Below are 115004 nucleotides of genomic sequence, written 5' to 3' on the forward strand. Positions count from 1 at the left end.
ACCACCTGGACGTCGAGGGCGTGGCGTGGCTGGCCGCGCACCTGGTCGACCGCTACACCCGGTCCAACGGCGCGCTGGTGGTCGTCACCCACGACCGCTGGTTCCTCGACGCGGTCTGCACCCGCACGTGGGAGGTGCACGGCGGCGACGTCGACCAGTACGAGGGCGGCTACGCGGCCTACGTGCTGGCGCGGGCCGAGCGGGCTCGGACGGCGTCGACCACGGAGGAGAAGCGGCAGAACCTGCTGCGCAAGGAGCTCGCCTGGCTGCGGCGGGGTGCTCCGGCCCGCACGTCCAAGCCCAAGTTCCGGATCGACGCCGCCAACGCGCTCATCGAGAACGAGCCGCCCCCGCGCGACCAGCTGAGCCTCACCCGGATGGCCACGGCGCGGCTCGGCAAGGACGTGCTCGACATCGAGGACGCGTCCGTCGTCTACGGCGACCGCACGCTCCTGCACGACATCACCTGGCGGCTCGGCCCGGGGGACCGGGTAGGTCTGGTGGGCGTCAACGGCGCCGGCAAGACCACCCTGCTCCGGCTGCTGTCCGGCCGTCAGCAGCCGACGACCGGCCGCGTCAAGCGCGGCAAGACCGTGCAGGTGGCGCAGCTGACGCAGGACGTCGAGGACCTCGACGAGCTCGCCGGGCTGCGGGTGATCGAGGTGATCGAGAGCGAGAAGCGCTCGGTCGTCGTCGGCGGCAAGGAGCTCACGGCGGCGCAGCTGGTGGAGCGGCTCGGCTTCGACCGCGAGCGCTCGCGCACCCCCGTGCGGGACCTGTCGGGGGGTGAGCGCCGCCGGCTGCAGCTGCTGCGGCTGCTCGTCGGCGAGCCCAACGTGCTGCTGCTCGACGAGCCCACCAACGACCTCGACACCGATACGCTGGCCGCGCTCGAGGACCTGCTCGACGGTTGGCCGGGCACGCTGATCGTCGTCTCGCACGACCGGTACCTGCTCGAGCGGGTGTGCGACACGCAGATGGCCCTGCTCGGCGACGGCCTCCTGCGCCAGCTGCCCGGCGGGGTCGAGCAGTACCTGGACCTGCGCCGCGCCGCGGAGTCGTCGGTGTCCTCTCCGCTGGACGCGCGCCCGGCGAGCACGCAGGCGCCCGCGGTGGTGTCGACGGCGGACCTGCGCACCGCGCGCAAGGAGATCGCCCGGATCGAGCGGCGGCTGTCCCGGATCGCCGACCAGGAGACCGCCCTGCACCAGCGCATGTCGGACCAGGCCACCGACCACCAGGCCGTGGCCGCGCTCGACGAGGAGCTCCGCGCCCTCGCCGCCGAGAAGGACGAGCTCGAGGCCGCCTGGCTGGAGGCCGCGGAGATCGTCGGCTAGCTGCTTCGGCGCATGCTCCGCAGCCCGAGGCCCGACGAGACCCCCATGGTGAGCACCGCGGCGAGCACGACGAGCAGCGGCGCCGTCCACCCGCCGCTGGACGCGTGCACCGCCCCCAGCACGCTCGGGCCCAGGGCGGCGCACCCGTAGCCGATGCTCTGCACGGTGGCGGACATGCGCCGCGCGGCCGCGGGCGACCCGGCGCTCGAGGCGATGACGGTGAAGATCACCGCGAAGTTGCCGCCCTGGGCCACGCCCGCGAACGTGCACCACACCGGCCACCAGGACGGCGCGAGCAGCAGGCCGACGGGCAGGGCCACCCACCCGAGGGCGATCGCCGCGGACACCGCGGCGACGGGCGCGCGCCGACCCAGGGCGATCGGTACCGCGATGCCGCCGACCATCCCGAACAGCTGGAACAGCGCCGCGGCACCGCCGGACGCGGCCCGTTCGAGCCCGAGCGTGTCGTGCAGGAGCGACGGCAGCCACGCGCTGACCGCGTAGTAGCCGAACGCCTGCCCGGCGAACGCGACCGCCAGGAACCAGGTGACCGGCCGCCGCCACACGTCGGGTGCCGCGGAGGTGGCGACGACCACGACGGGTTCGGGCCGCCCGAGCGGGTACGCCCGCTGCCAGACCACCAGCGCGACCACGGCCAGCAGACCCCAGGACGCCAGCGCCCACCGCCAGCCGACCACGTCGGCCAGCGGTGCCGTCAGGGTGGTGGTCAGGACGCTGCCGCCGTTGAGCGCGGCGGTGTACAGGCCGGTCACGCGGGGCACGTGCCCGGGGAAGTCGCGACCGATCACCACCGGGACGGCGACGTTGCCCGCGGTGATGGCGACCCCGATGAGGACGGTGCCGACGAATGCGGTGCTGAACCCGTCGGCGGAGCGCAGCAGGGTCCCGGCCAGCACGGTGACCAGCGACGCCGCGACGACGCGGCCGGTGCCCAGGCGTCCGAGCAGCACGGCCATGAACGGCGTGGCCAGGGCGAAGCAGAGGACGGGGACGCCGGTGAGCACGCCGACGCCGGCGGCGCTCAGACCCAGGTCGCGGCGGACGTCGTCGACCACGGGCGCGAGTGCCGTGATCGGCGCCCGCAGGTTGAGGGCGTAGAGGAGGACGGCGGCGAGGAGCAGGCCCCGGGCGGCGGACCGTGCCGCCGTCATGCCCTCACGACGCGTCGAACGGCGCGGTCACCTCGCGCAGCAGGTCGGCGAGCTTGTCGCGGTCGGCCTCGTCCAGGTCGCCCAGCAGGCCACGCTCGACGTCGAGGAGGTCGGAGAACGCCGCGTCCACGCGGGCCAGGCCGGCGGGGGTGAGCTGCACCAGGACCCCGCGGCGGTCGTCGGGGGCGGGCATCCGCTCCACGAGACCGTGCTCCGCGAGGCGGTCGATCCGGTTGGTCATGGTCCCGCTGGTGACCAGGGTCTGGGTGAGCAGCGCGCCGGGGGAGAGCCGGTACGGGGCGCCCGCCCGCCGCAGCGCGGAGAGGACGTCGAACTCCCACGTCTCCAGGTCGTGCCGCGCGAACGCGGAGCGCCGGGCCAGGTCCAGGTGCCGGGCCAGCCGGCTGACGCGGGACAGGACGGTCAGGGGGCGCACGTCCAGGTCGGGGCGCTCGCGCTCCCAGGCGAGGACGATGCGATCGACCTCGTCGCGGGCCCCCGGGGCGTCCGGGGAGGTGCGTGTCGCCATGACGCGAGATTACTCGACGTCGACAGAGATCCCTCTCACACCGTGCGGGTGAGCGTGGGCCGCCGCTCGAGCGCCGACAGCCCGTTCCACGCCAGGTTCACCAGGTGCGCCGCGACGACGTTCTTGCTGGGGCTGCGGGCGTCCAGCCACCACTGCCCGGTGAGCGCGACCATGCCCACGAGCATCTGCGCGTAGATCGGCGCCGTCTTCGGGTCCTGCCCCTGCTTCTTGAACTGGTCCGCCAGCAGGTGCTCCACCTGCGTGGCCACGTCGCCGATCAGGCTGGAGAACGTGCCGGTCGCCTGCGCGACGGGGGAGTCGCGCACGAGGATCCGGAACCCGTCCTCCGACGCCTCGATGTAGCCGAGCAGCGCCAGTGCGGTCCGCTCCACCAGCACCTTCGGGTGGCCGCCGCCCTCGAGCGCACCGGTCAGCGCGCTCGTGAGGGCCTGGATCTCGCGGTCGACGACGACGGCGTAGACGCCCTCCTTGCCGCCGAAGTGCTCGTACACGACGGGCTTGGACACCTCGGCGCGGGCGGCGATCTCCTCGACGCTGGTGCCGTCGAAGCCCTTCTCGGCGAACAGGCGACGCGACACGTCGAGCAGCTGTGCCCGCCGTTGCGTCCCCGTCATGCGGGAGCGGGGAGCGCGCTTGGAGTCGGGGGCCACGCGCCCATCATGCCGTGAGGGGTGCGTCCTGCCTGGCAGACTTGGCGGCCACGACGCGTCAGGTGTCGGTCCGCCCTGGTGTAACGGCAGCACGCCGGCCTTTGGAGCCGTGCAGTCCAGGTTCGAATCCTGGGGGCGGAGCCACGCGGTACGGTGCGTCCATGGCGACGACGCGTTCGACGCGTGCTCTGTATCTCGTGCTCGGGCTCTTCCTGTTCGCGGTGGTGTCCCAGATCGTCGACCTCCTGGCAGGTGCCAGCGAGGTGGGGGTGCGGACCGGCGTGATCGTCGTGGCGGCGGTCGGTGCCGTGGTCACCGGTGTGCTGATCGCCCGCCGACGACGGATCCCGCCACCGGTGCCGCGCCAGATCACCCCGGCGCCCGAGGAGGCGCCGGAGGACCATGGTCCGGCCGGAGCCACCTCCGTCCCCGGGTAGAGTGCACCGTGCGCACGAGATCCACCGCCCGAGACCCGGGCAGATCCGCGAGGAGCACCCGCTGGTGACGTTCCCCCGCCCGGCCGCCGTCGTCGTCCTCGCCGCAGGTGAAGGAACCCGGATGCGCTCGGCGACTCCCAAGGTCCTGCACACCCTGGCCGGCCGCAGCATGGTCGGCCACGCGCTGGCCACCGCCCGCGCCCTCGACCCCGGCCGCGTGCTGGTCGTCGTCCGGCACGAGCGTGAGCGGGTCGCCGCGCACGTCCGCGAGGTCGACCCCCAGGCCCTGCTCGCCGACCAGGACGAGATTCCCGGCACGGGCCGCGCCGTCCAGGTGGCGATGCGCGCCCTCGACGCCGCCGCGCAGGCCGACGCCGCCAACGACCGGACCGCGGGCTCGGCCACGCACGCGCAGGTCTCCGGCGCCGTCGTCGTCATCGCGGGCGACGTCCCGCTGCTCGACGCGGCCACACTCCACGAGCTGCTCGCGGCCCACCACGCGGACGGCAACGCGGTCACCGTCCTCACCACGGAGGTCGCGGAGCCCACCGGCTACGGCCGCATCCTGCGCGAGCCCGGCACGGGCGACGTGCTCGGCATCGTCGAGGAGAAGGACGCCGACGACGCGCAGCGCGCGATCGCCGAGATCAACTCCTCCATCTACGTGTTCGACGCCGACGTGCTGCGCGGCGCGCTCGGCCGGCTGGGCCGCGACAACGCGCAGGGCGAGGTGTACCTGACCGATGTGCTGGCGATCGCGCGGACCGACGGCGGCCACGTGCGCGCCCTGCGGACCGACGACCCCGTGCTGGTCGAGGGCGTCAACGACCGCGTCCAGCTGTCGGTGCTGCGGGCCGAGATGAACCGCCGCATCCTCGAGGACTGGATGCGCGAGGGCGTCACGATCGTCGACCCGGCCACCACGTGGGTCGACGTCGACGTCGAGCTGGAGCGGGACGTGACGCTCCTGCCCGGCACGCAGCTGCACGGCGCCACCGTGGTCCGCGAGGGCGCGACGGTCGGTCCCGACTCCACGCTGACGGACGTCGAGGTCGGCCCCCGGGCCAGCGTCGTGCGCACCCACGGCAGCCTGGCCGTCATCGGCGCCGGCGCGAGCGTCGGACCGTTCGCCTACCTGCGGCCCGGCACCGTGCTCGGCGACGACGGCAAGATCGGCACGTTCGTCGAGACCAAGAACGCCCAGATCGGGACCGGGTCGAAGATCCCGCACCTGTCCTACGTGGGCGACGCGACGATCGGCGAGCACACGAACATCGGCGCTGCCTCGGTGACGGTCAACTACGACGGCGTCAACAAGCACCGCACCACCATCGGCTCGTACGCCCGCACCGGCGCGGACAACATGTTCGTCGCCCCGGTGACCATCGGAGACGGTGCGTACACGGGCGCCGGCAGCGTGATCCGTCGCGACGTCCCCTCGGGCGCGCTCGGCGTGAGCGCCGGTGCCCAGCGCAACATCGAGGGCTGGGTGGCGCGCGCCCGCGCCGGGACGCCCGCCGCCGATGCCGTCGTCCGTCGGCCGGGCAGCGACGACCCCGAGCTCTCCCCGCAGGCCCGCGCCGAGCGCGACCGTGCCGCCGCAGCGTCCGCCGACGCACCGCCGACCCCGCCGCCTGCCCTGCCGGACTCCGCCGGCTCGAACCCGAAGGACTCCGCACGATGACCGGGATCATCTCCTCGGACGGCGAGAAGCGACTCGTCCTCCTGACGGGGCGGGCGCACCCCGACCTCGCCACGAGCGTCGCGGCCCACCTCGGCATCGACCTGCTGCCGACCACCACCTACGAGTTCGCCAACGGGGAGATCTACACCCGGTTCGGGGAGTCCGTGCGCGGCGCCGACACGTTCGTGCTGCAGTCGCACTCGTCGCCCATCAACACGTGGATCATGGAGCAGCTGCTCATGGTCGACGCCCTCAAGCGCGCGTCCGCCAAGACGATCACCGTGGTCGCCCCGTTCTACGGGTACGCCCGGCAGGACAAGAAGCACCGCGGCCGCGAGCCGATCTCCGCGCGGCTGATGGCGGACCTGTTCAAGACGGCCGGCGCCGACCGTCTGATGAGCGTCGACCTGCACGCCGCGCAGATCCAGGGCTTCTTCGACGGGCCGGTGGACCACCTGTGGGCCATGCCGATCCTCACCGAGTACGTGCGCAGCCGCGTCGACACGTCCAACGTCACCGTGGTGTCGCCCGACGCCGGCCGCATCCGCGTCGCCGAGCAGTGGGCCGCCAAGCTGGGCGGCGGCCCGCTGGCGTTCGTGCACAAGACGCGCGACATCCGCAGCCCCAACAAGACGGTCGCCAACCGCGTCGTCGGTGACGTCGAGGGCCGCAGCTGCGTGCTCGTCGACGACCTCATCGACACCGCCGGGACCATCACCGGGGCCGTGCGCGTGCTCATGGAGGCCGGCGCGAAGGACGTCATCGTCGCCGCCACGCACGGGGTGCTCTCCGACCCCGCCGTCGACCGCCTGCAGAACTGCGGCGCCCGCGAGGTCGTCATCACCGACACGCTGCCGATCGCCGAGGACCGCCGCTTCCCGCAGCTGACGGTGCTGTCGATCGCGCCGCTCATCGCGCGGGCCATCCGCGAGGTGTTCGACGACGGCTCGGTGACGTCCCTCTTCGACGGCCAGGCCTGACCCCATGACCGGGCGCGACGACGAGCACGGTGGCCGTCGTGGGCCGCGGGGCGGTGTGACCGTCACGGGGTTCGGCGAGGCCGAGGCCGTGCCGGACGTGGCGATCGCCGACCTGGGCGCCGAGGCGCGCGCGGTGGACGCCGAGCGTGCCCTGGCCGAGGCGGGGGAGTGCCTGGACCGGATGCGCGCCGTGCTGCGCGAGGCCGGCGTCGACGACCGCTGGCTGCGGACCACCCAGTCGAGCACCTGGACCGACGGCTCGGCGCGCGGGTCCTCCCGCGTCGTGGCGCGGCTGGGGCTCCAGGTCACGCTGCACGACGTCGCGGTCGCCGGTGACGTGGTGGGTGCCGCGGTCGTGGCGGGCGGGGAGCCGGCCCGGATGGACGGCATCCGGCTCGAGGTCAGCGATCCCACGCAGCCGCGCGAGCGGGCCCGCGAGGCCGCCTGGGCGGATGCCGTCGCCCGCGCCACGCACTGGGCCACGCTGTCGGGTCGGCGCCTGGGCGAGGTCCAGTGGGTGACCGAGGGCGGGTCCGACGCGGTGCCGCTGCGCATGGGACGCGCGATGGGCGTCGCCAAGGCCATGTCCGTGCCCGTCGAGGCAGGTCAGCAGATCGTGTCCGCCGACGTGACCGTCCGCTGGGCCTGGGCCGAGCCGTCCGTCTGACCGGCGGGTTGGGCTCAGCCCGCTCGCTCGGGTAGGCTCTCCAGGTTGCCTCGGCGAGGGACGAAGGACGGTCGACGAAGTTCCACGACCACCTGCGCTCCGTGATCGACTGGGCGAGCGCCTCCGCGTGCCCGTCCTGCGTCCCGCGTCGAGGCCACCACACCTGTCTAGATCCGCGTCGCACGGCTCCTTGGCCGCGCACGCCACGCCATCACACCGTCACGTCGGCGACACTGCGCCGACGTCAGCACTGGGGAGTACACGTGTCCGAGGTCAAGCTCGTCGCCACCACCCGTACCGAGTTCGGCAAGGGTGCCGCGCGCCGCCTGCGCCGCGCCGACCAGATCCCCGCCGTCCTCTACGGGCACGGCTCCGACCCGCTGCACGTCGCCCTCCCGGGCCACGCCACGATGCTCGCGGTCAAGCAGGCCAACGCCCTGTTCTCCGTCGAGCTCGACGGCAAGACCACGCTGGCGATCACGAAGGACGTCCAGCGCGACGTCGTGAAGAACACCATCGAGCACGTCGACCTGCTCATCGTCACGCGCGGCGAGAAGGTCACCGTCGACGTCCAGGTCGCGGTGGTCGGCGAGTCCTACCCCGGCACGATCCACATCTTCGAGACGCAGGCGCTGTCGCTCGAGGTCGAGGCCACGCACATCCCCTCCGAGGTCCACGTCTCGATCGAGGGCCTGACCGGCGGCTCCACCATCACCGCCGGCGAGATCACGCTGCCCGAGGGCGCCACGCTGCTCAGCGACCCGGACCTCACCGTCATCGCGATCAGCGTCCCGCACGCCTCGGCCGAGGACGTCGCCGCCGACGCCGCGGCTGCGGACCTCGCCGCGTCGCAGTCCGCTGCGTCCGCTGCTGCGGCCGAGACCACGCTGGGCGGCTGACCCAGCTGCACGCTGCGCGACGCCCGGTACCGTTCCTGACGGTGCCGGGCGTCGCTGTTCCCGCACCCACCCGTAGAGGAGACCCGATGAGCGACGGACCCTGGCTCGTCATCGGCCTGGGCAACCCCGGAACCCAGTACGCGGGGAACCGGCACAACGTGGGCCAGATGGTCCTGGACGAGCTGGCGAGCCGGACCGGTACCACGTTCGGCGCCCGGGCGTCGGGGCTGCTCTCGCGCCGGCCCCAGGCCGCGGTGGCCGAGGCGCGACTCGGCGTGCTGCCGGGCGGGGCGCCGGGCCCGCGGGTGGTGCTGGCCAAGCCGACCACCTACATGAACGTGTCGGGCGGTCCGGTCGCGGCGCTGGCCAAGTACTACGACGTGCCGCCGGAGCGCACCGTGCTGGTGCACGACGAGCTGGACATCCCGTTCGCCGACGTCCGGCTCAAGCGCGGCGGCGGCGAGGGCGGCCACAACGGTCTGCGGGACACCACCAAGGCGCTGGGCACCAAGGACTACGTGCGGGTGCGCGTCGGGGTCGGTCGCCCGCCCGGCCGGATGGACCCGGCGGACTTCGTCCTGCGCGACTTCGCCAAGAACGAGCTGAAGGAGCTGCCCTGGCTCGTGGACCAGGCGGCGGACGCGGTGGAGCTGGTCGTGCTCGACGGGCTCGAGGCGGCTCAGCTGAAGTTCCACACGAAGGCCTGACGCCGCAAAACAGCCCAAGAGGGTGAACGGTGGGTGAAAACGGACAAAAGGGTCTATCTCCGACCAATGCCCACGCATAGCCTCCAAGCCAGACGCAAGAGCACACCTGGGGCGGACGGTTATCGGAATGACGATCCTTGAGGATCCGGCAGAGAACATGGACGTTCTCCTCGACCGGCGGAGGGCAGCTACCGGGCCCCGACGGTCGTGGGCATCCACGGAACCGTTCGTCACCCACCCCCGCAAGGCGCTCGCCGCCTTCGACGCCGAGCACTGGGGTTCCGTCGCCGGGCACTACGTCCGGCAGGCCCTGGTGCTGGACATGGTCATCGCGGCGCTCGTCGTCTCGGGCGTCGTCCTCGCCGCCGGCCCCTCGTCGGGGTGGCCCGGCGTCGCGGCCGCGGTCTTCCTGCTGGCCGTCGCGTTCGGCCGCGGGTACGACCGCAAGACCCTGGGCGACGGCCCGGTCGAGTTCCAGGCGGTGCTCCGGGCCGGTCTCGGCTCCGCGGCGATCGTCGCCCTCGGCAGCGTCGCTCTCGCCGTCCCGCTGCCGCGGCTCGAGGTCGCGGCGACGGTGGTGCTCCTGTCGGTCGGCGCCGCGGTCGGTCGCCACGCCCTGCGTCGGTCGCTGCACGGGCGACGCAGCCGCGGGGTCGCGATGTCGCGGACGCTCGTCGTCGGCGACGCCACCTCGGTCCACCACCTCATCCACGACCTGCGCGGTGCGACCTACCACGGCTACCAGGTGATCGGCGTGTGCCTGCCGGCGATCACCGACCGACCCCCGCAGGACGGCGTCCCCACGCTGGGCGCGCTCGCCGACATCCCGCAGGTGGCCTACGACCACCAGGTCGACGTCGTCATCGTCTCGGGCAGCGAGCTGTCGGGGGACGCCCTGCGGCGCCTGTCCTGGGCGCTCGGCCGCGCCGGCGTCGACCTCGTGGTGGCCCCCGGCCTCGTCGAGGTGCTCGGTCCGCGGGTGCACCTGCGGCCGACCGCAGGCCTGTCGCTGCTCGAGGTGGAGACGTCGTCGCCGCGTCGTCGGATGCTCGCGAAGTCCGCTCTGGACCGCACGCTCGGGGCCATGATCCTGCTGGCCGCGACCCCGGTCATCGCCGCGGCCGCGCTGGCTGTGCGCCTGAACAGCCGCGGGCCGGCGTTCTTCCGGCAGCGGCGCATCGGCGTCGACGGACGCGAGTTCACCATGTGGAAGCTGCGCAGCATGTACATCGACGCGGAGGCGCGCAAGGCTGCCCTGCTGGCCAGCAGCGACCGCGACGGCCTGATGTTCAAGATGCACGACGACCCGCGGATCACCCGGGTGGGCAAGCTCCTGCGCCGGTACTCCATCGACGAGCTGCCGCAGCTGTGGAACGTCGTGCGCGGGGACATGTCGCTGGTCGGCCCCCGTCCGCCGCTGCCCGCGGAGGTGGACGAGTACCACGACGCCGTCTACCGCCGGCTGCGGGTGCGTCCCGGCCTGACCGGCCTGTGGCAGGTGAGCGGCCGCGCCGACCTCTCGTGGGACGAGTCGATCCGGCTGGACCTGCGCTACGTCGACAACTGGTCCGTCGCGATGGACCTGATGATCCTGTGGAAGACGGGCCGCGCGGTGTTCGGCGGCTCCGGAGCCTATTGAGCCAGCCGGAGCAGGCCGTCCTGCTCGACGTACCGCTCGCCGGTCGTCGGGCAGATCCACGTGTGGTCGCCGTCGGGGTCCAGGGGCGCGCCGGCGCGGCCGACCCAGCGGATCCGCCTCGCGGGCACGCCCGCGACGAGCGCGAAGTCCGGGACGTCCTTGGTCACCACGGAGCCGGCGGCGACGAGCGCCCACCGGCCGATCGTCACGGGCGCGACGCAGACGGACCGTGCCCCGATCGACGCGCCCGTGCGGACCGTGACGCCCACCGCGTGCCAGTCGTCGGCCGACTTCAGGCTGCCGTCCGGGTTGATCGCCCGCGGGTAGTAGTCGTTGGTGAACACCACGGCGGGGCCGACGAAGGCGCCGTCCTCGAGCACAGCGGGCTCGTAGACCAGCGCGTGGTTCTGGATCTTGCACCGGTCGCCGACGACGACTCCGGGGCCGATGTACGCGCCGCGGCCGACGATGCAGTCCGCTCCGACGCGCGCACCCTCCCGGACCTGGGCCAGGTGCCACACCCGCGTCCCGGGGCCGATGCTCGCGCGCGGGTCGACGTCGGCGGTGGCTGCCACGGTCGGGGTGGTGTCGGGCACGGCGGGCTCCTCGTCGTCGGGCGTGGACCGCGATTCTGTCGCGCTCCGGCCGTGCGCGTCGACGGTCGAGGCGTCATGCGCTGGGCCATCCGTGTCACGACGGGTGATATCTCCCCACGAACGCCCGGAGAGTCCGAGATGTCCCTTATCGTCCGGTATCAGGAGTGCTCCCGGAGACTCCCTGGTCGACGAGAGCGCACGCGGGCAGCTGCGCTCGACCGTAGCCCGATCCCCTTCCCACGGAGCGTCCCATGAGTGCCCGTCCCGCCCACCGCCGCTTCGTCGGGCTGATCGCTGCGCTCGCGACCGGAGCCTCCCTCGTCGTCGTGGCCGCGACACCGGGTGCCGCCGCCGACCCGTGCGCCGTCGGGAGCAATCCCGTCGTCTGCGAGAACTCGAAGGCCGGCACCGACCCGGACGTCTGGGACATCGACGGCGCCGGCGACGACGGGATCCAGGGGTACTCCACCGACATCTCGGTGAACGTGGGCACCACGGTCCAGTTCAAGATCAAGACGGACGCCATCAACTACGACATCGACATCTACCGGACCGGTTGGTACGGCGGCGACGGCGCGCGGTTCATCACGTCGGTGCCGTCACCGTCGGTCCGCCAGGTGCAGCCCGGCTGCACCTCGGACGACGACACGGGCAACTACGACTGCGGAGCGTGGGCGGTCTCGGCCAGCTGGGCGGTGCCGACCACCGCGGTGTCCGGCGTCTACGTGGCCAAGCTGACCGACCCGGTGACCGACGACTCCAGCCACATCACGTTCATCGTCCGCAACGACGCCAGCACGTCGGCCGTGGTGTTCCAGACGTCCGACACGACGTGGCAGGCGTACAACACGTACGGCGGCTCGAGCTTCTACCAGGGCGGAGCCGTCGGGCGCGCCTACAAGCTCAGCTACAACCGGCCGTTCGCGACGCGCAACTGGGTGCAGGGGCGCGACTTCTACATGAGCTCCGAGTTCGCGATGGTGCGCTTCCTCGAGCGCAACGGGTACGACGTGAGCTACATGGCGGGCGTCGACTCCGACCGTCGCGGCGCGCTGATCAAGAACCACAAGGTCTTCATGTCGGTCGGCCACGACGAGTACTGGTCGGGCGCGCAGCGGGCGAACATCGAGGCCGCCCGCGACGCCGGCGTGAGCCTGGCGTTCTTCAGCGGCAACGAGGCGTACTGGCGCACGCGCTACGAGAACTCGATCGCGGGCACCCCGACGGCGTACCGGACCCTCACGTCCTTCAAGGAGACATGGTCGAACCGGAAGGTCGACGAGAGCTCCTCGGAGTGGACCGGCACGTGGCGCGACCCCCGCTTCTCCGCGCCCGCCGACGGCGGAGGCCGGCCGGAGAACGCCCTGACCGGGACCATGTACGTGGCGAACTACTCCGACCTGCCCGTGACCGTCTCGGCGGACGAGGGCAAGTACCGGCTGTGGCGCAACACCTCGCTGACCTCGTTGGCGACGGGGACGAAGGCGGCGCTCGCGCCGCACACCATCGGCTACGAGTCGAACGAAGACGTCGACAACGGGGCGCGCCCGCAGGGGCTCGTCCGGTTGTCGACGACCACGGGCGCGGTCCCGGAGTACCTCCAGGACTTCGGCAACGTGGTCGCGGCGGGCACGACGACCCACCACCTCACGCTCTACCGGGCCTCGAGCGGCGCGCTCGTGTTCTCCGCCGGCTCGATCCAGTGGGCGTGGGGCCTCGACCAGGAGCACGACGGCGCCGGCGCCGCGGCGGACCCCCGCATGCAGCAGGCGACCGTCAACCTCCTCGCGGACATGAAGGCTCAGCCGGGGACCCTGATGACCGGCCTGGTCGCGGCCACCGCCTCGACCGACACGACCGGCCCGGTCGCCACGATCAGCACGCCGGCGTCCGGCGCGTCGATCGCCAACGGCACCACGGTCACGGTCAGCGGCTCGGCGACGGACGTCGGCGGCCGCGTGGCGGGCGTGGAGGTGTCCACCGACGGCGGTGCGTCCTGGCACCCGGCCACGGGCACGACCGCCTGGAGCTACACCTACGTGCAGTCCGGCACGGGGTCGACGCCGGTCCGCGTCCGCGCGGTCGACGACAGCGCGAACATCGGCGCGGTCGCCACCCGGTCGTTCACCGTGGCGTGCCCGTGCTCGATCTTCGGCACGGCCGTCCCCAAGGTGCCCGCCGCCAGCGACCCTGACGCGGTCGAGCTGGGGCTGAAGTTCGCCGCCACGAGCAACGGCTTCGTCACGGGCGTGCGCTTCTACAAGGGCACGGGGAACACCGGCGCCCACACCGGGGCGCTCTGGAGCGCGACCGGTGCGCGCCTCGCGACCGCGACGTTCCAGAACGAGTCCGCCGCCGGCTGGCAGACGGCCACGCTGACGCCCGCGGTGGAGATCGCCGCCGGCACCACCTACGTCGTGTCGTACACCGCGCCGGCCGGGCACTACGCCGTGCAGGACGACGCGTTCTGGTACCGGGGCGTCTCCGCACCGCCGCTCGAGGTCGCGGGCGGGTTCGGGGCCTCGGCCTCCGGCACGTTCGGTGCACCCGGCACGTTCCCGGCCCAGAGCTTCCGGTCGACGCACTACTTCGTGGACGTCGTCTTCTCCTCCGTCGACACCACGCCCCTGACCATCGGCGGCCAGTCTCCGCTCGGCGGGTCCACCAGCGTGCCCGTCGGCTCGCCGGTGAGCGTCGTCCTGAACAAGGCGGTCACGGCCGGCTCGGTCGCCATGACGCTCACCGCGCAGGGCGGCGGGGCGGTCGCCGGCGCGACGAGCTACGACGCGACCACCCGGCGCGCCACGTTCACCCCGTCGGCGCCGCTCGCCGCATCGACGGTGTACACGGCCGCGATCAGCGCGTCGGCGAACGGCGAGAGCATCTCGGGCTCGTCGACGTGGTCCTTCACCACGGCTGCACCGCCGCAGGTGCCCGGTGCGCGCACGGTCAGCTTCTACGACGACTCCGCCGTGCCGACCACGCTCCAGGACCCGGACACCGACGCCGTCACGCTCGGTACCCGGTTCGCCAGCAGCGTCGACGGTTCCGTCACGGGCGTCCGCTTCTACAAGGGCCCCAACAACACGGGCACGCACGTCGGGCAGCTGTGGGCCGTGGGCGGCTCGGCGCCGCTCGCGCAGGCGACGTTCGGCACCGAGAGCACGTCCGGCTGGCAGACGGTCCTGTTCAGCACGCCGGTGCGCATCCTCAAGGACACCGAGTACGTCGTCGCCTACCGCGCGCCCGTCGGCCGGTACTCGTCGACCGCAGGGGCCTTCTCGGGGACCGGGCTGCAGCGCGCGCCGCTGCGCACCGAGTCGCTGAGCGGCGCTTACACCTACGGCACCGGCTACCCGGGGTCCACGAGCTCGACCAGCTACCTGGTGGACGTCGTGTTCACGCAGGACGCCCAGGCCCTGGCCGTGTCCGCGCGGACCCCGGCGTCGGCCGACCCGGGCGCGTCGATCACGGCACCCGTGACGGTCACGTTCAACGCCCCGCTCGCGTCCGGCGCCACGCTGGGCCTCAAGGCCGGGTCGACGACGGTGCCGGGCACCGCGACGCGCTCGACCGACAACCGCACGCTGGTGTTCACCCCGTCCGCGGCGCTCGCCCGGTCCACGGCGTACACCGCGACGGCGAGCGGTCTGGTCTCGACCGAGGGGAGCACCCTGGCCGACGTGGTCTGGTCGTTCACCACGGCCAGCTCCGACGGGTGCCCCTGCACGCTCTTCAGCGGGCTCACGCCCGCGAGCAGCTCGGTCAACGACCCGTCCGCGGTCGAGCTGGGGGTCTCGTTCAGCCCCACGGCGTGGGGCGTGGTCACCGGCGTCCGGTTCTACAAGGGAGCCGGCAACACGGGGACCCACACCGGGTCGCTGTGGAGCTCGACCGGCGAGCAGCTGCGGACCGTGACGTTCGCCGACGAGTCGGCCTCCGGCTGGCAGACCGCGCTGTTCTCCAGCCCGTACCAGGTGGCCCCCGGGACCACCTACGTCGTGTCCTACCACGCACCTCAGGGCCACTACGCGGCGACCCCGAACGACTTCACCGTCAACCGGACCGTCGGGCCGCTGACCACGCCCGCCGTCGGGAACGGTCGCTACCGGTACGGCAGCGGAGGGGTCGCCCCGACCGAGACGTGGCAGCAGACGAACTACTTCGTCGACGTCGTGTTCGCCACGGCGGCGCCGGACCTGCCCACCGTCTCGGCGCAGGCCCCGCCCGCAGGGGCGACGGGGATCTCCACCACGGCCACGGTCGCGGCGACGCTCTCCACCGCGCCCGCGTCGGGCACGCCCACGCTGGCGCTGTCCGGCCCCTTCGGGGCGATCGCGGGCGCGAGCTCCTACGACGCGGCGACGCGGCGCGTGGCGTTCACGCCGAGCTCCGCGCTCCCGGCGGGGAGCACGATCTCGGTGGCCACGACCCTGGCGGGCACGCCGCTCCCGGGCGGCGCGTGGACGTTCAGCACGGCGGCGGCGACCGGCTCGGCCGTGTCGCTGTGGACGGACTCCGAGGTCCCGACGGTCGCCGCGTGGAACGACCCCGACCCCGTCATGGTGGGCACGCGGTTCACGGCGAGCGTCGCGGGCTCCGTGACGGCCATCCGCTTCTACAAGGGCGCGACCAACACCGGCACCCACACCGTCAGTCTCTGGAACGCGGCGGGCGCCAAGGTGGCGGAGGCGCCCTCCACGGCGGAGTCGGCGTCCGGCTGGCAGACCGTCCCGCTGACGAGCCCGGCCGTCCTGGTGCCCGGGCAGGTCTACACGGCCGCGTACCACTCGACGTCAGGCCGGTACGCGGTGACGTCGAACGGCCTCGCCGCCGTGCGCACCGTCGGTCCGTTGTCGACCATCGCGACGGGCGGCGCGTACGTGTACGGGACGACGTTCCCGGCGTCGTCGACGCCGACGTTCTTCGGTGTCGACCTGGTGTTCGTCCCGGCAGGCTAGGCCGCCGCACGGCCCGCGGCCGCCGAGACGTCCCCCCCGGCGTCAGCGGTCGCGGGTCCTGCGCACGTCATGCCGCCGTTCGGGTGTTCACCCTGTCGCAGCGGGGTGAAAATGTCCGGTTTCTACGGACATGCCCCCTCCAGTTCGTGACACTGGAGCCCACCGAGACGTGAGGGGCATGACATGACCGACCAGCTGCGTGCGGCTGTGGTGGGGGCGGGCTACTGGGGCCCCAACCTCGCCCGCAACTTCCGGAACAGCCCGGACTGGGACCTCGTCGCCGTGTGCGACCTGGACGCCGACCGGGCCCGCAAGGTGGTCGGGGCGCGTTCGACCGTGGACGTCATGACGTCGGTGAGCGACCTGCTCGCCCGCGACGACGTCGACGCGGTCGCGATCGCGACGCCGGCCCGCACCCACGCCCCCATCGCGCTCGCCGCGCTCGAGGCCGGCAAGCACGTCGTCGTCGAGAAGCCGATCGCCGACCGCGGAGCAGGCGCCCGGACGATGGTGGCGCGTGCGGCCGAGCTGGACCGGGTGCTCATGGTCGACCACACGTTCTGCTACACGGCGCCGGTGCTGAAGATGCGCGAGCTGATCGCGGAGGGGCACCTCGGCGAGATCCTGTTCGTCGACTCGGTGCGGATCAACCTCGGCATCGTGCAGCCGGACGTGGACGTGTTCTGGGACCTGGCCCCGCACGACCTGTCGATCCTCGACTTCATCCTGCCCGGCGGGCTCGTGCCGTCGGGCGTGGCCGCCCAGGGCGCCGACCCGCTCGGCACCGGGCAGTCCTGCGTCGGCTACCTGACCCTGCCGCTGCCGGGCGGGGCGATCGCGCACGTGCACGTCAACTGGCTCAGCCCCACCAAGATCCGCCAGATGGTGGTCGGGGGCAGCAAGCGCACGCTCGTCTGGGACGACCTGTCCCCGCAGCAGCGGCTCACCGTGTACGACCGCGGCGTCGAACTGGGGCAGCCGCTGCCGGACAAGACGACCGCCAACATCTCCTACCGGCTCGGCGACGCCTGGGCGCCCGCGCTCCCGGAGAAGGAGGCGCTCGGCGTCATGGTCGCCGAGTTCGCGTCGGCCATCCGCGAGCGTCGCGCGCCGCGCACCGACGGCCACGCCGGCCTGCGGGTGCTCGACGTCCTCGAGTCCGCCTCTCTGAGCCTCGCCGACGGCGGTCGTCTGACCCCCGTCGCCTCGTCCGCACCACTGTGGGAGACCGTCGCATGAGCACGCTTCAGGGGGCCCGCGTCCTCGTCACCGGCGGGGCCGGGACCATCGGCTCGACCATCGTCGACCAGCTCGTCGACGCCGGCGCCGGCCACGTCGTCGTCCTGGACAACCTGGTCCGCGGACGGCGCGAGAACCTCGCCGACGCGCTGGCTACGGGCAAGGTCGAGCTCGTCGAGGGCGACCTGCGCGACCGCGACCTCGTGCACGACGTCACGCGCGGGCAGGACCTGGTGTTCCACCAGGCGGCCATCCGGATCACACAGTGCGCCGAGGAGCCGCGCCTCGCGCTCGAGGTGCTGGTGGACGGCACGTTCACGGTCCTCGAGGCCGCGGCGGAGCACAAGGTCGACAAGGTGATCGCCGCGTCGAGCGCGTCGGTGTACGGGCTGGCGGAGCAGTTCCCGACGGGGGAGCGGCACCACCACCACAACAACGACACGTTCTACGGGGCGGCCAAGTCGTTCAACGAGGGCATGGCCCGCAGCTTCCGGGCCATGTACGGGCTCGACTACGTGCTGCTGCGCTACTTCAACGTGTACGGCCCGCGCATGGACGTGCACGGCCTGTACACCGAGGTCCTGGTGCGCTGGATGGAGCGGATCGCCGACGGCCAGCCGCCCCTGATCTTCGGCGACGGGCTGCAGACCATGGACTTCGTGGTGACCACCGACATCGCCCGCGCCAACCTGCTCGCGGCGACGAGCGACGTGGTGGACGGCGTCTACAACATCGCGAGCGGCACCGAGACCAGCCTGCTCGGGCTGGCGCAGGCGCTGCTGCGGGCCATGGACTCCGACCTGGCAGTCGAGCACGGTCCGGACCGTGCGGTCAACGGCGTGACGCGCCGCCTCGCCGACACGTCCGCCGCCCGCATCGACCTGGGCTTCGAGGCGCAGATCGGCCTCGAGGAGGGCCTGCGGGAGCTGGTCGCCTGGTGGCGTCCCCTGCGCAGCGAGATCGCGGCGGGCCGCGCGCTGAGCACGGCGGGTGCACGCCAGTGAGCCGTGTCAACGTCATGCAGCCGTGGTTCGGTCCGGAGGAGATCGCCGCGGTCAGCGAGGTCATCGCGTCTGGCTGGGTGGCGCAGGGACCGCGGGTCGCCGCGTTCGAGGCGGCGTTCGCCGAGGCCATGCAGGTCGAGCACGCGGTCGCCGCGTCGTCCTGCACGACCGCGCTGCACCTCGCACTGATCGTCGCGGGCGTGCAGGCCGGTGACGACGTCGTCGTCCCGTCGTTCTCGTTCATCGCGACGTCGAACGCCCCCGTGTACGTGGGGGCGCGCCCGGTGTTCGCCGACGTCGACCCCGTCACCGGCAACCTCACCGCCGCGACGGTCGAGGCCGTGCTGACCGACACCACCCGCGCGGTGATCGTCGTGGACCAGGGCGGTGTCCCGGTGGACCTCGACGCGATCCGCGCCGTGACGGACCCCCGCGGCATCGTCGTGGTCGAGGACGCGGCCTGCGGGGCGGGCTCGACCTACCGCGGCCGGCCCGTCGGCGCCGGCGCGGACGTCGCCGCGTGGTCGTTCCACCCGCGCAAGATCGTCACCACGGGCGAGGGCGGGATGCTCACCACGCCCCACGCCGAGTGGGCCGAGCGGGCACGCCGGCTGCGCGAGCACGCGATGAGCGTCTCCGCGGCCGCCCGGCACGCGAGCGTGCTGGCACCCCCGGAGGAGTACCTCGAGGTCGGCTACAACTACCGGATGACGGACCTGCAGGCGGCCGTCGGCATCGTCCAGCTGGGCCGGCTCCCGGAGGTCGTCGCGCGGCGCCGCGAGATCGCCGCGACCTACGCCAAGCAGATCGCCGACCTGCCCGGCCTGCGCGCCGTGGCAGACCCGGACTGGGGCACCTGTAACTTCCAGTCGTTCTGGGTCGAGGTCGGACCGGAGTTCCCCCTCGACCGCGACGGGCTCCTGGCGCACCTCGCCGACGCCGAGATCTCCGCGCGCCGCGGCATCATGGCCACCCACCGCCAGCCCGCCTACGCGGGAGCTGCGCACGCGCCGCTGCCGGTCACCGAGCACCTCACCGACACGACCCTGATCCTGCCGGTGTTCCACCAGATGTCGGAGTCCGAGCAGTCCCGGGTCGTCGACGCCCTGCGCTCGGCGGGTGGCTGACGTGGCCACGCCCTTGATCCTGGTCGCCGCGAGCGGGCTGGCGCGCGAGGTCCTCGCGCTGGTGCGCGAGCACGGCGGGCACGAGGTCGTCGGCTTCCTGGACGACGACGTCGCGCGGCACGGGACCACGCTGGACGGCCTGCCCGTGCTGGGCAGCCTCGACGCCGTGACCGACCACCCGGACGCCGAGCTGCTGGTCTGCGCGGGCAAGGGGGCGATCCGCGAGGCCATCGTCGACCGGCTCGACGGGCTCGGGGTCTTCCCGATCCGGTACGCGACCGTCGTGCACCCGAACGTCGACGTCCCCGCCGGGTGCGAGGTGGGCGTCGGCTCGATCGTGCTGGCCGGCGTGGCGCTCACCGCGGCCGTCACGGTCGGCTCGCACGTGGTCGTCATGCCGAACGCGACGCTGACCCACGACTGCGTGCTCCAGGACTTCAGCACGGTGTGCGCGGGCGTGGCGCTCGGCGGCGGCGTGGTCGTAGGACGCGCCGCCTACCTGGGCATGAACGCCTCCGTGCGCGAGAACGTGCGCGTGGGGGAGGGAGCGACGCTCGGCATGGGCGCAGCTCTCCTGGTGGACCAGCCGGACGGCGAGACGTGGGCGGGGGTGCCCGCGCGACCGCTCGGCGTCCCGTCCGGGATCGCCCGGCACCGCAACGACGGGTGGCCCGCGACCGCAGGGCTCACCGAGCACATCGACGAAGGAGCACGGGCATGACGACGATCCCGCTGGTGGACCTGGGGGCCCAGCAGGCCGAGATCGCCGAGGAGGTGCGCGCCGGTCTCGACGAGGTGTTCGCGACCACGGCGTTCGTCGGCGGACCGGCCGTCGGCCGGTTCGAGGCCGCGTACGCGGCGTTCTCGCAGGTCACCCACTGTGTCGGTGTGGCCAACGGCACCGACGCGCTGGAGCTCGCCCTGCGCGCCGCGGGGGTGCGGCCGGGCGGCGAGGTCATCGTCCCGGCGAACACCTTCATCGCCACCGCGGAGGCGGCGTCCCGGATCGGCGCCGTCCCGGTGCCCGTCGACGTCGACCCCGTGCACCTGCTGATCGACCCGGCCGCGGTGCGGGCGGCGGTCGGTCCCCGGACCGAGGCGATCGTCCCGGTTCACCTGTTCGGCCAGGTGGCGCCCGTCGAGGAGATCAGCAAGCTGGCGGCCGACGCCGGCGTGCCGATGATCGAGGACGCCGCCCAGTCGCAGGGCGCGCTGCGCCACGGTCGCGCCGCCGGCTCGTTCGGGCTGGCCGCAGGCACGAGCTTCTACCCCGGCAAGAACCTGGGCGCCGCCGGCGACGCCGGAGCGGTGACCACGTCCGACGCCGAGGTGGCCCGGACCGTGCGCGTGCTCGCGGCCCACGGCTCGGCGCGCAAGTACGAGCACGAGGCGATCGGCATGAACTCGCGGCTCGACACCGTGCAGGCCGTGGTGCTCGAGGCGAAGCTGCGCCGGCTCGCGGGCTGGAACGCCGCGCGTCGTGCCGCCGCGGCGCGGTACGCCGAGCTGCTCGCCGGCGTCCCGGGGGTCCGCGTGCCCGTGAGCGCCGTCGGCAACGAGGACGTGTGGCACCTGTACGTCGTGCAGGTCGACGAGCGCGACCGCGTGCTGCGTGCGCTCAACGAGGCCGGGATCGGCGCGGGCATCCACTACCCGACGCCCGTGCACCTGACGGGCGCCTACGCGGGCCTGGGCCTGGGCGCCGGTGCGTTCCCCGTGGCGGAGGCCGCCGCGGACCGCATCCTCTCGCTGCCGATGTTCCCGCACCTCACGGCGGCGCAGCAGGAGCGGGTCGTGGACGTGCTGGCCGGAGCGGTCTGATGGCCGCCAGGCCACGCGTGGTGCTCGTGCACCTCAACAGCCTCGAGCTGGGCGGGACGCAGATCAACGCGGTGGACCTGGCAGCCGCCGTCGTGCCCCACGGGTACGAGTCGCACCTGATCGGCCCGGAGCCCACCGGCCCGGGCGCCAACCTGCTCGACGTCGCCGCCGAGCGCGGGGTCCGTGTGACCCCGTACCGCGAGCCGTCGACGGCCCTCGCCTACAGCCGGGTGCTGCGGCGGACCGCCGACGAGATCGGCGCGGACCTGCTGCACGCCTACGGCACGTGGGGTGCTGCCCGCGCCTTCTACTGGGGACCGAGCAGGTTCGGCCGGCTCCCGTGGGTGCAGACGATGTACGAGATGGAGCTCCACCACTCGGTCCACCGGCACCACCCGCTGATCGTCGGGACGGAGTACCTGCTCGAGGAGTGCGAGGACCGTCCCGGACCGACCGTGCTCATCAGCCCGCCGGTCGACATGCTGCGGGACCGGCCCCGCGACGCGGACGCCCCGCCGAACGAGAGCGTGACGATCGTCATCGTGTCCCGGCTCGAGGAGGACATGAAGTCGGTGCCGGTCGAGGCCGCGATCGGCGCGGTCCGGCGGCTCGCCGACCACGACCTGGTGCTCGAGATCGTGGGCACCGGCGCGGCCGAGTCGCGGCTGCGGACCCTCGGGGAGAAGGCGAACGCCGACCTCGGTCGTCCCGCCGTCCGGTTCCTGGGCGCGATGTCCGACCCCCGGCCGGCCTACGCGCGCGCGGACATCGTGCTCGGGATGGGCGGTTCCGCGGCCCGCGGGCTCGCCCACGGCAAGCCCCTCGTGGTGCAGGGGGAGGCCGGCTGGAGCGCGGTCCTCGAGCCCGAGAACGCCGCGCTGCTCGCGCGGAGCAGCTACTGGAGCCCGGAGGCGGTGGCGGAGCCGGACGTGCTGCTGGCGCAGAACCTGCTCACGCTCGTGGACGACGAGCCCCGGAGGCGACGGCTCGGGGAGTTCAGCCGGACGTTCGCCGAGCAGCGCTTCGGGCTCACGGCGATGGCCGAGAAGCTCGTCGGGCTCTACGACACCGCGCTGACCTCGTACACGGCCCGCTCGTGGTGGTCCGACCTCCCGGTCGAGGCCCGGCGGGTCCCGGACAAGCTCGCACGCGTCGCGGGAGCCCGCTGACGTCTCAGCTGGTCTCGAGCCGCGAGAACCGCTGCAGACGACTGCGCACCGACGAGGGCAGGGGAGCGAGCGCCAGGGCGTCCTGGTAGGTGTCCCGCAGCACGAGCCGCAGCAGCAGCAGGTGGGTGGCGAGGACCGTGACACCGACGAGCCCGGTGCGGACGACCAGCGGACCGGGCACCAGCGTCAGGACCAGCAGGCCGGCCCCGCCGGAGACGAGCGCGCACACCGCCACCGAGCCGAACGACCGGGCGAGCTCCCCGACGGTCGTCCCGATCTCCTTGGACACCAGCACCCAGCGCGCCGCGGTCGCGGCGACCGCGACGCCGACGAACGCCCAGGCGACCGCCGTGAGGCCCTGGGACACCACGAGGGCGGTGGCCGCGACGGTGATGACGTCGGTGATCGTGGCGTACACGAACCACTTGCCGGCGCGGCCCAGCGCGTAGAACAGGCCGTGGTCGAGCAGGGCGCCGATGGTCAGGATCCCCGCCACCGCGAGGCCGCGGGTCACCGGCACGCTCTCGTCCCACTGGGCCCCGAACAGCAGGGGGATGACGACCGGGGCGGCCACCGCGACGAACACGAGCACGGGCGTCACGGCGCCGTAGGTCAACGAGGACGCGCGCCGGTACGCCTGGCGGAGCCGGTCGGGCACGTCGCGCACGCGGGCGAGCACGACGACGGACACGGGCGCGACCGCGGACCCGCCCAGCTCCTGGGCCACCTGCACGAGCCGCTGGGCGATGGTGAGGTACCCGAGGGCGGCGGTCCCGAGGGACACCGCGATGATCGCCGTCTCCGCCCAGTTCCGGAGCACGGCCACGAGCTCGACGCCGACGACCTTGTAGCCGAACCGCGCCATGGTGCCGAACTCGCTCCGCGAGAACGAGCGGGTGGGCCGCCAGCCGGCGGCGAGCCACGCGGCGGTCGTCGTGACGAGCGTGGTGGTGATCGCCTGCGCGACGAGCGCCCACACCCCGCCGCCCGCCAGGGCGATCACGACGGCGACCACCTGCGCGAGCGCGGCCGCGGCCGTGCCCTGGATCGCGAGCCTGCGGAACGCCATCCGGCGCCGCAGCAGCGCGGTCGGCACGGCGGCGACGACGACCAGCGGCACGGAGGCGAGCAGCACGCGCAGGACCGGTCCCGCCTCGGGCGCGTCCAGCGCGGTGACCACGAGCGGCACGCAGGCGAACAGGGCTCCGCCGATGACGAAGGCCGCCACGAGCGAGAACCAGAACCCCGTGCTCAGCATGCGTTCGTCGGGGTCGTCGGCCTGCACCAGGTAGGTGGACAGGCCGAGGTCGGACAGCAGGAGGACGAAGGGGATGACCGCCGAGGCCACCGCGACGACGCCGAACTCCTCCGGCGTGACCATGCGGGCCAGGACCGCGATCGTCACCAGACCGGAGAGCCGGACGATCCACTTCTGCGCGGTCAGCCAGGCCGCCCCGGACGCGGCCGCGCGGCCCAGGCTGCCGGACGGCTGGTCTCCCTCGGACGGTGGCGTCGTGACCCGCTCCTGGTCGGCCGTCATCGTCCCGCCCGGCCGTGCGTCGCGGCGTCGCTGCGGCGGGCGGCCGCAGCACGGGCGACGGCGGCGTGCCCGGCGACCATCGCGGCGAAGCTGTCGCCGGTGGGCGGTGCCGAGCGGCCCTGCGTCCGGACGGTCTCGGCGACGTGGGCCACGGCGGCCGCGATCTCCGCCGCGTTCGTCTGCCGGGTGGCCCGCCGGCGTGCCACGGACGCACGTCGGTCGGTGACCTCCGAGGCCGCACCGCTCGCGTTGCTCACCAGCGTCGACCCCGGCGCCGCGCGGCCCACGAGCTCCGCCGCGCCACCGGCCTCGCTGATGACGATCGGCAGGCCGGCCGACACCGCCTCCGTGGCGGCCAGGGGCCAGCCCTCGAAGAACGAGTCGAGGACGAACGCGTCGGCGGCGCACAGCAGGGTGGCGGCGTCCGAGGTGCCCAGCAGGTGGACGCGGTCGCCGTGCGGGTGGCTGCGCCGGATCGCGTCGGCACGGCGGTACTCGAGCCAGTCCGACGGGTCGCCCGCCACCACCAGGTGCGCCCGCGCGCCGTGCGCACCCGCCAGGAACGAGGCGACGGTGCCGGCGATGTTCTTCTGCGCGTCGTACCGGGCCAGGCACGCGAACACGATCTCGCCGGTCAGCGGCGTGCCGAGCGTCCGCGCCAGCGCGGCGCGGGCCGCGGACCGCACCTGCTCGGTCGCGGCGGGCAGCGGCATGGCGCCGTTGGCGACGACGACGATCTTCTCGCCCGCGCTCGCGGGGACGCGCTCGACGTGGAACTGGCGGACGAGCGCGCTGACGGCGATCACCGAGTCGGCCCGCTCGAACAGCTCCGCGGTGCTCCGCCACTTCTCGGGCGAGTAGTGGATCTCCGTGTTGTGCAGGACGGGCACCAGCGGCGCACCCGTCGAGAAGACCGCGGCGACCAGGTGGTCCGGCGCGCTGTGCACCTGCACGACGTCGAGCCGTGCCGCCGCCATGGCCTGCGCCGCCGACCGCGCGTCGGCGGCCACGATCACCTCGATGCCGAGCTCCCGGAGCCGGGCGGTCCGCAGCCCCTCGGCCGGGCACACGACGACCGGCTCGATCCCTTCCGCGGCGAGCCCCTCGGCCAGCATCTCGACGACGCGCCCGATCCCGCCGACGTCGAGGGAGTCGGCGACCAGCCCGCAGCGCAGGTCGGCCCGGCGCGCGGCGTCGCCGGTCGGCAGGGGGTGGAACGCGGCACCGTCGACCGCGGGCAGCGAGACCAGCGGGCGGCGCAGGAGCGCGCGCGCGAGCGGGTGCACGTAGCCGTAGCGGAGCCCGGGGGAGGTCAGGTCGACCACGCCGACGGCGACACCCAGCGCACCGGCGGCGACGCGGGAAGCGGCACGGTGGACCCGGCTCGGCGGCGACTCGTGCACCGACATGGCGACGCCGCTACCGGGCGAGCTCCGCGGGTGCACCTGCGGAGCTCTCCGGGGCCGTCGCGGGACGAGGGCGCAGGCCGAAGGGGGCGTTGCGCCGCGTCGGCCAGGGTGCGCGGACGTCGACCACGGCCGCGCCGGCCAGGATCCAGCCGCCGGTGTCCTGCGCCAGCCCGACCAGGTGGGGGATGTCCCGCAGCGCGGGCGCGAGGGCGCGCAGCGCGGCCTCGTCGACGTCGGCGACCAGCAGTGCCCGGCCGGGCTCGGGCGCGACGATCGATCGGGCGAGCTCGTCGACGGTCGTCGCGGTCGCGGAGACGTCCCGGCCGCGGCGGGAGACCGACACCGGGGTCCACGCCTGCGCGTCCGAGGGGCTGGCGGCCAGGTTCACGACGTCGAGGTGCCTCACGTCGCCGAGGTCCAGCACGTCGTCCACGGTCAGCCGGATGTCGCCGATCACGACGTCCCGGGTGCCGCGGCCGTCGAGCCGGGCCAGCCGTACCGCGGCGAGCGACTCCCGGAGCCAGGTGGCCACCCCGTGCCGGCGGCGCCAGGCGGTGCTCCACCGGCCGCGGTGCTCGGCGGCGCGCACCACGCCGCACGTGGTGTGCAGGGGGAGCAGGTCCGGGTACGCGTGCCCGACGCGCGCGTGCGCCTCGGCCAGCCGGTCGAGGTTCGTGGTCATGCTGTTGTGCGTCAGGACGACGTCGTGGGTCCGCACGCGCAAACCCTGGCTGCGGACGCGCGCACCGTACTCGACCGCGTAGGCGTGCCACGCCAGGTCGGGGTGCTCGCTGAGCGGCTCCGCGAGCACGCGCTCGCGCTCGATCATGAACAGGACCTCGTCGACGCTGTCCACCTGGGTCGACGGTGCCGAGGTGGTCCCGATCATCACCACGCGGTCGCGCACGACCCCGGCCACCGAGCCGGACGACGTGATGCCGACGGCGCCGACGAGTCCGGCGGCCGGGTCGTCCTGCAGCGCGGCCGCGGCGACCTCCAGCGCGACCAGGGAGTGCAGGTAGACGTCCTGGTGCACGAAGACGACGACGTCGTGCCGCGCTCGGCCGGCGCCGTCGTTGAGCGCGGCGCCGGCGGAGCTGAACCGACCCTCGCGGTTGTCGACGGGGAGGTACTCGGTCTCCGGAGCGTCCGGCAGCCCGGCGGTGATCGAGGCGTCGAGGCACGTCGTGCGGACGTCGAGGTCGTTGAAGACGCACACGATCGACACCGGTGTGCGGCGCGGCTGCGTGCCTGTCATCGTGACCTCCCCCCGAGCGCTCGTGCGTCGCATCGACGTGTCGACGATAGGGGACGAAAGGGGCAGGTTGGACACCTGGCGGCGAGGTTCACCCGGGTGGTGGCGAGCGTCTGCGGGCCCCGCGCGCGGACGGGTGATGCGGCCCGATCGGGTGCCGTGCAACGATGCCCGCAGCCCGCTCCAGCCCGTCGACCCGAGGATGACCACGGTGCCTGCTGACCCCCGCGGCGCCCCCGGTCCGGTGGCGGTCGTCGTCGTGACGTACAACAGCGCGGACGTCGTGCCCGGGCTCCTGGCCTCTCTCCCGGCCGGGCTGGGGTCCCTCGACTGGACGCTCGTCGTGGTGGACAACGGCTCGCGCGACGGCACGGTCGAGGCGGTCGAGGAGCTGGCGCCGGACGCCGTCGTCGTGCGGTCCGCCCGCAACGGGGGGTACGCGGCCGGCATCAACCTGGGTGCCGCGCAGGTGCCGGACCGGTCCGCCGTGCTCGTGCTCAACCCGGACGTCCGGCTGGGTGCGGGCTGCGTCCCCGAGCTCGTCGCCGCCCTCGGTCGCACGGGTGCCGGGATCGTCGTCCCGAGGCTCGACGACGCCCGCGGCAAGCTCATCTCGTCGCGACGCCGCGAACCGACGCTGCGGCGGGCCGTCGCGGACGCGGTGCTCGGCGCGGAGCGCGCGGGTTCCCTCGCCGACCTGGGCGAGGTGATCACCGACCCCCGCGACTACGAGGCCGAGGCGCCGACCGACTGGGCCGAGGGCTCCACACAGCTCGTCTCCGCGGCGTGCTGGGACGCCGTCGGTCCGTGGGACGAGTCGTACTTCCTGTACTCCGAGGAGACCGACTTCGCCCTGCGCGCCCGCGACGCCGGGCACCCCACGTGGTTCGTCCCGACCGCGCACGCCGTGCACCTCGAGGGCGGCTCGGCCGGCAACCCCGCGCTGTGGCGGCTGCTGGTGGCCAACCGGCTCCGTCTGTACGGCCGCCGGCACGGTCCGGTCGCCACGGCCGCCTTCTGGGTGGTGCTGGTCGGCCGGGAGGGCAGCCGCGCCCTGCTCGGCAAGGAGACGAGCCGAGCGGCGCTGCGCGGACTGCTCAGCCCGCGCTACCTGCGCCAGACCCCGGGCCCGCACAGCATCGCGCCGGTCACCGCCAGCGCTTGAGCAGTCCCTTGAGCTCGAGGGCCGCACGACGGTGGACGGGCGGGGGGACGAGCGCCGCGCTGGCCAGGGTCTGGGGCGTGTCGTCGCGCGTCACGCTGAACCGCGGCTGGAGCCACGCGCCGGCCGTCGCGAGGCGCCGGTCGGAGGTGTGCACGGCCGTGTACCCCAGCTGCCGCAGCGAGCGCAGCGTCGTGCGGTCGTACTGACCTCGCGGCAGGGCCGCCTCGGTGACGTCGCCCGCGACGGCTGCGATCACCTCGCGGGCCTCGACGAGCTCGCGGTGGCGGACGTCGGGGGACATGCCCCGCCACGACACGTGGTCCATGCCGTGCGACCCCACCCGCATGCCCGCGCGACCGAGCTCGGCGACCTGCTGCGTCGTCACGCTCCCGGCCGTGTCCAGGCGGCCCGCGAGGACGAAGAACGTGGCGGTCAGGCCGCGCTCCACCAGCCCGGGCAGGCCGAGCTCGACGTCCGAGGCGTTGCCGTCGTCGAACGAGATCACCGTCGACGGCCACGTCGCGACCTCGTCGAGGATGCGCAGGTACTCGTCGGCGGTGATCCAGTACCGGGCCTCGTCGTCGTCGATCGTCCGGCCCGGCGTCCCGATGCCGTGGAAGCAGATGTTGCGCACGTCCCGCCGGCCCATCAGCCGACCAGCCGCGATGACGTGTCGAGCTCCCACCGTTCGCCGCCCTGCCGTGCGCGGCGGTCGGCGACGAGGGTAAGCACGGCGTAGACGACGCCCGCGGGGGCGAGCCACGGGCGGCGCAGGACGACGTCCGTGAGCCAGCTGGTGCGGCTGGACGCGCGCACGCCGGTCCGGCCCTGCTCGGCAGCACTCGCGCGCAAGGCGACGTTCCCGCGGCGCACGCGGGTCAGTCGCTTGACGAGATCGCCCGTCCGGCGGGGAGTCTCCACCTCGGTGGTGACCGAGTCGAGCACGACGCGCTCCTGCGCAGAGAAGAGGGAGTCGAGGAAGAGGTCGTCCGCGAGCACGTCGGGGAACCTGTCGAAGCGGGCCCGACCCGCGGCCGACAGGGCGATCATGCCGCGGCCGTAGAGGCCCGTCCGCGCGGCCGGCAGGCGGGACTGGATCGCGTAGTAGCAGCGGACGGCGAGCGGGCGGCCGGTCAGGACGAGGTGCCGGTCCGGGACCGCCGCGAGCGGGGCCGGTGCGCCGTCCGGGCCGGGCTGCGCGAGGGCGGCGGCGAGGGCGCGGACCGTGGCGGGCGTCGTGGCGATGTCGGCGTCGAGGTAGACCCGGGGGGTGCTCGTCGCGACCGCGTCCCCGGCGTTGAGTGCGGCCGCCTTGCCGGGCGTCGGCAGGTCGAGCACGTGGACGTCGCGGGCGCTCGCGGCGGCGACCGTCTCGTCGACGCAGCCGTTGGCCACCACGATCACCTCGAGCTCGCCGGGTGCAGCCCCGGCGAGGAGCCGGTCGAGGTTGCGACCGATGACCGCCGCCTCGTTGTACGCGGCGATGATCACGCTGGTCATCGGGCCGCTCCTCCTCGTCCTGCCGGTACGGACCGTCAGGCGGGGAGACAGAGCCGCACCGGACGCGAGCCCGAGACTACGGGATCACGTCCGGTGCGGGTCATGCCCTGCGTGCTGGGGTCAGCCGACGCGCTGGCCCGCCTTGGGGCCGTCGTGCCACACGTTCCCCGAGAGGGTCACGGCGGGGGCGTTCACGGACGAGAACGGTCCGTAGGCGCCGCCGTTGGGGAAGATCGTCGTGGTGATGTGGTTGTTCGAGATGACCACGTTGTTCACCCGCGACAGCACGTCGGTGCCCTGCTGGTAGCCGCCGTACACCGTGTACGCGCCGCCGCCCATCAGGTTGCTGTCGATGAGGATGTTCTTCATCGAGTCGGCCGAGCCGGTCGACAGGATGATCGCGGACGTCGAGCCCTTCGCCACCAGGATCGTGTTGTGCAGGATCTTGACGTTGTCGGAGCCGAGCGACTGGATGCCGTCGTTGTGCGAGTCGGACGTCATGAGCAGGTCGTGGATGAACGAGTCCTGCACGGTGACGTTGTCGCCGATCTTGAGGCCGTCGATCGTGCCGTGGATGTTCACGCGGGTCAGCGTGTAGTTCCGTCCGGCGACCGCGGCGTCGTTGTTCGTGTTGTTGTTGCCGTCAAGCTCCGTGTCGACGATCTGGAGGTTCTTCGCGCCCTCGTCGTTCAGGACGAGCCAGAACCCGTTCGCCCGGATGATCGAGTTACGGATGACGACGTCGTTCGCCCCGGCCGTGATGACCAGCGGTGTGGTGATCAGCTTGGAGTCGATGACCGTGCCCGGCTGCGTGATGCGCGACGGGCCCGTGTACGGCGTCAGGGCGACACCCGCAGGGACACCGGTGGTCGACGCGCTGGGGTAGGCACCCGTGGCCGGCGGCGGGGTGGGCGTCGGCGTGGTCGTCGGGGTCGGCGTGGGGGTGGGGGTGGGCTTCGGGGTGGCCGTCGGCATGGGCGTCGGCGTCGCCGTGGGCGTCGGGGTGGGCGTCGGCGTGACGGTGGGCGTCGGGGCCGGCGTCTTGGTGGGGGTCGCGGTCGGGGTCGCGGTCGGCGATGCCGTCGGCGTGCCGCCGGCGCCGGTCGACGGCGCGAACACCGGGTCGACCCAGTACTGGCTGCGGTTCCAGGTCTGCTTCGGGAACGAGCTGGACTTCCCGTAGGAGTAGACGCCCGAGCTGCCGCGCGGGACCGACAGGAGGTCGGTCTGCGAGCCGGACCAGAACTGCTGCGTCTGGAGGTAGCGGCCCTTCGGGGCGAGGTACGAGGCGACGTAGCCGGAGCCGGCCTTCAGCTGCACGGGCTTGTCGAAGTACGCGGTCTGCCATCCGCGCGAGGTCTCGGCGCTGAACGTGACCGACGCGAGGCGCTTGCCCGAGGCGTCCCAGAGGTTGCCCACGTGGGCGCCGGAGTTCTCCGGGGTCTTGTAGAACCGGACGCCGAGGACGACGCCGTCCTTCGCGGGGGTGAACGGGGTACCCAGCTCGACGCTGTCCTGGTCGGCGTCGACGGTGCCGCCTGCGGGGACCGAGTCGCCCCAGACGGTGACCTTGGGTTCGATCGCTGCCGCAGCCTGGGCCGGTGTCAGGGTGGCGCCGGAGCTGGCGATGCTGAGAGTGACCCCCACGACCGCTGCTGCTGCGACTGTCGCGATCACTCGCGCCAGGGGCGCGCGCCGGGTGGGCGCTCTGTGCGTGCTCGATCGATTCACGAGGTGTGTCTCCCTACCATCGCGGCGCCGCGGAGGCCCGGTGGGCCGGTATCTCATGTCTCCGTGCGGAGGGGCGCCGTTTTGTCACTGTTGGATAACGAAGCGGCCCTCATGCTCGCATGGGTGAACTTACCGACAAACCTTCACCCGGATGGAGCAATGGGTCCAATCCCCCGATCTTGGGCTGAACTGGAAGAACGTCCAACAAAACTCGTTATGGACTTTGTCTCAATATATGAGACAAACTGAACCTGTTGCCCCATGGAACCGGGCATCTTCGGACAACCTTCACCCGGACGGGCGACGGCCTGCGGCGGCCCCGCGGCGATGACACGCCACGCCCGTCGTGGCAGGCTGCACGACCGTGACGACCCCTGTCCGGCTCAGCCCGGTCGACGACGACTCCCTCCCCGAGATCGCTCGGTTCCTGCACGAGAACCTCAACAGCGGGCTGTCCGCGGACGACTGGGCTCGAGCGCTCGTGCCCTCCTGGCGCACGGCCGAGCCGACGCACGGCTACTGCCTGCGGGCCGACGGGGTCCTGGTGGGTGTCTACGCCGCCTTCTTCTCGGAGCGCGTCGTCGCCGGCCGGGAGCGACGCGTCTGCAACCTCGCGGCCTGGTGCGTCCTCGACGGGTACGGAGCCCAGGGCCTCCGGCTGCTGCGTGCCCTGCTGTCCAGCGGCGCCGAGCTGTTCACCGACCTGTCGCCCAGCGGGTCGGTGGTGCCGATCGACCTGCGGCTGGGGTTCCAGAGGCTCGACACGACGACAGACGTCCGGCCGAACCTCCCCCTCTGGCGACGGCGGGTGACGGTCGTCACCGACCAGGGGCGCATCGCCGGGCTCCTGACCGGGCGCGACGCCGAGATCTTCCGCGACCACGCCGGTGCCGCGGCCGTGCGGCACGTCGTCCTGCTGGTCGACGACCGACCGTGCTACGTGATGTACCGGCGGGTGCGGCGCAAGCGGCTGCCCCTGTTCGCCGCGCTCGTGCACGTCGGCGACACCGCCCTGTTCCTGCGCGGCGTGGGCCCCCTCGGTGCGCACCTGCTGGTCCGTGGCATGCCGGTCCTGCTGGCCGAGCGACGGATCGTCGGCGGCCCGGTCGGGTTGTCGCGGACCGTCATGGGGCGGCCGAAGCTGTTCCGCGGGGCCGACGTCGAGGCCGGCGACGTCGACGACCTCTACAGCGAGATCACCTCCGTGCCGTGGTGACTTCACCCCTTGTGCCCCGAATCCGGGCAGGAGCGGTCGTTACGCTGACGCCGTGGTCACGGTCTGGCACGAACTCCTCGCAGCACGGTCCCAGCTGACCGGAGACGCACCCGCGCTCTCGTTCAAGAACGAGACTCTGACCTACGCGGACCTCTGGACCGCCGCGCGCCGCTGCGGCTCCGCGCTCGCGGGCCTCGGCCTGGCGCGCGAGGACCGCGTGGCCGTGTTCCTGGAGAAGCGCCCCGAGACCGTCACCGCGTTCCTCGGGACGTCGGTGGCCGGCGGTGCGTTCGTGCCCGTCAACCCGCTGCTCAAGCCCGCCCAGGTCGGCCACATCCTGACCGACTCGGGCGCTCGCGTGCTGGTCACGTCGGCCGCACGACTCGACCTCCTCACGGAGGTGCTCGCGCAGTGCCCCGCCCTGGAGCACGTCGTCGTCGTCGACGATCCCGCGGCGGCGCCCGAGGGGATCGCGGTGCACGGCTGGGGGTCGCTGCTGAGCGACGCGACGGTCGAGCCGCCGCCCGCCGGGGTCGACCTCGACGTGGCCGCCATCCTCTACACGTCTGGCAGCACGGGCCTGCCGAAGGGCGTCGTCCTCAGCCACCGCAACCTCGTGGTCGGGGCGCAGAGCGTCAGCCAGTACCTCGAGAACACCGCCGACGACGTCATCCTCTCCGTCCTGCCGCTCAGCTTCGACGCCGGCCTCTCCCAGGTGACCACGGCCCTGGCCGTCGGCGCGCACGTCGTCCTGCTCAACTACCTCGTCCCCGCCGACGTGGCCCGTGCGTGCGCGAGGTGGAAGGTGACCGGGCTGACCTGCGTGCCCCCGCTGTGGATCCAGATCGCCGGGCTCGACTGGCCCGCGGAGGCACGCGAGTCGCTGCGGTACTTCGCGAACACCGGGGGCCGGATGCCGAAGACGGTCCTCGACAAGCTGCGCGCCCTGTTCCCGGACGCGCGCCCGTACCTGATGTACGGCCTGACCGAGGCGTTCCGGTCCACCTACCTGGACCCGGCCGAGGTGGACCGCCGGCCGGACTCGATCGGCAAGGCGATCCCGAACGCGGAGATCCTCGTGGTCCGGCCCGACGGCACCCGCTGCGACCCGGGGGAGCCCGGCGAGCTCGTGCACCGTGGCGCCCTCGTCTCGCTCGGCTACTGGGGCGACCCGGAGCGCACCGCGCAGCGGTTCCGCCCGGTCCCGGGGCCGACCACCGGGCACCGGCTGCCGGAGCTCGCCGTGTGGTCGGGGGACACCGTCGTGGCCGACGAGGACGGCTTCCTCTACTTCGTCGGGCGTGCGGACGAGATGATCAAGACGTCCGGCTACCGGGTCAGCCCGTCGGAGGTCGAGGAGGCGGCGCTGCGCACCGAGCTCGCCGTCGACGCGGTCGCCTTCGGCGTGGAGGACGACCGGCTCGGACAGCGGATCGTGCTGGTCGTGGCACCCGCCGCGGGCGCGACGCTCGAGCCGGCGACCTTGCTCACCGCCCTGCGCAGCGCGCTGCCGACCTTCATGGTCCCCGCCGAGATCGTGGTCCGGGACTCGGTTCCCCGGTCGCCCAACGGCAAGTACGACAGACCGCGCGTCCGGGCGGAGTACGCGTCGTGACGGCGTCGACCACCGTCACCTCGTTCGGCGAGGTCGACGGGGTGCTGACCGTGGGCGGGATCGGCGTGGACCGGCTGGCGCGACGCGTCGGCTCGACCCCGTTCTTCGCGTACGACCGGCGCCTCGTCGAGGAGCGCGTCGCCCTGTTGCGGTCCGTGCTCCCCGAACGGCTGAGCCTCGGCTACGCCGTCAAGGCCAACCCCATGCCCGCCGTCGTGCACCTGCTCGCGTCCCTGGTCGACTCGCTCGACGTCGCCAGCGCCTACGAGATGCGGGTGGCGCTGGACACCGGGACCGACCCGTCGCGCGTGAGCTTCGCCGGGCCGGGCAAGACCACCGCGGAGCTCGAGCAGGCGGTCGCGTCCGGGGTCACGATCGAGGTCGAGTCCAGCGGCGAGGCGCGCCGCGTCGTCGCGGCCGGCGCGGAGCTCGGCATCCGGCCCCGCGTCGCCGTCCGCGTCAACCCGGACTTCGCGGTCCGCGGGTCGGGGATGCGGATGGGCGGCGGGCCGCAGCAGTTCGGCGTCGACGCCGAGCAGGTGCCGGACCTCCTGCGCGAGCTGGACGCGGCGGGCGTCGACCTGCTCGGGTTCCACGTCTTCGCCGGGTCGCAGAACCTGTCGGCGGACCTCCTCATGCAGGCGCAGTCGCGCACGGTCGAGCTGGTGCTCGCCCTCAGCGCCGAGGCGCCGCAGCCGGTCCGGTACGTCAACCTCGGCGGCGGGTTCGGCGTGCCGTACTTCCCGACCGACCAGCCGCTCGACGTCGTCGCGGTCGCTGCCCACCTGACCGAGCTCGTGGAGACGCGGCTCGCGCCGGCGCTCCCGGACGCCGAGTTCGTCATCGAGCTCGGCCGCTACCTGGTCGCCGAGGCCGGCGTCTACGTGACGCGGGTCGTCGACCGGAAGGTGTCGCGCGGCAGCACGTACCTCGTCGTCGACGGCGGGATGCACCACCAGCTGGCCGCGTCCGGCAACCTCGGCCAGGTGATCCGCCGCAACTACCCGCTCGCCGTCGGGGAGCGGGTCTCGGCCGAGCCGGAGGAGACGGCGACCGTCGTCGGCTGCCTCTGCACCCCTCTCGACCTGCTCGGCGACCGCGTCGAGCTGCCGCGGGCCGACGTCGGCGACCTCGTCGTCGTCTTCCAGGCCGGCGCGTACGGGCTCACCGCCAGCCCGACGGCCTTCCTGGGCCATCCCGCACCCGTCGAGATCCTCGTCTGACCCACCACCAAGGAGCCTCATGACCGACGCAACACTCGAGGGTGTCAAGGGCATCGTCGTCACCACGCTGGGTATCGAGGACCGTGCCGCGACGCTGACGGCGACCAGCCCGCTGTTCGGCGCCGTCCCCGAGCTCGACTCCCTCGGCGTGCTCGAGGTGGTCACCAACCTCGAGTCGCACTTCGGCATCACGATCGACGACGAGGAGTTCTCCGGGGAGATCTTCGAGACCCTGGGCTCGCTCGCGCAGTTCGTCGAGGGCAAGCTCCCGTCGGCCTGACGGAGCCCGCACATGCGTCCCCCTCGCGTCCTCATCATCGTCCAGAACCTCCCCGTGCCCCTCGACCGGCGGGTGTGGCTCGAAGCGCAGGCGCTCACCGCCGCGGGGTACGAGGTGAGCGTGATCTGCCCCAAGGGTCCTGGTGACCCCGCCCGGCAGGTGCTGGACGGGGTCGGCATCTACAAGTACCGCCCGGCGCCCGAGGCGAACGGCCTGCTCGGGTTCGTCGTCGAGTTCGCGTACTCGTGGCTGCGCACCGCCCTCCTGTCGGTGGTGGTGCGGCGCGAGCGCGGGTTCGACGTCATCCAGGCGTGCAACCCGCCGGACACCTACTGGCTGCTGGCGCTCCTGTGGCGCGTCGCCGGGGTGCGCTTCGTCTTCGACCACCACGACCTCAACCCCGAGCTCTTCCGCTCGCGGTTCGGTGAGCCGCGGTCGGCCGGGGCGCGTGCGCAGTACGCCGGACTGCTCTGGCTGGAGCGGCGCACGTTCCGGGCGGCGCACCGCGTCATCTCGACCAACGAGTCGTACCGCCGCGTCGCCCTGGAACGCGGTGGGGTGCCGCGCGAGCACACGGAGGTCGTCCGCAGCGGTCCGGACACCCGCCGGATGCGGCCGGTGGTCCCCGAGTCGGATCGCGCTCGCGGCGGACACCTGCTGGCCTACCTCGGGATCATGGGCCCGCAGGACGACGTGCACGTGGTGCTCGAGGTCATGGACGAGCTGGTCCGCGTGCGCGGGCGCCGGGACGTGCGCGCGGCGCTGCTCGGCTTCGGGGACACCCTCGAGGACCTGCGGCGTCAGTGCACCGCGCTCGGGCTCGACGACGTGGTGGAGTTCACCGGCCGGGTCGGGCCGCGGGAGATCGGCGACTACCTCAGCGCAGCGAGCGTCGGGGTCGGGCCGGACCGCAACACCCCGCTGAACGACGCGTCGACCATGAACAAGACCATGGAGTACATGGCGTACGCCGTGCCGGCCGTCTCGTTCGACCTCACCGAGACCCGCTTCTCGGCCGGCGACACCGGCGTCATCGTGCCGTCGGGGGACGTCGGCGCCTTCGCGGACGCCGTCGAGGCGCTCCTGGACGACGAGGACCGGCGGGTCGCCCTGTCGCTGGCCGCGCGCGAGCGTGCCGTCGCGGAGCTCGACTGGCGGCCGCAGCGACGCCGGTACCTCGGCGTGTTCGACGGCCTGCTCGGGTTCTGCTCGACGGTCCCGTCGGACGACCCTGCGCCGGACAGCAAGGACCCGTGGGGCCGCGCCTACGTCGACCTGGAGGCGCCCGGCGCGCTCGAGTCGTTCGTCCGGTCCCGGGGTCCCGCGCGCTGAGACGTCGCCGTCAGCGTGACCCGTCGGTCGAGCCCACGCGCCGGGCTCGGCGCGTGTCGAGCGGCTCGGTGCGCGGCGTGAGTGCGGTCGACGGGCCGGGCAGGGCGGTCGGCGGCTCCACGTCGACCGCCGGTGGTGGTCGGTCCGGATCCCGGTCGCTCGGATGCAGGCGGATCAGCGCCCCGGCGATGCCGAGCGCCAGGAACAGCGTCCCCATCGTCATCGGGAACCCGAACCCGTCGAAGAAGGCGAGCGAGACCGCACCGGCCAGGATCCCCGCGACGAGCGAGAGCGCGAGGTCGCGCGACTGCGGGTCCGCCCATCGGCGCCGGCGGCGCACCAGGACGACGATCGCGGTGATCGGGATGGCGAGGAACGCGACCGTCCCGACGATCCCGCCGCTGACCAGCAGCCCGAGGTAGTTGTTGTCGAAGATCCGGTACTTGGGCAGGAAGGTGCCGAGGCCACGACCGAACCAGGGCGCGTCGGTGAAGAACTGCCAGGCGACCGCGTAGCTGTCGGTCCGTGACGTGATGCTCGGGTCGTCCTTCACCCCGCTGAACATGCCGCGCACCGAGCTGAACAGGCGGGGGACGCCGGCGGCCAGCACCCCGGCGACGACGACGAACGACCCGCCCACCCGCCAGCGCAGCGCGGGCGGCCAGCCCACCAGGAGCACGACCATGCAGACCGCGAGGCCGATGTACGCCGAGCGGGACATCGAGAGCGCCAGGGCCAGCGAGATCGTCGCGACCGGGAACCAGCGGCGCAGGAACCCGCGCCCGGCGGGGTGGAGCGCCCCGTGCAGGGCGAGGGGCAGCAGGATCGACAGCAGCGCGCCGAACTCGATCGGGCTGGTCGCCGTCCCGGAGATGCGCACCAGGCCGTTGCGGAAGGCCGCGCTGACGTCGCTGACCGCGGTCAGGCCCGGGATCGCGATGCGGTCGACCAGCGGCTGCTTGGTGACGTACTGGGCGAGCCCCACGAGGGCCATCAGGCCGCCGATGAAGGCGAACCTGCGCACCAGCACCTCGACGTCCCGCAGCTTGGTCAGGCCGTCGTGCGCCGTCAGCAGCGCGCCGGACCAGGAGATGACCACGAGCACCGCGACGTCGGCCGGGCTGATCTCGTCGGAGTCGATCGGCCGCGTCATCGCCGCCACGTAGCTGATCCCGACGGTGACGAGGAAGTACGTGAGCGCGATCCGGACCGGTCGACGCGGACCTGCCACGCTCGCCGACCGCCAGAGCTGCGCCAGGAACCACACGAGGGCGCTCGCCAGCCCGAACAGCGTCGAGGGTGCGCCGGCGCTGCCCAGCGGGTGGAACACCAGCCGCGACGGGATGCCGAACAGCAGGACGAGGTAGACGGTCAGCCACGCGAGGACGCCGGTCGTGCGCAGCGCGTCGCGCGACCGCGCGGTCGTCACGGTCGAGTCGGTCGAGCTACCCACGACGCGCGACGCGCGACTCGTCGTCGCGGGACGGCCCGTCCAGCGCCCGCGGCGGCCACTCCGAGCCGTACTGCTCCTCCGACCGGGCGAAGTCGCGCGACTCGATGTGGGGGACGCCGGCGGGCCAGGTCTTGGCGGCGTCCGACAGCGCTCCGCGCTCCGCCAGGTCCGGCGCCGGCTCCGGAGCGACCTCGGGGACGTCGGGGACGAGCTCGGGGATGACGACCGGGGTCGCGTCGGGCGCGGTGTCCTCCGGCACGGCTGCCTCGGACGGCTCCGCGGGGACGGTCGCGAGGGCGGGTGTCTCGGCCTCGTCGGCGCGCACCGCCGCGCGGCGGCGCTCCCGGCGCCGGGCGGCCAGGGCGTCGAACGCGATCGCACCGACGAGCGTGAGCACCAGCGCGAACCCGGCCGCCGCGATGAGCGCGCGCAGCGAGTCGCCGCGCTCGGTGGTGGCCTCCCTGTCGACCGACAGCGGCATCGAGGTGACCCGCGAGTCGGCCGGGGCGTCGACCTGGTCCTGCAGCATGGACAGGGCCTCGGGCAGCGTGGCGAGGACCGAGTTCAGGGCCCCCATCACGTCGTCCTTCGAGGGGTCCTCCACGGTGATCAGGATGAGCGGGCCGCGCGACAGCGGGTCCAGCACGATGTCGTAGGTGGTGTTCGGGAAGTCCTCCGCGAACACCTGCCGGGCCTCGTCGCCCGCGAGGTACGCGACGACGAGCGCCGCGGGCTGCTCGAGACCGCCCAGCTGGAGCAGGGGGTTCGAGCCGTCCTCGAGGGAGGCGCCGGGCGGCAGGAGGAGCACGCTGCCGGTCGCGCTGTACGTCGGCGGGACGGCGTCGTTGGCGAGGTACACGAGCCCCGCGGTCATGAGAAGACCCACGAGCACCACGTACCACCGCCGCAGCAGTGCAGCAACGACAGCGGTGAGCTCCATGGCTGCTCCTGTCCAGTTCGGTCCGCGAGCGGACGGGCTGGCGGCGGTTCCTCGAGGTTAGCGCCGGGGTCTGCACTCCCGGCACACGCACCCGGAATCATGTCCGGTTCGTCACGATATCTTCATCCGGTCGCCGAGCGGTCCGCCCGGGTCTGCATGCCAGACTCGACGAGGTGGCAGGAGGTGGCGGGCGATGACGATCTGGGACGCGCTCCAGGCGCTCGTGCGCCGGTGGTACGTGCTGCTCGGTGCCGTCCTCATCGGCCTGCTCGCCAGCTACGTCGCCGTCACCGCCGAGGGCGCGTACTGGTCCCACGCCGAGGTCACGTTCCTGGCGCCCACGAGCGCGATCAACCCGAACGCCCTGCGGACCACCTCGAGCGACCTCATCATCGCCGCCGGTGCCGTGGCGAAGCGCGTGAACGGGAACGCCGCCTGGAACCAGATGGCCGACCCTGCGGCGACGATCGTCGGCCAGGGCATCCTCGACGGGTGGCAGGTCAAGCTGCCGGACCACGGGGGGCAGTGGTCGCGCGTGTACCCGCGCCAGGTGCTCGACATCCAGGTGAGCGGCCCGACGGCCGACGTCGTCAAGGCGCGTCGGGCGGAGCTCATCGAGCGCATCGACGCCGAGCTCGCCGGGCTCCAGCAGGGCGTCGCACCGTCGGACCTGATCACCACGGCGGTCGTGCCGGCTGCGCCGTCGATCTCCTACATGCACGGCAGCAAGGTCCGCGCGCTGGCGATGATCTGGGTGCTGGTCGGGGTCGGGGTGCTCGCGGCGATCCAGATCCTCGAGCCGCGCTCGGCCCGGCAGCCGTGGTCCGGGGTGGTCCCCGCGGCACCGAACGCAGCGGCAGGACCCCGGCACGGACGCCGGTCGACAGCGGGGGCGGGCCGGAGACGTACCCAGCCGGCAGGACCGCCGCCGCGTGGGAAGCGACCGGCCCCGCCGCAGGAACTCGCGCCGAACGACGCCAAGGTGGTCGCGTCCGGACCGGCGGCGAACATCGACCGGCGTCGGCCCGGCGCCGACCAGTGAGCGGGGATCAGCTCACGGTGCGGGCGTCGAGCACCCCGCGGAGCAGCTCCGCGCGCTGAGCGCCCACGCGGCCGTACGTGAACCGGTCGGCGGCCGTCCGCGCGGCCGCCCCGTACGCGCGGCGGGTCTCGGCGTCCTCGGCCAGCAGCCGGAGCGCGGCAGCGATCTGCGGCGCGGAGCCCGGCTCGACCACCACACCCGTGCGCCCCTCCTCGACCAGGCGGGCGGCACCCATCGGGGTCGTGACGACCGGGAGCCCGCAGGCCGCTGCCTCGTAGGTCACCTGCGGCCCGCCCTCCTCCCAGGTGGGGAAGACGAAGACGTCCGACCCCGAGTACAGCGCGGCGGGGTTGTCCACGTAGCCCGCCAGCCGGACGCGGCCCGACCGGGCGTGCTCGTCGACCAGGTCACGGATCTCGTCGTCGACGGCGCCCACCAGGAGCAGCTCACCCTCGACGTCCAGCGACGCCCAGGCGTCCAGCAGCTCGGGCACTCCCTTGCGCACACCGATCCGGCCGACGAACACGGCTCGGAAGCCCGGCCCGCGCTCGACCGGATCGCCGAGGGCGAACCGCTCGGGCCGCCAGCCGAACGACGTCCGCAGGATCTGCTCGGGCCGGACGTCGAGCGCGAGGAGCGACTTCTCGACCTCCGGGTTCGACGCGAAGTAGTAGTCGTAGAGCCGCAGCTCGGCCGTCTCGCCCTCGATCACGTCGCGGGTCACCGCGTGCGTGGGGGGCATGCCGAGGCGGGCGTAGGCCCGGTCCAGCAGGGGGCCGGAGGTCGCGCAGGCCGAGTTGATCATCTCGCGCACCGTGACGATGCCCCGGTCGCGGGCGGCCTCGACGGCGGCTCCCGGCGTGCCGGGCCAGAAGTGGGCGACGGTCGACCCGGGATCGGCCGCAGCCACGGCGCGGCGGAACCCGCGGTCGAGCAGACGCAGCGCGGGCCGCTCGACCCGGCGCCACGGGAGTCGGCTGGTCACCGGTGCGACCGGGGTGCGCACCGTCACCCCCGCGGGGAGCGGGGTCCTGCTGCGGCCGGCGTGGACCTCGGTGCCGATGCCGGCAGCAGCCATCCCGCCGGCGATCTGCGCACAGCTCTCCGCAGGTCCGCGGCCGCTGAACGAGTAGGGGGCGTACACCAGGCAGCGCACGTCGCCGGGCGCCGGGATCACCCCTCCACCGCCGGCGACCACGCCCCGGGGATGAGGACGGCCGGGGTGGCGTCGGGGGTCGTGTCGACCGCCCACACGTCGGTGGTGCCCGGCTCGTCCGCTCGTGACAGCCCGTACAGGAGGGTGTCGTCGTCGAGCCACGCGGCCTGGTCGTCGACGCCGCGGGTGGCCGGCAGCAGCGTCTCGGTGCCGTCGGCCAGGTCGAGCACGGCGAGCGACCAGACCGGCTGCCCCCCGACCGTGTCGACCACCTTCTTGTAGGCGACCTGCGTGCCGTCCGGGGAGATCGACGGGCACTCGGCGTCGTCGCGCAGGGACGTGAGGGTCCGGTCTTCGAGAGAGCCGAGCACGAGCCAGGTCCTGCCGACGGACTGCGAGGCGGCGGTCGCGTAGAACGCGTCGTCGTCGACGAAGGTCACGCCCCAGATGTTGCGGTCCGCGGCGGTGAACGGGGCTCCGTCGACCGTCAGCGCGAAGTCCTCCAGGTTGCCCAGCGAGGTGCCGTCTGCCCGGTGGACCTCGGTGAGCGTCGAGAAGCCGACCGTCGCGTACGAGTGGCCGGTGACGAACGAGGTCGTCGCCACGAGGCCACCGTCGTCGGACAGGCGCGTACGGCTCGGGATGCCCGGCAGGCCCCACGTCTCGACGGGCCGCCAGTCGGAGTCGAGCACCTCGGCCTCCCACCGGGTGGCGATGCCGGCGATGGTGCGCAGGCACGAGGCGACGGGCCCGGCGACGTCGACGCGGTCGCAGGCGACGTCGGTGAACGCGCGCGCGCCGTCCGGGTCGTCGAGGGGGACCGCGGCGACCAGGCCGTACTCGTTGCCGGGCAGCGTCGAGCGGAAGACGATGTGCGGAGCGGCGAGCACGGCGTCCAGGGCCGTCGACGCGACGGGTGGCGCGGAGTCGATCGCGGCCCGGTTGGCGCGCCAGGCGGAGACGGCGTAGGCGCCCACCCCGACGAGGACGACGACCGTGACGGCGACCAGGATCGCGACGCGCGGCTGCACGCGCCTCACCGGCCGTCCTCGGCGTCGACGAGCTCAGGTGCAGCGTCGGCGTCCGCCGCGGGCGCGTCGAGCCCGCGGACCACGTACCAGGCGATCGGCACCGCGCACGCGAGGACGACCGCGACGGAGAGGATCGCGGGCCCGCGTCCGACGGTGTACCAGAGCAGGCCGAAGAGCGCGGACGAGGCCATGCGGGCCACGGCGACCACGGTCTGGGCGGTGCCGATCGCGGACGCCCGTGCGTTCGGGGCGGCCCGGCGCCCGACGAGCGCGGCGAGCACCCCGTCCGTCGCGGCGTAGAAGAGCCCGAGCAGGAGCAGGGCGGCCACGGTGGTCACGGCCGAGGCGGTCGCGACGCCGGCGCACACGTACGCGATCACGAGCGCGGCGTGGCCCCACACGAACACCCGCGCCCGGCCCACCCGGTCCGCCAGCCGACCGACGGGGATCGCGAGCGCCATGTAGGCCAGGTTGGTGCCGACGTACAGGAGCGGGAACCACTGCGTCGCGAACCCGTCGCGGGCCTGCAGGGACAGGTAGATGAAGCCGTCGCCGACGGTGAGCAGGGCGAGGATGCCCGCCATCAGGAAGATGCGGCGCAGGCCCGGCTCGGTGAGGAACGACCAGCTGAAGGGCCGGCCGGCCGGCTCGAGCCCGGGGATGTCGCAGGTGCAGCCCTTGCACTTGGGCAGCTTGCGGGCCTCGCGCGACCGGTGCTGCGTGAGCCAGGCCGCCCGGCGCGGGCGCAGGTCGGGCACCAGCAGGACGAGGGCCGCGAGCCCGATGACGGCGCACCCGAACGAGATGACGAAGACGGTCTGGTAGCCGTCCGGGATGGCCCACAGGACGACGAACGCGAGGAGCGGCCCGAGGGCGGCCCCGATCGTGTCGAGCGTGCGGTGCACCCCGAACGACCGGCCGAGCGTGCGCGGGTCCGACGAGGCGGTGATCATCGCGTCGCGCGGCGCGGTGCGGATCCCCTTGCCGACACGGTCGATCGCGACGATCGCCGTCACCGCCGCGAAGCTGCTGGCGACGAGCAGGACCCCGCGCGTCACGGCCGACAGCCCGTACCCGACGACCGCGACCCACTTGGGGTGGTCGCCGCGGTCCGCCGCCCAGCCGCCGGCGATCCGGACCAGCGCGCTGGCGCCCTGCATGAGCCCGTCGACGAACCCGTAGGCCAGCGTCGAGAGACCGAGCGCGGTGGTGAGGTAGAGCGGCAGGACCGCCGCCACGGACTCCGACGAGATGTCGGTGAGCATGCTGACCACGCCGAGCGTGATGACGACCGACGAGACCCGACCGCGCTTGGCGGCCCTGACGGCTCGGGCCTCCTCGGGGGACGCGGCGTCGGAGCGGGCGGGTCGGTCGCGCAGGGACAGGTACACCGCCCGTCACCCGGCCGTCGTCAGCGCGCCGGCGACGGAGAGCTCGGTCCCGCCGCCGAGGCGGTCGCGCACCGTGAGCACCAGGGCGTCGGGCCCGCGGGTGAAGGACGTGGCGAGGGAGCCGGGCAGGGCGGGGGAGTCGCCGACCGTGAAGCCGGCGGCGCTGAGCGCGGCGACGTACGCGGCCTGGACGTCGGTGGGTGCGGAGTCGCTGCTCGCCTGGAGCCCGACCTGCAGCCGGTCGCCGGACGCGGACACCGAGCTGGAGACCACGGTGAGCCCGTCGACGATCGGGACGACCCCCGTGGGGAAACCCGTCACGACGGCGCCGTTCGCCGCGCCCGTCGCGGGGAGCGGGCCCGTCAGCGACGGTCCCGGCACGGCGGTGTCGGGCAGCCCGGACGGACCGGGCGGCTGCGACGGCATGATCTCGCCTGCGAACTCCTCGGCGCCGCCGCTCTCCGACGACTGCGTGCTCGCCGCGCCGGGCGCGGACGCGTCGTCCGTGGGCCGGTCGGTGGCGTCGGCACCGGTACCGGCGCTCTCGCGGGTGGCGCTCGACGACGGCGAGGCGGCGGCGTCGGGATCGGACCTCGGCGCGGTGCACCCGGCCGTCGCACCCAGCACGAGCACGGCCGCGAGCACCACGGCGCCACCGCGACCGGCGGCTGCGGTGGTGGCCCGGGACAGGCTGTGCGGGGTGAGCATCGGCGACCTCAGCAGGGGTGGGATCCAGCGGATCGACGACCGACCAAAGCGCCAGAAAGCGGACATGTGGAAGGTGCTCACGGTACCGACGCAGAGACCCGGTTCAGACCGTGCGCGACCCTTTTCACCCGGGTCAGAAGGGTGCCGTCACACGTTCGGTCCAGAGGCGGACGCGTCAGGCGAGGGCGAGCTCGTCCACCACGTGGTCGGCGATCTCCAGGGCGCACGTCGCCGCCGGTGAGGGGGCGTTGAGCACGTGCACCTGACGCGCGGTGCGCTGCAGCAGGAAGTCGTCGACCAGCCGGCCGTCGCGTGCCACGGCCTGCGCGCGCACCCCGGCGGGCGAGGGGGCGAGGTCGTCCGGGACGATCGCGGGCACCAGCGCCGCCAGGCTGTGCGCGAACGCGCGCCGGGACAGCGACCGTGCCACCTCGCGCGCGCCCGGGACGATGTTGCGCGCCCCCATCCGCCACAGGCCGGGCCAGGTCAGCGCGTCGGCCGCGTCGCGCACGTTCACCTCGCGCCACGAGTAGCCCTCGCGCGCCAGGGCGAGGACGGCGTTCGGGCCCGCGTGCACGCCACCGCCGATCATCCGCGTGAGGTGCACGCCGAGGAACGGGAACCGCGGGTCGGGCACCGGGTAGACGAGGCCGTTGACCAGCTCGGCGGCGGTGGAGGACAGCTCGAAGTACTCGCCGCGGAACGGCACGATCCGTGCGCTCGGGTCGAGGCCGCAGGCGCGTGCGACGCGGTCGGCGTGCAGGCCGGCGCAGGCCACCACGGCGTCCGCCCGCAGCTCGGAGAACGAGTCACCCCGCTCGATGCGCAGGTGCACGCGGTCCTCGGTCTCGGTCGCGCCGACGACCGGCGCCCCGAGCAGCACGTCGCCGCCCCGCTCCGACACCTCCGCCGCGAGCGCGCGGCAGACGCCGGTGTAGTCGACGATCCCGGTGCTCTCCACCCAGAGCGCGTCGACGCAGGCGACGTGCGGCTCCCGCTCGCGGGCACCGGCCTTCCCGACCAGCTGCGCGGGGACGCCGTTGGCGCGGGCGCGCTCGGCGAGCCGGTGCAGGCCCGGCACCTGGTCGGGCGCGGTCGCGACGACGAGCTTGCCGGTGATCTCGACGTCGACCCCGTGCTCGCGGGCGTAGTCGGTCATGCTGCGCTGCCCGGCCACCGACATGCGCGCCTTGAGGCTGCCCGGCGGGTAGTAGAGCCCGGAGTGCATGACCCCCGAGTTCCGGCCGGTCTGGTGCACGGCGACGGCCCGCTCCTTCTCGACGACCGTGACGTGGTGGCCGTCGCGCGTCAGACGCGCCGCCACCGCCAGACCGACGATCCCGGCCCCGACCACCACGACGTGCACGGCTACTCCTGATCCTCGGTCCCGAGCTCCTGCGCGCAGGCTAGCGGTCGCGTGTGGGCGGCGGCTCGTAGACTGGCGCAGCACCCCGGGTCCGTTGGATCCGGGGCGGTCGTGCTGTGCGCACGCCCCCGACCATGTGAAGGACTCCATGGACCTGACCGGCCTCCTGCCCGCCCTCCTCGCCGACCCGGCCGCCGCCGCCGCGGTGGAGAACGTCCGCGCCCGCGGGGAGCTCGACGTCGTCGGCCCCGCCGGCGTGCGTCCGCCGCTGCTCGCCGCGCTGGCCTCGGGGCGGCCCCTCGTCGTGGTGACGGCCACGGGCCGGGACGCCGACGAGCTGGCCGCCGCGGTCCGGTGCTACCTGCCGGCCGACGACGTCGCGGTCCTGCCGTCGTGGGAGACGCTCCCGCACGAGCGCCTCTCGCCCCGCAGCGACACGGTGGCCCGCCGGCTGGCCGTGTTCCGCAGGCTGGCGCACCCCGAGACCGAGGGCCACGCGGGTCCCGTCCGGGTGCTGGTCATGCCCGTGCGCGCGCTGCTGCAGCCCGTGGTGGAGGGGCTCGGTGAGCTGGAGCCGGTCGCGATCAGCACGGGCGACCGGGTGGACCTGGCGGACCTCGCGGAGAAGCTGGTCGCGGCCGCCTACACGCGCGTGGACATGGTGGAGAAGCGCGGCGAGTTCGCGGTACGCGGCGGGATCATCGATGTGTTCCCGCCCACCGAGGACCACCCCCTGCGCGTCGAGCTGTGGGGCGAGGACGTCGAGGAGATCCGCTGGTTCTCCATCGCCGACCAGCGCAGCCTCGAGGTGGCCGACCACGGCGTGTGGGCCCCGCCGTGCCGCGAGATCCTGCTCACCGACGCCGTGCGGGCCCGGGCCACCGAGCTCATCCCGCAGCTGCCGGGCGCGGTCGACATGCTGGACAAGCTGGCGCAGGGCATCGCGGTCGAGGGCATGGAGTCGCTGGCGCCCGCGCTGGTGGAGTCGATGGTGCCGGTGCTCGACCTGGTCGGCGACGACAGCCTGCTGGTCATGGTCGACCCCGAGCGCGTCCGGCGCCGGGCGCACGACCTCGTCGCCACCACGCAGGAGTTCCTCGAGGCCGCGTGGACGTCCGCCGCGGCCGGCGCGGCGACACCCCTGGACCTGTCGGCGGCGAGCTTCGCGTCGTTCGCCGAGATCCGCGGGCTCGCGGCCGTGCGTGGCCTCGGCTGGTGGACCCTCTCGCCGTTCTCCCTGGACGTCGACGCGACGGAGGCGGCCAAGCCCGAGGACTTCTACGAGGGAGCGACGGGAACCGGCCACACACCCGCCCGCAACGAGGCGCCGCACCTGAGCGCCATGGCCGACGACCTGGCGGCGACCGCGCAGACCCTCGTGATCGCGGCGCGGGACGTCGAGCGCTACCGCGGGGAGGTCGCCCGCGCGGTCGCGGACGTGCGCGTGCTGCAGCAGGCCGGCTGGCGGCTGGTGCTGGCCACGGAGGGGCACGGTCCCGCGCAGCGCATGGTCGAGCAGCTCAAGGCCGCCGAGGTCCCGGCGCGGCTGGTGGGGACCATCACCGACGAGCCCGAGGGCGGCGTCGTCCTCGTCGTGCCTGCCCCCGTCGGCCCCGGCTTCGTCGCCGAGCCCCTGCACCTGGCCGTGTTCTCCGAGTCGGACCTCACCGGCCGTGCCGGGACCAGCACACGCGACATGCGCCGCATGCCCAGCCGGCGCCGCAACGTGGTCGACCCCCTGCAGCTGCGCCCGCACGACTACGTGGTGCACGAGCAGCACGGCGTCGGGCGGTTCGTGGAGCTGGTGCAGCGGACGATCGGCACCGGCGCCAACGCCGCGACGCGCGAGTACCTCGTGATCGAGTACGCCTCCAGCAAGCGGGGCCAGCCGGGCGACCGGCTCTTCGTGCCCAGCGACCAGCTGGACCAGGTCACCAAGTACGTGGGCGGCGAGGCGCCGTCGCTGTCCAAGATGGGCGGCGGCGACTGGGCCAAGACCAAGGGCCGGGCCAAGAAGGCCGTCAAGGAGATCGCGGCCGAGCTCATCCGGCTCTACTCCGCGCGCATGGCCACGGCGGGGCACGCGTTCGGCCCGGACACCCCGTGGCAGCGCGAGCTCGAGGACGCGTTCGCGTACGTGGAGACCCCGGACCAGGCCGCGACGATCGACGAGGTCAAGGCGGACATGGAGAAGCCGATCCCGATGGACCGCCTGGTCTGCGGCGACGTCGGCTACGGCAAGACCGAGATCGCCGTGCGCGCCGCGTTCAAGGCGGTGCAGGACGGCAAGCAGGTGGCCATCCTGGTGCCGACGACGCTCCTGGTGCAGCAGCACCTCGACACGTTCAGCGAGCGGTACAGCGCGTTCCCGGTGACCGTGAAGGCCCTGAGCCGGTTCCAGTCGCCGAAGGAGTCGAAGGAGGTCGTCGCCGGCCTGTCCGACGGGACGGTGGACGTGGTCATCGGCACGCACCGGCTCATCACCGGGGAGGTGCGGTTCAAGGACCTCGGCCTCGTGGTGATCGACGAGGAGCAGCGGTTCGGCGTCGAGCACAAGGAGACGCTCAAGGCGCTGCGCACCAACGTCGACGTGCTGGCGATGAGCGCGACCCCGATCCCGCGCACCCTGGAGATGGCGGTGACCGGTATCCGCGAGATGTCGACGCTGGCCACCCCGCCGGAGGAGCGGCACCCGGTCCTGACGTTCGTCGGCGCGTACGACGAGAAGCAGATCAGCGCGGCCATCCGTCGCGAGCTGCTGCGCGAGGGCCAGGTGTTCTACGTGCACAACAAGGTGGACTCGATCGAGAAGACCGCGTCGCGCCTGATGGAGCTGGTGCCCGAGGCCCGGGTGGCGGTGGCGCACGGGAAGATGAACGAGCACCAGCTGGAGCAGGTGATCGTCGACTTCTGGGAGAAGAGGTTCGACGTCCTGGTCTGCACGACGATCGTCGAGACCGGCCTGGACATCTCCAACGCGAACACGCTCATCCTCGAGCGCGCGGACCTGCTCGGCCTGTCCCAGCTGCACCAGCTGCGCGGGCGCGTCGGTCGTGGGCGCGAGCGTGCGTACTCCTACTTCCTGTACCCGCCGGAGAAGCCGCTGACGGAGACCGCGCACGACCGCCTGCAGACGATCGCCGCGAACACCGACCTGGGTGCGGGCATGGCCGTCGCCATGAAGGACCTGGAGATCCGCGGCGCCGGCAACCTGCTGGGCGGCGAGCAGTCGGGGCACATCGAGGGCGTCGGCTTCGACCTCTACATCCGCATGGTCGGCGAGGCGGTGGCGAACTTCCGCGGCGACGTGGAGGAGGAGGTCCCGGACGTCACCATCGAGCTCCCGGTCGACGCGCACATCCCGCACGACTACATCGCGCACGAGCGGCTGCGCCTCGAGGCGTACCGCAAGATCGCGGCGGCGACGGACTCCGCGACCCTCGGTGAGGTCCGGGCCGAGCTGGTGGACCGCTACGGCGCGGTGCCGGCCGCGGTCGACAACCTGTTCGAGGTGGCCGAGTTCCGCCAGCACGTGCGCAACAGCGGGCTGTCGGACGTCACCGCGCAGGGCAAGTTCATCCGGTTCGCGCCGGTGGACCTGCCCGAGTCCGCCCAGCTGCGCCTGAAGCGCCTCTACCCGGGGGCGGTGCTCAAGCCGACGGTGCGCACGGTGCTGGTGCCCTGGCCGATGACGGCGCGGATCGGCGGCAAGCCGGTGCAGGGCCGCGACGTCATGCTCTGGGCGAGGCAGTTCATCGACGCGATCGTGCGGGGCGACGTCTCGGCGGCGGCGACGGTGGGCGCCGCGCGCAGGTGAGGGCCCTACGATGACCCCGATCGACGAGCGACGACGCAGGAGGTCTCAGGTGGCGGTGCAGTGGCGTGCGGGAGCGCGGGCAGCGGGTGTGCTGGTCGCGCTCGCGACGACGGCCGGTCTGGCGGGGTGTGCCGGGCAGCCCGGCGCGGCCGCCGTGGTCGACGGCACGGCGATCCCCACCGCGGACGTGAGTGCCGCGCTCGAGGAGCTCGCGCCGTGGTTCCAGGGCGTGACGACCACCAACGTGCTCGCCGTGCTCGTGCAGGAGCCCACGGTGGTCGAGCTCGCGGCCGAGAAGGGTGTGGGTGTCTCCGACGAGGACGCCGAGGCGCTGCTCGCCCAGGTGGTCCAGCAGAAGGTGCAGGGCGCCACGGCCACGTTCACGGACCCGTCGCTGGCCGTCGCCCGCTACTCGATCGCCTACACCAACCTGCAGGGGCTCCCGGAGGACGAGGGCATCGGCGAGGAGATCGACGCCCGCCTGCGTGAGCTCGACGTGGAGGTGAACCCGCGGTTCGCCTCGCTCGAGGACGGCAACCAGGTGGCCGACCCGGTCCCCGCCCCGTGGCTGGTCGCGTCCTCGGCCCCGGTACCCGACGACTCCGCCGAGCCGACGCCGGAGCCGTCGCCCTCCGCGTCGTGACGGACCCGCAGCCGGACTCCCTGCGCGCCCTCGTGCGCGTGATGGACCGGCTGCGCTCGCCGGGCGGCTGCCCGTGGGACGCCCAGCAGACGCACGAGTCGCTCGTGCCGTACGTGCTCGAGGAGGCCCACGAGCTCGCGGAGGCGATCGAGACCGACGACCGCGTCGGGCTGCGCGAGGAGCTCGGTGACCTGCTCCTGCAGGTGGTGTTCCACGCCCGCATCGCGACGGAGCACCCCACCGACCCGTTCGACGTGGACGACGTCGCCGCGGACCTCGTCGCCAAGCTGGTGCGCCGGCACCCCCACGTCTTCGAGGGCGCTCCGGTCGAGGGTGACGTGCACGTGCAGTGGGACCGGCTCAAGAACGCGGAGAAGCAGCGCGGGTCGGCGCTGGACGGGATCCCGCTCGCGATCGGCGCCCTCGCGCGCGGCCAGAAGGTGCTGGCACGGGCCCAGCGCGCCGGGATCGACGCCGCGGGGCTCGCCCGGGAGGTGGACCCGCCCGACGAGGTCGGCCGACGCCTGCTCGGGGTGCTGGTCGACGCGGAGGCGCACGGCGTCGACGCCGAGTCGGCGCTGCGCGGTGCCGTCCGTCAGCTCGAGGACGCCGTGCGGGCCGTCGAGCAGGTGTCGCGCCGCGGCCCGAGCTCGGACAGGTAGCTCGCCCACTCGGCGGTGGTGAGCTCGCGGCCGGCGCGTCCTTCCTCGTCCGCTGCCCAGGACTTTGGACCGGGGACTGCGCCGCCCGCAGTTGCTATGAAGGTTCGGGCGATCATCCGAGAGGCGGAAGGAAAGCGCTTGCCGGCAGTCCGTCGGACCCCATAACCTTCCGGTGGCCGCCATGATGGGCGCGGCCCGTCGTCCCCCCGGCGACAGGCCACCACAGACGATCCGACGGAGGACCGCAGCGATGCGCATCGGTATCCCGACCGAGAGCCGAGCCGGCGAACGGCTCGTCGCCGCGACCCCGAAGACGGTCGGCCAGCTGGTCGATCTCGGCTACGAGGTCGTCGTCCAGCGTGGAGCCGGTGACGCGGCGACGTTCCGCGCCGAGGCCTACGAGGTCGCGGGCGCGACCGTCGGCGACGCAGCCGACGTCTGGTCCAGCGACGTGGTGGCCAAGGTCCACCCGCCCACGGAGACCGAGGTCGCCGCGCTGAGCCCGGGCGCCACGCTCGTCGCCATGCTCGCGCCGGCCGCCGCGCCCGCCCTGGTCGAGAGCCTGCACGCGCGGGGCGTCACCGCGTTGGCGCTGGACGCCGTGCCGCGCATCTCGCGGGCGCAGGCGCTCGACGTGCTGAGCACCATGTCGAACGTCGCGGGCTACCGCGCGGTCGTCGAGGCCGCCGAGGTCTACGGCGGGATGTTCACCGGGCAGGTCACCGCCGCCGGCAAGACGCCGCCGGCGCGCGTGTTCGTCATCGGCGCGGGAGTGGCCGGACTGGCCGCGATCGGGGCCGCGGGCAGCATGGGCGCCCGCGTCCGCGCGTTCGACGTGCGGCCCGAGGTCGGCGAGCAGATCGAGTCGATGGGCGCCACGTTCGTGCAGGCCGAGGCCGCGCAGCAGGCGGTCAGCTCGGACGGGTACGCGAGCGCGCTGACCGAGGAGCAGGAGCGGCTGACCGCGCAGATGTACGCCGCCGAGACGGCGGACGCGGACATCGTCATCACCACCGCGCTGGTCCGCGGTCAGGCGCCGACGACGATCACCGCGGCCATGGTCGCGGGCATGCGGCCGGGTAGCGTGATCGTCGACCTGGCCGCGTCGGGTGGCGGCAACTGCGAGCTCACCGTCCCCGGGCAGGTCGTCGTGTCCGACAACGACGTGACGGTCATCGGGTACACCGACCTGACCAGCCGGATGCCGCAGCACACGTCCCAGCTGTTCGGCACCAACATCGTGCACCTGATGCAGCTGCTCACCCCCGGCAAGGACGGGCAGCTGGTGCTGGACCTCGACGACCCGGTGCAGCGCGGCATGGCCGTCACGCACGACGGCGACCTGCTCTGGCCGCCACCCCCGGTGCAGGTCTCCGCGGCCCCGGCCGCGGTCGCCGGGCCCACCCCCGAGGAGCGGGCGCAGGCCGAGGCCGCCGCGCTCGCGGACAAGAACCGTCGCCGGCAGCGCCGGTCGGTCATCCTCGCGCTCCTGGCCGTGGTCGTGCTGCTGGGGATCTCGTTCGCGCCGGCCGCGTTCCTCGGCCACTTCACGGTGTTCGTCCTGGCGGTGATCGTCGGCTACTACGTCATCTCGAACGTCAGCCACTCGCTGCACACGCCCCTGATGGCCCAGACCAACGCCATCTCCGGGATCATCCTGGTCGGCGCGCTGCTGCAGATCGGCGACGACAGCTGGCTGGTGACCGTGCTCGCGGTCGTCGCCGCGGCCGTCGCCAGCATCAACGTGTTCGGCGGGTTCCTCGTCGCCAACCGCATGATCCGCATGTTCCGGAAGGACGCCTGAGCTCGTGCTGACCTCCCTGGCCCAGGCCGTCTACCTCGGCGCCGCCATCCTGTTCATCCTCAGCCTCGCGGGGCTGTCCAAGCAGGAGACCGCGCGCCGCGGCAACCTCGCCGGCATGGTCGGCATGGCGCTGGCCCTCGCCGCGACCGTCGCGCTCGCCCTGGAGCGCTCCGAGCGGCCGGTCGAGGTGACCGCAGTGCTCATCCTCGTGGTGTTCCTCGTCGGCTCCACCGTGGGCACCTGGCAGGCGCGCCGCGTCGAGATGACGCAGATGCCCGAGCTCATCGCGATCCTGCACTCGTTCGTCGGTCTGGCGGCCGTGCTCGTCGGGTACAACTCGTTCCTCACCGAGCCGGCGGACCCCGCGCACCTGGTCGAGGTGTTCCTCGGCGTGCTCATCGGCGCCGTGACGTTCACCGGGTCGATCGTCGCGTTCCTCAAGCTCTCCACGCGGATCAGCTCGGCTCCGCTCATGCTCCCGGGCCGCAACTGGCTGAACCTCGGCATGGTGGTGGTCTCCGGCGGGCTCATGGTCTGGTTCCTGGGCACCGGCGCCGTGCTGCCCCTGTTGCTGATGACGGTCGTCGCGCTCCTGCTCGGGTGGCACCTGGTGGCCTCGATCGGCGGGGGCGACATGCCGGTCGTCGTCTCGATGCTCAACTCGTACTCCGGCTGGGCGGCTGCTGCGGCGGGCTTCATGCTCAGCAACGACCTGCTGATCGTCACGGGCGCCCTCGTCGGCTCCTCCGGTGCGATCCTGTCCTACCTCATGTGCACGGCCATGAACCGGTCGTTCATCTCCGTGATCCTCGGCGGGTACGGGGCCGAGGGCGGCACCGTGGTGGCGTCCGACGTCGACCTGGGGGAGTTCCACGAGATCAAGGCCCCGGAGGCGGCGGAGCTGCTCACGGAGGCCCGCACGGTGATCATCACGCCCGGGTACGGCATGGCCGTGGCCAAGGCGCAGTACCCGGTGGCGGAGCTGGTGGCCAAGCTGCGGGCGCGCGGCATCGAGGTGCGGTTCGGCGTGCACCCGGTGGCGGGCCGGCTGCCCGGCCACATGAACGTGCTGCTCGCCGAGGCCCGGGTGCCGTACGACATCGTGCTCGAGATGGACGAGATCAACGGCGACCTGGCGGAGACCGACGTCGTGCTGGTGATCGGCGCCAACGACACGGTGAACCCCGCCGCGCTCGACGACCCGTCCTCGCCGATCGCCGGCATGCCGGTGCTCGAGGTGTGGAAGGCGGCGCGCGTCATCGTGTTCAAGCGGTCGATGGCCACGGGCTACGCCGGCGTGCAGAACCCGCTGTTCTTCCGCGACAACACGTCCATGCTGTTCGGGGACGCCAAGGACCAGGTCGAGCACATCATGCTGGCGCTCTGACCACTCTCGTCCCACCAGTCGAAGGGCCTAGGGCGGCCGTTCGGGGACGCCACTAGGGTGAGGTCGTAAACCCACCCGCTTCAGAAGGAGCACCCATGGCCAGCATCGAGGCCGTCGGCGCCCGCGAGATCTTGGACTCGCGCGGCAACCCCACTGTCGAGGTCGAGGTCGCACTCGACGACGGCACCATCGCCCGCGCCGCTGTCCCCTCGGGTGCCTCGACCGGCGCCTTCGAGGCCGTCGAGCGCCGTGACGGCGACTCCGCCCGGTACCTGGGCAAGGGCGTCGAGGAGGCCGTCGCGGCCGTCATCGACGAGATCGCCCCCGAGCTCATCGGCTTCGAGGCCACGGAGCAGCGCCTGGTCGACGGTGCGCTGATCGACCTCGACGGCACGCCCAACAAGGGCAAGCTCGGCGCCAACGCCATCCTCGGTGTCTCGCTCGCCGTCGCCAAGGCTGCCGCCGACTCGGCCGACCTGCCGCTCTTCCGCTACCTCGGTGGCCCGAACGCCCACGTGCTGCCGGTCCCGATGATGAACATCCTCAACGGTGGGTCGCACGCCGACTCCAACGTCGACATCCAGGAGTTCATGGTCGCCCCCATCGGTGCGACGACGTACCGCGAGGCGCTGCGCACCGGCGTCGAGGTCTACCACTCGCTGAAGTCCGTGCTGAAGAGCAAGGGCCTGTCCACGGGACTCGGCGACGAGGGCGGCTTCGCCCCGAGCCTGGGCAGCAACCGTGAGGCGCTCGACCTCATCCTCATCGCCATCGAGAAGGCCGGCTTCACGCCGGGCGTCGACCTGGGCCTCGCGCTCGACGTCGCCGCGACGGAGTTCTTCAAGGACGGCGCCTACCAGTTCGAGGGCAAGGCCCTGTCGAACGAGGAGATGTCGGCCTACTACGAGCAGCTGGTGAAGGACTACCCGCTGGTCTCCATCGAGGACCCGCTGTCCGAGGACGAGTGGGAGGGCTGGTCCCACCTGGTCGCCACCATCGGCGACAAGGTGCAGATCGTCGGCGACGACCTGTTCGTCACCAACCCCGAGCGCCTCCGCAAGGGCATCGAGCTCAAGGCCGCCAACTCGCTGCTGGTCAAGCTCAACCAGATCGGCACGCTGACGGAGACGTTCGACGCCGTCGAGCTGGCCCAGCGCAGCGGCTTCACCACGATGACCTCGCACCGCTCCGGCGAGACCGAGGACACCACGATCGCCGACCTGTCGGTGGCCACGAACGCCGGCCAGATCAAGACCGGTGCCCCGGCCCGTGGCGAGCGCATCAACAAGTACAACCAGCTGCTCCGCATCGAGGAGGAGCTGGACGACGCCGCACGCTACGCCGGTCGCTCCGCCTTCCCGCGGTTCACGGCCTGACACACCTCGACGGCCGGTCACCCGCACGGGTGGCCGGCCGTCGGCGTGCCCGGGGTCAGGGGGTGGCGGGGACCGACACGACGGGCTCGGGTGCCACCTCGTCGGAGACGACGGAGAGGAACATCGTGGCCGCGCCCATGACGAGGCACGTCACGACCGCCACGGGGACGGTGGCGACGAACGTCGACCGCCAGGCCGCGCCGTGCGGGCCGCCGCGCCGCCAGAGGATCCCGCTCGCCACCGCCAGCGCGAGCGCCGCGGGCGCGACCAGCCAGGCGACGACGCTGACCGGCACGAGCAGGAGCCCGAGGACCAGGCCGCCGAGCGCCACGAGCGCCACGCCGAGCGGTGAGTCGGTGACCGAGCGGCGGGCGGGTGCGGCCGTGGGGGCCGTCTCCGGGCTCCAGGCGGCCGCGACGTCGTCGACCGGGCCCAGGTCCGACAGGATCTGCTGGACGTCCTCGGGGGTCGGCTCGTGGCCGAGCTCCTCGACGGCGGCGTCGACGTGCTCGCGGATCGAGTCGACGATGTCCGCCCGCTCGGCCGGGTCGGCGCCCGCGAGCCTGCGGTCGAGGTCGGCGAGGTAGGCCGCGACGAGCGGCGAGGCGGTGCGCATCAGGCGATTCCCTTCATGAGGTGGTCGACGCCGGAGCGGAACGGCTCCCAGACCGCGACGAAGGCGCGCAGCGCCTCCCGGCCCTCGTCGGTGAGCGCGTGGTACCGGCGGGGTGGTCCCGTCGGGGACTCCTGCCAGGTGGTGTCCACCCAGCGGCGTCGACGCAGCCGGGTGAGCAGCGGGTAGAGGGTGCCCTCGGAGCCGAAGAGGATGTCGTCGCCCCCGAGCGCACGGGCGATGTCCTGACCGTACGAGGGTCCGCCGTCGAGGTGCGCGAGCACGCAGTACTCGAGGGTGCCGCGGCGCAGCTGGGTGAGCACCGCGTGCGCGTCCGAGCCATCCGGTTCCATGTGTCGCATGGTAGCGAGTGACGCATGGGACCTGTCAACGGTCGCCCGGCGCGCCACGGAGAGCGACCTCCGCCCAGGTCGGGACGGTCCGGGGCAGAATCGACGCATGTCCGCCCCCCGACGCCCGGCGTCCCCGAGCGCCCCGGGTCGGCGCGCGGCGGTCCCACGGTCCGGGGCCCCGACCCCGGCGGCGAACGTGCCGCGCGGGAACACCGGCGGCCGCCCCGCGGCGCCACGGTCGTCGTCCCCGCGGTCCGGCGCGACACCCCGCGTCGGCCCGACGCCCTCGTCATCCGCCCGGCCCTCCTCGTCACGGCCGGCCGCCTCCCGCCCGGCCACCCGGGGGGCGCCGACGCCACCGCGCGGCACCCCCCGCGCGGAGCGGGTGCAGGTGCGGGTGCCGCGTCTGTTCACCGTGCGCGCGATGGTGTTCTCCTGCGTGCTCCTGCTGGCCTTCGTCCTGGTCTACCCGACCCTGCACTCCTACCTGCAGCAGCGCGTCGAGGTGGACCAGCTGCGCAGCCAGGTCGAGGCGGCCCGGCAGCGCAACGACGACCTCCAGGCCGACCTGCGGCGCTGGGACGACCCCGCGTACGTGACGGCCCAGGCGCGGGAGCGGCTCTCGTTCGTGCTGCCGGGGGAGAAGGCGTTCCGCGTCGTCGACCCCGAGACCGTCCCCGACGCGCCGCCCGCCACCGACGGTTCCGCGCCGGTGCTCGACGCTGGTTCGACGCTGCCCTGGTACGCGAACGTCTGGGAGTCGGTCGAGGTGGCGGGGCAGACGCCGGTCGCGGGCGACAATGAGACGCCCGCTGCGCCCGCGGGCGGCTGACCCACCCGCACGAACGGACCTCTCAGTGCCTTCCTCTTTCGATGCCGTGTCCGACCAGGACATCACCGTCCTCGCCGAGCAGCTGGGCCGCCCTCCGCGCGGCGTCGTCGGCATCGCCGCGCGCTGCGTCTGCGGACGTCCCCTGGTGGTCCGCACCGCCCCGCGGCTGGACGACGGCACCCCCTTCCCGACCACCTACTACCTCACCTGCCCGCCCGCGGTCGTGGCCGTGAGCACGCTCGAGGCGGGCGGTCTCATGAAGGAGCTGACCGCGCGGCTGGGCGAGGACGAGGAGCTGGCGGCCGCGTACCGCCGCGCCCACGACGCCTACCTGGTGGACCGCGAGGCGCTGGGGCACGTCGAGGAGATCGCGGGGATCTCGGCCGGCGGGATGCCGACGCGCGTGAAGTGCCTGCACGTCCTGGTGGGGCACGCGCTGGCGGCGGGCCCGGGCGTCAACCCGATCGGCGACGAGGCCCTGGCCCTGATCCGCGACGAGTGGCGCCCGGACCGCTGCACCTGCTGACCGGTGCGAGGATGGTCCGCGTGACGCGTGTGGCTGCCATCGACTGCGGGACCAACTCGATCCGACTCCTGGTCGCCGACGTGGATCCCGACGCCGGGACGCTGGTGGACCTGGACCGTCGCATGGAGGTCGTCCGCCTGGGTCAGGGTGTCGACCGGACCGGTCGGATCGCCCCCGAGGCCCTCGAGCGCACGCTCGACGCGGCCCGTCGGTACAACGACGTGTGCACCGAGCTGGGCGTCGAGGCCATCCGGTTCGTGGCCACGTCGGCGTCGCGCGACGCCGAGAACCGCGCGGACTTCGTCGCCGGCGTGCATGCCGCGCTCGGTGTCGAGCCCGAGGTCGTCGACGGGCAGGAGGAGGCCGAGCTCTCGTTCCGCGGCGCCACCGGCGTGCTCGGCGCGCGGCACCCGGGGCCGTTCCTCGTGGTCGATCTCGGCGGTGGCTCGACCGAGCTGGTGCTGGGCACGACGGCGCCCGAGGCGGCCTACTCGATGGACGTCGGCTGCGTGCGGATGACCGAGCGCCACCTGCGCAGCGACCCGCCGACCGCCGCGGAGATCGCCGCCGCGCACTCCGACGTCGCCGCGGCGCTCGACACCGCGTCGGGCGTCGTGCCGCTCGGCAAGACCGTGACGCTCGTCGGCCTGGCCGGCACGGTGACCACGGTGACCGCGCACGGGCTGGGGCTGCCCGCCTACGACCCGGCGGTCATCGACGGGTCGGTGCTGCCGGTCGACGTGGTGCTCGCCGCGTGCGACGACCTCCTGGCCCGGTCCCGCGCGGAGCGTGCCTCGCTCGGGTTCATGCACCCCGGTCGCGTCGACGTGATCGGCGCCGGCGCGCTGGTGTGGGCGGACGTGGTCCGCCGGGTGCGCGACGAGGTCGCCGCCGCCGGAGGACTGCTCACCGAGGTGGTCACGTCCGAGCACGACATCCTCGACGGCATCGCCTGGAGCATCGCCACCCGCTGACCCGTGCCGGTCGGCGACACGCCTGCCGTGTGGTGGACGGTAGTGCGCACTGTGTAATAGCGTCGCGTCTGCGGGAGCCGGAGGGGGCTCCCGCACCAGCTTCCCGGCCCGGTACGGTCGATCGCCCTGTCGGGCTGTCGGCGACCGGGACGTCGACCGGAGGACGGATGGACACCACACAGCTGCTCAAGGGCGTGCTCGACCTCGCGGTGCTCGCGGTCGTCGCGGACGAGGACGGGTACGGGTACGACGTCGTCCGCCGGCTGCGCGCCGCGGGCATCGAGGAGGTCGGCGACGCGTCGGTGTACGGGACGCTGCGGCGGCTGTACTCGTCGGGCGCACTGACGTCCTACGTGGTGCCCAGCGACGAGGGGCCGCACCGCAAGTACTACGGGATCAACGCCCAGGGCCGGGCGATGCTCGAGGCCCAGCGCAAGGACTGGCAGGAGTTCGCAGGCACGATGGGCCGCCTGCTCAAGACGGAGGTCGTGCGATGAGCGTGCTGGACACCACGGACGTGCTGGACGTGGCGGGGTACGCCGCGGCGGTGCGCCGGAGCCTCGTCGACCTCGGACCGGAGCTCGTCGACGACCTCACGGACGACCTCGAGGCCGACCTGGCCGAGGCGCTCGACGACGAGCGCCACGTGGCGCACGGGCGCGGGCTGCTGGACCAGTTCGGCCCGCCCGAGGCGTACGCCGCCGAGCTCCGCGCGGCCGCCGGCCTGGCGCCGGCCTCCACCGGCGCGCGCCGCGTGCGGGTGCTCAGCGACCCGGTCGAGGACACCCGCCGGCTCGGGCGCTGGGCCCTGCGGCGCCTCCGTGCACTGACGTGGTGGGCGCCCGTGGAGGCGTTCCTCGTCGCGCTGCGGCCGGTCTGGTGGATCGCGCGCGGCTGGGTCGCCTACTCGGCGCTCGTCTACGTGCTCGGTGGGGCGCGGCTCCGGTTCCTGCCCACCGAGCTGGCCCTGTGGCTGATCCTCGCGCTCTGCGTGCTGCTCAGCGTGCAGTGGGGCCGCGGCGCCTGGTTCCAGTCGCGGTCGGTCTCCTGGGTCGCCGTGCTGGGGAACGCGGCGGCGGTCGTCCTGCTGCTCCCGGTCCTCGTCACGGTGCAGGACCAGTCCCACCAGCGCGAGGAGGTCTACGACTCCTACCTCGCCGGCGCGTTCGGCGGTGACGGCACCCGGACGATCCTCCAGGAGAAGGCGATCGACGGGGTGGTCGTCGACGGCATGCAGGTGAGCAACCTCTTCGTCTACGACGCCGAGGGCAACCCGCTCACGGACGTCCAGGTCTACGACGACCGCGGCCGTCCGGTGCGGACGACCTACGACAACGGCTATGAGCAGTACTGGTTCCCCGAGGGCACCGAGCCGTGGTCCTTCGTCAGCCGGACCGACGCGGACGGCCGTGCGCGCTGGAACGTGTACCCGCTGCGGGGTGCGCCCACGTCGCAGTTCACGTACGGCGACGACGGGGTGCAGGTGCTGCCCATCGGCACCGACGCGTCCACGCCGCCGTGGCCGTTCGCCAAGGCCCCGGCGCTCGACGCCCCCGCGGACGCCTCGATCGGGGCCGAGGGCGTCACGCCCTCGGCGACGCCGACCCCCTGACCGCCCGACCGGTGCCGTCGTCGGCCCCGGGGTGGAAGGCTGGGAGCCCGAGGAGGAGCCCCATGCCCGACCGCGGTACCGGTCCCGTCCTGGACCGCCGGCTGCTCCTGCAGCTGGGGGTCGCCGCGGGCGCGCTCGCCGCCTGCTCCCGGGACCCGTCGCCGTCCGAGCCCTCGACGACGGTTCCCCCGTGGGAGCCCCCGGCCGAGCCGATGGTCTTCCCGGACGGGTTCGTCTGGGGCGCGGCCACGTCGGCGTTCCAGGTGGAGGGGTCCACCACGGCGGACGGCCGCGGCCCGTCCATCTGGGACACCTTCGCCGCCGAGCCGGGACGCATCGCCGACGGCGCGACCGGTGATCCCGCGGCCGACCACTACCGCCGGTGGGAGTCGGACCTCGACCTCCTCGTCGAGCTCGGGCTCCCGGCCTACCGCTTCTCGGTCGCCTGGCCGCGCGTCCAGCCCACGGGGTCGGGCGCGGTCAACCAGCGCGGCGTCGACTTCTACAGGCGGCTCGTCGACGGCCTGCTCGCGCGCGGAATCCACCCCGCGATCACGCTCTACCACTGGGACCTGCCGCAGCCGCTGCAGGACGCCGGCGGCTGGGCGGTGCGCGACACCGCGGACCGGTTCGCGGACTACGCGGGGATCGTGTTCGACGCCCTGCGCGACGTCGACGCCACCTGGCTGACCATCAACGAGCCGAAGACGACCGCCTACGTGGGCTACCGGTGGGGTGCGCACGCGCCGGGCATCACCGACGAGGACCAGGCGGCGGCTGCGGTCCACCACCAGCTCCTCGCGCACGGCCGGGCCGTCCAGGCGTTCCGGGCGAGCGGTGCGGCGGGCGGCATCGGCATCGCCCTCAACCTCCTGCCGGTGTACCCGGTGGACCGCGCGGCGGACGCGGCCGCGGTGCGCGTCGACGCGGTGGAGAACCGGCTGTTCCTGGACCCGGTCCTCCTCGGGCGGTACCCGACGGACGCGATCGGCACCCAGCCGGGGCAGCTGCCGGCGGACGCCGGGAGGTTCGAGGACCTCGTCCGCGACGGCGACCTCGAGGCCATCTCCTCGCCGCTCGACCTCCTGGCGATCCAGTACTACGGCGTCACGGGGGTCGACGACGCCGGCAACCAGGTCCCGCTCTACCCGACCTCGCTGGCCACCTGGCAGCAGGTGCACCCCGAGGGTCTGTACGACCAGCTGATGGACCTGCTCATCGACTACCCGGACGCCCCGCCGCTGGTCATCACCGAGAACGGGATCCCGGACCCGACCGCGGACGGCACGGTCGAGGACGCCGAGCGGCTCGAGTTCCTGCGCGCGCACCTGCAGCAGGCGGCCCGCGCGATCGGCGACGGCGTGCGATTGACCGGGTACTACGCCTGGTCGCTGCTCGACAACTTCGAGTGGGCCGAGGGGCTGAGCCAGCGGTGGGGGCTCGTGCACGTCGACTTCGAGACGCAGGAGCGGACCCCGAAGGACAGCGCGCGGTGGTACTCGACGGTGGTCCGCGCCAACGCCGTGGCGCCGTCCTGAGCCCCCACTGTGCCCAGGGTCACCGGCTCCCCGTAGGGCGGCACCATCCCCGCGCGGCTACCGTTGAGGCATGCCTACGCCTGTCTCCGATGTCGCCACCACGCCGTCCGTCGCGGGCGCCACGGCCCGTTCGGGCAAGTCCCGCAAGGTGCCCCGCGTCGTGATCCTCGGCGGTGGCACGGTCGGTCTGTACACGGCCCGACGGCTGCGCAAGCGCCTCGGCAAGCGGGAGGCGGCCATCGTCGTCGTCGACCCGCGGCCGTACATGACCTACGCGCCGTTCCTGCCTGAGGCGGCGGCCGGCTCGATCGACCCGCGCAACGTCGTCGCCCCGCACCGCCGCGCCCTCAAGGGCGTGGACGTGCTGCAGGGCAAGGTCAGCGAGATCAACCACGCCGGGCGGACGGTGCAGATCACGCCCGAGGAGGGTGACCCGTACTGGATCACCTACGACCACCTGGTGGTCGGCCTCGGCTCGGTCGCCCGCACGCTGCCCATCCCGGGGCTGGCGGAGCAGGGCATCGGGTTCAAGAACGTCGAAGAGGCCATCGCGGTCCGCAACCACGTGCTCAACCGGATCGACATGGCGGCGAGCACCTGGGACCCGGCGCTGCGCAAGCGGATGCTCACCTTCGTCTTCGTCGGCGGCGGGTTCGCCGGCATCGAGGCGCTGGGCGAGGTCGAGGACATGGCCCGCGCCGCGGTGAAGTACTACAAGGCGATCGAGCAGGAGGAGGTGCGCTTCGTCCTGGTCGAGGGCTCGCCGCGCATCCTGCCCGAGGTCAGCGAGGAGCTCGGTGGCTACACGCTCGAGCAGCTGCGCAAGCGGGACATCGAGATCCACCTGTCGACCTTCCTGAACAGCTGCGTCGACGGCCACGTGGTCCTCTCCAACACGATGGAGTTCGACGCGGAGACCATCGTCTGGACGGCCGGCGTCAAGGCCAACCCGGTGCTGCAGAACTCGGACCTGCCGCTGGACAAGCTGGGCCGGGTCACCTGCAACGCGTTCCTCCAGGTGGTCGACGCCGAGGGCACCCCGGTGCCGGACGCGTACGCCGCCGGCGACTGCGCCGCGGTGCCGGACCTGTACAACCCGGGCCAGTTCTGCCCGCCGAACGCCCAGCACGCGCTGCGCGAGGGCAACCACCTGGGCGACAACCTCGCGCGCGTCCTGCGCTCGGCCGAGGTGACGGAGTACAAGCACAAGAACATCGGTGCGGTCGCGTCGCTCGGCATGTACAAGGGCGTGGCGCAGATGTTCGGCAAGATCAAGGTCCGCGGCTTCCTCGCGTGGGTGCTGCACCGCACGTACCACGTGGCCGCCATGCCGACCTTCAACCGCAAGATCAAGATCGCCGCGGGCTGGACCGGCTCGCTGCTGTTCCGTCGTGAGGTCGTCGCGCTCGGCACCCTGCACGACCCGCGGGCCGAGTTCCGCGCCGCGTCGGTGCCGGCCAAGCCCCGCGCTGTCGAGCCCGGCGAGGCCGACCCGGCGCTGCCGGCGATCAAGGCCGAGGCCGGGTCGCCCGCCGAGAAGAAGGCTGCGAAGGGCACCAAGAGCGCCTGACCGTCCGCGAGCGAGCCCCTGACCCCGCCGGGTCGGGGGCTCGCGTCGTTTCCTGGGAACCCCGGCGGCGCCGCCGGGGTCACGACTAGCGTGGGCAGCATGTCACCCGCGGCAGCGCGCGAGCCCGAGGGCCAGGCGACCCCGCCGCCGCCCGACGACGCCGCCGTCGACGAGGAGCAGCGCCCGCCCCCGGCTGCCGAGCCGCCCCCGCGTCCCGAGGTCGGCGGGGTGGGGTTCGTCGCGACGAGCGCGCCGCCGCCGATGCCGGGCGCGGTGTCCACCGGGATCAGCTTCTGGGTCGGCAGCCTCGCGGCGGGGCTGCTCGCGGCCGGGTCGATCGTGCGCTCGCAGCCCCAGCTCCGCGACCGCTTCGCCGCCGAGGTCGTCGAGCGGGACCCGACGACCACGCTCGCCACCGCGCAGGACGCCGCGAGCGTGCTCGTCTGGATCATGGTCGGTGGTCTCGTCCTGGTGTGGCTGGTGCACCTGGTGCTCGTGCTCCGCACGGCCGGTGGGCACGGCGGAGCCCGCTGGGGCCTGATCCTGCTCGGGCTGCTCGGCGCGGCGATCGTCGTCGTGGTGCAGGACGTCCTGGCCGACTCCGACGTCTCGATGATCCGTGACCTCAACCGGGTCGCGCTGCTCGCGCAGGCCGGGCTGGCCCTGATCGGCTCGATCATCCTGGCCGCCAGACCGGCGGGCCGGTGGTTCAAGGAGCTGCGGCGCCGGCGCTGACCGCGGGGGACTCCGAGTGCAGCGGACGCGTCGCGGAGAGCAGTCGGCGTGCCGCGCGCGCCACCTCGGGCACCCGGTCGTCCTGCACGAGGTCGAGCATCCGACCGAGCGCGTCCTGCGCGAGCCGCCGGTCGCGGCCCTCGACGGCGACGTCGAGCGAGCGGCGGAGCTCCTCCACGCCGCTGCGCCGGGACAGCTCGGTGGTCAGCTCCGCCGTGTCCAGCTGGTTGCCGCGCAGGAGCGCCAGGCAGGTGCGGACGCCGAACATCCCGAGGCGGTCCAGCAGCTCGGCGCGCGCGTGGGCCGACACGGGCACGGACAGGGACGGACGCCGGAAGCGGTCCACCGACAGCAGCAGCCCCTCGACGACCGCGCGGTCCAGCGCCGCGAGCGCCCGCAGGTCGGCGGCCTCGTCCGGCTGCAGCGTCTGGGCGGTCTCGGCGAGCAGGCCGGCCACGGGCAGCGCCACCCCGCACAGCCGGGTCACGTCCGGGTTCTCGCGGTGGCGCCGGGCGAGGCGCTCGGCGGACACCAGGGCGTCGATCCGGCCGGCACCGACCTCGTCGGCGCGGGCCACCACGGCGATCGTGCTGGCGACGGAACCGTCGCCCCGCAGCCGCGCGAGGTCCTCGAGGTAGCGCACGTCGGCGCGACGGACCTGGCGCACCAGGTAGACGACGACGTCGACGGCCGACGTCACCGCGTCCGTCGTGAGGAACTCGCGCGAGCGTCGCGACGCGACCCCGGAGAGGGCGTCGAGCCCCGGGGTGTCGATGAGCGTGCGCTCGCGCAGCACCGGAGCGGGCCACCACACGTCGACGTGGTCGATCTCGTCCACGGGCGTGCCGCGCAGGTCGACCTGGAGCCCGGTCCGACCCGCCATCGCAGGGCTCTCCCACGACCGGCCCGACCGGGGGTGCACGGCGACGCGCGGCGTCTCCCCGTACCGGTACCACGTGACGGTCTGCGTGCACTCCGACAGGTCCGACGCCGCCACCCGCGCCCCCACGAGCGCGTTGAGCAGGGTCGACTTGCCCGACTTGATGAGTCCCGCGAACCCGACGGTCAGCGGCCGCTCGAAGCCCTCCAGCAGCCCGCGCAGCTCCGTGGCGACCAGCGGGTCCCCGGCGTAGGCGTCCGCGGCGGCCTGCAGCAGCTCGCGCGCGCGGCGAGCCGTCGGGCGCAGCGGGCCGTCCAGGTCCCCTGGGTCCCCCTGCCGGCGACGGCGGCCCGTGGCCCGCGCCCGGAGGTCCTCGTCGGTCATGCCGGCACCGCCTCGAGCGCGGGCAGCGCGTACCGCTCCGCGTCGGCGCGCAGCTGCTCCAGGTCGGCGACGCGTGCGCGCAGCTCGCCCAGCGTCCCGGCGCGCTCGTCGGGTCCGGTCCGGGTGGCCTCGCGCGCGGACCGGATCGACTCGTCCAGGGACCGCACGAGCTCGTCGGCCCGGGTGCTGAAGTGGTCGCGGAGCACGCGCTGCAGCCGACGCAGCCGGTCCTTGGAGTCCTTGCTGACCTGGAAGACCACCTCGTCGAGGTGCCGCTTCACCGCGAGCTTGGCCTCGGCCTGGCGTTTGCGCACGCGGTTGGCCTTGTCCTCGCGGTACGCCCGGCCGCCGAGGATGACGCCGACGCCCACCGAGATCGGGTTGATGAGCGACATGCCGAGCGCGATCGCGGTGACCATGCCGAACATCAGCACGCCGCCGTAGGAGCCGCGCAGGGCGACGATGACCTTCTGCGTGCGCGACACCCGCTCCACCTCGACGCGCTCGAGCCGCGCGACCAGCTCCAGCGCCTCGTCGTCGTCGCCGGCCACGAGCTCGGGCAGCGCGATGTCGGTCGCGTCGAACTGCGCCGCGACCTGCGCGGCGAGCCACTGCGCACGCTCGTGCGCCCAGACGAAGTTCGCCGCGACCGTGGCCCGCACCCGCTGACCCAGCCACTCGTCGAACTCGTCCCACACCGGGCCCGGGTCGGTCTCGTCGATGGCCTCCTCGGCCTCCCGGCCGATGCGGCGCAGCCGGTCGCGCAGGTCGTACTCGATGTCCGCCGTCAGGTCCGTCACGCCGTCCTGGAGCACCTGCTGCCAGCGCGCGCTGCGTCGGCGCAGCTCGCCCGCGTTCTGCCGCCCGGTCTGCAGGCCGGCGATGAGCGTCTCGCCGCCGGCGGGGTCCTCCAGCGCGGAGAGCTGCGCGCGGCCGGCCATGAGGAGGTGGTCGGTGACCGTCAGCACGTCGTGGGCGACCGAGCGCCGGGCGAGCACGCCCGCGTTGTCGACGACCTCGTCGCGCAGGTAGCGGATCAGCTCGGGGAAGCCGGACTCGTCGTGCAGGTCGCGGTCCTGTCGCCGCGCGGCGAGCAGCCGGAGGTTCGAGGAGACGGGGATGAGCGGCGCGCGCACGCCGGCCCGCTGCAGGTGGCGACGATCGAGGTCCGCCACGGCCCGCCAGTGCGGGTACAGGTCGGTCTTGGTGAGCACGCACGCGACGTTCGGGCACACCGCGAGCGCCTGCTGGAGGAACTCGATCTCGGGTGCGGAGTACTCCTGCCCGGCGTCGGAGACGAGGAGGACGGCGTCCGCCGACGGCAGCGCGGCCATCGTCGCCGCGCCCTCGGCCGAGCCGATCCCGCCCACGCCCGGGGTGTCCACGAGGACGAGGCCTCCGGCGAGGACGTGCCGGGGCAGGCCCACCTCCGAGCAGTCGACGGGCGAGCCGTCCGGTGCCCGGCGCTCCGCGACGCACCGCGAGTGCGCATCGATCGGGATCGTCGTCCTGCGCAGGCGCGCCGGATCCACGTCCCGCGTGCCGTCCGCGGACGGGGGCAGACCGATGAGCACCGCGGTCGGTGCCGCCGACCATCCGACGACCGTGGTCACGGACGTCGCGACGTCGTCGTCCACGGGGCACACCGGGGCGTTGACCAGCGCGTTGACCAGCTGGCTCTTGCCCTGCTTGAGCTCCCCGACCACCAGCACGCGGACGTGCGGGTCGTGCAGTCGTCGGCGGGCGTGGCGCAGGCGCTCCAGCAGATCGGCGCGGTCGGCGTCGCCGGACAGCGCCTCGGCGCGGTCCAGCAGGTCCATCAGCGGCAGCACGGTGGCTCCTCCAGGTCGCCGCGCGCACGGGCAGGTGCACAGCGCGCGGCCGACCGGCCCGGGGCCTGGCGGCCCGGGACCGGTCGGTGGTGCGTCGGGTCAGACGTCGACATCGACGAAGTCGTCGTCGGACTGGTCCGTGTACGAGCTGTCGTCGTCGATGAAGTCGTCGTCCGAGTTGTCGGTCGAGCTGTCGTTGCCCGAGTTGTCGACGTCGATGCCGTCGTCGTCGGAGTTGTCGGTGTGGTCGTCGATCGAGTTGTCGCTGTGGTCGTCGACCTCGCTGTGGTCGTCGACGGAGTTGTCCGTCTCGGAGTGGTCGTCGACGGAGTTGTCGGTCTCGGAGTGGTCGTCCGTCGAGCTGTCGTTGCCCGAGTTGTCGACGTCGATGCCGTCGTCGTCGGAGTTGTCGCTGTGGTCGTCGACCGAGTTGTCCGTCTCACTGTGGTCGTCGACGGAGTTGTCCGTCTCGGAGTGGTCGTCGACGGAGTTGTCGGTCTCGGAGTGGTCGTCGGTCGAGTTGTCGTTGTGCGAGTTGTCGTTGTCGACCCCGTCGTCGTCGGAGTTGTCGCTGTGGTCGTCCGTCGAGTTGTCGGAGTTGTCGTTGTACGAGTCGCTCGGGTTGTACGAGTCGGTGATGTTGCCCTGGTTCGAGTTGTCGGTGTTGCCGACGGAGTTCCCTTCGCCGACCACGTTCTCGTCGCCGACGACGACCGTGCCGGAGATGTCCCCGCCTGCCGCCACCCCGCCGCCGGACGCGACCACCGTGTCGAGGTCGAACATCTGGTGCACGTCGCCGTCCGCCCAGATGTTCTGGTTGACCGACGAGTCGACGATCGTGTCCCGGTCGTCGATCGAGGTGGTGTTGTACGTGTACGTCTGGAACACCTGCTGCAGCGCGGGGATCGCGGCGCTCACACCGACGCTCCCGCCTCCGGCCAGCGCCGCCGACGACCCTCCGTCGCTCGCGCCGCCACCGCCACCGCCGGCCGATCCGCCGCCGCCCGTGGACGACTGCGTGGCGCCGAGCGTGTTGCCGCCCGTGGTGTAGTCGCGGTCGAAGCTGGACGGCGACGCGTCCATCAGCACCGGCATGATGTCCTCGATGTCGACGGACGTGATGTCGCCGAGGCCGTGGTCCTCGAGCGTGCCCTGCGGGTCCCTGGCGAAGGCCTCGGCGGTCTCCGGGTCGCGCAGGAGGTTGAGGATGAAGTCGAGCAGGGTGCTCGCGACGCTGGACATGGTGTTCCTCTCGGTCGGAGTGCCGATCCCGGTCGGCTCACGTCGACGCTAGGGAGGCCGTGGCGGGTGTCCATCGGGGGCGTCCCCCCTCGCGCGACCGGGGCACTGGGGGTCCGGGGCGCCTGGTGACCGCGTGGCAGGGGGCGTGGGGCGTGTGCCGGCAGGGGTGAAATCGTCCGGGCCGCGATCGTCGGCACCCCGACGCACCGGACCCGGGGGAGCGGCCTGACCAGCGCCGATGCCCGCGGCGCGCGGCGCACGCAGGCCGTCGGGCATTAGGGGCAATAGGGACGGAAGGTGCTTTTCGCCCGACCGGAGAGCATCATGCGAGGGGGAGGGGGCCCGGCGACGTGGCCGAGCCCGCACCGAACGTACCGACGAGCCGTGCGGCATCGCGCGCGGTCGGCGCAGTGGGGGACGACGGCATGCACTCCGACGACGTGGGCGCCCGTGGGGTGGTCCAGGTGGAACGGTTGCTCCGGACCATCGAGGCGGATCCGCAGGCGCCACGGCTGGTCGCGGTCACGGGTCCGGGCGGGAGCGGCAAGACCCTCGCGCTCCGGTCGCTGCAGACCCTGTACGCGCGCAACGGGAACGGGCGGGGGCGTCCGCGCGACGACCCCGGCGACGGGCCGCTGATCGTCGACGACGTGCACGCGCTCGGTGACGACGCGGTGCGACGGATCGTCACCGCGGCACACCGCCCCGGGGCGCAGGTGACCGTGGCCTTCCGTCCGTGGCCCGTCGAGCGCGGCCTGGGCGAGCTGCGCGACCTCATCGGAGAGCACGGGACGACCGTCAGCCTCGACTCGCTGGACCGGGGTCAGGTCGAGGCCCGCGCGCGCCACCGCCTGGGCCGTGACCTGGACCGTGCGGCCGTCGACGCGCTCACGGCGTGCACCGGCGGCGTGCTGTGCCTCGTGGATGCGGTGCTCGACGGGGCCGACGGCGTCGGGCCCCAGCCGTGGGACCGTCCGGGCGTGCTCGCGGCCTGGGACCCGGTGCGGCGGCTCGCGGGGGTCGGGGACGCCGACCTGCCGCTCATGCGGGACGTCGTGCTGGCGATGTGCCTCGGCGCGCCGGCCGATCCCGGCACGCTGACCACCGTGCTCGGACACGGGCCCACCGAGGTGGCCGAGGCGCTCCAGCACGTCCGGGTCAGCGGCCTGCTGTGCCCGGACGGTTCGGTGGTCCCCGCCGTGCGCGAGGCCGCACTGGCCACCACCTCCCCGGAGCGCAGCGATTCGGTCCTGGCGAACGTGCTCGCCACGCTCGAGGACCACGGGACCCCGGTGCTCGAGATCGTCGGCCGCACCGCGGGCGTCACCGTCCACCACGCCCGGCTGGCCGCGCTGCGCACGCGCGCCGCGTACGAGCAGGTGGACCAGGACCCGGCGCGCGCGGCCAGCCTGTTCGCGGACGCCCTCGCCGCCGGCGCGGACGGCGAGGCCCTCGCCGTGGACCGTGCGCGCAGCGCCGCGCTGGCCGGGGACGTGCAGACCGCGACGAGGCTGGCCGACGAGGCGCTCGCGCACGCCACGGGCGCCCGGGCGGCCGACGCGGCGCGCGTGCTCGGTGCGGCGCTCGCGTTCGAGGGGCTGGAGAGCCACGCCGCTGCGGTCTACCGGCCGCTCGCGGACGCCGGCGACGTCGCCGCGGCACAGCTGTGGTCGCTGGCTGCGCTCGCGACCGGGCGTGCCGCGGGGCAGCACCCCGACTGGCCCGCGGACGGGCACCCGCCGAGCCTCGAGGACGGGTCGCGCGAGGCGATGGTGCGCGGCGTGCAGCAGTCGCTCGAGGGCGACGGGATGGTGGCGCTGCCGACCCTGCTCGAGTCCGCGGCGATGCTGCGCCCACGCGGTCGCGGGGCGTTGCTCCCCGACACCCCGGCGGCCCTCGCCGCGCTGGTGGCCCTGCACTGCGGCGCGAGCGTGCACGCGGTGACGACGCTGCGGGAGGCGATCGCGGCGGGGCTCGGTGGCCCCGTGGCGCAGCCGCGCCACCACCTGCTGCTCGCGTGGTCCTCGATGCTGGACGGGCGCCTGGACGAGGCGGCCGAGGCGGCGTCCCTCGCCGAGCGTGCAGCCGGTGGCCGGTACGGCACGCGCGACGAGCTGTTCGCCCGCGCGATCGACGTGGGGCTGGCGCGCCGGTCCAACGACCTGGCCGCGCTCGTGGAGGTGTGGCCGAGCGCGCTCGACGCGCTGGTGCGGCGGCCGCCGGACCTGTTCGGGCTCCTGCCGCTCGGCGAGCTCGCGGTGGCCGCCGCCCGGCTGAGCGAGGCGGACCGGGTGTCATCGCACCTCGAGCAGGCCGACGCACTGCTCGAGGGACTGGGCCACCCGGTCCTCTGGTCGGTCCCGCACCACTGGTACGGGATCCAGGTCGCGGTCGTGGCGGAGCGGCCCGACTGGCTCGAGCGCCACACCAAGCCCCTCGCCGCCGCGGCGCGGGAGAGCCACTACGCCGAGGTCCTCTCGGACGCGGCCCGGATCTGGCTCCAGGTCCTGGGTGCGCGGGTGGACCCGCCCGCCGTCGAACGGGCCGCCCGGAGGCTCGTCGGCGTCGGCATGGCCTGGGACGGGGCTCGACTCGTCGGGCACGCGGCCGCACGCACGCCCGACCGCGCGTCGATGGTCGGCCTGCTGCAGACCGCCCGGTCGATGCGGCCGGCGCGCGACGACGCACCGGCCCCGGCGCGTCGTCGCCCCCGCACGCCGGTGCCGACGCCCGCGGCGAAGCCGCCCCTCAGCGGGCGCGAGCTCGAGGTCGCGCGCCTGGTCGTGGACGGCCAGACGTACCGGCAGATCGCCGAGCGGCTGTACATCTCCCCGAAGACCGTCGAGCACCACGTCGCGCGCATGCGGCAGCGGCTGGACCTGCACTCCCGTGGCGAGCTCCTGGCCCACCTCCGTGGGCTGCTCGCCCAGGCCCCGGTCGGCTGACGCGGGCCGGCATCGGCCGCGGCGCACGCGTCGCACACATCGCGAGCGGTATCACACCGGTGAAGGGGGGCTCCTGGTGGACATGTACTCAGGGGGAGACATGTCGCAGGTCGCGCACGTCGACGGGCCACCCCGGGGACGGCTCACCCTGCTCGGTGGCTTCCTCCTCGCGATCGACGGTGTCCCGGCGAGCATCCCGGTGGCCGCGCAGCGACTGGTCGCGGTGCTCGCCCTGCGCGGCCGGTGCGGGCGCAGCCGGCTCGCCGGGGAGCTCTGGCCGGAGACCACGGAGGACCGCGCGCTGGCCCGCCTCCGCACCACCATCTGGCGAGCCCACCTGCAGGCGCCCGGGCTCGTCGCGCCGGACCACGACGCGCTCGCGCTCGCGGGGTCGGTCGACGTCGACGTCACCGACCTCGTGCGGTCGGCCCACGAGCTGATGGACGGCCGCAGCACCCTGCCCGTCGAGCGCGTGCTCCTGTACGTCGAGGGCGACCTCCTGCCCGACTGGTCGGACGAGTGGCTCACCGCGGAGCGCGAGCGCCTGCGCCAGCTGCGCCTGCACGTGCTGGAGACCGTGGCCGCCCGGCTCGCGGCCGAGGGGCTGTTCGGCATGGCGATGGAGGCCGCGCTCGCGGCACTGCGCTCCGACCCGCTGCGGGAGAGCGCCCACCGCGCGGTGATCCGGATCCACCTGGCCGAGGGGAACCTCGCGGAGGCGGTGCACGCCTACCGGCAGTGCCAGTCGCTGCTGGCCCGCGAGCTCGGCGTCGCGCCCTCGGAGGAGGCCGCGCGGCTGGTGGCCGCGCTACCCGCCCTCCGGTGACCTCCCGTCGGACGCCCGGCGCACCCGGTCGGTCGCGTCCCGCAGCGCACCGAGGACCGTCGCGCGGAAGCGCTCGCCCGGGTCGGGGGCGTCGACGAACGCCCGGCGGAGCCGGTCGGCCTCGGCCTCCGCGGTGGCGCGCACGTCGTCGTCGGCGGAGTCGAGCCGCGTCGCCAGGCCGCGCACCGCCACCTCGGCGTCGGCCAGCGCCGCGACCAGCCGCCGGGGATCGGCGAGCAGCTCGTCCGGTGTGCAGCCGACCCGGTCCGCCAGCCACGTCAGGCCGGGTCCGTGCTCGCTCACGGGCCGAGTCGGCCGGTCAGCCAGGCGGCCTGCTCCGGGTCGTGCGGCAGCCGCAGCGTCTCGGACTCGCCCAGCGGCGCGTCGACGGGCACCGGCCGTCCCCCGGAGTCCGCCCAGGCGATCCCGTCGACGAACGGGTCGGCGTCGGCCCGGCCCGTGACCTTCAGCTCGCCGCCGACGGTCTCGACGAGCAGTGCGGCGCCGAACGAGCCACCGTCGGTGTCGTACGCACCGCTCACGAGGGCGAGCCAGCCGTCGCCCGACGCCAGCCGGGCGACCGCGAAGAGCGTCGAGCCGGCACGCTCGCCCGGGTCCTTCGTCGCCTGCGGGGAGGTGCCGCCCGGCACGGCCGAGCGCCCTGCCTGCGGTCCGAGGGGTAGCCCGCCGCTCGACGCGTAGAACGCCGACGCCCGTCGCACCGCCTCGAGGTAGACGTCGTCGTCGGGTTCCCCCGACGCCGCGCGCAGGACCGCCGTGTCCGCCGCGAGGAACTCCTCCGCGAAGGCCACGACGTCGGTCAGCCGTTGATCAGTAGCCACAGGTCCGCTCCAATCGGCCACGTCCCGCCGGGTCCGACGGGATCGGTGAACTCCCACTCGTACATCACGCCGGTGATGCGCATGAGGTCGGGGTGCACCTCACCGGCGTTGATCTTGGCCCGGATCTCGGCGGCGAGGTCGCGTCCTGCATCGGCCGGGAACACTCCGGCCTGCGTGATCTCGGCCAGCGCCGCGGGGTCGAGCAGCGCGCCGAACGAGACGTTGACGGTCATCGTGAACGTCACCTCCGTGGCGTCGAGGCCGTTCTGCCGCGCCCAGTTGGCGATCTGCGTCCCGATCCGGCGCTCGGCGGCGCGCATGACGTTCTGGTTGTAGTGCGCGCTGGCGGTCACCAGGTTGCCACCCGCCGACCAGCCCGACCCGCTGAACTCGTCGGCGATGATGTGCGACCGGTCGAACCCGTTGTTGCTGCGGAACGCGGGTGAGTCCTCCGTCTCGCCGCGTCCCCGCTCGGACCGGAACCGCAGGTTCTTGCCCTCCACGCTGATGGTCAGTCCGGCATTGGTGTCGCGCGTGATGACGAAGTGCTGCCCCGCCTCGGTGTCGTAGGTGATCGTCCGCACCCCGTTGACGTCGCTGTACGCGATCGTCAGCGGCTTGAACCGTTCGTGGTCCGGCACCCTGCCGGTGGGCCACGTGATCGAGCCGCCGCCGGCGCTGCTCCAGCGGAACGAGATGTCCGCGACCTTGGTGCGCCACCGCTCCTGCACGGTCGGCCCGACGGTCGCCGCGGCGATCCGGGTCAGGGCCTCCGTGCGCAGGTTGGTCACCGCGGCCTGGCCGTACGCCTGCCGGAAGTTCCGCTGCACCGAGTGCGGTGGGCTCGTCTGCGTGAAGACGTAGGACGAGAACGCGCCGGAGTCGACGGACCGCTGCCCCGGTGCCGACTGGAAGTAGGGGAGCAGGAGCCGGTGCTGTCCCGGGTCGGCGATCACCGACTGCGCACCGGCCCCGCTGCCGTCGAGCACCGTGTCGGACCAGAGGCGGGTGTCCGACGGCTGGTTGCCGATGGTGAACTCGGCGAGCCGGGCGCGCCACCCGGCGAGGACCTCGTCGACGCGCCCGGACCCCTGCGTCGGCAGCAGGGAGGCCATGTCCGCGAGCCACTGCTCGGTGGCGCCCTCGCCCTCGAAGATGCCGAACAGCTCGTCGAGCATCGTCGCGACGGAGCGTTCCTCGGCCTCCAGCGCCGCGTCGGACGGTGGCTCCACCTCGTCGGTCGGGTTGGCGGTCGCCGCGACGAACTCGGGGGCGAGCGCGTCGGCCGTCGTCTCCGCGGTGCTCACGGCCGCGGCGAGGGCGTCGAGCTTGGTCGTCGTCGACGGCCGGATGGCCTCGGGCAGCTCGCCGACGCGTCCCCGCCACTCGGCGACCTTGCTCTCGATCGGCAGCACCGCCGACGCCACCATCAGGGTGGCCGACGTGCCCTCGACCTGGACGAACACCCGGTGCGACTCCCCGCCCGCGGAGAACCGCACCGTGGCGCCCAGCTCCTCGTCGTCGTTGCCGTCGCCCTCCTCGCCCTCCTCGCCGCCCAGGCCCAGCGCGCGCAGCAGGGCCCGGCCCCGCTCGGCGAGGAAGCCGATGACCAGGTCCATCACGGAGTAGACCCGGGCCTGGAGCGCGACGATCACCTCGGCGACCTGGTTGGGCAGGCCGCTCAGGCTCAGCAGGCCGGCGAAGAAGTCGATGACGGGCGGGATGAGCATCGCCAGCGACTGCTCGACCGCGTTGGCGAGGCCTCCGATGTTGCCGGCGACGACGTCGGCCATGCCGTTGACCACGGCCTCGACGAAACGGAAGATCCGCGCGGCGTTCCGGAACACCCATGCCGCCACGTCGTAGATCGCCTTGATCGCCTGCGCCGCGGCACCCGCCGGGTTGAGCATGCCGATCACCCGGATGACCACCTGGGTGATGAGCGTCTCGACGAGGTAGTCGATCGCCGCCTCGAGGATCGTCTGCACGATCATCTCGGGCGTCAGCTGCTCCTTGATCATGTCGACGATGCCCTGCGGCCCCTGCTCGATGAGCAGGGAGATCAGCTGCCACGCGGCCTCGATGATCTCCACGTTCTGCTCGCCGACGTGCCGGACGAGGATCTCCCGCACCCGCGGCCAGGTGATGCCCATGAGCTGGAGCGCGAACGTGAACAGCGACCGGGGGGAGAAGTCGGTCGGCATCGGGATGGGTGCCTCGAGGCCGGAGAACAGCCAGTTCCAGAACCCGGCGAGCATGTGCGTGCCGAAGTTGTCGAAGAACTGCTGGAAGCCCTGCTTGATCCCGGCGACGAGGTTGTTCGCGAAGCCCACGGGGTCGTCGGCGATGTCCGAGGCGACCTGCTGGATGCGTGCGACGAGGGCCCAGAACGCGCCCGGCGGGATGTTCACCAGGGTCAGGAGGCCGTTGATGATGGCCTTGACCGGGTCGTCGATGAACTCCTCGATCGCCGCGGCGATGCGTCCGAGGACGCCGCGCGCCGCGTCCCGGGCGGCCTCGGTGGCCTCCTGCGCCTCCGCGACCGCGGTCAGGGCGGCCCGCGAGACGTCCCGGACGAAGCTCGTCTGCGCCGCGGTGGCCTGGGCGCTGAGCCCGTCGAGCATGCCGCTGAACCGTGCCCGCTGCTGGGCGACCCACTCCGGGAACTGCTCCTCCATCTCGGTGAACGCCGCGTCGATGTCCTCCCGGGCCTGGGCGATGATCGCCTGGGCCGCGGCGACGACCGCGTTGACGTCGGTCGAGATCTCGAGCAGGAGCTCGCAGACGTCGTCGCCGAACTGCCGCTCGGCCCGGTCGTACTCCTCCTCCACCCACCCGGGCAGGCCGAAGACCGCGTCACCGATCCCGACGACGAACCCGTCGACGCCGGAGTGCCGCTCCTCGATCCACGCCGCCACGCGGTCGAGCGAGTCGTGGAACTCCTGCGACAGGCGCGTCAGCCCGGCGGTCCACCGCGCCATCGCGGTCCGGCTCAGCGGCTCGAGCAGCGTGGTGACCTGCTGCTGCGCGGTGGTGAAGATCGTGTCAGCGCGCTGGGCGACCGAGTCGCGGGTCTGCTCCTCGCCCTGCACGGCCTCGCCCTGGCCGCCGGCGACCGAGCCGACCGTGCCCGCCCGGGCGGCCAGGAGCGCCTGGGTCGCCCGGGACTGGAGCTCGGCCATGTCCGCCTGCGCGCTCGCGATCGCGGCGTCCTGCTCCGCGGCGAGCTCCTGGGGGGTCTGCGCGGCCAGCTCCCCGAGCTCTCCCCGCGAGTCCCGGACGGTGGCGAACGGGGCGTCCGGGATCTCCTGGGTCACGGGGGTGTCGATGCCGGAGTCGGCGATGCGCTGGTCCGTCGCCTCGACGTCGGCGTCGAGCGACAGGTTCTCCGCCGGGATCGGGTCGGGTGCGGCGCTCGCGGCGTCGACGCCCATGCCGGGGCTCGACGGGTCCGGGCTGACGACCGGCGTGGGGGTCAGCGCGGGCGACCCGGCCGGGGGGTTGTCGAGGTCCGCGTAGCTGCCCTGGACCTCGCCGACCTGCCCCTCGACGGACCCGGAGATCGTCTCGCCCGCGGTCTGCGCCGCGGCGGTGGGGTCGGCGGTGAGCAGGTCGTCCTCGTCGACGGGGCGCTGCTCGAGGATCGCGACCCGGATCCGTTCGCACAGCTCGACGATCTCCGGGCTCGGGGCGGGGCGCTCGCCGAGCGCGGCCGCCAGGTCCTCGCGGGCGCGGGCGGCCGTCTCCGCGACCGGCTCCGTGACCGCGCCGCGCGCGTCGGCGACGTTCTCCTCGGCGGTCGGGAGCGTCCGGGCCGCGGTCGCGGCGCCGCCCGCTCCGCCTGCGACGCCACCGGCTCGGGCCTTCGCCGCAGGCCCGGGCTCGGTCGGGGCGGGCGGCATGAGGAGCTCGACCTCGACGGCCGGTGCGGGTTCTCCCTCGGCCGCGCCCTCCGGCGGCTCGGCGGGTGCGGGTTCTCCCTCGGCCGCGCCCTCTGCCGGGGCCGGTTCCGAGGCGGCGGCCTCCTCGGCCGTGGGCACCACCGCGGGCGTCTCGGGCACCGTCGCCGCGACCGGTTCCGTCGAGGCGGCGGGAGCCTCTCCCGCGCCGGGGGCCGGCTGCGGGGGAGGGGCCGGCGGGGTGGGGTCGACCGCGCCGACGATCCCGGCCAGGGCGGCCCGGATCGCGGCGTCGAGCAGGGCGGCGGTCTCCGGGCTGTCGGGTCCGTACCGGCCGGGCGCGAAGAAGAGGTCCGTGTCGGAGACGAACGCCGGCGCGGACTCGACGGGGGAGTCGGGGTGCGCGCGCAGCCCGGTGACGTCCCAGCCGCGCAGCCCGCGGAACAGCTCGACGACGCGCGGCTCCAGCGGCAGCCCGGGAGGCAGCGCACCGTCGGGCAGCGCGATCGTGGCGCCGGTGTCCGTCCGGGACGCGGTCAGCCCCTCCGTCGCCGTGAGGGCCACCTCGGCGCCCACGGGGGACAGGTCGAGGGCGAGCGTCGTGCCGCGCAGGCTCACCGCGGGCGCGGCCAGCGCGCCGCCGTCCCAGCCGGCGACGGACCAGGTGGTCTCGGCCACCGGCAGGCCCAGGAGCGTCACGACGCCGCGCATGGCGACGGTGCCGTCCAGCGTCCCGTCGGCGCGGAACCCGGCCCGGCCGCTCAGGTCGACGAACGGTGCCGCTCCGGTGAGCAGCACGTGACCGCCGTCGACCCCCCACTCGGCGTGACGCGCGGTGAGGCCGCCCGCCGGCACACCGAGCTCGACGACGCTCTGGTCCGCGGCCGGACGCGGCACCCTGAGCAGCGGTTCGGGGGCGGGGGGTGCCGGGCCGGGGCTCGTCGCCCGGCTCGCGGCACCGTGCTCCGTCTCCGGAGCCGCGGCGACGGCCGGGGCACTCACCGGACCGTCCGTCCGGCCTTCTCGAACTGCCGGTGGATCCCGCTGACGAGGTACTCCTGGGTCACCACCCGTCCGTCGGCCGCCGCGAGGTAGGCGGCGTCGAGGCTCGCGTCCCGGATCTGGGCACCCGAGAGCGCGTAGCGCTGCGCGAGCGCGTCGAGGTCGACCGTGCGGGCCACCGGCAGCTCGCGCGGGAGCACCGACCGCCACAGCCGGGACCGTTCGCCCGGTCCGGGCTCCGGGAACTCGACCATGACGTGGATGCGCCGCTGGAACGCCTCGTCGATGTTGGACAGCAGGTTGGTGGTCAGGACGACGACGCCGGGGTGCGCCTCGATCCGGGACAGCAGGTAGGAGACCTCCTGGTTGGCGTACCGGTCGTGCGAGTCGCTGACCTCCGTCCGGCGGCCGAAGACCGCGTCGGCCTCGTCGAACACGAGCATGCAACCCTCGCGCACCGCCCGGTCGAACACCCGGGCCAGGGCCTTCTCGGTCTCGCCGATGTACTTGGACACCAGGGCCGACAGGTCGACGAGGTACGCGGGCAGCCCGGTGGAACGCGACAGGGCGGCCGCGGTCATCGTCTTGCCGGTCCCGGGCGGGCCGTGGAAGAGGGCGACCAGGCCGGAGGTGTTGTCGTGGTGCCGCCCGAACCCCCAGGTGTCGACGACGAGGTCACGGTGCGCGATGCGGTCCGCGAGGTCGGCGACCCGGCGCCGGGCGGGGCCGGGCAGCACCACGTCGTCGAGCGTGTGCACCGTGGCCAGCGGCCGTGCCGGGAAGTCCGCGGAGGCCGTCGCCGGCTCGGGCGGCAGACCGAGCGCCCAGCGGACCAGCGCTGGGTCCGCGCGAAGCCGGCCCGACAGGTCCCCGGGTGGGTCGAGCGTGAGCAGCCCCGAGGCGAGCAGGGGGGCCCCCGACGACAGCAGGGCGGCGGCGTCGAGCCGGCCGGCGAACGTCCGCGCGACGAGGGTCCGGGCCACCTCGCCCGTCAGCCCCACCGCGTCACGCCGGTCGGTCAGCTCGGCGAACCGGAGGTCGAACTTCTCGTCCACGTGCGGCGCGATCGCGGCGACCAGCACGAGCGCCTCCGCGGCGGACAGCCCGGCGTCGGCGATCACCCGGGCCAGCGGCGCCTGCCCCCGGTACCGCGCGAGGTCCGGGATGCCCTCGTCCGCGGCGTCGAGGCCGAGCAGCCGACCGGCCGGGCCGGCGCGCCGTTCCTCGAGCCGGACGGCGACGACCGCCTCGAGCGCCTCCAGCGCGGTCCGCAGCTCGGCCGCGTACCGAGCGGGCTCGGCGGTCATGGCCGAAACCGGACGGACAGCACGGGGGTCCACGGGAGGCGCAGCACACCGAGCGGGTAGGGGAGCAGCGGCAGCACGACGTCGAGGGGCGCGGTCCGCGCGACGAGCACGGCGGGGTCGTGGTCGACGTCGAGCAGGCCCGCGCGCAGCAGCCAGGAGGCGCGCACGAACCCGTCGGACGAGCCCTCGAACCCGGGCAGCAGGGCGACGAACCGGTGCAGGACGTCGTCGGCCGCCGCGCGCACCTCGTCCGCACGGCCGAGCGGGACGAGGACCGCAGCCGGCGCGGCGTCCTGGGGCGCCCCCGCGAGGAAGCGCACGAGCGGGTCGTCGACCAGGTCGGGGTCGTCGGGGTCGGCGAGCGCGGCCAGCGCGACCCGGCGTGCGTGGCTGGGCTCGGCTCCGGGGTGCAGGTCGGAGGCGAGCCGGCACAGGTCCACCAGCCACGGGTAGGTCAGGACGAGGCCGGCGCAGCGGGTGACCCCGGTCGGCACGACGTCGGCGTCGGTCGCGACCGGCCCGGACAGGGCGTGCAGCGCGCGTGCCGCCGCGGCCACCGTGTGGGCGGCGGTGGTGGTGACTGTGTCGTCCGGGATGTCGTCGCCGCGCTCGGTCGCGGGAGCGGGCTCTCCGGCGCGCGCGGGCACCGGGCGACCCGGCGGCGCCACGGTCGGCGCGGCGCCGGGTCCGGTCCCGGGGAGCCCGAACCTGAGCCGGCCCGCCGCCCGCTCCAGGGCCGCGACGAGCGTGCGGGCGCGCTCCGGGCCGACGAGCCGCAGCACGGCGGCTGCGACGTCGGGCTCGGTGAGGGCACCGACCAGACCCGGCGGCATCGGCGTCCCGCTGCCGGCCGCGAGCCACGCCGACACGGCGTCCGCGAGGGCGGCGAGGTCGGGGGCTGCGCGCACCGGCGGCGTGCCGTCCGCGGCGGGGAGCGGGTCGGTCCCTTCGCCGGCAGGGTCGCCGTCGTCGGCTGCTCGGGCGCGCAGCCGGGCACCCGCCGCGAGCGCCGCCTGCCGGATCCCGTCGGCCCACAGGATCGCGAGCGTCGCGTCGTCGTGGTCGCCCGGGTCGGGGAGCAGCACCGTGAGCCGGTCGAGCTCCACGTCCGCCAGGTCCGCGAGCGCGCGGTCCAGGGCGCCGGGCAGGGTCCGTGCCGCGACCGTGGCGAGCCGGCGCGCATCGCCTCCGCGGATGCGCAGCCGGTCCACCACGACGTCGGTCATCCGAGCATGCCCTTCATCGCGTTCAGCTGGCCGTCCAGCTCCTTGCCCAGGGACGCGTCGATGCCGGCGGACTTGATCGCCGTGCGCAGCGTGCCCATCAGCCGGACCGCCGCCTCGCCGATCGCCTGCGGCTCCCCGCCGGCCGCCGCCTCCTCGAGCGTCGAGGTGGCACGCGTGGCCTCCCCGATGTGCCGCCCGAGCGCCTCCTCGTTCTCGGGCGTGACCAGGGTTGCCAGCCCGTTGGCCAGGCTCCCGGCGAACTCGACCATCCCCTGCGCGATCCCGGTGTCCAGCTGTCTCGTGGCGCGGGTCAGCCCGACACCCCTGACGATCACGTCGAGCTGGCCGTCGTGCACGGCGAGGCGCTGCTGCATGTCGTCCAGCCGGAGGTTGCCGATCTCGAGCTCGACCCGCGACCGGACCTGCCCCTCGATCGTCGCCCCCAGGTCCTTCTGCCACTGCTCGGTCGTCTGCTGGAAGCCCTTGAACCCGACGATGTCCTGGGCCAGACCTCCCACCTGGGCGGTGACGACCTGGAGGCCCCCGGCCTGCACCTCGGTGGCCGCGAGCGCCTCGGTCGCCATGCTGGTGACGGCCGGCAGCGCGGTGCCGAGCTCGCGCGCGCTGTGCGCGGCGGGGATCCGCCCCAGCGCGGTGACCTTGTTGTTGGTGCCCGCCGTGAGCACGATCGTGTCGGCCTTGTTGAACGACGCTCCCGGCGTGTAGCCCGGCTGCGCCGCGGCCTGTGCGGCCGTGAGCACCAGGACGTTCGGCGTGCCGCCGAGCTCGGTGACCTTCGCCTCGAAGGACGACTTCGCGATCCCGGCGTCCCGGCCGAGCGCGGGCAGCCCTCCGATGACCTCCGTGCCGAAGTACGACCACGGGTCCGTGTGGTAGAGGTCCGTCACGACCTCGTCGATGTGCAGGTACACGTCGGGCGGGTTCCAGATGGGCCCGAGCGGATCGATGTGCCAGGGCTCCGCCCACTCGTCGGGGAACTCCAGCGGGGGGTAGTAGATGTTCTGGCAGGTGCCGCCCACGAGGATCATCCCGTGCGGGCAGAGAGGGAAGACGATGATCGGGCCGTCGTCGTCGTCCTCCACGGGCGGCGGGTCCGGCGGCGCGTACCCGGAGATCAGGCTCTCCACCAGGTCCACCCAGACACCGCACGGTGAGCTGCAGCCGCCGCCGGTGAGCGCGAGGCTCAGCCCCTTCGGCGGCTCCCACGCGTGCCGGTAGGCGCAGTCCCACACCCACGCGCTGCCCACCAGACGCACCCAGCCGAGCACGACCCCGGGCCGCGTGGTGGTGCGGTCGCAGTCCGTCGACATCAGCGCCCGGCAGCGCAGCAGGTCGAGGGTCGCGAAGAGCACCTGGTTGAGGAAGCCGGCCTTGTACCCCTTGACCCCGGCGAGGTCGGCGGGCGCGATCGACGTGCCCTGGAGCTTGGTGATCAGCGCCGGGTTGATCAGCGGGCTCCCTCCGTTGTTCAGCCGCGCGACGAGCGCGTCCCGCAGGGTCACGTAGGAGCCCTGCGGCGCGGACGTGAGCGAGAGCCGCATCGGCTCGACGGTGAGCAGGGTCTCGTTGGCGAAGTCGAAGCGCGGACCCGTGATGCGGCCGGCCACGACCCGCAGGGCGACCGCGCGGGTGTGCAGCTCGGCGTGCCCCTCGCAGTCGGCCTCTCCGCAGTCGGGCGCGGGCTCGGCGGTGTCGGTCGACTCCAGCACGACGGAGAACCCGCCGGCCGCGGGGGCCACGAAGTCGAACGAGCCGGACGAGAGCGCTGGCGGCAGGGCGATCGACTGGGGCGCGGGCAGGATCAGAGGCTCGCCCGTCTGGTCGATCGCGAGGCCCCCGTCGATGGTGAGGGTCGTGCTGGTCACCACGCCGCCGAGCCCGCAGTTCACCCCGAAGCCGACCAGGCGGCCGAGCAGCCTCGAGCGGCCGTTGGTGAAGGCGCGCAGCTGGTTGAGGTCTGCGGCGGTGAGGGTCTGCCCGCCGTCGAACACCGGGTACTGGTTGTCGGGCATGGTGGCGCTCCTTCAGTCCTCGCTGGGCAGGTGCCCGACGTCGAGCCGGTCGATGCTGCGGCCCTCGTCGATGCACTCCCAGATCCGGATGCCGTTGGCGTGGTCGATGAACGAGGTGATCGAGCAGAGCAGGGCGCGCAGGTCCGCCCGGTAGAGGTCGACCGCCGCCTGGAAGGCCGCGACCTGCTCGGGGGTCGGGTCGGCCGGCAGCACGGGCGGGTCCGGGACGGCGAAGTCCGGGTGGGTCCAGCAGACGCGCAGCAGCACGTGCGCCGGTGCGTACCAGTCGACGAACTCCGCGGCCTCGTGGCGTCGGCGGTAGTCGGAGAACTGCGACGTCGACGGGACGAAGAGCGTGCCGGTGAGCTCCGGGTCGACGATCTGCGGGCCGGGCACCTTGAAGTGCTCCAGCAGGTACGGCCGCGCATCGGCGGCGATTCCGAAGGCCAGGCAGAACCAGTCGAGGAACCCGCGCGGCGTGCCGCGGCGCCGCCAGATCCGGGCCGCCTTGGCCAGGAACGTGCGCCGCTGCGCGACACCGGCCTCGTCGAGCCCCCACGACGCGGGGAAGGCGAACGCGGCCCACGTGGCCACCTCGTCGTAGGCGGACAGGTACGCGTCGACGAGCGCGTCGCGTCCGGCGTCGAGCGGCAGGTCGGTGGGCCAGCGCAGCGCGGCCTCCGGGCCCAGCACGAGCGACAGGTCGTCGAGCCGCTCGAGGTACGCGTGGTTGAGCTCGTCGGCCAGGCCGAGGAACGCGTCGATCTGCGCGAACGACGCCGCGTCGTCCTGGTAGACGGCCGGCAGGTACTGGGCGAGGCGGGTGTAGTCGGCGCTAGCCATCGCTGCACCCCCCGGAGAGCGCGAACCGTACCCGCAGGCACTGGACGTCCGCGAGCTCGGGCACGCAGTCGGCGTCGAGCGGCACCGACCCGGCGGTGGACCCGACGAACGGCCCGGTGCCCGCCCGGATCGACAGCAGCTCGACGCCGAGGATCGCGGGGTCGGCGACGATCGCGGCGACCACCTCGGTGAACCGGATCGCCTCGCCGGGCGTCCACCCGGCGGTCGGCTGGTCGACGCGCGGCCACGGCCCGTCGATCAGCGGCCCCGTCGCCGGGGCCGGTCGGCTCTCCGGGCGGCCCGCCGCGAAGTACGCCGCGACGCGTGCCAGCGCCCCGCCGACCGTGCTCGCGCGGTCCGCGCCCACACCGGTGACGAGCGTGCCCTGGAGCACCACCGGGCAGACCTTCAGCAGCGTCGCCCCGACCTCGTCGCAGATCATCCGCCGCGGGTCGAGCGGGTCGAGGGTGTCCTGCCAGGTGGGGTGCGGCTGGTCGACCTCGGTGCCGACCGCCGTGCGCAGGACGTCGGTGAGGAACACGGGCGTGGTCGCCCAGGAGGCCGCGGGCACCTCCGGGGGCCGGGACATCCGCTCGACCACCAGCGTCACCGACCCCGCCGTGGGCACGGCGATGGCCTGGGGCCGGCCGTCCCACCCGATGCCGACCAGCCGGCCGGGCACCGCCCACGCCCGCAGCACCTGGGGGTGCGTCCGGGCGCGCCGCGCGTAGTCGGCGTCGGTGACGGGCTCGCACGTGAGGGCCTGGAGCGGGTGCGGCGGCCAGACCCGGGACGCACCGTCGGTCTCCTCGAGGTCCTCGGGGACCACGCCCAGCGGGACGGGTGCGGCGGCCATCGCGAGGTCCACCTCGTCGGGGGACAGGCCGGCGGTGGCGAGCTCGGCCCGGACGACGGTGGCCGCCGGGGCCGTGGTCGCGGCGAGGATCGCGTCGAGGCGGTCCAGCATCGCCGCGGCGGACCGGCGGCGGCGCTCCCGCCGGACGACCGCGGCGAGCTCGTCCGGCCAGAGCGGGAGCACGACCGCGAGCTCCGTGGCGGCGCGCGCGTCGCGCTCGGCGACGCTCCCGCCGGTGGTGCGCTGCGCGTCGACGGCGTCGGCGACGACGTCCGTGAGCTCGTGCGCCAGCCGGCGCACCAGCCCGGCGCGCAGCAGCGCCACCGCCACCGGCGTCTGCGCGGCGGTGAACGTGCCGGTCCAGGGCGCGCGCGAGAGGAGCGCGAACGCGTCGCCGGGCGACGCGCACCGGCGCACGAGCGGTTCGAGCACGCGGGCGACGGAGCGCGCGGGGCTGCCGGGCGCGGGGGACGCGAGCACGTCCGCGACGACGGCGGTCGCACCCGGTGGCAGGGTCGCGTGCCAGTGCCGGTCCGGCGCGGGCTCCCACGCGGCGACCTCGAGCGGCCACGTCGAGGGCCGGGTGGCGGTGCGGTAGTGCAGGTCGGCGAGCCCGAAGGCGGCCGCCTCGGCGAGGGTCACGCCGGGATCGATCGCGTTGTGGTCGCTCCACGTCGTGGCCGAGCCTGCGCCGAGCGCGGCCATGAGCCGCACGCGGACGCCCTCCCAGTCGGCGTCGGGGGCGACGGGGGTGAAGGTGCGGACCGGTTCGACGCTCACAGCTGCTCCTGCACGGCGATGGTGTGGGCGGCGGACGAGCAGAACAGGCCGCGGCACGCGTCGACCTCGACCAGCTCCGTGACCAGCCCGTCGGGACCGCGCAGCGTCACGGTCTGCACCGTGTCGACCTCGGGCAGCCCGTCGAGGAACGCCTCGAGGGAGGACCGGAACAGACCGCGACCCCACCGGGTCGGCGTGGTGCTGCCCGGGTGCAGCCAGGCCTCCAGCGCGGTCTCGACGGCGGAGCGGCCGGTCAGGGCCGCGACCCCGCGGCGCAGCAGGATGCTCGTGGTCACCTGGACGGGGGCGAACAGTGCGCACAGCACGGTGGGCTCGGCGTGCAGGCCGGTCATCGGCGCGAGCACGTCGGTGATGCGGCCCGCGAGGCTGACCGAGGGGCGCGGCGCGGGGTCCAGCGGACGGTCGGGGAGGACCACGAGGCCGACGCTGCCCGGGCGCCGCACCCCGCCCGGTCCGGTGTGCGGCAGGCAACGCACGGCCGCCACCTCGGGGAACTCGACGGACACGACCTCCTCGTAGTCCCACGCCGTCACCGCACGCCCGCGGTGCCGGGCGAGGGCGGACGCCCGTCGGCGGTAGGCGACGTCGCCCTCGGGTCCGCGACCCCGGACACCGGCGAGGTTGGTGACCTTCTTGACCCCGGGGACGGGCCACAGCGTGCCCTTGATGGTGCCGGGCGGCAGGGCGGTCGCCGGGCTCGGGTCGGCGGCCGGATCGGGCGCCTGACTGAGGTAGGTGGCGACCACCGCGTCGGGGGTCACGGACGTGACCACCCCCACGCGGTCCGGGGCGTCGGTGACCAGCCGCACCCAGCGTCCGGTGTCGGCGGACACCGCCGTGCAGCCCACCGCCCAGGTGAGCGGGGCGACGAAGCGCAGCAGGCCGGACTCGCGCAGCAGGCGGGACCCGTCCGCCACCGGCAGCGGGTGCCACGCGGTGCCGCCCCACCACTCCCAGCGCGCACCCTCCGGGTCCGAGCTGGAGCCGCACGGCGCCGCCGACTCCACCCCGAGGTACACCGAGACGGTCGACCCGAGTGCGGCGTCGGGCAGCTCCAGACCGATCGCGACCATGCCGGTGTCGCCCGTCGGGGAGACCGACCGGGTGAACGGCTGGAACGCGCCCGACCCGGACTGGGTCGTCGTTGCCCAGCCGTTGAGCGCCTCGACCTTCGTCGCCGCCACCGCGGCCGTCGTGTACGTCAGCGTGATCCGGGAGACGATCGGCGGGACCGGCGGCGTGGGCATGGTCGGCGTGTCGCCCGCCACGGCACCGGTGGCGAACGCCGCGATCTTCTCCTGGTACTCGGTCCACCCGAAGTCGCCCTCCGAGAGGAAGGCGCGCACCAGGTGCCCGCGCTCGCCGCCGACCACGGTGGCCTCGGAGGCGATGGCGCCGCTGACGGTCGCGGCCGTGAACCCGGTGAGCTGGGCACCGACGTCCTTGAACGTCTGCCAGTCGCCGTCCACCCGGCGCTGCCACTCCACGTGCGGCGTCGACGAGGTCGAGACCAGGCCGGCGACGTGGTCGAACGCGTCCTGGACCTGCTCGGAGATCGTGCCGCCCCAGCTGTCCTGCAGGTAGCTCATGCTCACGGCGATCTGCTCGGCGACGTAGCCGGGGACGCCGCTGCCGCCGACGGCGGAGGTGAGCGTCGAGCCGCCCTCCTGCATGACCTGGATCGACACGGTCACGGTGGCGAGCGGCTTGCCGAACGCCTCGTCGCTGCGCAGGTAGAGGGCGTCACCCCGCTTGGCGACCGCCCCGAACGGCTGGATCTCCTTGGTCACGTCGAGGAGGCCGTCGTTGAGGTACGCGGCCTGCGGTGTGATCGCCGTCCGGCCGGTGACCTGCAGCTTCGCCTGCGTGAACGCGAGCGCGGTCGGCAGCGCGTGCTCGGGCGGGATGCTGGCCTCGAGCCACGGGTCTCCCGCGACGTCGTCGGGCAGGCCGCACCCGAGGGTCAGCACGACCGTGACCTGGTTGCCGACCACGAAGCCGGCACCTAGCCCGACCGACCCGTCCGCCCGCGGGTAGCGCCAGATCGCGGCGGCGAGGCCCGCGGCGGACGCAGCCCCCGTGAGGGTGACGCGGACGGTCATGACCCCGCCCTCGAACGCGAGCACCGGGCTGGACAGGCGCAACCGGTGCGGTGCGGGGATGCCGGTGGACACGGTCAGCGGGTACGGCTCCGCCTGCGCGATCCGGCCGGGGAGCCCGGTCGGGTGGCCGCCCGGCGCCAGGCCGCGCACCGCGGTCACCGTGGCGCCGTGCGCGGTGAGCGCGTCGTCGGTGGTGTAGCGACGCTCGGTGCCGAACGCGTCCTTGCCGCCGCGCAGCACGGTGCCCTTCGCGACGACCGCGGGCGCCAGCTTCGGGTCGACCGTCGCGTGCGCCACCACGGTGTCCGGCAGCACGGGCAGCCGCGGGATCGCGAGGATCCCGTCGAGCCAGTCGAGGTGCGCGCGGTCGGGGAGGGTGTCGCCGTGCGCGTCGAGCTCGGGGTACTCGTGCGCGAGCGCGTCGAGCAGGGCGCGGTCGGGGTCGCCCGGACGGGACAGGTCGGCGTCCTGCGGCCCGGTGAACAGGACGTCGCGCCAGGTGTGGTCCGCGTCGTAGGGGGCCAGGCCGGCGGCGCGGGCCAGGGCCGCCCGGACGTCCTCGGGGGCGCGGCTCACGACGGACCCGCCACGAAGAACGGGATCACGAGGTTGTCCGGCCGCGAGTGCCGGTCGAGGCGGTACGCGATGCGCACGTCGATCCGCTCGTCGGCCTCGCCCGCGGGGACCGCCTCGACCGCGTCGACGATGACCCGGGGCTCCCACAGCAGCAGCGCGCGCTCGACGTCGTGCGCGAGCCGGTAGCAGACGTCGGTGGTCCGCGGCTCGAACACGTACCGGTCGACACCCGCCCCGAGCGTCGGCCGCATCACGCGGGCGCCCACCTCGGTGCGCAGCAGGACGCGCATGGCCTCCTGGACGTGCGGGACGCCGTCGGAGGTCGCCAGCACCGCCGCGGCGGCACCCTCGGCCAGGTCCCAGCGCGGCGGGAACCCCCAGCCGCGCCCGAGGTGCGGGTCGTCGCCGTAGGTCATGCGATCACCACCGTCGGGCAGCCCACCGCGACGCTGGCGCCGCACGCGCACGCGTCCGAGGCGCGCAGCGCCGGTCGCCCCGAGATCATCACCGTCGCCGACCCCGCGACGAACGGCGTGGACGGCAGGTGGGAGGGCGGGGGGATCGGGCACGCGTGCATGTCACCGAGCACCGCGGCCGGCATCCCGCCCACCAGCACCGTCGCCACGCCGGGGCCCACGACGGTCCCGCCGTGCACCGTGGGGTCCCCGACCCGTGCTGCGCCCGGCATGGTGCCCCCTCTCAGTTGATGTTGACGAGCGCGCCCTTGAGGCCCAACGTCGCCGACGCCGAGACGTCGAACGTCGCCGAGCTCTCGAGCTTCGCCGGACCGGTGGACTTGCCCTCGATGCCACTGGCGTCGAGCTTGACCTTCCCCGAGGTGGCCGACAGGACGATGTCCCCCGTCGCGGCCGTGAGCTCGATGCCGTCGTCGGACAGCCGCAGCGCGTTGCCGGAGTCCCCGTGCGTGAGGGTCACCTCGGAGTCCGACTCGGCGAGGCGCAGGATGTTGCCGGCCGGGGTCTCGATGGTCACCGCGCTCGCGTCGCCGTCCTCGAGCGTGATCCGGTGCCCGTCGGGGCTGACGATCGCGCGGACGAGGTTCTCGTCGTCGCTCACCGTGACCGGGGCGGCCTGCGTGCCGTTGAACAGGGAGCCGAGGACCACGAGGGTCGCGTCGTCCCCGTCCAGCGGGGCCACCAGCACCTCCTGCCCGACGCCCGGGACGAAGACCGTGCCGAAGCCGTCGCCCGCGTCGAGGGTCGACAGGCGTGCCCAGACGCCGTCGCCCGTCTCGCCGCGCCAGGGGAGCCGGACCTGCACGCGGTTCCTGCCGTCCGGGTCCTCGAGGGAGGCCACGATGCCCACGGTGAGCGGTGCGGCCCGGCCGCCCGGCGGGGTCGGCGGGAGCAGCACCGGAGGCCGCCCGACCTGGAGCTCGGTCCGGTAGCCGCGCGCCGAGAGCCGGTGCCGGACCGCCGTCACGTAGTGCGGCCCGGACATGCGCGTCCCGACGCCGGTCACGCTCACCCAGGAGTCGCACCGCAGCGCCGGGTTCCCGACCACCTCGCCGTAGCCGTGGTAGTGCCCGAGGGCGGCGGCGCGCTGGCGTCCGAGCGCGATCGTGTCCACCTGGTCCGCCGCCGCGACCGACGCGCGCGCCGCACGCTCCTCGCGCAGCGGCCAGCCGGCGTCGGAGAGCGCGGTGCCGTGGTCGGCGCGGTCGCCGAGGTCGATCCCGGCCTGAGTCGCCCCCGTCTCGGACTCGAGCGCCTCGAGGGTCTCGACGTCCCAGCCGACGCCGACCACCGGGTCCACCGCGCGCGTGACGTCCTGGGTCAGGTGGAGCTCGGTGACGTTGCGTCCGTACTCCAGCTCGACGGGACCCTCCCGCGCCGCGGGCGGACGGAAGACGAGCGTCGCGTCCCGCACGTACGTGACCCAGCCCAGCTCGGCGGCCCGGGCGGTCAGCAGGTCCCAGTCGCTGCGCCGGTCGCTGACCACCGCGGCGCGGGTCACGCCGGTCTCGGCGTCGACCGTCAGGGAGTAGTCGGCGGCCACCGCGGAGACGACGTCGGCGTCGCTGGCCGCCTCGAGCAGCCGCGACCGCGGCGGGTGCTCGAGCAGGATGGACCGCGACCGCGCCTCCACGCGCAGGACGGGCTGCCCGCCGGCGGGGAAGTGCGTCGTGATCGCGGCCACGACCCCGGCGAACACCGAGGTCAGCTCGGCGTGGTACCCCATGAGCACCTCGACCTCGGCGCCGGGCGCGAAGGGGCCGTCGTCGCTGTGCCGCACCGTGCGGGTGTCGGGGTCCCAGTTCTGCAGCAGCAGGGCGAGCCTCCCGTGGCGTCCCACCTCCTCGGCGACGTCGATCTCCACGACGTCGCGCTGCACCAGCGGCGGCACGGCCGTGCCCCCCACCCGCACCTCGAACTCGGGCCGGTCGGGCGTCGTTGTCGTGCCGTAGCGGCTCATCGCACCGACCCCGCGGCCTTGTCCTTGGGCGGCAGGAGGAGGGTCTGACCCGCCGTGACGCCCCCGGGGTTGCGCAGCCCGTTGGCCGCCGCCAGCGGCCGCCAGAACGCCGGGTCGCCGTAGACGCGGTAGGCGATCGCGTCGAGCCGCTCGCCCTCGGAGACGAGCCAGGTCTGGTACAGGTCCGGGGACTCGCGGCGCTCCTCGGCGGCGATCTCCTGCGGCGCGACGACCTCCTTGAGGGTCAGCTTGACTGTCGCCCGCAGGGGCTCGCCGTCGCGGTCGAACAGCTTGTACGTGACATCGGCCTGCGTGAGCACGCCGCGGAAGTCGAACCGGCCCCAGTACGCGTGGACGTAGTACGGCTGGTGGGTGTCGGACTGGAACTCCGTGAACGCCAGCAGGCCGTCCAGCTTCTCGCCGACCGTCTCCCCGGAGTCGACGACGCCCGAGCCGTCCAGCAGCAGGTCGATCTGGACCTGGTCCGGCTCGCCGCCGCCGTAGGACTGCTGGGGGGCCGACGACCCCGCCGACGGGGTCGACTGGTAGGTGTTCTTGCGGGAGAACGCCAGCTCGGTCGGGTTGAGCAGGGCGCGCCACGGCGGTCCGGCGACCTCCGTGAACTCCTGGTCCCGGTACGGCTCGATGGTGAGCTTGGTGAGCTGCGCGACGTCGAGCATCAGCGGTCCCACTCCCGGCGCAGCACCTCGAGGACGCGCTCGGTGGCGCGCCGCACGACGACGTCCATCGGGTCGTCCGCACCGTCGCTGCCGACCGCTGCCGTGCCCGGGCTGCCGGCCGAGCCGGGCGCGCCGCCGGGCGGGGCGAGGACCACCTCGGTGACGATCTCGGAGATGACGACGGCCATCAGACGCTCACCGCCGCCAGGTGCAGGCCGTGGTGGGCGATCTCCACCGACTCCACGGCGACCGCCGCGGACTGGGCGTCGAGGTCCGGGCCGGTCAGCTTGACCGGCCAGCCGCGGCGGAACACCCACACGCGGACGGGTGCGAGCGCCCCGTCGACGGTGGACATGAGCGAGACCTGCCCGTCCCGCGGCGCCACGCGGCCCGTGACGAGGTACTCCGCGAACCAGTCCCACAGCTCCGTCGACGGCCCGGCGCCCTGCGTGAGCACGAGGTTCGGGAACGATCCGCGCACGGGCAACCGGTGCGCGAACCTGTTCTCCCCGCCCTCGACGTACTCCTCGACCCCGACGTCGCCGGCCAGCCCCGCGCACTTCGAGAAGCTCACCGACGTGAGGCCGTCGACGGCCAGCACGAAGTGCGCCCCGAGGTACGGGAGCGTGGTCGGCGCCGACGTCGGAAGGATCACGGCACCTCGATCGCGATGCCCTCGCAGGCGAACTCGACGGTCTCCACCGCGACGTCCGTCCCCGTGGACTTCAGGCCCGGACCCTCGATCTTGACCGGCCACGCGCCCTGGATCTTCCAGGTCATCACCGGCGTGCGCTCCTCGTTGAGGAGGCTGACCGTGACGTCGCGGCGGGCGACGCTGCCGGCGACGACGGTGTTGAACCACTCGAACAGCCCGTTGCCGGCCTCGGCGGGCATGATGCCGCGCTTGAGCGTGACGTTGCTGAACTTCTTCAGGCCGGGCAGCTTGCGCGTGGAGAGCGCCTTGTCGGCACCCCCGCGGTACTCCACGACCTCGGCCTCCATGGTCAGGCCGCTGACCTCGGAGAAGCTCGAGGTGTTCTGCGAGTCCCCCCAGCTGACCTCGAAGTGCAGGGTCGTCAGGGGGTACGACACGACGGACGGGCTCATCGGATGCTCCTCGTGCTCGGAAGGCCGCTACTCGGACAGCTGCTGGTGGCTGAAGCGGAAGATCACGAACTCGGCGGGCTTCGCGGGCGCGATGGCGACCTCCGTGATGACCAGCCCGAGGTCGATGTCCGTCGCCGTCATGGTCTCGGGGAAGCCGACCCGCACCCGGTACGCCTGCTCGGGGGTGCTCCCCGCCAGAGCGCCGGCGCGCCAGAGCTGGTCGAGGAAGTTCTCCAGCGAGACCTTGATCCGGATCCAGGTGGGCGCCGTGTTCGGCTCGAACACCACCCACTGCGTCCCGGTCTCCACCGAGGTCTCGACGAAGTTGAACAGCCGGCGGACGTTGATGTAGCGCCACGTCGTGTCGTCGGTCGCGTTGCGCGCCCCCCAGATCCGGGTGCCCCGGCCGGGGAACGCCCGGATGAGGTTGACCGAGCCGGGGTTGAGCAGGTCCTGGCGCCGCTGCGTGTACGTCTCGGAGAGCCCGACGATGCCGGCCACCCGCTCGTTGCCCGGCGCCTTGTACACGCCGCGCTCGCGGTCGGTCCGCGCGAACACCCCGGCGACGAAGCCGGACGGCGGCACGGTGCGGAACCGGTCGGAGGACTCGGGGTCGATGTTCACCACCAGCAGGTGCGGGGCGTACAGCGCGGCGTACGTGCTGGACAGAGTGGTGTTGCGCCAGTCGAGCAGGTCGGTGTCCGACGAGAGGTCCGGGGCGTCGACGATCGCGAAGCGCCGGAACTGCTCGCAGTGGGTCACGACCGCGCCCACGAGGTCGGCCTGCAGGAGCGCGTCGGTGAACGTCACGGTGTCCGGGCAGACCACCATCGCCGGCTCGGGCTCGGCCTCCAGCGCCAGCAGGCCGGCCTTGTAGTCGGCGCTGGTCGCCGCGCGGTCCACCCCGGCCTGGGTCGGGACGGCGAACGCGGGGGTGCTGGTCTCGGAGATCACCGGTGCACCGACGGCCCGCGGCGCGACGGTGACGTAGGCCGAGGTGCCGTTCACGACCCCGTCGCGCGCGTAGTACTGCGGGTGCGCCGGGTCGAGGGCGAGGCCCGCGAAGGTCTCGACCGCGGCCCCGTTCTCGGCGACGGTCAACGAGAACCGCAGCGGGAAGAACGCGGTCGAGGTGTACGCCAGCACCGGGAACCGGCCCGGGTCGGAGGCGATGTTCGCGGCGGAGATGTTCGTCGTCGCCGTGAAGCCCAGCACGTAGACCGTGCCGGTCGGGTTGTCCACGGACGCGATCCGCAGGCGGTCGCCGGCGAAGTCGACGAGCTCGCCGACGGCCGGGGGGACGGCGCACTGCACGACGACCCCGTCGGAGGCGTCCGCGGGGAGCAGGAACGTCGCGGTCGTGAAGGTCTGCGGCAGCGCGTCGCCCGCGGTCGTGGCGGTCGCGGCCCCGGTGCGGGTGACCGTCGTGGTCTGCGCGCCGTTGGTCAGCCGGATCGCCGTGCCGACGGGCAGGAAGCTGAACCGGGACAGCACGTCCGCGACCGTCGTCGCCACCAGGTTGACCGCCTCGGTGTAGACGGCGACCCGGACCTGCGCGTCGATGTCCACCGTGCCGGCCGGCGCGTTCTGGCCACCCGGCATCGCGAAGCTCGACCCGCTGAACGCCGCCACCGAGCCGGTGGAGACGGTCGCCCGGGCGTTGGCCATCTGGCTGTCCGCGTTGATCGGCACCAGGGACGGGTGGACCTGCCAGGTGACCTGGCCGAGCGAGAACGTCGGCGCGCCGCCGGCGATCGTGCCGCGGAAGCGGGCGAACCGCCGGGCGACACCTGCCCCGGGCAGTGCCGCCCCGAGCGGCGCGGCCAGCGTGATCACCAGGCGCGGACCCGACCGCACGGCGGTGGCGACGAGTGCGGTGACCCGCGACCCGTCGGCGCGCTGCGCGACCAGCAGGTCACCGGGCTTGATGCCCGACCCCGCGGCCAGCGCGACGGTGGTCAGGGACCCGGTGCGCCCGGCGACGACGTCGCCCGCGACCAGCGCGATCGCGGCCGCCGCGGTCACGTTCACGGCCGTCTCGCTCACGGTGTTCACCACGGCGTCGGCGCTGGTCCCGGCCGCGTTGAGCAGCACCACGGCGTCGCCCGCGGACAGGCCGCCCGAGCTGGTGACCGGGATGTCGATCGTGCCGGCGGGCACCGCGACCGTGCCGCTCACCGCGGCGCGGGCCATCGAGCCGGCGCCACCGGTGGTGTCCGGCGCGACCGTGAGGGAGACCCCGTTCGCCCACGCGCCGGGCGAGGTCGCCGTCGCGGTGAACGAGAGCGCGGGCGTCGAGTCGTTGACGTCCCACGCGGCGGCGACCGAGGGGTCGACGCGGACCACCCACGCGGCCGGGCCGCCGTTCTCGAAGAACCCGTACACGGCCTCTGCGGAGTACCCGGCCGCGTGGGCGGGCCCGAAGGTGCGGACGAAGTCCGACCACCCGGTGACCCGGGTGGGGGTGAGCAGCGGGCCCTTGCGCAGGGCGCCGACGACGGCGACGACAGAGGTCGATGCGGCGGCGATCGGCTGGGGTCCCGACGGGACCTCTTCGATGTAGACGCCGGGTGATTGGTACGTCACGGTGCCCTCCCTGGGTCGTGAGTCAGGTCGTGTCGACGAGTCGGACGCGCGTGGCGGACCGGGAGTGGTCCACGGCGAGCTGGCGGAGCAGGTCACCGTCGACCAGCAGGTCGAGCGGCGTGAAGGCGGCGGTCCAGACGACGGGACCGGAGCCGTAGACGCCCGGATCGGTCTCCGGGAGCGCGATGGTGGGCCGCGGCGTGGGGCCCGAGGTGGCGCGGGCCACGACCGCCCGGCCCGTGCGGGGGGCGCCCGTGCCGGGCGTGGTCAGCTCGACGTCGAGCGTCATCGCGACGGGCGCGACGTCGACCGTGATCTCGGCGGCCGTGAGCGGGACGTCGACGGTCGGCGTCGCCAGCAGCGCGGCCGTGCGCAGGTCGCCGACCGAGACCGTGATGACCGGGTCCGCGGCGGGCACGGGCGTGCCGTCGCGGGTGGTGACCACGACGTCGGCACCACGGACGCGCATCGTCCATCCGGACGGCAGCTCGCCGGACGCGCGCACCGGCTCGATCGCCTCGCCCGTGGCGGCATGCCGCAGGTGCACCACGTGGGCGAGCCGGACGGTCGTGGTCGTGAGGGTCACGGCGCACCCACGTAGTCGATCCGGTGGGTCCGCACCGAGCCCGCACCGTCGTGGGCGAGGAGGTCCACGGGGGCGACGTCGACGTCGTAGAAGAGCGCCAGCCGCGCGGACCGGCCGAGCGCGCCCCACACCTGGTTGCGCTCGTCGGCGGTGGTCGTGACCAGGCGGACGGTCAGTGTCGCGGCCTCCTGGGCCAGCGCCGGGGACATCTGGGCGGGCCCGATGATCGGCGTCGTGTGGAACACCGCGACGACGCGCGCCAGCCGGGACTGGGCCTCGTCGTGTGCCCCGACGTAGGTGACGAGGTAGTGCAGCCGGAGGGCGAGCGGGGCGCGGACGTGCCCGGTCGGGGAGGACACCAGCGGCCGGTTGACCAGGTGCGGGTGCTCCTCGACCGCGTACAGGGCGAGCGCGAGCCGGCGGACCGTCGGGTCCGCGTCGGCGGCCGACAGCGAGGAGAGGTCCACCCACGACTCGAGGTCGGGCGTGGCCTGCTCGATGACGTCGACGAGGGTCTCGGAGACCTCCCGGATCATGCTGCCCCCCACGGCTCGGATCGTGAGCGCCATCGTCGACGCCGGCCGTGACCGCTCCGTCACCGTCGCGTCGTGCTCCCGTCGCGGCGTCGCGACGGTGACGGAGCCGTGTCTGTGCGGCGACGTGCGGGACCTACCGTCACGTGCCGTGGCAGGCGGCGAGCGGCGCTCGGGGGTGCTGCTGGTCCGCGCCTGGGTGCAGAACGGGACGGTGGTGGCCCGGCTGCGCTGGTCGTCCCCCGAGGGGTCCGAGGAGCTCGTCGCCGCGGGGCCCGACCAGGTGCGGGCGGGCGTGGACCTGTTCCTCGCCCGGCTGGCCGGGACGGACGCCGAGGAGGGCCTGTGATGCACCGGTGACGTCCGCGAGACGCGGGCGCCGCAGGCTGCGGACATGACCGCGGTGTCGGAAGGACCCACCCTCGGCTCGCCGGTGCGGCTGCGGCTGCTCGGCGGCTTCGAGCTCACCGTCGACGGCCGGGCGTGGGAGCTCCCGCCCGCGGCCGCCCGGCTCGTCGCCTTCCTCGGGCTGCACGAGCGCCCGCTGGTGCGGTCCCACGTGGCGGGCGTGCTCTGGGGCGACCGGACGGAGGACCGGGCCGGCGCGTGCCTGCGCTCGGCGATCTGGCGGGCGAACGCCGGAGGGCACGTGATCCACGCGGGCAGGTCCCGGATCGGCCTCGCGCCGTCGTCCGTGGACGCCCGGGAGGCGGCCGTCGCCGCGCACGCGCAGCTGGTCGGCGGCGAGCCGGTGGCGCCCGAGGTGCTCAGCGGTGAGCTGCTGCCCGGCTGGTACGACGACTGGGTGGTCGTCGAGCGGGAGCGGCTGCGCCAGCTGTCGCTGGAGGCGATGGAGCAGATGGCCCAGACCCTGCTCGAGGCGGGGCAGTGGCGCCGGGCGATCGAGGCGGCGCTCGCGGTGGTGACGATCGAGCCGTTGCGGGAGTCCGCCCACCGCATGCTCGTCGAGGCGCACGTCGGTGCCGGCAACCGGGCGCAGGCCCTGCGTCAGTTCGGGCGGTGCCGCGACCTGCTGGCGCGCGAGCTGGGCCTGGCGCCCGGGAGCGCACTGGTCGCGGCGGCGGCGCTGGCACAGGGCGGCCCGGTCGCGACGACGGCGTGACGGGGCGCGTCGTCGGCCCTGGCAGGATGTGGCGCGGCCCCCGTAGCCCAACTGGCAGAGGCAGCCGGCTTAAACCCGGCACAGTCCGGGTTCGACCCCCGGCGGGGGCACGATCGCGACGGAGCGATCGAGCGTGGGCCTCAGTAGCGCGCGGTGCCCCGCTCGTTGTCGAAGATCGAGCGGCAGCCGGGGCACTCGCCACCGTCGGGGCCGTCGTCCTCGGGGAACTTGGTGGTCGGCGTCACGAACACGCCGCAGATGCTCATGCCGTCCCGGAAGAAGTGCTGCTGCTTGTCGTTCTGGGTGAGTCGCAGCCAGCCCTCGGGAAACGTCGTCTGCATGGTGTCCATCGTCTCGCCGGGATCGGCGGCGGGGGCATGACGAAAGGCCCGACTCGTCCGTCAGGCGAGGCCTTCGGCCGCCTCCGCCTGCTCGATCGTCGCCAGCCAGTCCCGCTTGGTGGCGCGCCAGCCCTCGTCGTCGGTGCCCAGGCGCCAGTAGCCCGAGACCGACAGCTGCTCCCGGCCGACCCCGCGGTCGGCGCGCACGTGCCGGCGCAGCTCGCGGACCACCCCGGCCTCGCCGTGCACGAAGGCGCTCACCGGCGCGGGGAGCTCCGGGAGGGCGACGACGGTGTCGACGAGGGCCAGGCCGGCCACCGCGACACCCTGGTGGACCCAGAGGACCTGGACGCCCGCGGGCCGGGCCAGCGGGATCTCGTCCTCGGGACCGTGCACCTCGATCACGGCGTGCCCGACGGCGTCGGCGGGGAGCCGCTCGAGCGCGACGGCGATGGCCGGCAGGGCGCTCGCGTCGCCGGCGAACAGGTACGACGCCGCGTCCGGGTCGGGGGACCACGCGCCGCCGGGGCCGCTGAGCAGCACCTCGTCGCCGGGCTGCGCGCCCGCCGACCACGGCCCGGCGATCCCCTCGTCGCCGTGGACCACGAAGTCGAGCGTGAGCTCACCGGCCACCGGGTCGAACGCGCGGACCGTGTAGGAGCGCTGGCGGGGCTGGTCCTCGGGCGGGAGGCTCGCGCGCACGGCGTCCAGGTCGAGCCGGCCGTCCTGCCGGAGCGGTCGGGGGGCGCCCTCCGGGAGGAAGAGCACCTTGACGTAGGAGTCGGCGTGCGGCGACGGCGTGAAGGCGGCCAGATTGGGGCCGCCGACGACCACCCGCACCATGGTCGCGGCGATGCGCTCGGTCCGGACCACCTGCGCCACGAGCGGTGCGGGGCGGGGGCGGGCCGGTGCGTCGGTCATCGAGGTCCTTCGTCGGGGGGCGGGTGTGCGGCCGCCCACGCTAGCCGAGCCTGCTGTCGAGCATGACAGCGGGGACGGTCCCCCTCCGGACCGTCCCCGCCGCGGACCCATGGGTCAGGCGTCGCGCCTCTTGAGCAGCACGGCAGCCACCCCGAGAACGACGACGATCCAGAGGACGAGAACCCCGTAGCCCTGCCAGGCCGTCAGGTCCACACCGACGTCGCTGAACGCGGCGGCGGCCTCGAGCTGCTCGGTCGTCTGCGTGAACTGCTGGCCGGCCACACCCGGCAGGAACGGGTTGGCGTACTGCAGCGGCTTCCACGGGATCGCGCTGAACAGGATCGGTGCCACGAGCAGGAGCCCGAGGACGGTCGCGAGGGCAGCCGCCGAGTGACGCAGGAGCGCACCGAGTGCGTACGAGAACAGCGCGATCGTCGCCAGGTACACGGCGGTGCCGACCAGCGGCCGGATCATCTCCGGGTCGGTCACGTCGATCGAGAAGTCCTTGCTGTCGAAGAACAGCCACTGGAGCAGCACCGAGAGTGCGACGGCCACGAGGGCCACGCCGAAGACCGAGACCACCAGCACGATCGCCTTGGACCAGAGCATCGGCAGCCGCTTGGGCGCGGCCGTCAGGCTGGACCGGATCATGCCGGTGCTGTACTCGCTGGTGATGGTCAGCGCACCCAGCACGGCGAGAGCCAGCTGGGCGAGCGTCACGGCGATGCTCAGCGGGTCGAGCGGGTTGCCCGCGGTGCCCTCCGGCGGGCCGCCCTCCGCCGGGCTGGGCACGTTCACGAAGGCCAGGCTGATCAGGACGACCAGCCCGACAGTGGCGATCAGGAAGATCGAGAGCGTCCACGTGGTGGAGCGCACGGACCAGAACTTGATCCACTCGCCGCGCAGCAGGTGACCGAAGCTCAGCTTGTAGCTGGTCGGGGCGGTGGCGTGGCGGTGGGGCTCGGTGGCGACGGCGGTGCTCATCGGGCGTCCTCTCCGGTGGTCGGGGCGGCTGCTGCCGGGTCAGGCACGGCCGCGTGGGCGCCCGTCGACCGGGACGGCTCGCCGGGCAGGGCGGCCGAGTGGTACTCGACGGACTCGGACGTCAGGGACATGTAGGCGTCCTCGAGGGAGCCGGTCAGCGGGGTCAGCTCGTGCAGGACGATGGCCGACCGCGCGGCGATCTCACCCACCTCGGCCGCGGTGGCGCCGTGCACCTCGAGCAGGCCCTCCTCGCCGGGCGTCACAGTGATCGCCGGGCCCGCCAGGCGCGCCGCGAGGTCGGAGGCCTGCGGCGACCGGACGCGGACGGTGGCCTTGGTGGCCTGCGAGATCACCGTGTCGACGGGGCCGTCGGCGATGATCTTGCCGCGGCCGATGACGATCAGGTGGTCGGCCGTGACGGCCATCTCGCTCATCAGGTGCGAGGACAGGAAGACCGTGCGGCCCTCGGAGGCGGCCAGGTACTTGACCAGGTTGCGGACCCACAGGACGCCCTCGGGGTCGAGCCCGTTGACCGGCTCGTCGAGGATCAGCGTCTGGGGGTCGCCCACCAGGGCGGCCGCGATGCCGAGGCGCTGGCCCATGCCGAGCGAGAACCCGCCGACCCGGCGCTTGGCGACGGTGTCGAGCCCGGTCATGGAGATGACCTCGTTCACGCGCTTGTCGCCGATGCCGTGCGTCGCCGCGATCGCGCGCAGGTGGTTGCGCGCGCTGCGACCGGTGTGGACCGCCTTGGCCTCGAGGAGCGCTCCCACCTCGGTGAGGGGGGAGCGGTGCTCGGCGTAGGGGCGACCGTTCACCGTCACTGTGCCGCGCGTGGGCCGGTCGAGGCCCATGATCATCCGCATCGTCGTCGACTTCCCGGCGCCGTTGGGGCCCAGGAAGCCGGTGACCCGTCCGGGCTGCACCGTGAACGAGATCCCGTCCACCGCCAGCTTGGTGCCATATCTCTTCGTCAGGTCGTGGGCCTCGATCATCGCTTGTCCTCGTCGTCGGGAGTGGAGCCGTGACGACCCTAGGGGTGCGCCGCAACCACATACATCGGACCATGGGGGGATCGCGGCCCAGCCGAAAGGCCGAGGTGGGAAAGACCCGGGAACGAACGCGCCCCTGTCCGCGTTCGCTACGGTGACAGCCTTGTCTGACAGCGCCCGATCCGTCCAGGAGGACGCCATGGCCAATCCGATCTTCAACAACAGTCCGGTCTTCCAGGACCCCGTCCAGCGCCGGGGCCAGAAGTCGCCCGCGTCGACGGTCTCCTACGGCACCGCCGGCGCCCAGGTGGCCGACGCCGCCACCCTCGACCAGATGTACGACGCCCCCGCTGCGACGACGCGCGAGACGGGCCGCCTGACGTACGACGACGTCATCATGAAGACCGCGGGCCTGCTGGCCGTGCTGGTCGTCACCGGTGCGGCCACCTGGGTGCTCGCGCCCGGGCTGTGGATCGTCGGCGCGATCGTCGGCCTGGTCCTCGGCCTGGTCAACGCGTTCAAGAAGGAGCCGAGCCCGCCGCTCATCGTGCTGTACGCCGCCGCGCAGGGCGTGTTCCTCGGTGGCATCAGCCAGTTCTACGAGTCGTTCTACAACGGCATCGTCGGGCAGGCCGTGCTGGCCACGCTGTCGGTGTTCGCGGTGTCGCTCTTCCTGTTCAAGTCCGGCAAGGTCCGGGTCACGCCGAAGTTCCAGCGCACCCTGCTCATCGCGATGGTCGGCTACCTCGTGTTCTCCCTGATCAACCTCGGTCTCATGCTGTTCGGGGTCGGCGGGGGCGACTACGGCCCGCTGCGGTCCGGGTGGCTCGGCGTCGCCGTCGGTCTCATCGCCGTGGTGCTCGCGGCCGCCATGCTCATCGTCGACTTCGACTCCATCAAGCGTGGCGTGGAGGCCGGTGTGCCGGCCAAGCTCGCGTGGACGGCGGCCTTCGGCCTCGTCGTGACGCTGGTCTGGCTGTACCTGGAGCTGCTGCGGATCTTCGCGATCCTGCGTGGCGACTGACCCCGGCCTGAACTGACTGACGTCGGCCCGACCCCGCCACCCATGGGAGCGCAGGACAGTGAAGTACGCGAAGCACATCTCGGAGCTCGTCGGCGGCACCCCGCTGGTCCAGCTCACGTCCGTGACGGTCGGCCTGACGGCGACGATCCTCGCCAAGGTCGAGTACATGAACCCCGGCGGCTCGGTGAAGGACCGGATCGCGCTGAAGATGATCGAGGCCGCGGAGGCGAGCGGAGAGCTCCGGCCCGGCGGGACGATCGTCGAGCCGACCAGCGGGAACACCGGCGTCGGGCTGGCCCTCGTCGCCCAGCGCAAGGGCTACCGCTGCGTGTTCGTCTGCCCGGACAAGGTCAGCCAGGACAAGCGCGACGTGCTGCGGGCCTACGGGGCGGAGGTCATCGTGACCCCGACCGCCGTGGCCCCCGACCACCCGAACTCGTACTACTCGGTGTCCGACCGGCTCGCGCGCGAGATCCCGGGCGGCTGGAAGCCGAACCAGTACGCCAACCCGAACGGTCCCGCCAGCCACTACGAGTCGACCGGCCCCGAGATCTGGGCAGACACCGACGGGCGCGTCACGCACCTGGTCGCGGGCGTCGGCACCGGCGGCACGATCACGGGCACGGGGCGCTACCTGCACGACGTCTCCGAGGGCCGCGTCTGGGTGATCGGCGCCGACCCCGCCGGCTCGGTGTACTCCGGCGGCGACGGGCGGCCGTACCTGGTCGAGGGCGTCGGCGAGGACTTCTGGCCGACCGCCTACGACCCGACGGTCCCGGACGAGATCATCGCCGTGTCCGACGCCGACTCCTTCGCGATGACGCGGCGGCTGGCGCGCGAGGAGGGGCTGCTGGTCGGCGGCTCGTGCGGCATGGCGGTCGAGGCGACCCTGCGGTACGCCCGGCGGCTGCAGGAGGAGGACCCGGAGGCCGCGGCTTCCGCGGTGATCGTCGTGCTCCTGCCCGACAGCGGGCGCGGCTACCTGTCCAAGATCTTCAACGACTCGTGGATGCGGTCGTACGGGTTCCTGGCCGCCGACGAGGGCGCCACGGTGGCCGACGTGTTGCGTACCAAGACCGGCGAGCTGCCCGACCTGGTGCACACCCACCCCAACGAGACCGTGCGCGACGCCATCTCGATCCTGCACGAGTACGGCGTCTCGCAGATGCCCGTGGTCGGTGCGGAGCCGCCCGTGAAGATCGGCGAGGTGGCCGGTGCGGTCAGCGAGCGCGAGCTGCTGGACGCGGTGTTCTCGGGCGAGGCGGAGCTGTCCGACCGCGTGGACCGGCACATGTCCTCGGCGCTGCCGCTGATCGGCTCCGGGGAGAGCGTGGAGTCGGCGCGGTCGGCCCTGCAGAAGGCGGACGCGCTCATGGTGGTCGACGACGGGTCGCCCGTCGGCGTGCTCACGCGGCACGACCTGCTCGGGTTCCTCGCGCGGTAGATTGCGCTTTCCGGCCCACGCGAAGGAGCACGATGGCCCTGTTCGACCTGCCCTTGTCCGAGCTCGAGCGGTACCTGCCCGAGCTGGACGAGCCGGAGGACTTCGACGCGTTCTGGGCCGACACGCTGGCGGAGGCGAGGACGTTCGACCTGGGCCTGACCGTGGTGCCCGTGGACACCGGGCTGACGGTGATCGAGGCGTTCGACCTGACGTTCTCCGGGTTCGGCGGGCACCCGATCAAGGCGTGGGTGACCCGGCCGGCGGGGGTGGCCGGGGACCTGCCCGCGGTGGTCGAGCTCATCGGGTACGGCGGCGGGCGGGGGTTCGCGCACGAGCGCCTGGCCTGGGCCGCTGCCGGGTACGTGCACCTGGTGATGGACACGCGGGGGCAGGGCTCCACCTGGGGCAACGGCGGGCACACGCCGGACCCGGCGGGGTCGGGGCCGGCGTCGCCGGGGGTGATGACGCGCGGGGTCCTCGACCCGCGTGAGCACTACTACCGGCGGCTCATCACGGACGGCGTGCGGGCGGTCGACGCGGTGCGGGCGCTGCCCGGGGTCGACGCGTCGCGGGTGGCCGTGGCGGGGATCAGCCAGGGCGGGGGACTGGCGCTCGCGGTCGGCGGGCTGGCCGACGGGATCGTCGCCGTCATGCCGGACGTCCCGTTCCTGTGCCACTACCCGCGGGCGCTGGCGATCACCGACGCGTTCCCGTACGGCGAGCTCGTGCAGTACCTCGCGGTGCACCGCGACCAGGAGGCGACCGTGCTGCGGACCATGTCGTACCTGGACGGGGTGCACTTCGCGCGGCGGGCGTCGGCTCCCGCCCTGTTCTCCGTCGCGCTGCGCGACCAGACCTGCCCGCCGTCGACGGTGTTCGCCGCGTACAACCACTACGCGGGCCTGGCGGCCGTCCGGCCGCAGACCGAGATCGAGGTCTACGCCTACAACCAGCACGAGGGCGGCCAGGCGTTCCAGCTCGACCGCCAGCTGCGCTGGCTGCGCGGGGTGCTGGCAGCCGAACCCGCACCGGTCGTCGCCGGGGTGGGCTGAGGATCACGCCGCCAGGCGGAACCGGTACCAGTGCGGTGACGTCCTCGTCAGGGGCCAGCCCAGCCCGGTGGTGTCCGCCGGCTCGGCGGCGATCATGTCCCAGCCCGGGAGCGCCGCCTGGATCTCCGCGCGCGTGACGCCGCCGGTGAGGGACCGCAGCCGCGTGGCCCCGAACTCGAGCATCAGGAGGGTGGCTCGGGGGTTCGCGAGCGCGGAGACTCCTCGGCCCATGGCCGCGCGCTCCTCGGCGTCCAGGTGCTGGAAGCAGCCGACGTCCAGGAAGAAGTCGAACGCGCCCAGGTCGGCGGCCTCCAGCACCGTCACGTCACCCACGACGAAGCGGGCGTCGGACGGTCCGCGCCTCGCCACGTCGATGGCGTGCGAGGCGGTGTCGATCCCGACGACGTCCCAGCCTCGGCGCGCGAGCTCGTGGGTCTTCTGGCCGCGGCCGCACCCGAGGTCGAGCGCGCGACCGGGTGGGTACGGCCGGTCCGCCTCCTCGCGGTCCAGCAGTGCGCCCAGGGTGGACGCAGCCACTCGTCCGTAGTGCTCCCACGGCGCGAAGCCGATCCGGTACGCGAGGCCGTAGCCCGTGCGGACACCCTTCATGGTGGACCCCCTGACGGTGCGTCCACCCATCCCAGCACCGGACCGGCCGCGGGGGCTACCGCACGCTCAGCCGTTCCAGGCCGCCCACCAGCCAGGCGACGAGGAAGTCGAAGCTCTCGTCGACGTCGTCGGGCATGCCGAAGCCGCCCTCCAGCTCCAGGACGACGAACCCGTGCGTCGCGGCGCGGAACGCGCGGACGGCGTCGATGCGCCGCTCGTCGGGCACCCCGAGGGCGGCCACGGCGGTGGACAGCTCGGCGACCGCCTGGGCGCCCGCCTGCTGGACGGCCCCGGCGTCGGGGTCGCGGACCCATGACGTGCCCTGGACGGCCTGGTAGCGGCCGGGGCAGCGACGGGCGAGGTCTCGGGTCGCGTGAGCCATGGCCGGGAGCATGTCGGCGCCGCCGTGCCGCTCCCGGACCCCTTCGAGGGTGTGCACGAAGTCCACGACGCAGACGAGCGCGACCTCCCGGCGCAGGGCGGGCAGGCCCGCGACGTGCTTGTAGAGGCTCGGCACCGCGACGCCGGCGCGAGCGGCCACGGCCGCGAGCGTGAGGTCGGTGAACCCGGTGGGCCCGCCGTCGTCGACCACCGCGAGGGCGAGCTCGACGACGGCGGCCCGGTCGAGTCCGGCCCTAGGCACGGGCGTCCGCGCGCACCTGGAACCGGCCGGCGGCGTCGCGGGGCAGGTCCGCGAGGAACGCGAGCGTGCGCGGGACGACGACCTCGGGGGCCTGGTTCTGCGGGTAGTGGGCGACGTCGGGGATGACGACGACCTCCCCGTCGAGCACGCTGCGCAGCCAGTCCGCCTCGGCCGCGGGGTCGGCGAAGTCGGGGTCGATCGCGCCGACGAAGGCGACCGCGGGCGCGAGGATCTCCGGCACGCGTGCCTCGACCGGGGCGTGGGTGAGCTGGACCGTCAGGTGCCGGAAGGAGCGCAGGTGGGCGGGGTCCGTCATCGCCGCCCGCAGGTCGGCGACGTGCTCGTCGAGCCACGGCGCCTTCGTGCCGCGGTTCAGGTAGCCGCGGTAGTAGGAGGCCCACACCGCGCCGCCCCACGGGCGGGAGAACAGCACCCGCTCGAGGCCGTGCATGACCGCGACGGCGATCGCCGGCATCGGACGCTCGCGCAGGAAGGGGCCGGTCAGGACGAGGCCCGCGACGAGGTCCGGCCGCTCGGCGGCGGCCCAGCCGGCGGCCCCGGCGCCCATGGAGTTGCCGACGAGGACCGCCGGACCGCCGAGGTGCTCGACGAGCGCGAGCGCGTCCTGGCCGGTCACGACGTCGCCGTGGGTCGAGAACGTGGTGTCGGAGTCGCCGTGGCCGCGCAGGTCCATCACGGCGACGCGGTGACCGGTGTCGGCGAGCGGGCCGGTGAGCTCACGCCACGTGCTGCGCAGGTCACCCATGCCCGGGATGAGGACGACGAGCGGGCCGTCCGCGGGCCCGTCGACCGTGTAGGCGATCCGCCCCTCGGGGCGCTGCAGGTGCTGGATGGTCGTCATGGACTAAAAGCTAATGCCATTAGCCAATGCGGTCAACCCCTCGGTTCGGCGTCTGTCGGTCGGGGTTGGCAAGATGGGCGGGCACTGTCATCCACTGAAGGAGTACGTCATGTCCGCAGCGCTGCCCGAGGTCTCGGGTTCCTTCGGCCAGAAGCCGACGCTGACCTTCCCTGACGCTCCGGCGTCGGGTGAGCTCGAGGTCCTGGTCCTGTCCCGCGGCGACGGCGCCCTCGTCGAGGCCGGCGACGACCTCGAGGTGCACTACCTCGGCCAGTCCTGGCAGGGCGGCATCTTCGACAACTCGTACGACCGCGGTTCCTCGATCAGCTTCCCGATCGGCGTCGGCGCGGTCATCGCCGGGTGGGACGAGGCACTCGTCGGCCAGCAGGTCGGGTCGCGCGTGCTCGTCTCGATCCCCTCGCACCTGGGCTACGGCGACCGCGGTGTCCCGCAGGCCGGCATCAAGGGCGGGGACACGCTGGTCTTCGTCGTCGACATCGTCGGCACCAGCAACTGACCCGACGGCGACGGCCCCCTCTGCACCTCGCGGAGGGGGCCGTCGCTATCCTCGGCCCGTGGCGGACGGCGCGGTGACCATCGGCGAGTTCGCGCGCCGGTCGGGGCTCTCGCTCAAGGCCTTGCGGCTGTACGACGCCCGCGGGCTGCTCGAGCCGGTCCGCGTGGACCCGGACAGCGGGTACCGCTACTACGACCTCGGCCAGCTGGACCGGGCGCACACGATCTCGCTGCTCCGGCGGCTCGAGATGCCGCTCGGCACGATCGCCGACGTGCTCGCCGCGAGCAACGGGCAGGCGGCCGCGATCCGGTCCTGGTGGGACGGGCGGCAGCGGGAGCTCACCGAGCGCGGGCCCGAGCTGGACCTGGTCCTGCACGTCCTCGGGGAGCCGGACGCACCCGCCCGGACGGGCCGGTTCGGGGTGGACGACGTCGTGGTGGAGGCGATGGGTCCGCGGACGGTGGCGTCGGTCCGGCACCACGTGCTGCAGGAGGACCTGGTCGCGTCGCTGACATCGGACGTCGTCGAGCTCCGGGCGTTCCTCGACGCGGGAGGCGCCACGTACGGCCCGGAGTTCTGGGTGCTGTTCCACGGGGCGGTGGGCTTCGACGGCGACGGTCCCATCGAGACGTGCGTGCCGTACGAGGGTGCGATCGCGCCCGCCGGCGCCGTCACGCTGCGGGAGGAGCCCGCGCAGATCGTGGCGCACGTCCCGGTGACGGCCGCCGACTGCCGGTACCCCGAGATCATCGGCGCTTACGTCGCGCTGGAGACCTGGTTCGTGTCCCGCGGCCGCGCGCACGGCGGCCCGGAGCGCGAGATCTACCCCGTGCCGTGGTCGGACGAGGGCGTCGTCGTGCACGTCGCCCGGCCGGTCTCTTGACCCTGCCCCTGGGGCAGGCTCCAGGCTGGCCGCATGCCTGAGCTCGCCGACTACGCCGCCCACAGCCGCTACTCCGACCCGGGCCCGCACGCGCCCCTGCTCGCCGCGGTACCCACCGACCCGGGCTCGCTGCACCAGGCGGCCTGCTCGGTGGTCATCCACTACCGGGGCGCGGCGGACCAGCTGGTCCCGGGGCAGGACGCGGACATCGACCTGCGGTGGCTCTCCGACCTGCTCGACGAGTCGCAGCGGCGGTCCGCCGGCCCGCTGACCAGCGCGCGGGAGCCCGCCCAGCAGCTCGCGGGGTGCTGCCGCGATCACACCCTCGTCGCGATCGCGGTGCTGCGTGAGCACGGGATCCCGGCGCGCAGCCGGGTCGGGTTCTCCGGCTACTTCCGCCCCGGGTTCCACCACGACCACGTGGTCGGGGAGTACTGGGACGGGTCGCGCTGGGTGCGGTTCGACCCCGAGCTCGACATGGCCGAGAACTGGTTCGGCTTCGACTCGCACGACATGGCGACAGGGCTCGGAGCGCCCTTCGAGACCGCGGCGGAGGTCTGGCAGGCGCACCGTCGCGACGGGCTCGACGTGTCGAGCTATGGCGTCGACCCCTCGCTGCCGTTCCTGTGCGGGCCGGAGTTCGTGCGGGGCTACGTCGTCACCGAGCTCGCGCACCGTGAGCGCGACGAGCTGCTGCTCTGGGACGTGTGGGGGGACACCCTGCCCGAGACGCCGACGCCCGCCGAGGAGCTCGACCGGCTCGCCGACGAGGTCGCCGAGCTGCTCGTCGCCGCGGACGCCGGGGACGCGTCCGCTGAGGTGAAGCTGGCGGAGCGGTACGCGACCGATCCCCGGCTGCAGCCGGGCAGCTCCGTCCTGACGCTCTCGCCGACCGGGCGCGTCGGGGACGCGGACCTCGAGGCGAGGGTCAACCGCTGGCGGGCGTGACCTGCGCAGCGTCCGAGGAAGCGGGCGTCATAGCGCGCACATCCTCGGACGTTGCGGGTTCTAGCGGACGTGGCGGTCCAGGAAGTCGTTGCGGAAGACGCCGTCGGGGTCCGTGCGCGCGACGAGTGAGCGGAAGTCGTCCCAGCGCGGGTACAGGCGGGCGAGGTCGCGGCCCGCGTCGGCGAAGAGCTTGCCCCAGTGCGGGCGCGCGCCGAACGGGGCCAGCGCGGCCTCGATCGTCGGCAGGAGGGCCTCGACCTCGGGCTGGCGCGGCTGCCAGGTGAAGTGCAGGCCGACGCGGTCGCCGCCCTCGGCGGTGGACAGCCACAGGTCGTCGCCGGCGATCGTGCGGACCTCGGTGACCTGCAGCAGCGGCGCGATCCGGTCGCTCAGAGCGCGGATCGCCTCCAAGGCTGCGACCGCGTGGGCGCGCGGGACCAGGTACTCCGACTGGAGCTCGTCGCCGTTGCTCGGCGTGAAGTCCATGCGGAAGTGCGGCAGGCGGTCGTGCCACGGGCCGGGCTCGCCCAGCTGCGCGGTGCAGTTGACGGGGTCGATGCCGGGCAGCGGGTGGCGGGGGCCGTCGGCCGGGGTCGCGCCGAACAGCTCGGTGCGCAGCCGGTAGCCCGGCGTGACGCGCGTCTTGCGCCAGACCTGCGCGATCGTGTCGCCGGTCCAGTCGGTGAAGAGGCTCACCGAGTCGGCGCTGCTCGTCAGCTCGTCGAGGTGCTCCAGCGCGGCCGCCCACGGCAGGCCGAGGTGCACCTCCTGGGCGACGTCGAACGTGGGCTCGATGTCCAGCGTCACGCGTGTGGCCACGCCCAGCGCACCGAGCGCGACCACCGAGCCGGCGAAGTCGTCGTCGCCGCGGCGGACCGTCCGGATCGCGCCGTCGGGTCCGACGAGCTCGAGGGCGGCCACCGCGGCCGCGAGGTTCCGGCTCCGGTCGCCCGAGCCGTGCGTGGCCGTGGCGACCGCACCGGCCACGGAGATGTGCGGCAGGGACGCGAGGTTGTGCACCGCCCAGCCGGCCGGGTGCAGGTGCTGCGCGAGCGTGCCGTACCGGGTTCCGGCGGTGACCGTCACGGTCCGCGCGTCCGCGTCGATCTCCGGCGCAGTCTCCAGGCCGTCCAGGACGACGAGGGCGGCGGGGTCGTCGGCGAGGTCGTTGAAGCAGTGCCGGGTGCCCAGGGCGCGGATCCTGGGAGCGCCCGCAACCAGCTCCTGCAGCTCCTCGACCGAGCCCGGGTGGTGCACGACTCCCGCGCGGTACGTGTAGTTCCCGGCCCAGTTCGTCAGCGTCACCGGTCCAACCTACGACCCGGGGGCGGTGACGAAGATGTCGAACAGGCTCGGGTGGTGCGCGTGCACGAGCACCAGGAACACGATGAGGTCGAACAGCAGGTGCACGGCCACGACGTAGCTCAGCGAGGACGTCCGGCGGAAGATCCAGCCCTGGATCAGGGCGAACGGGATGGTCAGCAGCGGACCCCACTCGCGGTAGCCCAGCTCCCACAGGAACGACACGAACACCGTCGCCTGCAGCACGTTGGCCAGCCAGAACGGGAAGTGCGGCCGCAGCAGGGCCAGCACCACGCAGATGAAGAACAGCTCGTCCCAGATGCCCACCGCGTTGACCCCGACGAACAGCCGCGCGATGTCCCCGGACCCGTCCAGGTCGGGCCAGTTCTGCCACACGCCTGAGCCGAGGAAGTACGCAGGGAGGATCAGGTACGCCGCGATCGCGACCGCCACGAGGTAGAGCGCCTGCCAGCGGTCCCAGCGTCGGCCCGTGCGCACGGGGAAGTGGATCTTGTCGTCGTGGAAGACCCTGCTGGAGAGGAGTGTCGGCACGACGACGGCCAGGCCGAGCGCGACCGTGAACCTGAGCATGCCCACGTTGGACAGGTCGGCCTTCAGGGAGATCGTGCTGATGATCGCCTGGCCGAGGGCGATGAGGGCGAGGTCCCTGCCCAGCCGCCGGTCGACGGCGAGCCCGAGCGCGACGCCGAGCACCAGCGGCAGGTAGCCGAGTGGCCGCACGTGGACCGCGAACAGGAGCACCGCGGCTCCGCAGACCAGGACGGCGGCGAGCACGCGTCCGGCAGTGTGGAGGGTCGGCCTCGGGATGTCGACGGCGGGGACTACGTCGTGCACGGTCAGCCTCCAGGGGGTGGACCTGAAGTCTGTCTGGTCACCGCGCGCTGGGCGACACTTGCGCGATGGACCTCCCGCGCGTCGCGATCACCTACTGCACGCAGTGCCGCTGGCTCCTGCGGGCCGCCTGGTACCAGCAGGAGCTGCTGACCACCTTCCACCGGGAGCTCGGGGAGGTGGCGCTGCGGCCGGCGACCGGGGGTGTGTTCCGGGTCGAGGTGGACGGCGCGCTGGTGTGGGACCGGGGCGAGCGGGGTGGGTTCCCGGACCTGCCGGAGCTGAAGCGGCTGGTGCGGGACCTGGTGGCGCCCGACAAGCCGCTGGGGCACTCGGAGGGCTGACCCGTCGGACATACCTGGACATACGTGCAGGTGGACCGGGGTCCAGCGCCCGATGGACAGTCGTAGACGGGTCGCGGCGGGCGTCGATACGTTCGCCGCGGACCGGCAGGGGGAGCGACCCGGTCGGTCCGCCAAGGACGACGCCGAGGGTGGCAGGCCGGGACGACGGGGACCCTGGCAGGCCCCATGGCGGGTGGGTGGCCGACAGCGGGGGCACGTCGGCCACCCACCCGCGCATCGACCGACGGGTGCGCCCCGCTCGCGACGGAGGCCGGCGAGCGGGGCGCGTCGAGGTCAGGCCCCGGTCGGACGCGGGCAGGAGACGCCCGTGCCGCCCAGTCCGCAGTACCCGTTCGGGTTCTTGTCGAGGTACTGCTGGTGGTAGCCCTCGGCGTAGTAGAACCTGCCCGCATCCTCGGCCGACCGGATCTCCGTGGTGATCTCGCCGAAGCCGGACCGGGTGAGCCGCGGCTGGTACTCGTCGCGCGTGGTGCGCGCGGCGAGCTCCTGCTCGGGCGTCGTGGTGTAGACCGCCGAGCGGTACTGGGTGCCGACGTCGTTGCCCTGCCGGTAGCCCTGCGTCGGGTCGTGCGACTCCCAGAAGGTGCGCAGCAGGTCGCCGGCCGAGACGACCGTCGGGTCGTAGGCGACCATCACCATCTCGGTGTGCCCGGTCAGGGCGGTGCAGGTCTCCTCGTAGGTGGGGAAGGGCGTGAACCCACCCTGGTAGCCGACCGCCGTCGTCACCACGCCGGGGATCGTCCAGAAGGTGCGCTCGGCGCCCCAGAAACAGCCCATCGCGACGTAGAGGACCTCGGTGCCGTCGGGCCACGGGCCCTGGAGCGGGGTGCCGAGGACGGTGTGGGTCGTCGGGATGGAGTAGGGGTAGCGGTCGCGTCCCGCCAGAGCCTTCTCGGGGGCCACCATCGTGGTCTTGAGGGCAGATCCAAACAGCCAGTTCATGGTCGTGATCCTCTCCGGGAGCCCGGTTGGTCACCTGGGTCCTCCCGCGATCTGCAACGGTGCGCACCCGCTCGGTGTTCCCGCCCACGTGGCGATCTCTTGACCGAACCAATACCAGACCGAGAGCGCACGATCACATGACCGGGAGCGCACCCGGAGCGCACCTGGAGCGCCCGAGCGGCAGTTCGGACGTGAGCGCCTAGCCTGGGACCCGTGACGAACCACGCGCACCCCCACGACGACGACTGGGCCTCCGCAGGCTTCTCGACCCGCGCCATCCATGCAGGTCAGGACCCGGACCCCACCACCGGGGCGGTCGTCCCGCCCATCTACGCGACCTCGACGTACAAGCAGGACGGCGTCGGCGGGCTGCGGGGCGGGTACGAGTACTCGCGCTCGGCCAACCCGACCCGCACCGCGCTGGAGTCGGCGCTCGCCGCGGCCGAGGGGGGAGCGGCGGGCTTCGCGTTCTCCTCGGGCCTCGCGGCGGAGGACACGCTGCTGCGCGCGGCCCTGCGCCCCGGCGACCACGTCGTCGTCCCGAACGACGCCTACGGCGGCACGTACCGCCTGATCGCGCGCGTCTTCGGGCCGTGGGGCATCGAGCACACGCCGGTCGACCTGTCGGACCCCGACGCGGTGCTCGCCGCGATCCAGCCGGGCCGCACCAAGGTGGTCTGGGTCGAGACGCCCACGAACCCGCTGCTGGGCATCGCGGACATCGCGGTGCTGGCCGCGCACGCCCGCGCGGCGGGGGCGCTGCTCGTCGTCGACAACACCTTCGCGACGCCGTACCTGCAGCAGCCGCTCGCGCTCGGTGCGGACGTCGTCGTGCACTCGACCACCAAGTACATCGGCGGGCACTCGGACGTGGTCGGCGGTGCGCTCGTCGTCGCCGACGGTGCGCAGCTTCCGGTGGGGCTCGACGGTCCGACAGGGACGACGAACCTGGCCGACGCCGTGCGGTTCCACCAGAACGCGTCCGGCGCGGTCGCGGGGCCGTTCGACGCGTGGCTGACCCTGCGGGGGCTCAAGACGCTCGCCGTGCGGATGGACCGGCACGAGAGCAACGCCCGGGCCGTCGCGGAGTTCCTTGAGGGGCACGACGCCGTCACGTCCGTGATCTACCCGGGCCTGGAGAGCCACCCCGGGCACGAGGTCGCCGCGCGCCAGATGAGCGGCTTCGGCGGCATGGTCTCGTTCCGCACCGGCAGCGAGTCGTCGGCGCTGGCGTTCTGCGGTGCCACCCACGTGTTCACGCTCGCCGAGTCGCTGGGCGGGGTCGAGTCGCTGGTCGAGCACCCGCACAAGATGACCCACGGGTCGGTGGCGGGGACCGCGCTCGAGGTGCCCGACGACCTGGTGCGCCTGTCGGTGGGCATCGAGGACGTCGCCGACCTGATCGCCGACCTCGACGCCGCGCTGGCCGCCGGGCGCGACGCGTGAGCGCCCCGGTCGAGACCGCCAAGCCCGTCGGCGACCAGGCGGTGCCGCCGTCCGTGCGCAACGCGGCCGCGTGGTCGTGGCGGCTGCTGCTCATCGGCGCGGCGCTCGCGGTGCTGCTCTGGCTGCTGAGCGAGCTCAAGGTCGTCGTCGTCCCCATCGCGGTGGCCCTGCTGCTCACGGTCCTGCTGGCGCCGTTCGTCGGCTGGATCCAGCGCAGGACGCGCATGCCGCGGGTCGCGGCCGTGGGGATCGCGCTCGTCGGGCTGATCGTCGTGGTGGCCGGCCTGCTGACGCTCGCGGGACGGTCGATCGTCAAGGGCTTCGGCGAGCTGTGGGACCAGGCCGCGCAGGGCATCGACAAGCTGACCACGTGGCTGGCCGAGGGCCCGCTGCAGCTGACGACCGCCGACATCTCGGGCTGGATGGACCGGATCCAGGGGTCGCTCAGCGGCGGCAGCTCCGAGCTGGTCTCGGGGGCGCTGCACGCGACGACGACCGTGGCGCACGTCGCGGCCGGCGCGCTGATCGCCCTGTTCTGCACGTTCTTCTTCCTGCTCGACGGCCGCACCATCTGGGCGTGGGTCGTCGGCCTGCTCCCGCGCGGGTCCCGCGAGCACGTGCACCAGGCCGGTCGTCGCGGGCTCGTCACGCTCGGTGCGTACACGCGGACGCAGATCCTCGTGGCCGCCGTCGACGCCGTCGGCATCGGGCTCGGCGCGGCGATCCTGCAGGTGCCGCTCGCCCTGCCGCTGGCCGTGCTGGTGTTCCTCGGGTCGTTCATCCCGATCGTGGGCGCCGTCGTCACCGGCTCGGTCGCGATCCTCGTGGCGCTCGTGTCGAACGGGCCGGCGTCGGCCATCTGGATGCTCGCCGTGGTGGTGCTCGTGCAGCAGCTGGAGGGCCACGTGCTCCAGCCGTTCCTCATGGGCCACGCCGTCTCGCTCCACCCGGTCGCGGTCCTGCTGTCGGTGGCGGCGGGCTCGTTCGTCGCCGGGATCGTGGGCGCGCTGTTCGCCGTGCCGATCGCCGCGACCCTGAACACCGTGCTCCTCTACCTGCACGGGCACGACAAGTTCCCGCAGCTGGGCACCGCCGACCACGTGCCTGTGCGCGGCCGAGGGCATCCGGTGCTCGACCGTTCCATCGCGCAGGTGGCCGAGGCGACGTCGGAGCGGGTCGCCACGCAGGCGGAGGCCGCGGACCGTGCCGACCGCGACGCGCCCGCTCCGGTGGTGGGCACCGAGGCCGACGACGCCGGCGAACCAGGCGGTCCGACCTCGCCGCCGGACCCCCGATGACCGGTCTGGCCGACGTCCGCGCCGCGGCCGCGCTGCTCGACGGTGTCGCGGACCGCACGCCGGTGCAGCTGAGCCGCGCCCTCTCGCAGGTGTGCGGCGCCGAGGTCTGGCTCAAGTGCGAGAACCTGCAGCGCGCCGGCTCCTTCAAGCTGCGGGGCGCCTACGTGCGGATGGCTCGGCTCTCCCCGCAGGAGCAGGCGCGGGGGGTGGTCGCGGCGAGCGCCGGCAACCACGCGCAGGGCGTCGCGCTCGCGGCCCGGATGCTGGGGCTGACGGCGGTCGTGTTCATGCCGGCGGACGCGGCGCTGCCCAAGATCGCGGCGACGCGGGACTACGGCGCCCGGGTCGAGCTGGTCGGCGCCTCCGTCGACGAGGCCCTGGTGCACGCGCGCGAGTACGCCGAGCGCACCGGCGCGGTCCTCATCCACCCGTTCGACCACGAGGACGTCGTCGCGGGTCAGGGCACCATCGCCCTCGAGATCGTCGAGCAGGTGCCGG

101 protein-coding genes and 2 tRNA genes (2 of these 103 cut by a window edge) are annotated in these 115004 nt (G+C 73.7%); 52 read left to right on the forward strand and 51 right to left on the reverse strand.

Annotated elements, in window-relative coordinates:
* On the forward strand, positions 1-1337 hold the 3' portion of the coding sequence (locus tag ASD18_RS18100) for an ABC-F family ATP-binding cassette domain-containing protein (RefSeq protein ID WP_056095582.1). 451 nt of this gene lie to the left of the window's left edge; the window shows 1337 of its 1788 coding nt (coding positions 452-1788); its start codon lies beyond the left edge, outside the window; the stop codon is at positions 1335-1337.
* Here the strand turns inward: ASD18_RS18100 and ASD18_RS18105 are convergent.
* Genes ASD18_RS18105 through ASD18_RS18115 form a run of 3 tightly spaced genes read right to left on the reverse strand, consistent with a single transcriptional unit; the run spans position 1334 to position 3673 of the window.
* Positions 1334-2509, reverse strand: a complete 1176-nt coding sequence (locus ASD18_RS18105; protein WP_056095585.1) for a CynX/NimT family MFS transporter — start codon at positions 2507-2509, stop codon at positions 1334-1336. The genes ASD18_RS18100 and ASD18_RS18105 overlap by 4 nt on opposite strands.
* A gap of 4 nt (positions 2510-2513) precedes the next feature.
* On the reverse strand, positions 2514-3038 hold the full coding sequence (locus ASD18_RS18110; RefSeq protein ID WP_056095587.1) for a MarR family winged helix-turn-helix transcriptional regulator: 525 nt from the start codon (positions 3036-3038) through the stop codon (positions 2514-2516).
* Positions 3039-3073: 35 nt separating this feature from the next.
* Positions 3074-3673 carry a TetR/AcrR family transcriptional regulator gene (locus tag ASD18_RS18115; RefSeq protein ID WP_056096445.1) on the reverse strand — a complete coding sequence of 200 codons (600 nt, stop codon included), beginning with the start codon at positions 3671-3673 and terminating at the stop codon, positions 3074-3076.
* A gap of 105 nt (positions 3674-3778) precedes the next feature.
* Between ASD18_RS18115 and ASD18_RS18120 the strand changes: the two genes are divergently transcribed.
* From ASD18_RS18120 to ASD18_RS18155, 8 genes are all read left to right on the forward strand, one after another.
* Positions 3779-3853: transfer RNA gene (locus ASD18_RS18120), tRNA-Gln, on the forward strand.
* A 17-nt stretch (positions 3854-3870) separates the two neighbouring features.
* Complete coding sequence (locus tag ASD18_RS18125; RefSeq protein ID WP_057208142.1) at positions 3871-4146, forward strand: hypothetical protein; 276 nt, start codon at positions 3871-3873, stop codon at positions 4144-4146.
* Positions 4147-4210: 64 nt separating this feature from the next.
* Complete coding sequence (glmU, locus tag ASD18_RS18130) at positions 4211-5830, forward strand: bifunctional UDP-N-acetylglucosamine diphosphorylase/glucosamine-1-phosphate N-acetyltransferase GlmU (protein ID WP_056096449.1); 1620 nt, start codon at positions 4211-4213, stop codon at positions 5828-5830.
* Positions 5827-6810, forward strand: a complete 984-nt coding sequence (locus tag ASD18_RS18135; protein ID WP_056095593.1) for a ribose-phosphate diphosphokinase — start codon at positions 5827-5829, stop codon at positions 6808-6810. The genes glmU and ASD18_RS18135 overlap by 4 nt, the downstream gene beginning before the upstream one ends.
* Before the next feature lie 4 nt (positions 6811-6814).
* A complete protein-coding gene (locus ASD18_RS18140; protein WP_056095596.1) occupies positions 6815-7477 on the forward strand; it encodes an SIMPL domain-containing protein in 663 nt (220 codons plus the stop codon).
* A 263-nt stretch (positions 7478-7740) separates the two neighbouring features.
* Positions 7741-8376, forward strand: a complete 636-nt coding sequence (locus ASD18_RS18145) for a 50S ribosomal protein L25/general stress protein Ctc (protein WP_056095598.1) — start codon at positions 7741-7743, stop codon at positions 8374-8376.
* Between the two features lie 86 nt (positions 8377-8462).
* Positions 8463-9083, forward strand: a complete 621-nt coding sequence (gene pth / locus ASD18_RS18150; RefSeq protein WP_056095601.1) for an aminoacyl-tRNA hydrolase — start codon at positions 8463-8465, stop codon at positions 9081-9083.
* Between the two features lie 157 nt (positions 9084-9240).
* A complete protein-coding gene (locus ASD18_RS18155; RefSeq protein WP_235522468.1) occupies positions 9241-10722 on the forward strand; it encodes a sugar transferase in 1482 nt (493 codons plus the stop codon).
* Here ASD18_RS18155 and ASD18_RS18160 read toward each other — a convergent pair.
* Entirely contained in the window at positions 10716-11318 is a 603-nt protein-coding gene (locus tag ASD18_RS18160) for an acyltransferase (protein ID WP_056095606.1), read from the reverse strand. The two genes, ASD18_RS18155 and ASD18_RS18160, sit on opposite strands and share 7 nt — an antisense overlap.
* 251 nt (positions 11319-11569) lie before the next feature.
* Between ASD18_RS18160 and ASD18_RS18165 the strand changes: the two genes are divergently transcribed.
* The 7 genes from ASD18_RS18165 to ASD18_RS18195 all read left to right on the forward strand — a co-directional run bounded on the left by ASD18_RS18165 (position 11570) and on the right by ASD18_RS18195 (position 22639).
* Positions 11570-16279 (forward strand): DUF4082 domain-containing protein, encoded by a 4710-nt coding sequence (locus tag ASD18_RS18165; protein WP_056095609.1) that lies wholly within the window; start codon positions 11570-11572, stop codon positions 16277-16279.
* Positions 16280-16462: 183 nt separating this feature from the next.
* A complete protein-coding gene (locus tag ASD18_RS18170; protein WP_056095611.1) occupies positions 16463-17518 on the forward strand; it encodes a Gfo/Idh/MocA family protein in 1056 nt (351 codons plus the stop codon).
* Positions 17515-18522, forward strand: a complete 1008-nt coding sequence (locus tag ASD18_RS18175; protein WP_056095613.1) for an NAD-dependent epimerase/dehydratase family protein — start codon at positions 17515-17517, stop codon at positions 18520-18522. The genes ASD18_RS18170 and ASD18_RS18175 overlap by 4 nt, the downstream gene beginning before the upstream one ends.
* A 14-nt stretch (positions 18523-18536) precedes the next feature.
* Positions 18537-19649 carry a DegT/DnrJ/EryC1/StrS aminotransferase family protein gene (locus ASD18_RS18180; RefSeq protein WP_056096452.1) on the forward strand — a complete coding sequence of 371 codons (1113 nt, stop codon included), beginning with the start codon at positions 18537-18539 and terminating at the stop codon, positions 19647-19649.
* Position 19650: 1 nt separating this feature from the next.
* A complete protein-coding gene (locus ASD18_RS18185) occupies positions 19651-20370 on the forward strand; it encodes a NeuD/PglB/VioB family sugar acetyltransferase (protein WP_082574241.1) in 720 nt (239 codons plus the stop codon).
* A complete protein-coding gene (locus ASD18_RS18190) occupies positions 20367-21470 on the forward strand; it encodes a DegT/DnrJ/EryC1/StrS aminotransferase family protein (RefSeq protein WP_056095616.1) in 1104 nt (367 codons plus the stop codon). Before ASD18_RS18185 ends, ASD18_RS18190 begins: the two co-directional genes overlap by 4 nt.
* Positions 21470-22639 (forward strand): glycosyltransferase family 4 protein, encoded by a 1170-nt coding sequence (locus tag ASD18_RS18195; protein WP_056095619.1) that lies wholly within the window; start codon positions 21470-21472, stop codon positions 22637-22639. The genes ASD18_RS18190 and ASD18_RS18195 overlap by 1 nt, the downstream gene beginning before the upstream one ends.
* A 4-nt stretch (positions 22640-22643) precedes the next feature.
* Here the strand turns inward: ASD18_RS18195 and ASD18_RS18200 are convergent, their stop codons facing one another.
* The 3 genes from ASD18_RS18200 to ASD18_RS18210 are packed head-to-tail and all read right to left on the reverse strand — an operon-like array spanning position 22644 to position 26846.
* Positions 22644-24179 (reverse strand): oligosaccharide flippase family protein, encoded by a 1536-nt coding sequence (locus ASD18_RS18200; RefSeq protein WP_056095622.1) that lies wholly within the window; start codon positions 24177-24179, stop codon positions 22644-22646.
* Complete coding sequence (locus ASD18_RS18205) at positions 24176-25588, reverse strand: glycosyltransferase family 4 protein (RefSeq protein ID WP_056095625.1); 1413 nt, start codon at positions 25586-25588, stop codon at positions 24176-24178. The genes ASD18_RS18200 and ASD18_RS18205 overlap by 4 nt, the downstream gene beginning before the upstream one ends.
* Before the next feature lie 10 nt (positions 25589-25598).
* Entirely contained in the window at positions 25599-26846 is a 1248-nt protein-coding gene (locus tag ASD18_RS18210) for a glycosyltransferase (RefSeq protein WP_162251766.1), read from the reverse strand.
* A 208-nt stretch (positions 26847-27054) separates the two neighbouring features.
* On the opposite strand from ASD18_RS18210, the gene ASD18_RS18215 reads away from it, so the two are divergent.
* On the forward strand, positions 27055-28008 hold the full coding sequence (locus ASD18_RS18215; RefSeq protein ID WP_200938640.1) for a glycosyltransferase family 2 protein: 954 nt from the start codon (positions 27055-27057) through the stop codon (positions 28006-28008).
* Here ASD18_RS18215 and ASD18_RS18220 read toward each other — a convergent pair.
* The 3 genes from ASD18_RS18220 to ASD18_RS18230 all read right to left on the reverse strand — a co-directional run bounded on the left by ASD18_RS18220 (position 27992) and on the right by ASD18_RS18230 (position 31155).
* Positions 27992-28657: a polysaccharide deacetylase family protein gene (locus tag ASD18_RS18220; RefSeq protein WP_056095636.1), complete on the reverse strand. Its 666-nt coding sequence runs from the start codon at positions 28655-28657 to the stop codon at positions 27992-27994. The genes ASD18_RS18215 and ASD18_RS18220 overlap by 17 nt on opposite strands.
* A complete protein-coding gene (locus ASD18_RS18225; RefSeq protein WP_056095639.1) occupies positions 28657-29508 on the reverse strand; it encodes a glycosyltransferase in 852 nt (283 codons plus the stop codon). Before ASD18_RS18225 ends, ASD18_RS18220 begins: the two co-directional genes overlap by 1 nt.
* A 120-nt stretch (positions 29509-29628) precedes the next feature.
* A complete protein-coding gene (locus tag ASD18_RS18230) occupies positions 29629-31155 on the reverse strand; it encodes a DUF4082 domain-containing protein (RefSeq protein WP_056095642.1) in 1527 nt (508 codons plus the stop codon).
* 448 nt (positions 31156-31603) lie between these two features.
* Between ASD18_RS18230 and ASD18_RS18235 the strand changes: the two genes are divergently transcribed.
* From ASD18_RS18235 to ASD18_RS18255, 5 genes are read left to right on the forward strand one after another with little or no spacing between them, the layout of a single operon-like run.
* Entirely contained in the window at positions 31604-32455 is an 852-nt protein-coding gene (locus ASD18_RS18235) for a hypothetical protein (protein ID WP_200938641.1), read from the forward strand.
* Between the two features lie 52 nt (positions 32456-32507).
* The gene (locus ASD18_RS18240; protein WP_056095648.1) at positions 32508-34070 is read left to right on the forward strand and encodes an acyl-CoA ligase (AMP-forming), exosortase A system-associated; all 1563 of its coding nucleotides are present in this window, start codon (positions 32508-32510) and stop codon (positions 34068-34070) included.
* Complete coding sequence (locus ASD18_RS18245) at positions 34067-35293, forward strand: pyridoxal-dependent decarboxylase, exosortase A system-associated (RefSeq protein ID WP_056095651.1); 1227 nt, start codon at positions 34067-34069, stop codon at positions 35291-35293. The genes ASD18_RS18240 and ASD18_RS18245 overlap by 4 nt, the downstream gene beginning before the upstream one ends.
* A 19-nt stretch (positions 35294-35312) precedes the next feature.
* A complete protein-coding gene (locus ASD18_RS18250; RefSeq protein ID WP_056095654.1) occupies positions 35313-35573 on the forward strand; it encodes an acyl carrier protein in 261 nt (86 codons plus the stop codon).
* A 12-nt stretch (positions 35574-35585) separates the two neighbouring features.
* Positions 35586-36905 carry a glycosyltransferase family 4 protein gene (locus ASD18_RS18255; RefSeq protein ID WP_056095658.1) on the forward strand — a complete coding sequence of 440 codons (1320 nt, stop codon included), beginning with the start codon at positions 35586-35588 and terminating at the stop codon, positions 36903-36905.
* 10 nt (positions 36906-36915) lie between these two features.
* On the opposite strand, the gene ASD18_RS18260 is transcribed toward ASD18_RS18255, so the two are convergent.
* Complete coding sequence (locus tag ASD18_RS18260; RefSeq protein ID WP_156388082.1) at positions 36916-38334, reverse strand: O-antigen ligase; 1419 nt, start codon at positions 38332-38334, stop codon at positions 36916-36918.
* Between the two features lie 16 nt (positions 38335-38350).
* Positions 38351-39298 carry an efflux RND transporter permease subunit gene (locus tag ASD18_RS18265; protein WP_056095664.1) on the reverse strand — a complete coding sequence of 316 codons (948 nt, stop codon included), beginning with the start codon at positions 39296-39298 and terminating at the stop codon, positions 38351-38353.
* A gap of 193 nt (positions 39299-39491) precedes the next feature.
* On the opposite strand from ASD18_RS18265, the gene ASD18_RS18270 reads away from it, so the two are divergent.
* Positions 39492-40340 carry a hypothetical protein gene (locus ASD18_RS18270; RefSeq protein ID WP_056095666.1) on the forward strand — a complete coding sequence of 283 codons (849 nt, stop codon included), beginning with the start codon at positions 39492-39494 and terminating at the stop codon, positions 40338-40340.
* 7 nt (positions 40341-40347) lie between these two features.
* Here the strand turns inward: ASD18_RS18270 and ASD18_RS18275 are convergent, their stop codons facing one another.
* From ASD18_RS18275 to lhgO, 5 genes are all read right to left on the reverse strand, one after another.
* On the reverse strand, positions 40348-41517 hold the full coding sequence (locus tag ASD18_RS18275) for a glycosyltransferase family 4 protein (protein ID WP_156388083.1): 1170 nt from the start codon (positions 41515-41517) through the stop codon (positions 40348-40350).
* Positions 41514-42536: a hypothetical protein gene (locus ASD18_RS18280; RefSeq protein WP_056095671.1), complete on the reverse strand. Its 1023-nt coding sequence runs from the start codon at positions 42534-42536 to the stop codon at positions 41514-41516. The genes ASD18_RS18275 and ASD18_RS18280 overlap by 4 nt, the downstream gene beginning before the upstream one ends.
* A complete protein-coding gene (locus ASD18_RS18285) occupies positions 42533-43918 on the reverse strand; it encodes an MFS transporter (RefSeq protein WP_235522469.1) in 1386 nt (461 codons plus the stop codon). Before ASD18_RS18285 ends, ASD18_RS18280 begins: the two co-directional genes overlap by 4 nt.
* 6 nt (positions 43919-43924) lie before the next feature.
* Positions 43925-44626: a hypothetical protein gene (locus ASD18_RS18290; RefSeq protein ID WP_056095674.1), complete on the reverse strand. Its 702-nt coding sequence runs from the start codon at positions 44624-44626 to the stop codon at positions 43925-43927.
* 175 nt (positions 44627-44801) lie between these two features.
* On the reverse strand, positions 44802-45992 hold the full coding sequence (lhgO, locus tag ASD18_RS18295; protein WP_056095677.1) for an L-2-hydroxyglutarate oxidase: 1191 nt from the start codon (positions 45990-45992) through the stop codon (positions 44802-44804).
* A 148-nt stretch (positions 45993-46140) separates the two neighbouring features.
* Here lhgO and mfd point away from each other — a divergent pair, with 148 nt between their 5' ends.
* From mfd to eno, 6 genes are all read left to right on the forward strand, one after another.
* Positions 46141-49809: a transcription-repair coupling factor gene (mfd, locus tag ASD18_RS18300; RefSeq protein WP_056095680.1), complete on the forward strand. Its 3669-nt coding sequence runs from the start codon at positions 46141-46143 to the stop codon at positions 49807-49809.
* Between the two features lie 49 nt (positions 49810-49858).
* On the forward strand, positions 49859-50452 hold the full coding sequence (locus ASD18_RS18305; RefSeq protein ID WP_056095683.1) for a hypothetical protein: 594 nt from the start codon (positions 49859-49861) through the stop codon (positions 50450-50452).
* Positions 50449-51114, forward strand: a complete 666-nt coding sequence (locus ASD18_RS18310; RefSeq protein WP_056095686.1) for a MazG family protein — start codon at positions 50449-50451, stop codon at positions 51112-51114. Before ASD18_RS18305 ends, ASD18_RS18310 begins: the two co-directional genes overlap by 4 nt.
* A gap of 250 nt (positions 51115-51364) precedes the next feature.
* Positions 51365-52918 (forward strand): Re/Si-specific NAD(P)(+) transhydrogenase subunit alpha, encoded by a 1554-nt coding sequence (locus ASD18_RS18315; RefSeq protein WP_056095689.1) that lies wholly within the window; start codon positions 51365-51367, stop codon positions 52916-52918.
* Positions 52919-52922: 4 nt separating this feature from the next.
* Entirely contained in the window at positions 52923-54305 is a 1383-nt protein-coding gene (gene pntB, locus ASD18_RS18320; RefSeq protein WP_056095691.1) for a Re/Si-specific NAD(P)(+) transhydrogenase subunit beta, read from the forward strand.
* Positions 54306-54400: 95 nt separating this feature from the next.
* Positions 54401-55681 carry a phosphopyruvate hydratase gene (gene eno, locus ASD18_RS18325; RefSeq protein ID WP_056095694.1) on the forward strand — a complete coding sequence of 427 codons (1281 nt, stop codon included), beginning with the start codon at positions 54401-54403 and terminating at the stop codon, positions 55679-55681.
* 55 nt (positions 55682-55736) lie between these two features.
* On the opposite strand, the gene ASD18_RS18330 is transcribed toward eno, so the two are convergent.
* Both ASD18_RS18330 and ASD18_RS18335 read right to left on the reverse strand, forming a co-directional pair.
* Complete coding sequence (locus ASD18_RS18330; protein WP_056095696.1) at positions 55737-56297, reverse strand: hypothetical protein; 561 nt, start codon at positions 56295-56297, stop codon at positions 55737-55739.
* Positions 56297-56647: a PadR family transcriptional regulator gene (locus ASD18_RS18335; protein ID WP_056095699.1), complete on the reverse strand. Its 351-nt coding sequence runs from the start codon at positions 56645-56647 to the stop codon at positions 56297-56299. The genes ASD18_RS18330 and ASD18_RS18335 overlap by 1 nt, the downstream gene beginning before the upstream one ends.
* A gap of 397 nt (positions 56648-57044) precedes the next feature.
* Between ASD18_RS18335 and ASD18_RS18340 the strand changes: the two genes are divergently transcribed.
* The 8 genes from ASD18_RS18340 to ASD18_RS18375 all read left to right on the forward strand — a co-directional run bounded on the left by ASD18_RS18340 (position 57045) and on the right by ASD18_RS18375 (position 64434).
* Complete coding sequence (locus ASD18_RS18340; protein ID WP_235522470.1) at positions 57045-57479, forward strand: septum formation initiator family protein; 435 nt, start codon at positions 57045-57047, stop codon at positions 57477-57479.
* Positions 57480-57504: 25 nt separating this feature from the next.
* Entirely contained in the window at positions 57505-58005 is a 501-nt protein-coding gene (locus tag ASD18_RS18345; protein WP_056095702.1) for a DUF501 domain-containing protein, read from the forward strand.
* Positions 58006-58025: 20 nt separating this feature from the next.
* Positions 58026-58979, forward strand: a complete 954-nt coding sequence (locus ASD18_RS18350) for a Ppx/GppA phosphatase family protein (protein ID WP_082574314.1) — start codon at positions 58026-58028, stop codon at positions 58977-58979.
* Between the two features lie 167 nt (positions 58980-59146).
* The gene (locus ASD18_RS18355; RefSeq protein ID WP_056095706.1) at positions 59147-59476 is read left to right on the forward strand and encodes a PadR family transcriptional regulator; all 330 of its coding nucleotides are present in this window, start codon (positions 59147-59149) and stop codon (positions 59474-59476) included.
* Positions 59473-60591: a hypothetical protein gene (locus ASD18_RS18360; RefSeq protein ID WP_056095709.1), complete on the forward strand. Its 1119-nt coding sequence runs from the start codon at positions 59473-59475 to the stop codon at positions 60589-60591. The genes ASD18_RS18355 and ASD18_RS18360 overlap by 4 nt, the downstream gene beginning before the upstream one ends.
* A 62-nt stretch (positions 60592-60653) precedes the next feature.
* Positions 60654-62129: a GH1 family beta-glucosidase gene (locus ASD18_RS18365; protein ID WP_082574245.1), complete on the forward strand. Its 1476-nt coding sequence runs from the start codon at positions 60654-60656 to the stop codon at positions 62127-62129.
* Between the two features lie 70 nt (positions 62130-62199).
* On the forward strand, positions 62200-63699 hold the full coding sequence (locus tag ASD18_RS18370; RefSeq protein ID WP_056095712.1) for an NAD(P)/FAD-dependent oxidoreductase: 1500 nt from the start codon (positions 62200-62202) through the stop codon (positions 63697-63699).
* 99 nt (positions 63700-63798) lie between these two features.
* Positions 63799-64434: a hypothetical protein gene (locus ASD18_RS18375; RefSeq protein WP_156388084.1), complete on the forward strand. Its 636-nt coding sequence runs from the start codon at positions 63799-63801 to the stop codon at positions 64432-64434.
* On the opposite strand, the gene ASD18_RS18380 is transcribed toward ASD18_RS18375, so the two are convergent.
* The 3 genes from ASD18_RS18380 to ASD18_RS18390 all read right to left on the reverse strand — a co-directional run bounded on the left by ASD18_RS18380 (position 64409) and on the right by ASD18_RS18390 (position 68772).
* Positions 64409-65698 carry a GTPase gene (locus tag ASD18_RS18380; RefSeq protein WP_056095719.1) on the reverse strand — a complete coding sequence of 430 codons (1290 nt, stop codon included), beginning with the start codon at positions 65696-65698 and terminating at the stop codon, positions 64409-64411. The genes ASD18_RS18375 and ASD18_RS18380 overlap by 26 nt on opposite strands.
* Positions 65695-67530: a dynamin family protein gene (locus ASD18_RS18385; RefSeq protein ID WP_156388085.1), complete on the reverse strand. Its 1836-nt coding sequence runs from the start codon at positions 67528-67530 to the stop codon at positions 65695-65697. The genes ASD18_RS18380 and ASD18_RS18385 overlap by 4 nt, the downstream gene beginning before the upstream one ends.
* Positions 67531-67629: 99 nt before the next feature.
* Positions 67630-68772: an IniB N-terminal domain-containing protein gene (locus tag ASD18_RS18390; protein WP_056095722.1), complete on the reverse strand. Its 1143-nt coding sequence runs from the start codon at positions 68770-68772 to the stop codon at positions 67630-67632.
* 425 nt (positions 68773-69197) lie between these two features.
* On the opposite strand from ASD18_RS18390, the gene ASD18_RS18395 reads away from it, so the two are divergent.
* Both ASD18_RS18395 and ASD18_RS18400 read left to right on the forward strand, forming a co-directional pair.
* On the forward strand, positions 69198-71717 hold the full coding sequence (locus tag ASD18_RS18395) for a helix-turn-helix transcriptional regulator (protein WP_156388086.1): 2520 nt from the start codon (positions 69198-69200) through the stop codon (positions 71715-71717).
* 82 nt (positions 71718-71799) lie between these two features.
* On the forward strand, positions 71800-72543 hold the full coding sequence (locus ASD18_RS18400) for a BTAD domain-containing putative transcriptional regulator (RefSeq protein WP_235522481.1): 744 nt from the start codon (positions 71800-71802) through the stop codon (positions 72541-72543).
* Here ASD18_RS18400 and ASD18_RS18405 read toward each other — a convergent pair.
* Genes ASD18_RS18405 through ASD18_RS21215 form a run of 19 tightly spaced genes read right to left on the reverse strand, consistent with a single transcriptional unit; the run spans position 72526 to position 95973 of the window.
* Positions 72526-72846, reverse strand: coding sequence for a hypothetical protein (locus ASD18_RS18405; protein WP_056095730.1), 321 nt, complete (start codon positions 72844-72846; stop codon positions 72526-72528). The genes ASD18_RS18400 and ASD18_RS18405 overlap by 18 nt on opposite strands.
* Positions 72843-73385, reverse strand: a complete 543-nt coding sequence (locus tag ASD18_RS18410; protein ID WP_156388088.1) for a hypothetical protein — start codon at positions 73383-73385, stop codon at positions 72843-72845. The genes ASD18_RS18405 and ASD18_RS18410 overlap by 4 nt, the downstream gene beginning before the upstream one ends.
* A complete protein-coding gene (locus tag ASD18_RS18415) occupies positions 73364-78286 on the reverse strand; it encodes a hypothetical protein (protein WP_056095738.1) in 4923 nt (1640 codons plus the stop codon). Before ASD18_RS18415 ends, ASD18_RS18410 begins: the two co-directional genes overlap by 22 nt.
* Positions 78283-79593, reverse strand: a complete 1311-nt coding sequence (locus ASD18_RS18420) for an ATP-binding protein (RefSeq protein WP_056095741.1) — start codon at positions 79591-79593, stop codon at positions 78283-78285. The genes ASD18_RS18415 and ASD18_RS18420 overlap by 4 nt, the downstream gene beginning before the upstream one ends.
* A complete protein-coding gene (locus ASD18_RS18425; protein WP_056095744.1) occupies positions 79590-80819 on the reverse strand; it encodes a contractile injection system tape measure protein in 1230 nt (409 codons plus the stop codon). The genes ASD18_RS18420 and ASD18_RS18425 overlap by 4 nt, the downstream gene beginning before the upstream one ends.
* Entirely contained in the window at positions 80816-82852 is a 2037-nt protein-coding gene (locus ASD18_RS18430; RefSeq protein ID WP_056095748.1) for a hypothetical protein, read from the reverse strand. The genes ASD18_RS18425 and ASD18_RS18430 overlap by 4 nt, the downstream gene beginning before the upstream one ends.
* A 12-nt stretch (positions 82853-82864) precedes the next feature.
* Positions 82865-83695, reverse strand: coding sequence for a hypothetical protein (locus ASD18_RS18435; protein ID WP_056095751.1), 831 nt, complete (start codon positions 83693-83695; stop codon positions 82865-82867).
* On the reverse strand, positions 83688-85331 hold the full coding sequence (locus tag ASD18_RS18440; RefSeq protein ID WP_056095754.1) for a hypothetical protein: 1644 nt from the start codon (positions 85329-85331) through the stop codon (positions 83688-83690). The genes ASD18_RS18435 and ASD18_RS18440 overlap by 8 nt, the downstream gene beginning before the upstream one ends.
* Positions 85328-88030 carry a baseplate J/gp47 family protein gene (locus tag ASD18_RS18445; protein ID WP_056095757.1) on the reverse strand — a complete coding sequence of 901 codons (2703 nt, stop codon included), beginning with the start codon at positions 88028-88030 and terminating at the stop codon, positions 85328-85330. Before ASD18_RS18445 ends, ASD18_RS18440 begins: the two co-directional genes overlap by 4 nt.
* The gene (locus ASD18_RS18450) at positions 88027-88446 is read right to left on the reverse strand and encodes a GPW/gp25 family protein (protein WP_056095760.1); all 420 of its coding nucleotides are present in this window, start codon (positions 88444-88446) and stop codon (positions 88027-88029) included. Before ASD18_RS18450 ends, ASD18_RS18445 begins: the two co-directional genes overlap by 4 nt.
* Positions 88443-88718 (reverse strand): PAAR domain-containing protein, encoded by a 276-nt coding sequence (locus ASD18_RS18455; protein ID WP_056095763.1) that lies wholly within the window; start codon positions 88716-88718, stop codon positions 88443-88445. The genes ASD18_RS18450 and ASD18_RS18455 overlap by 4 nt, the downstream gene beginning before the upstream one ends.
* Positions 88719-88729: 11 nt before the next feature.
* Positions 88730-90466: a phage baseplate assembly protein V gene (locus tag ASD18_RS18460; RefSeq protein ID WP_056095767.1), complete on the reverse strand. Its 1737-nt coding sequence runs from the start codon at positions 90464-90466 to the stop codon at positions 88730-88732.
* A complete protein-coding gene (locus tag ASD18_RS18465; RefSeq protein ID WP_156388089.1) occupies positions 90463-91146 on the reverse strand; it encodes a hypothetical protein in 684 nt (227 codons plus the stop codon). Before ASD18_RS18465 ends, ASD18_RS18460 begins: the two co-directional genes overlap by 4 nt.
* Positions 91146-91334 carry a hypothetical protein gene (locus ASD18_RS18470; protein WP_056095773.1) on the reverse strand — a complete coding sequence of 63 codons (189 nt, stop codon included), beginning with the start codon at positions 91332-91334 and terminating at the stop codon, positions 91146-91148. The genes ASD18_RS18465 and ASD18_RS18470 overlap by 1 nt, the downstream gene beginning before the upstream one ends.
* A complete protein-coding gene (locus tag ASD18_RS18475) occupies positions 91334-91801 on the reverse strand; it encodes a phage tail protein (RefSeq protein ID WP_056095776.1) in 468 nt (155 codons plus the stop codon). The genes ASD18_RS18470 and ASD18_RS18475 overlap by 1 nt, the downstream gene beginning before the upstream one ends.
* Positions 91798-92253 carry a phage tail protein gene (locus ASD18_RS18480; protein ID WP_056095779.1) on the reverse strand — a complete coding sequence of 152 codons (456 nt, stop codon included), beginning with the start codon at positions 92251-92253 and terminating at the stop codon, positions 91798-91800. Before ASD18_RS18480 ends, ASD18_RS18475 begins: the two co-directional genes overlap by 4 nt.
* A gap of 27 nt (positions 92254-92280) precedes the next feature.
* Entirely contained in the window at positions 92281-94839 is a 2559-nt protein-coding gene (locus ASD18_RS18485) for a phage tail sheath subtilisin-like domain-containing protein (RefSeq protein ID WP_056095782.1), read from the reverse strand.
* Positions 94840-94861: 22 nt separating this feature from the next.
* Entirely contained in the window at positions 94862-95425 is a 564-nt protein-coding gene (locus ASD18_RS18490) for a hypothetical protein (protein ID WP_056095786.1), read from the reverse strand.
* Complete coding sequence (locus tag ASD18_RS21215; protein WP_057208089.1) at positions 95422-95973, reverse strand: Pvc16 family protein; 552 nt, start codon at positions 95971-95973, stop codon at positions 95422-95424. Before ASD18_RS21215 ends, ASD18_RS18490 begins: the two co-directional genes overlap by 4 nt.
* A 136-nt stretch (positions 95974-96109) precedes the next feature.
* Here ASD18_RS21215 and ASD18_RS21220 point away from each other — a divergent pair, with 136 nt between their 5' ends.
* The 3 genes from ASD18_RS21220 to ASD18_RS18510 all read left to right on the forward strand — a co-directional run bounded on the left by ASD18_RS21220 (position 96110) and on the right by ASD18_RS18510 (position 97191).
* Entirely contained in the window at positions 96110-96307 is a 198-nt protein-coding gene (locus ASD18_RS21220; RefSeq protein WP_162251767.1) for a hypothetical protein, read from the forward strand.
* 45 nt (positions 96308-96352) lie between these two features.
* Positions 96353-97081, forward strand: coding sequence for a BTAD domain-containing putative transcriptional regulator (locus tag ASD18_RS18505; RefSeq protein ID WP_056095794.1), 729 nt, complete (start codon positions 96353-96355; stop codon positions 97079-97081).
* A 36-nt stretch (positions 97082-97117) separates the two neighbouring features.
* Positions 97118-97191: transfer RNA gene (locus ASD18_RS18510), tRNA-Leu, on the forward strand.
* A gap of 30 nt (positions 97192-97221) precedes the next feature.
* Here ASD18_RS18510 and ASD18_RS18515 read toward each other — a convergent pair.
* From ASD18_RS18515 to ASD18_RS18530, 4 genes are all read right to left on the reverse strand, one after another.
* The gene (locus tag ASD18_RS18515) at positions 97222-97422 is read right to left on the reverse strand and encodes a hypothetical protein (protein WP_156388092.1); all 201 of its coding nucleotides are present in this window, start codon (positions 97420-97422) and stop codon (positions 97222-97224) included.
* 60 nt (positions 97423-97482) lie between these two features.
* Positions 97483-98343, reverse strand: a complete 861-nt coding sequence (locus ASD18_RS18520; protein ID WP_056095799.1) for a siderophore-interacting protein — start codon at positions 98341-98343, stop codon at positions 97483-97485.
* Positions 98344-98457: 114 nt separating this feature from the next.
* Positions 98458-99327, reverse strand: coding sequence for an ABC transporter permease subunit (locus ASD18_RS18525; protein ID WP_056095802.1), 870 nt, complete (start codon positions 99325-99327; stop codon positions 98458-98460).
* On the reverse strand, positions 99324-100322 hold the full coding sequence (locus ASD18_RS18530) for an ABC transporter ATP-binding protein (protein WP_056095805.1): 999 nt from the start codon (positions 100320-100322) through the stop codon (positions 99324-99326). Before ASD18_RS18530 ends, ASD18_RS18525 begins: the two co-directional genes overlap by 4 nt.
* 196 nt (positions 100323-100518) lie before the next feature.
* Here ASD18_RS18530 and ASD18_RS18535 point away from each other — a divergent pair, with 196 nt between their 5' ends.
* The 3 genes from ASD18_RS18535 to ASD18_RS18545 are packed head-to-tail and all read left to right on the forward strand — an operon-like array spanning position 100519 to position 103839.
* Complete coding sequence (locus tag ASD18_RS18535) at positions 100519-101343, forward strand: Bax inhibitor-1/YccA family protein (protein WP_056095807.1); 825 nt, start codon at positions 100519-100521, stop codon at positions 101341-101343.
* 58 nt (positions 101344-101401) lie between these two features.
* On the forward strand, positions 101402-102787 hold the full coding sequence (locus ASD18_RS18540; RefSeq protein WP_056095810.1) for a cystathionine beta-synthase: 1386 nt from the start codon (positions 101402-101404) through the stop codon (positions 102785-102787).
* Between the two features lie 32 nt (positions 102788-102819).
* Positions 102820-103839: an acetylxylan esterase gene (locus tag ASD18_RS18545; protein ID WP_056095813.1), complete on the forward strand. Its 1020-nt coding sequence runs from the start codon at positions 102820-102822 to the stop codon at positions 103837-103839.
* A gap of 3 nt (positions 103840-103842) precedes the next feature.
* Here the strand turns inward: ASD18_RS18545 and ASD18_RS18550 are convergent, their stop codons facing one another.
* From ASD18_RS18550 to ASD18_RS18560, 3 genes are read right to left on the reverse strand one after another with little or no spacing between them, the layout of a single operon-like run.
* A complete protein-coding gene (locus tag ASD18_RS18550; RefSeq protein WP_056095816.1) occupies positions 103843-104448 on the reverse strand; it encodes a class I SAM-dependent methyltransferase in 606 nt (201 codons plus the stop codon).
* A gap of 55 nt (positions 104449-104503) precedes the next feature.
* On the reverse strand, positions 104504-105091 hold the full coding sequence (locus ASD18_RS18555) for a TetR-like C-terminal domain-containing protein (RefSeq protein WP_056095820.1): 588 nt from the start codon (positions 105089-105091) through the stop codon (positions 104504-104506).
* Positions 105084-105953 carry an alpha/beta fold hydrolase gene (locus ASD18_RS18560; protein ID WP_056095823.1) on the reverse strand — a complete coding sequence of 290 codons (870 nt, stop codon included), beginning with the start codon at positions 105951-105953 and terminating at the stop codon, positions 105084-105086. Before ASD18_RS18560 ends, ASD18_RS18555 begins: the two co-directional genes overlap by 8 nt.
* Before the next feature lie 109 nt (positions 105954-106062).
* On the opposite strand from ASD18_RS18560, the gene ASD18_RS18565 reads away from it, so the two are divergent.
* Genes ASD18_RS18565 through ASD18_RS18575 form a run of 3 tightly spaced genes read left to right on the forward strand, consistent with a single transcriptional unit; the run spans position 106063 to position 108301 of the window.
* Entirely contained in the window at positions 106063-106470 is a 408-nt protein-coding gene (locus tag ASD18_RS18565) for an FKBP-type peptidyl-prolyl cis-trans isomerase (protein WP_082574249.1), read from the forward strand.
* 58 nt (positions 106471-106528) lie between these two features.
* Positions 106529-107353, forward strand: coding sequence for a helix-turn-helix domain-containing protein (locus ASD18_RS18570; protein WP_056095829.1), 825 nt, complete (start codon positions 106529-106531; stop codon positions 107351-107353).
* A gap of 33 nt (positions 107354-107386) precedes the next feature.
* Positions 107387-108301, forward strand: a complete 915-nt coding sequence (locus ASD18_RS18575) for a transglutaminase-like domain-containing protein (RefSeq protein WP_056095831.1) — start codon at positions 107387-107389, stop codon at positions 108299-108301.
* Between the two features lie 60 nt (positions 108302-108361).
* Here ASD18_RS18575 and ASD18_RS18580 read toward each other — a convergent pair whose 3' ends face one another.
* Positions 108362-109606: a D-arabinono-1,4-lactone oxidase gene (locus ASD18_RS18580; RefSeq protein WP_056095834.1), complete on the reverse strand. Its 1245-nt coding sequence runs from the start codon at positions 109604-109606 to the stop codon at positions 108362-108364.
* Between the two features lie 9 nt (positions 109607-109615).
* The gene (locus tag ASD18_RS18585; RefSeq protein ID WP_056095837.1) at positions 109616-110458 is read right to left on the reverse strand and encodes a CPBP family intramembrane glutamic endopeptidase; all 843 of its coding nucleotides are present in this window, start codon (positions 110456-110458) and stop codon (positions 109616-109618) included.
* Positions 110459-110523: 65 nt separating this feature from the next.
* On the opposite strand from ASD18_RS18585, the gene ASD18_RS18590 reads away from it, so the two are divergent.
* Positions 110524-110799 (forward strand): SelT/SelW/SelH family protein, encoded by a 276-nt coding sequence (locus ASD18_RS18590; RefSeq protein ID WP_056095840.1) that lies wholly within the window; start codon positions 110524-110526, stop codon positions 110797-110799.
* A gap of 294 nt (positions 110800-111093) precedes the next feature.
* Here ASD18_RS18590 and msrA read toward each other — a convergent pair whose 3' ends face one another.
* Positions 111094-111762 (reverse strand): peptide-methionine (S)-S-oxide reductase MsrA, encoded by a 669-nt coding sequence (gene msrA / locus ASD18_RS18595; protein WP_056095843.1) that lies wholly within the window; start codon positions 111760-111762, stop codon positions 111094-111096.
* 213 nt (positions 111763-111975) lie between these two features.
* Between msrA and ASD18_RS18600 the strand changes: the two genes are divergently transcribed.
* The 3 genes in view from ASD18_RS18600 to ilvA are tightly spaced (each overlapping or abutting the next) and all read left to right on the forward strand, a layout consistent with a single transcriptional unit that may run on beyond the window.
* On the forward strand, positions 111976-113208 hold the full coding sequence (locus tag ASD18_RS18600) for a cystathionine gamma-synthase (RefSeq protein WP_056095847.1): 1233 nt from the start codon (positions 111976-111978) through the stop codon (positions 113206-113208).
* The gene (locus ASD18_RS18605; RefSeq protein ID WP_082574251.1) at positions 113205-114506 is read left to right on the forward strand and encodes an AI-2E family transporter; all 1302 of its coding nucleotides are present in this window, start codon (positions 113205-113207) and stop codon (positions 114504-114506) included. Before ASD18_RS18600 ends, ASD18_RS18605 begins: the two co-directional genes overlap by 4 nt.
* Positions 114503-115004, forward strand: partial view of a threonine ammonia-lyase gene (gene ilvA / locus ASD18_RS18610; RefSeq protein ID WP_056095850.1) — the 5' portion only. It continues 701 nt past the right edge of the window; only the first 502 of its 1203 coding nucleotides appear in the window; it begins with the start codon at positions 114503-114505; its stop codon lies beyond the right edge, outside the window. Before ASD18_RS18605 ends, ilvA begins: the two co-directional genes overlap by 4 nt.

This window comes from Cellulomonas sp. Root137 (assembly GCF_001426725.1).
In the GTDB taxonomy this organism is placed as follows: Bacteria; Actinomycetota; Actinomycetes; order Actinomycetales; family Cellulomonadaceae; genus Cellulomonas.

Bases quoted from the DNA above. Each gene is read 5' to 3' on its own strand.
- ASD18_RS18460 (WP_056095767.1), bottom strand. From the start codon at position 90,466: ATGAGCCGCTACGGCACGACAACGACGCCCGACCGGCCCGAGTTCGAG.
- ASD18_RS18210 (WP_162251766.1), bottom strand. From the start codon at position 26,846: ATGACAGGCACGCAGCCGCGCCGCACACCGGTGTCGATCGTGTGCGTC.
- ASD18_RS18250 (WP_056095654.1), top strand. From the start codon at position 35,313: ATGACCGACGCAACACTCGAGGGTGTCAAGGGCATCGTCGTCACCACG.
- ASD18_RS18165 (WP_056095609.1), top strand. From the start codon at position 11,570: ATGAGTGCCCGTCCCGCCCACCGCCGCTTCGTCGGGCTGATCGCTGCG.
- ASD18_RS18200 (WP_056095622.1), bottom strand. From the start codon at position 24,179: ATGACGGCCGACCAGGAGCGGGTCACGACGCCACCGTCCGAGGGAGAC.
- ASD18_RS18425 (WP_056095744.1), bottom strand. From the start codon at position 80,819: ATGACCGACGTCGTGGTGGACCGGCTGCGCATCCGCGGAGGCGATGCG.
- ASD18_RS18180 (WP_056096452.1), top strand. From the start codon at position 18,537: ATGCAGCCGTGGTTCGGTCCGGAGGAGATCGCCGCGGTCAGCGAGGTC.
- ASD18_RS18400 (WP_235522481.1), top strand. From the start codon at position 71,800: ATGTACTCAGGGGGAGACATGTCGCAGGTCGCGCACGTCGACGGGCCA.
- ASD18_RS18125 (WP_057208142.1), top strand. From the start codon at position 3,871: ATGGCGACGACGCGTTCGACGCGTGCTCTGTATCTCGTGCTCGGGCTC.
- ASD18_RS18225 (WP_056095639.1), bottom strand. From the start codon at position 29,508: ATGACCAGCGTGATCATCGCCGCGTACAACGAGGCGGCGGTCATCGGT.
- ASD18_RS18465 (WP_156388089.1), bottom strand. From the start codon at position 91,146: ATGCTCGACGTCGCGCAGCTCACCAAGCTCACCATCGAGCCGTACCGG.
- ASD18_RS18590 (WP_056095840.1), top strand. From the start codon at position 110,524: ATGGACCTCCCGCGCGTCGCGATCACCTACTGCACGCAGTGCCGCTGG.
- ASD18_RS18535 (WP_056095807.1), top strand. From the start codon at position 100,519: ATGGCCAATCCGATCTTCAACAACAGTCCGGTCTTCCAGGACCCCGTC.
- ASD18_RS18155 (WP_235522468.1), top strand. From the start codon at position 9,241: ATGGACGTTCTCCTCGACCGGCGGAGGGCAGCTACCGGGCCCCGACGG.
- ASD18_RS18335 (WP_056095699.1), bottom strand. From the start codon at position 56,647: ATGGAACCGGATGGCTCGGACGCGCACGCGGTGCTCACCCAGCTGCGC.
- ASD18_RS18195 (WP_056095619.1), top strand. From the start codon at position 21,470: ATGGCCGCCAGGCCACGCGTGGTGCTCGTGCACCTCAACAGCCTCGAG.
- ASD18_RS18110 (WP_056095587.1), bottom strand. From the start codon at position 3,038: ATGGCGACACGCACCTCCCCGGACGCCCCGGGGGCCCGCGACGAGGTC.
- ASD18_RS18420 (WP_056095741.1), bottom strand. From the start codon at position 79,593: ATGACCGCCGAGCCCGCTCGGTACGCGGCCGAGCTGCGGACCGCGCTG.
- ASD18_RS18290 (WP_056095674.1), bottom strand. From the start codon at position 44,626: ATGCTCACCCCGCACAGCCTGTCCCGGGCCACCACCGCAGCCGCCGGT.
- ASD18_RS18450 (WP_056095760.1), bottom strand. From the start codon at position 88,446: ATGACCTACGGCGACGACCCGCACCTCGGGCGCGGCTGGGGGTTCCCG.
- ASD18_RS18220 (WP_056095636.1), bottom strand. From the start codon at position 28,657: ATGGGCCGGCGGGACGTGCGCAACATCTGCTTCCACGGCATCGGGACG.
- ASD18_RS18105 (WP_056095585.1), bottom strand. From the start codon at position 2,509: ATGACGGCGGCACGGTCCGCCGCCCGGGGCCTGCTCCTCGCCGCCGTC.
- ASD18_RS18330 (WP_056095696.1), bottom strand. From the start codon at position 56,297: ATGCGCACCGCCTCGCCGCTCGTCGCGGCCTACCTCGCCGACCTCGAC.
- ASD18_RS18370 (WP_056095712.1), top strand. From the start codon at position 62,200: ATGCCTACGCCTGTCTCCGATGTCGCCACCACGCCGTCCGTCGCGGGC.
- ASD18_RS18430 (WP_056095748.1), bottom strand. From the start codon at position 82,852: ATGCCCGACAACCAGTACCCGGTGTTCGACGGCGGGCAGACCCTCACC.
- ASD18_RS18395 (WP_156388086.1), top strand. From the start codon at position 69,198: ATGCACTCCGACGACGTGGGCGCCCGTGGGGTGGTCCAGGTGGAACGG.
- ASD18_RS18365 (WP_082574245.1), top strand. From the start codon at position 60,654: ATGCCCGACCGCGGTACCGGTCCCGTCCTGGACCGCCGGCTGCTCCTG.
- ASD18_RS18515 (WP_156388092.1), bottom strand. From the start codon at position 97,422: ATGCAGACGACGTTTCCCGAGGGCTGGCTGCGACTCACCCAGAACGAC.
- ASD18_RS18315 (WP_056095689.1), top strand. From the start codon at position 51,365: ATGCGCATCGGTATCCCGACCGAGAGCCGAGCCGGCGAACGGCTCGTC.
- ASD18_RS18480 (WP_056095779.1), bottom strand. From the start codon at position 92,253: ATGAGCCCGTCCGTCGTGTCGTACCCCCTGACGACCCTGCACTTCGAG.
- ASD18_RS18270 (WP_056095666.1), top strand. From the start codon at position 39,492: ATGACGATCTGGGACGCGCTCCAGGCGCTCGTGCGCCGGTGGTACGTG.
- ASD18_RS18530 (WP_056095805.1), bottom strand. From the start codon at position 100,322: ATGATCGAGGCCCACGACCTGACGAAGAGATATGGCACCAAGCTGGCG.
- ASD18_RS18190 (WP_056095616.1), top strand. From the start codon at position 20,367: ATGACGACGATCCCGCTGGTGGACCTGGGGGCCCAGCAGGCCGAGATC.
- ASD18_RS18360 (WP_056095709.1), top strand. From the start codon at position 59,473: ATGAGCGTGCTGGACACCACGGACGTGCTGGACGTGGCGGGGTACGCC.
- ASD18_RS18505 (WP_056095794.1), top strand. From the start codon at position 96,353: ATGACCGCGGTGTCGGAAGGACCCACCCTCGGCTCGCCGGTGCGGCTG.
- pth (WP_056095601.1), top strand. From the start codon at position 8,463: ATGAGCGACGGACCCTGGCTCGTCATCGGCCTGGGCAACCCCGGAACC.
- ASD18_RS18435 (WP_056095751.1), bottom strand. From the start codon at position 83,695: ATGGCTAGCGCCGACTACACCCGCCTCGCCCAGTACCTGCCGGCCGTC.
- ASD18_RS18455 (WP_056095763.1), bottom strand. From the start codon at position 88,718: ATGCCGGGCGCAGCACGGGTCGGGGACCCCACGGTGCACGGCGGGACC.
- ASD18_RS18170 (WP_056095611.1), top strand. From the start codon at position 16,463: ATGACCGACCAGCTGCGTGCGGCTGTGGTGGGGGCGGGCTACTGGGGC.
- msrA (WP_056095843.1), bottom strand. From the start codon at position 111,762: ATGAACTGGCTGTTTGGATCTGCCCTCAAGACCACGATGGTGGCCCCC.
- ASD18_RS18375 (WP_156388084.1), top strand. From the start codon at position 63,799: ATGTCACCCGCGGCAGCGCGCGAGCCCGAGGGCCAGGCGACCCCGCCG.
- mfd (WP_056095680.1), top strand. From the start codon at position 46,141: ATGGACCTGACCGGCCTCCTGCCCGCCCTCCTCGCCGACCCGGCCGCC.
- ASD18_RS18575 (WP_056095831.1), top strand. From the start codon at position 107,387: ATGCCTGAGCTCGCCGACTACGCCGCCCACAGCCGCTACTCCGACCCG.
- ASD18_RS18560 (WP_056095823.1), bottom strand. From the start codon at position 105,953: ATGACGACCATCCAGCACCTGCAGCGCCCCGAGGGGCGGATCGCCTAC.
- ASD18_RS18140 (WP_056095596.1), top strand. From the start codon at position 6,815: ATGACCGGGCGCGACGACGAGCACGGTGGCCGTCGTGGGCCGCGGGGC.
- ASD18_RS18115 (WP_056096445.1), bottom strand. From the start codon at position 3,673: ATGACGGGGACGCAACGGCGGGCACAGCTGCTCGACGTGTCGCGTCGC.
- ASD18_RS18380 (WP_056095719.1), bottom strand. From the start codon at position 65,698: ATGACCGACGAGGACCTCCGGGCGCGGGCCACGGGCCGCCGTCGCCGG.
- ASD18_RS18470 (WP_056095773.1), bottom strand. From the start codon at position 91,334: ATGGCCGTCGTCATCTCCGAGATCGTCACCGAGGTGGTCCTCGCCCCG.
- ASD18_RS18390 (WP_056095722.1), bottom strand. From the start codon at position 68,772: ATGTCCAGCGTCGCGAGCACCCTGCTCGACTTCATCCTCAACCTCCTG.
- ASD18_RS18175 (WP_056095613.1), top strand. From the start codon at position 17,515: ATGAGCACGCTTCAGGGGGCCCGCGTCCTCGTCACCGGCGGGGCCGGG.
- ASD18_RS18565 (WP_082574249.1), top strand. From the start codon at position 106,063: ATGTCCGCAGCGCTGCCCGAGGTCTCGGGTTCCTTCGGCCAGAAGCCG.
- ASD18_RS18520 (WP_056095799.1), bottom strand. From the start codon at position 98,343: ATGACCGACGCACCGGCCCGCCCCCGCCCCGCACCGCTCGTGGCGCAG.
- ASD18_RS18550 (WP_056095816.1), bottom strand. From the start codon at position 104,448: ATGAAGGGTGTCCGCACGGGCTACGGCCTCGCGTACCGGATCGGCTTC.
- ASD18_RS18525 (WP_056095802.1), bottom strand. From the start codon at position 99,327: ATGAGCACCGCCGTCGCCACCGAGCCCCACCGCCACGCCACCGCCCCG.
- ASD18_RS18205 (WP_056095625.1), bottom strand. From the start codon at position 25,588: ATGTCGGTGCACGAGTCGCCGCCGAGCCGGGTCCACCGTGCCGCTTCC.
- eno (WP_056095694.1), top strand. From the start codon at position 54,401: ATGGCCAGCATCGAGGCCGTCGGCGCCCGCGAGATCTTGGACTCGCGC.
- ASD18_RS18355 (WP_056095706.1), top strand. From the start codon at position 59,147: ATGGACACCACACAGCTGCTCAAGGGCGTGCTCGACCTCGCGGTGCTC.
- ASD18_RS18135 (WP_056095593.1), top strand. From the start codon at position 5,827: ATGACCGGGATCATCTCCTCGGACGGCGAGAAGCGACTCGTCCTCCTG.
- ASD18_RS18265 (WP_056095664.1), bottom strand. From the start codon at position 39,298: ATGGAGCTCACCGCTGTCGTTGCTGCACTGCTGCGGCGGTGGTACGTG.
- ASD18_RS18255 (WP_056095658.1), top strand. From the start codon at position 35,586: ATGCGTCCCCCTCGCGTCCTCATCATCGTCCAGAACCTCCCCGTGCCC.
- ASD18_RS18545 (WP_056095813.1), top strand. From the start codon at position 102,820: ATGGCCCTGTTCGACCTGCCCTTGTCCGAGCTCGAGCGGTACCTGCCC.